Origin of the sequence: Isoptericola haloaureus (genome assembly GCF_036689775.1) — a bacterium.
GTDB lineage: Bacteria > Actinomycetota > Actinomycetes > Actinomycetales > Cellulomonadaceae > Isoptericola > Isoptericola haloaureus.
The window spans coordinates 112,243-227,585 of record NZ_JBAGLP010000120.1 but is presented as its reverse complement, the minus strand read 5'-3'; the positions used below and the strand labels follow the sequence as shown (position 1 = coordinate 227,585).

99 protein-coding genes, 1 tRNA gene and 3 pseudogenes (1 of these 103 running past the window's edge) are annotated in these 115,343 nt (G+C 74.2%); 65 read left to right on the top strand and 38 right to left on the bottom strand.

Translation table 11 applies throughout. The features are described 5' to 3' along the window. Positions 1 to 478 carry the 5' portion of a protein-L-isoaspartate O-methyltransferase family protein gene (locus tag V5O49_RS16400; RefSeq protein WP_278234878.1) on the bottom strand. The gene continues 98 nt to the left of window position 1, outside the view, so 478 of the gene's 576 nt are visible here — the first part of the coding sequence; it begins with the start codon at positions 476 to 478; its stop codon lies off the left edge, out of view. A 245-nt stretch (positions 479 to 723) separates the two neighbouring features. Here V5O49_RS16400 and rplU point away from each other — a divergent pair, with 245 nt between their 5' ends. From rplU to pntB, 17 genes are all read left to right on the top strand, one after another. Continuing rightward, on the top strand, positions 724 to 1,032 hold the full coding sequence (gene rplU, locus V5O49_RS16395; protein WP_278237507.1) for a 50S ribosomal protein L21: 309 nt from the start codon (positions 724 to 726) through the stop codon (positions 1,030 to 1,032). Between the two features lie 66 nt (positions 1,033 to 1,098). Then, a complete protein-coding gene (rpmA, locus tag V5O49_RS16390) occupies positions 1,099 to 1,356 on the top strand; it encodes a 50S ribosomal protein L27 (RefSeq protein WP_278234877.1) in 258 nt (85 codons plus the stop codon). A gap of 130 nt (positions 1,357 to 1,486) precedes the next feature. After that, complete coding sequence (gene obgE / locus V5O49_RS16385) at positions 1,487 to 3,010, top strand: GTPase ObgE (RefSeq protein ID WP_278234876.1); 1,524 nt, start codon at positions 1,487 to 1,489, stop codon at positions 3,008 to 3,010. Positions 3,011 to 3,035: 25 nt separating this feature from the next. Next, the gene (gene proB / locus V5O49_RS16380; RefSeq protein WP_332903156.1) at positions 3,036 to 4,190 is read left to right on the top strand and encodes a glutamate 5-kinase; all 1,155 of its coding nucleotides are present in this window, start codon (positions 3,036 to 3,038) and stop codon (positions 4,188 to 4,190) included. Between the two features lie 10 nt (positions 4,191 to 4,200). Further along, entirely contained in the window at positions 4,201 to 5,532 is a 1,332-nt protein-coding gene (locus V5O49_RS16375; protein ID WP_332903155.1) for a glutamate-5-semialdehyde dehydrogenase, read from the top strand. 57 nt (positions 5,533 to 5,589) lie between these two features. Further along, positions 5,590 to 5,742 (top strand): hypothetical protein, encoded by a 153-nt coding sequence (locus tag V5O49_RS16370; protein WP_278234873.1) that lies wholly within the window; start codon positions 5,590 to 5,592, stop codon positions 5,740 to 5,742. A 14-nt stretch (positions 5,743 to 5,756) separates the two neighbouring features. Beyond that, the gene (nadD, locus tag V5O49_RS16365; RefSeq protein ID WP_332903154.1) at positions 5,757 to 6,362 is read left to right on the top strand and encodes a nicotinate-nucleotide adenylyltransferase; all 606 of its coding nucleotides are present in this window, start codon (positions 5,757 to 5,759) and stop codon (positions 6,360 to 6,362) included. After that, complete coding sequence (locus V5O49_RS16360; RefSeq protein ID WP_332903153.1) at positions 6,355 to 7,560, top strand: hypothetical protein; 1,206 nt, start codon at positions 6,355 to 6,357, stop codon at positions 7,558 to 7,560. Before nadD ends, V5O49_RS16360 begins: the two co-directional genes overlap by 8 nt. Continuing rightward, entirely contained in the window at positions 7,557 to 8,000 is a 444-nt protein-coding gene (rsfS, locus tag V5O49_RS16355; protein ID WP_278234870.1) for a ribosome silencing factor, read from the top strand. The genes V5O49_RS16360 and rsfS overlap by 4 nt, the downstream gene beginning before the upstream one ends. Before the next feature lie 4 nt (positions 8,001 to 8,004). Further along, on the top strand, positions 8,005 to 8,691 hold the full coding sequence (locus V5O49_RS16350; protein ID WP_278234869.1) for a histidine phosphatase family protein: 687 nt from the start codon (positions 8,005 to 8,007) through the stop codon (positions 8,689 to 8,691). Between the two features lie 69 nt (positions 8,692 to 8,760). Continuing rightward, positions 8,761 to 8,833: transfer RNA gene (locus tag V5O49_RS16345), tRNA-Ala, on the top strand. A gap of 354 nt (positions 8,834 to 9,187) precedes the next feature. After that, positions 9,188 to 10,432 (top strand): aspartate aminotransferase family protein, encoded by a 1,245-nt coding sequence (locus V5O49_RS16340; RefSeq protein ID WP_332903152.1) that lies wholly within the window; start codon positions 9,188 to 9,190, stop codon positions 10,430 to 10,432. Positions 10,433 to 10,463: 31 nt separating this feature from the next. Next, positions 10,464 to 11,723 (top strand): ectoine hydrolase, encoded by a 1,260-nt coding sequence (gene doeA, locus V5O49_RS16335; protein WP_278234867.1) that lies wholly within the window; start codon positions 10,464 to 10,466, stop codon positions 11,721 to 11,723. Between the two features lie 11 nt (positions 11,724 to 11,734). Next, on the top strand, positions 11,735 to 13,105 hold the full coding sequence (locus tag V5O49_RS16330) for an aldehyde dehydrogenase family protein (protein WP_332903151.1): 1,371 nt from the start codon (positions 11,735 to 11,737) through the stop codon (positions 13,103 to 13,105). 4 nt (positions 13,106 to 13,109) lie between these two features. Continuing rightward, positions 13,110 to 13,532 (top strand): hypothetical protein, encoded by a 423-nt coding sequence (locus V5O49_RS16325; protein ID WP_332903150.1) that lies wholly within the window; start codon positions 13,110 to 13,112, stop codon positions 13,530 to 13,532. A gap of 116 nt (positions 13,533 to 13,648) precedes the next feature. Next, the gene (locus V5O49_RS16320) at positions 13,649 to 15,250 is read left to right on the top strand and encodes a Re/Si-specific NAD(P)(+) transhydrogenase subunit alpha (protein ID WP_332903149.1); all 1,602 of its coding nucleotides are present in this window, start codon (positions 13,649 to 13,651) and stop codon (positions 15,248 to 15,250) included. Beyond that, positions 15,247 to 16,653 carry a Re/Si-specific NAD(P)(+) transhydrogenase subunit beta gene (gene pntB / locus V5O49_RS16315; protein WP_332903148.1) on the top strand — a complete coding sequence of 469 codons (1,407 nt, stop codon included), beginning with the start codon at positions 15,247 to 15,249 and terminating at the stop codon, positions 16,651 to 16,653. Before V5O49_RS16320 ends, pntB begins: the two co-directional genes overlap by 4 nt. 85 nt (positions 16,654 to 16,738) lie before the next feature. Here pntB and mqo read toward each other — a convergent pair whose 3' ends face one another. Both mqo and V5O49_RS16305 read right to left on the bottom strand, forming a co-directional pair. Beyond that, on the bottom strand, positions 16,739 to 18,307 hold the full coding sequence (gene mqo / locus V5O49_RS16310) for a malate dehydrogenase (quinone) (protein WP_332903147.1): 1,569 nt from the start codon (positions 18,305 to 18,307) through the stop codon (positions 16,739 to 16,741). 142 nt (positions 18,308 to 18,449) lie between these two features. Further along, on the bottom strand, positions 18,450 to 19,115 hold the full coding sequence (locus V5O49_RS16305) for a pyridoxine/pyridoxamine 5'-phosphate oxidase (RefSeq protein ID WP_332903146.1): 666 nt from the start codon (positions 19,113 to 19,115) through the stop codon (positions 18,450 to 18,452). Positions 19,116 to 19,308: 193 nt separating this feature from the next. Between V5O49_RS16305 and V5O49_RS16300 the strand changes: the two genes are divergently transcribed. Beyond that, positions 19,309 to 20,028, top strand: coding sequence for a hypothetical protein (locus tag V5O49_RS16300; RefSeq protein ID WP_332903145.1), 720 nt, complete (start codon positions 19,309 to 19,311; stop codon positions 20,026 to 20,028). Between the two features lie 21 nt (positions 20,029 to 20,049). Here the strand turns inward: V5O49_RS16300 and V5O49_RS16295 are convergent, their stop codons facing one another. Further along, positions 20,050 to 21,267: a GNAT family N-acetyltransferase gene (locus V5O49_RS16295; protein ID WP_332903144.1), complete on the bottom strand. Its 1,218-nt coding sequence runs from the start codon at positions 21,265 to 21,267 to the stop codon at positions 20,050 to 20,052. Between the two features lie 36 nt (positions 21,268 to 21,303). Here V5O49_RS16295 and V5O49_RS16290 point away from each other — a divergent pair, with 36 nt between their 5' ends. Genes V5O49_RS16290 through V5O49_RS16280 form a run of 3 tightly spaced genes read left to right on the top strand, consistent with a single transcriptional unit; the run spans position 21,304 to position 24,698 of the window. Then, positions 21,304 to 22,653, top strand: coding sequence for an MFS transporter (locus V5O49_RS16290; protein ID WP_332903143.1), 1,350 nt, complete (start codon positions 21,304 to 21,306; stop codon positions 22,651 to 22,653). Beyond that, positions 22,650 to 23,681 carry an NAD-dependent epimerase/dehydratase family protein gene (locus tag V5O49_RS16285; RefSeq protein WP_332903142.1) on the top strand — a complete coding sequence of 344 codons (1,032 nt, stop codon included), beginning with the start codon at positions 22,650 to 22,652 and terminating at the stop codon, positions 23,679 to 23,681. Before V5O49_RS16290 ends, V5O49_RS16285 begins: the two co-directional genes overlap by 4 nt. A gap of 9 nt (positions 23,682 to 23,690) precedes the next feature. Next, positions 23,691 to 24,698 carry a DUF2804 domain-containing protein gene (locus V5O49_RS16280; protein WP_332903141.1) on the top strand — a complete coding sequence of 336 codons (1,008 nt, stop codon included), beginning with the start codon at positions 23,691 to 23,693 and terminating at the stop codon, positions 24,696 to 24,698. Positions 24,699 to 24,720: 22 nt separating this feature from the next. On the opposite strand, the gene V5O49_RS16275 is transcribed toward V5O49_RS16280, so the two are convergent. Both V5O49_RS16275 and V5O49_RS16270 read right to left on the bottom strand, forming a co-directional pair. Then, a complete protein-coding gene (locus V5O49_RS16275; protein WP_332903140.1) occupies positions 24,721 to 26,307 on the bottom strand; it encodes an HNH endonuclease signature motif containing protein in 1,587 nt (528 codons plus the stop codon). 121 nt (positions 26,308 to 26,428) lie between these two features. Next, positions 26,429 to 27,337: a DUF2599 domain-containing protein gene (locus V5O49_RS16270; protein ID WP_332903139.1), complete on the bottom strand. Its 909-nt coding sequence runs from the start codon at positions 27,335 to 27,337 to the stop codon at positions 26,429 to 26,431. Between the two features lie 74 nt (positions 27,338 to 27,411). Here V5O49_RS16270 and V5O49_RS16265 point away from each other — a divergent pair, with 74 nt between their 5' ends. Further along, positions 27,412 to 28,251: a siderophore-interacting protein gene (locus V5O49_RS16265; RefSeq protein ID WP_332903138.1), complete on the top strand. Its 840-nt coding sequence runs from the start codon at positions 27,412 to 27,414 to the stop codon at positions 28,249 to 28,251. A gap of 67 nt (positions 28,252 to 28,318) precedes the next feature. Here V5O49_RS16265 and V5O49_RS16260 read toward each other — a convergent pair whose 3' ends face one another. Next, complete coding sequence (locus V5O49_RS16260) at positions 28,319 to 29,242, bottom strand: NADP-dependent oxidoreductase (protein ID WP_332903137.1); 924 nt, start codon at positions 29,240 to 29,242, stop codon at positions 28,319 to 28,321. Between the two features lie 141 nt (positions 29,243 to 29,383). Between V5O49_RS16260 and V5O49_RS16255 the strand changes: the two genes are divergently transcribed. Both V5O49_RS16255 and V5O49_RS16250 read left to right on the top strand, forming a co-directional pair. Next, positions 29,384 to 30,169: a hypothetical protein gene (locus V5O49_RS16255; RefSeq protein ID WP_332903136.1), complete on the top strand. Its 786-nt coding sequence runs from the start codon at positions 29,384 to 29,386 to the stop codon at positions 30,167 to 30,169. Further along, positions 30,169 to 30,870, top strand: a complete 702-nt coding sequence (locus V5O49_RS16250) for a class F sortase (RefSeq protein WP_332903135.1) — start codon at positions 30,169 to 30,171, stop codon at positions 30,868 to 30,870. Before V5O49_RS16255 ends, V5O49_RS16250 begins: the two co-directional genes overlap by 1 nt. Before the next feature lie 3 nt (positions 30,871 to 30,873). Here the strand turns inward: V5O49_RS16250 and V5O49_RS16245 are convergent, their stop codons facing one another. Then, positions 30,874 to 33,336, bottom strand: coding sequence for an ATP-dependent DNA ligase (locus V5O49_RS16245; RefSeq protein ID WP_332903134.1), 2,463 nt, complete (start codon positions 33,334 to 33,336; stop codon positions 30,874 to 30,876). Between the two features lie 129 nt (positions 33,337 to 33,465). On the opposite strand from V5O49_RS16245, the gene V5O49_RS16240 reads away from it, so the two are divergent. From V5O49_RS16240 to ku, 3 genes are all read left to right on the top strand, one after another. Further along, positions 33,466 to 34,341: an SGNH/GDSL hydrolase family protein gene (locus V5O49_RS16240; RefSeq protein ID WP_332903133.1), complete on the top strand. Its 876-nt coding sequence runs from the start codon at positions 33,466 to 33,468 to the stop codon at positions 34,339 to 34,341. A gap of 71 nt (positions 34,342 to 34,412) precedes the next feature. Beyond that, complete coding sequence (locus V5O49_RS16235; RefSeq protein ID WP_332903132.1) at positions 34,413 to 34,634, top strand: SCO4848 family membrane protein; 222 nt, start codon at positions 34,413 to 34,415, stop codon at positions 34,632 to 34,634. A 39-nt stretch (positions 34,635 to 34,673) separates the two neighbouring features. Next, the gene (ku, locus tag V5O49_RS16230) at positions 34,674 to 35,465 is read left to right on the top strand and encodes a non-homologous end joining protein Ku (RefSeq protein WP_332903131.1); all 792 of its coding nucleotides are present in this window, start codon (positions 34,674 to 34,676) and stop codon (positions 35,463 to 35,465) included. Positions 35,466 to 35,511: 46 nt separating this feature from the next. Here ku and V5O49_RS16225 read toward each other — a convergent pair whose 3' ends face one another. Continuing rightward, positions 35,512 to 36,042: a TetR/AcrR family transcriptional regulator gene (locus V5O49_RS16225; protein ID WP_332903130.1), complete on the bottom strand. Its 531-nt coding sequence runs from the start codon at positions 36,040 to 36,042 to the stop codon at positions 35,512 to 35,514. A gap of 102 nt (positions 36,043 to 36,144) precedes the next feature. Here V5O49_RS16225 and V5O49_RS16220 point away from each other — a divergent pair, with 102 nt between their 5' ends. The 9 genes from V5O49_RS16220 (at position 36,145) to V5O49_RS16180 (ending at position 50,904) form a co-directional block, all read left to right on the top strand. Next, positions 36,145 to 37,701 (top strand): MFS transporter, encoded by a 1,557-nt coding sequence (locus V5O49_RS16220; RefSeq protein WP_278234843.1) that lies wholly within the window; start codon positions 36,145 to 36,147, stop codon positions 37,699 to 37,701. A 57-nt stretch (positions 37,702 to 37,758) separates the two neighbouring features. After that, the gene (locus V5O49_RS16215; RefSeq protein WP_332903129.1) at positions 37,759 to 39,468 is read left to right on the top strand and encodes a metallophosphoesterase family protein; all 1,710 of its coding nucleotides are present in this window, start codon (positions 37,759 to 37,761) and stop codon (positions 39,466 to 39,468) included. Positions 39,469 to 39,489: 21 nt separating this feature from the next. Then, positions 39,490 to 40,188, top strand: coding sequence for a metal-dependent transcriptional regulator (locus tag V5O49_RS16210; RefSeq protein WP_278234841.1), 699 nt, complete (start codon positions 39,490 to 39,492; stop codon positions 40,186 to 40,188). A gap of 74 nt (positions 40,189 to 40,262) precedes the next feature. After that, entirely contained in the window at positions 40,263 to 41,486 is a 1,224-nt protein-coding gene (locus V5O49_RS16205; protein ID WP_332903128.1) for an MFS transporter, read from the top strand. Then, positions 41,483 to 42,109 (top strand): vitamin K epoxide reductase family protein, encoded by a 627-nt coding sequence (locus V5O49_RS16200; RefSeq protein ID WP_332903127.1) that lies wholly within the window; start codon positions 41,483 to 41,485, stop codon positions 42,107 to 42,109. The genes V5O49_RS16205 and V5O49_RS16200 overlap by 4 nt, the downstream gene beginning before the upstream one ends. A gap of 94 nt (positions 42,110 to 42,203) precedes the next feature. Continuing rightward, complete coding sequence (gene leuS / locus V5O49_RS16195; RefSeq protein WP_332903126.1) at positions 42,204 to 45,197, top strand: leucine--tRNA ligase; 2,994 nt, start codon at positions 42,204 to 42,206, stop codon at positions 45,195 to 45,197. 82 nt (positions 45,198 to 45,279) lie between these two features. Next, entirely contained in the window at positions 45,280 to 46,857 is a 1,578-nt protein-coding gene (locus tag V5O49_RS16190; RefSeq protein WP_332903125.1) for a DUF3375 domain-containing protein, read from the top strand. Beyond that, the gene (locus V5O49_RS16185; RefSeq protein WP_332903124.1) at positions 46,850 to 47,539 is read left to right on the top strand and encodes a DUF4194 domain-containing protein; all 690 of its coding nucleotides are present in this window, start codon (positions 46,850 to 46,852) and stop codon (positions 47,537 to 47,539) included. The genes V5O49_RS16190 and V5O49_RS16185 overlap by 8 nt, the downstream gene beginning before the upstream one ends. After that, positions 47,536 to 50,904: an ATP-binding protein gene (locus tag V5O49_RS16180; protein WP_332903123.1), complete on the top strand. Its 3,369-nt coding sequence runs from the start codon at positions 47,536 to 47,538 to the stop codon at positions 50,902 to 50,904. Before V5O49_RS16185 ends, V5O49_RS16180 begins: the two co-directional genes overlap by 4 nt. A gap of 12 nt (positions 50,905 to 50,916) precedes the next feature. Here the strand turns inward: V5O49_RS16180 and V5O49_RS16175 are convergent, their stop codons facing one another. Beyond that, positions 50,917 to 51,699 (bottom strand): fibronectin type III domain-containing protein, encoded by a 783-nt coding sequence (locus V5O49_RS16175; RefSeq protein WP_332903122.1) that lies wholly within the window; start codon positions 51,697 to 51,699, stop codon positions 50,917 to 50,919. Positions 51,700 to 51,863: 164 nt separating this feature from the next. On the opposite strand from V5O49_RS16175, the gene V5O49_RS16170 reads away from it, so the two are divergent. Then, complete coding sequence (locus V5O49_RS16170; protein ID WP_332903121.1) at positions 51,864 to 54,359, top strand: glycogen/starch/alpha-glucan phosphorylase; 2,496 nt, start codon at positions 51,864 to 51,866, stop codon at positions 54,357 to 54,359. Positions 54,360 to 54,410: 51 nt separating this feature from the next. Here V5O49_RS16170 and V5O49_RS16165 read toward each other — a convergent pair whose 3' ends face one another. Next, a complete protein-coding gene (locus V5O49_RS16165; RefSeq protein ID WP_332903120.1) occupies positions 54,411 to 54,566 on the bottom strand; it encodes a hypothetical protein in 156 nt (51 codons plus the stop codon). A gap of 86 nt (positions 54,567 to 54,652) precedes the next feature. On the opposite strand from V5O49_RS16165, the gene V5O49_RS16160 reads away from it, so the two are divergent. From V5O49_RS16160 to V5O49_RS16150, 3 genes are all read left to right on the top strand, one after another. After that, a complete protein-coding gene (locus V5O49_RS16160; RefSeq protein ID WP_332903119.1) occupies positions 54,653 to 55,564 on the top strand; it encodes a DegV family protein in 912 nt (303 codons plus the stop codon). Positions 55,565 to 55,655: 91 nt separating this feature from the next. Continuing rightward, positions 55,656 to 56,582: a helix-hairpin-helix domain-containing protein gene (locus V5O49_RS16155; protein WP_332903118.1), complete on the top strand. Its 927-nt coding sequence runs from the start codon at positions 55,656 to 55,658 to the stop codon at positions 56,580 to 56,582. Beyond that, entirely contained in the window at positions 56,579 to 59,023 is a 2,445-nt protein-coding gene (locus V5O49_RS16150; RefSeq protein WP_332903117.1) for a ComEC/Rec2 family competence protein, read from the top strand. The genes V5O49_RS16155 and V5O49_RS16150 overlap by 4 nt, the downstream gene beginning before the upstream one ends. 137 nt (positions 59,024 to 59,160) lie before the next feature. Here V5O49_RS16150 and V5O49_RS16145 read toward each other — a convergent pair whose 3' ends face one another. Both V5O49_RS16145 and V5O49_RS16140 read right to left on the bottom strand, forming a co-directional pair. Continuing rightward, positions 59,161 to 61,371: an ATP-binding protein gene (locus V5O49_RS16145; RefSeq protein WP_332903116.1), complete on the bottom strand. Its 2,211-nt coding sequence runs from the start codon at positions 61,369 to 61,371 to the stop codon at positions 59,161 to 59,163. Positions 61,372 to 61,444: 73 nt separating this feature from the next. Beyond that, positions 61,445 to 62,584, bottom strand: coding sequence for a glycosyltransferase family 4 protein (locus V5O49_RS16140; RefSeq protein WP_332903115.1), 1,140 nt, complete (start codon positions 62,582 to 62,584; stop codon positions 61,445 to 61,447). A gap of 78 nt (positions 62,585 to 62,662) precedes the next feature. Between V5O49_RS16140 and holA the strand changes: the two genes are divergently transcribed. Continuing rightward, on the top strand, positions 62,663 to 63,676 hold the full coding sequence (gene holA, locus V5O49_RS16135; RefSeq protein WP_278234828.1) for a DNA polymerase III subunit delta: 1,014 nt from the start codon (positions 62,663 to 62,665) through the stop codon (positions 63,674 to 63,676). Positions 63,677 to 63,760: 84 nt separating this feature from the next. Here the strand turns inward: holA and rpsT are convergent, their stop codons facing one another. Further along, entirely contained in the window at positions 63,761 to 64,021 is a 261-nt protein-coding gene (rpsT, locus tag V5O49_RS16130) for a 30S ribosomal protein S20 (RefSeq protein WP_332903114.1), read from the bottom strand. Between the two features lie 191 nt (positions 64,022 to 64,212). Further along, a complete protein-coding gene (locus V5O49_RS16125) occupies positions 64,213 to 64,740 on the bottom strand; it encodes a type II toxin-antitoxin system PemK/MazF family toxin (RefSeq protein WP_278234826.1) in 528 nt (175 codons plus the stop codon). 79 nt (positions 64,741 to 64,819) lie between these two features. Here V5O49_RS16125 and V5O49_RS16120 point away from each other — a divergent pair, with 79 nt between their 5' ends. From V5O49_RS16120 to V5O49_RS16105, 4 genes are read left to right on the top strand one after another with little or no spacing between them, the layout of a single operon-like run. Beyond that, a complete protein-coding gene (locus V5O49_RS16120) occupies positions 64,820 to 66,400 on the top strand; it encodes a circularly permuted type 2 ATP-grasp protein (protein WP_332903113.1) in 1,581 nt (526 codons plus the stop codon). After that, the gene (locus V5O49_RS16115) at positions 66,394 to 67,326 is read left to right on the top strand and encodes an alpha-E domain-containing protein (protein WP_278234824.1); all 933 of its coding nucleotides are present in this window, start codon (positions 66,394 to 66,396) and stop codon (positions 67,324 to 67,326) included. Before V5O49_RS16120 ends, V5O49_RS16115 begins: the two co-directional genes overlap by 7 nt. Next, positions 67,323 to 68,162, top strand: coding sequence for a transglutaminase family protein (locus tag V5O49_RS16110; RefSeq protein ID WP_278234823.1), 840 nt, complete (start codon positions 67,323 to 67,325; stop codon positions 68,160 to 68,162). Before V5O49_RS16115 ends, V5O49_RS16110 begins: the two co-directional genes overlap by 4 nt. 25 nt (positions 68,163 to 68,187) lie before the next feature. Continuing rightward, entirely contained in the window at positions 68,188 to 69,567 is a 1,380-nt protein-coding gene (locus V5O49_RS16105) for an alpha-amylase family glycosyl hydrolase (RefSeq protein ID WP_332903112.1), read from the top strand. A 2-nt stretch (positions 69,568 to 69,569) separates the two neighbouring features. Here the strand turns inward: V5O49_RS16105 and V5O49_RS16100 are convergent, their stop codons facing one another. Further along, on the bottom strand, positions 69,570 to 70,355 hold the full coding sequence (locus V5O49_RS16100) for a maleylpyruvate isomerase N-terminal domain-containing protein (protein WP_332903111.1): 786 nt from the start codon (positions 70,353 to 70,355) through the stop codon (positions 69,570 to 69,572). A gap of 137 nt (positions 70,356 to 70,492) precedes the next feature. Here V5O49_RS16100 and lepA point away from each other — a divergent pair, with 137 nt between their 5' ends. Both lepA and hemW read left to right on the top strand, forming a co-directional pair. Next, a complete protein-coding gene (gene lepA, locus V5O49_RS16095) occupies positions 70,493 to 72,370 on the top strand; it encodes a translation elongation factor 4 (RefSeq protein WP_405001199.1) in 1,878 nt (625 codons plus the stop codon). After that, positions 72,370 to 73,665: a radical SAM family heme chaperone HemW gene (hemW, locus tag V5O49_RS16090; RefSeq protein ID WP_332903109.1), complete on the top strand. Its 1,296-nt coding sequence runs from the start codon at positions 72,370 to 72,372 to the stop codon at positions 73,663 to 73,665. The genes lepA and hemW overlap by 1 nt, the downstream gene beginning before the upstream one ends. Here the strand turns inward: hemW and V5O49_RS16085 are convergent, their stop codons facing one another. Beyond that, positions 73,666 to 74,145, bottom strand: coding sequence for a DUF4870 domain-containing protein (locus tag V5O49_RS16085; protein WP_278234819.1), 480 nt, complete (start codon positions 74,143 to 74,145; stop codon positions 73,666 to 73,668). 117 nt (positions 74,146 to 74,262) lie between these two features. Further along, a complete protein-coding gene (locus tag V5O49_RS16080) occupies positions 74,263 to 74,658 on the bottom strand; it encodes a DUF4870 domain-containing protein (protein WP_278234818.1) in 396 nt (131 codons plus the stop codon). A gap of 129 nt (positions 74,659 to 74,787) precedes the next feature. Between V5O49_RS16080 and V5O49_RS16075 the strand changes: the two genes are divergently transcribed. Next, a complete protein-coding gene (locus tag V5O49_RS16075) occupies positions 74,788 to 75,318 on the top strand; it encodes a DUF4282 domain-containing protein (RefSeq protein ID WP_278234817.1) in 531 nt (176 codons plus the stop codon). A gap of 11 nt (positions 75,319 to 75,329) precedes the next feature. Here V5O49_RS16075 and V5O49_RS16070 read toward each other — a convergent pair whose 3' ends face one another. The 4 genes from V5O49_RS16070 to V5O49_RS16055 form a co-directional block, all read right to left on the bottom strand. Continuing rightward, positions 75,330 to 76,199 carry a DUF3097 domain-containing protein gene (locus V5O49_RS16070; protein ID WP_278234816.1) on the bottom strand — a complete coding sequence of 290 codons (870 nt, stop codon included), beginning with the start codon at positions 76,197 to 76,199 and terminating at the stop codon, positions 75,330 to 75,332. Between the two features lie 9 nt (positions 76,200 to 76,208). Next, a complete protein-coding gene (locus tag V5O49_RS16065) occupies positions 76,209 to 79,070 on the bottom strand; it encodes an ATP-binding protein (protein WP_332903108.1) in 2,862 nt (953 codons plus the stop codon). A 34-nt stretch (positions 79,071 to 79,104) separates the two neighbouring features. Further along, positions 79,105 to 79,311: a hypothetical protein gene (locus V5O49_RS16060; RefSeq protein WP_332903107.1), complete on the bottom strand. Its 207-nt coding sequence runs from the start codon at positions 79,309 to 79,311 to the stop codon at positions 79,105 to 79,107. A gap of 172 nt (positions 79,312 to 79,483) precedes the next feature. Beyond that, positions 79,484 to 82,327 (bottom strand): ATP-binding protein, encoded by a 2,844-nt coding sequence (locus V5O49_RS16055; protein ID WP_332903106.1) that lies wholly within the window; start codon positions 82,325 to 82,327, stop codon positions 79,484 to 79,486. A gap of 181 nt (positions 82,328 to 82,508) precedes the next feature. On the opposite strand from V5O49_RS16055, the gene hrcA reads away from it, so the two are divergent. From hrcA to V5O49_RS15980, 15 genes and pseudogenes are all read left to right on the top strand, one after another. Next, positions 82,509 to 83,549 (top strand): heat-inducible transcriptional repressor HrcA, encoded by a 1,041-nt coding sequence (gene hrcA / locus V5O49_RS16050; RefSeq protein ID WP_278234813.1) that lies wholly within the window; start codon positions 82,509 to 82,511, stop codon positions 83,547 to 83,549. A gap of 49 nt (positions 83,550 to 83,598) precedes the next feature. Then, positions 83,599 to 84,720 carry a molecular chaperone DnaJ gene (gene dnaJ, locus V5O49_RS16045; protein ID WP_332903105.1) on the top strand — a complete coding sequence of 374 codons (1,122 nt, stop codon included), beginning with the start codon at positions 83,599 to 83,601 and terminating at the stop codon, positions 84,718 to 84,720. A gap of 95 nt (positions 84,721 to 84,815) precedes the next feature. After that, positions 84,816 to 85,592: a 16S rRNA (uracil(1498)-N(3))-methyltransferase gene (locus V5O49_RS16040; protein WP_332903104.1), complete on the top strand. Its 777-nt coding sequence runs from the start codon at positions 84,816 to 84,818 to the stop codon at positions 85,590 to 85,592. A 9-nt stretch (positions 85,593 to 85,601) separates the two neighbouring features. Then, positions 85,602 to 85,955 carry a histidine triad nucleotide-binding protein gene (locus V5O49_RS16035; protein ID WP_278234810.1) on the top strand — a complete coding sequence of 118 codons (354 nt, stop codon included), beginning with the start codon at positions 85,602 to 85,604 and terminating at the stop codon, positions 85,953 to 85,955. Between the two features lie 2 nt (positions 85,956 to 85,957). Next, positions 85,958 to 86,674: pseudogene (locus tag V5O49_RS16030) on the top strand (PhoH family protein); the annotation flags it as partial. Next, positions 86,663 to 87,481: pseudogene (locus tag V5O49_RS16025) on the top strand (LAGLIDADG family homing endonuclease); the annotation flags it as partial. The pseudogenes V5O49_RS16030 and V5O49_RS16025, both read left to right, overlap by 12 nt. A 264-nt stretch (positions 87,482 to 87,745) precedes the next feature. Continuing rightward, a pseudogene (locus tag V5O49_RS16020) lies at positions 87,746 to 88,084 on the top strand (PhoH family protein); the annotation flags it as partial. Then, complete coding sequence (gene ybeY / locus V5O49_RS16015) at positions 88,081 to 88,533, top strand: rRNA maturation RNase YbeY (protein WP_278234809.1); 453 nt, start codon at positions 88,081 to 88,083, stop codon at positions 88,531 to 88,533. The pseudogene V5O49_RS16020 and the gene ybeY, both read left to right, overlap by 4 nt. Positions 88,534 to 88,541: 8 nt before the next feature. Next, positions 88,542 to 89,861, top strand: coding sequence for a hemolysin family protein (locus V5O49_RS16010; protein ID WP_278234808.1), 1,320 nt, complete (start codon positions 88,542 to 88,544; stop codon positions 89,859 to 89,861). Further along, positions 89,858 to 90,808 carry a GTPase Era gene (gene era, locus V5O49_RS16005; RefSeq protein WP_278234807.1) on the top strand — a complete coding sequence of 317 codons (951 nt, stop codon included), beginning with the start codon at positions 89,858 to 89,860 and terminating at the stop codon, positions 90,806 to 90,808. The genes V5O49_RS16010 and era overlap by 4 nt, the downstream gene beginning before the upstream one ends. Before the next feature lie 66 nt (positions 90,809 to 90,874). Then, positions 90,875 to 92,464: an alpha/beta hydrolase family protein gene (locus tag V5O49_RS16000; protein WP_332903103.1), complete on the top strand. Its 1,590-nt coding sequence runs from the start codon at positions 90,875 to 90,877 to the stop codon at positions 92,462 to 92,464. A gap of 97 nt (positions 92,465 to 92,561) precedes the next feature. Then, positions 92,562 to 94,340: a DUF7937 domain-containing protein gene (locus V5O49_RS15995; RefSeq protein WP_332903102.1), complete on the top strand. Its 1,779-nt coding sequence runs from the start codon at positions 92,562 to 92,564 to the stop codon at positions 94,338 to 94,340. A gap of 238 nt (positions 94,341 to 94,578) precedes the next feature. Then, entirely contained in the window at positions 94,579 to 96,369 is a 1,791-nt protein-coding gene (leuA, locus tag V5O49_RS15990; RefSeq protein ID WP_278234804.1) for a 2-isopropylmalate synthase, read from the top strand. Between the two features lie 37 nt (positions 96,370 to 96,406). Beyond that, on the top strand, positions 96,407 to 97,141 hold the full coding sequence (recO, locus tag V5O49_RS15985; protein ID WP_278234803.1) for a DNA repair protein RecO: 735 nt from the start codon (positions 96,407 to 96,409) through the stop codon (positions 97,139 to 97,141). Then, positions 97,141 to 97,938: an isoprenyl transferase gene (locus tag V5O49_RS15980; protein WP_332903101.1), complete on the top strand. Its 798-nt coding sequence runs from the start codon at positions 97,141 to 97,143 to the stop codon at positions 97,936 to 97,938. The genes recO and V5O49_RS15980 overlap by 1 nt, the downstream gene beginning before the upstream one ends. A 114-nt stretch (positions 97,939 to 98,052) precedes the next feature. Here the strand turns inward: V5O49_RS15980 and V5O49_RS15975 are convergent, their stop codons facing one another. The 9 genes from V5O49_RS15975 to V5O49_RS15935 all read right to left on the bottom strand — a co-directional run bounded on the left by V5O49_RS15975 (position 98,053) and on the right by V5O49_RS15935 (position 105,960). Beyond that, positions 98,053 to 99,129, bottom strand: coding sequence for an iron-siderophore ABC transporter substrate-binding protein (locus tag V5O49_RS15975; RefSeq protein ID WP_332903100.1), 1,077 nt, complete (start codon positions 99,127 to 99,129; stop codon positions 98,053 to 98,055). Between the two features lie 151 nt (positions 99,130 to 99,280). After that, positions 99,281 to 100,162, bottom strand: coding sequence for an ABC transporter ATP-binding protein (locus V5O49_RS15970; RefSeq protein WP_332903099.1), 882 nt, complete (start codon positions 100,160 to 100,162; stop codon positions 99,281 to 99,283). Beyond that, positions 100,159 to 101,208, bottom strand: a complete 1,050-nt coding sequence (locus V5O49_RS15965; RefSeq protein WP_332903098.1) for a FecCD family ABC transporter permease — start codon at positions 101,206 to 101,208, stop codon at positions 100,159 to 100,161. Before V5O49_RS15965 ends, V5O49_RS15970 begins: the two co-directional genes overlap by 4 nt. Before the next feature lies 1 nt (position 101,209). Further along, positions 101,210 to 102,247 carry a FecCD family ABC transporter permease gene (locus V5O49_RS15960; RefSeq protein WP_332903097.1) on the bottom strand — a complete coding sequence of 346 codons (1,038 nt, stop codon included), beginning with the start codon at positions 102,245 to 102,247 and terminating at the stop codon, positions 101,210 to 101,212. Beyond that, positions 102,247 to 102,792 (bottom strand): DedA family protein, encoded by a 546-nt coding sequence (locus V5O49_RS15955; protein WP_332903096.1) that lies wholly within the window; start codon positions 102,790 to 102,792, stop codon positions 102,247 to 102,249. Before V5O49_RS15955 ends, V5O49_RS15960 begins: the two co-directional genes overlap by 1 nt. A gap of 33 nt (positions 102,793 to 102,825) precedes the next feature. Then, the gene (locus tag V5O49_RS15950) at positions 102,826 to 103,236 is read right to left on the bottom strand and encodes a Fur family transcriptional regulator (RefSeq protein ID WP_332903095.1); all 411 of its coding nucleotides are present in this window, start codon (positions 103,234 to 103,236) and stop codon (positions 102,826 to 102,828) included. Next, positions 103,233 to 104,162 carry a metal ABC transporter permease gene (locus V5O49_RS15945; RefSeq protein ID WP_278234795.1) on the bottom strand — a complete coding sequence of 310 codons (930 nt, stop codon included), beginning with the start codon at positions 104,160 to 104,162 and terminating at the stop codon, positions 103,233 to 103,235. Before V5O49_RS15945 ends, V5O49_RS15950 begins: the two co-directional genes overlap by 4 nt. Continuing rightward, complete coding sequence (locus V5O49_RS15940; protein ID WP_332903094.1) at positions 104,159 to 104,965, bottom strand: metal ABC transporter ATP-binding protein; 807 nt, start codon at positions 104,963 to 104,965, stop codon at positions 104,159 to 104,161. Before V5O49_RS15940 ends, V5O49_RS15945 begins: the two co-directional genes overlap by 4 nt. Beyond that, a complete protein-coding gene (locus tag V5O49_RS15935) occupies positions 104,962 to 105,960 on the bottom strand; it encodes a metal ABC transporter substrate-binding protein (protein WP_332903093.1) in 999 nt (332 codons plus the stop codon). The genes V5O49_RS15940 and V5O49_RS15935 overlap by 4 nt, the downstream gene beginning before the upstream one ends. Before the next feature lie 236 nt (positions 105,961 to 106,196). Here V5O49_RS15935 and V5O49_RS15930 point away from each other — a divergent pair, with 236 nt between their 5' ends. After that, entirely contained in the window at positions 106,197 to 107,591 is a 1,395-nt protein-coding gene (locus tag V5O49_RS15930; RefSeq protein ID WP_332903092.1) for a glycine--tRNA ligase, read from the top strand. A gap of 109 nt (positions 107,592 to 107,700) precedes the next feature. On the opposite strand, the gene V5O49_RS15925 is transcribed toward V5O49_RS15930, so the two are convergent. Next, positions 107,701 to 107,844, bottom strand: coding sequence for a hypothetical protein (locus tag V5O49_RS15925; RefSeq protein ID WP_278234791.1), 144 nt, complete (start codon positions 107,842 to 107,844; stop codon positions 107,701 to 107,703). A gap of 116 nt (positions 107,845 to 107,960) precedes the next feature. After that, a complete protein-coding gene (locus V5O49_RS15920; RefSeq protein ID WP_278234790.1) occupies positions 107,961 to 108,116 on the bottom strand; it encodes a hypothetical protein in 156 nt (51 codons plus the stop codon). 130 nt (positions 108,117 to 108,246) lie between these two features. On the opposite strand from V5O49_RS15920, the gene dusB reads away from it, so the two are divergent. Next, positions 108,247 to 109,497 (top strand): tRNA dihydrouridine synthase DusB, encoded by a 1,251-nt coding sequence (gene dusB / locus V5O49_RS15915; protein WP_332903091.1) that lies wholly within the window; start codon positions 108,247 to 108,249, stop codon positions 109,495 to 109,497. An 81-nt stretch (positions 109,498 to 109,578) separates the two neighbouring features. On the opposite strand, the gene V5O49_RS15910 is transcribed toward dusB, so the two are convergent. From V5O49_RS15910 to V5O49_RS15890, 5 genes are all read right to left on the bottom strand, one after another. Next, a complete protein-coding gene (locus V5O49_RS15910) occupies positions 109,579 to 110,811 on the bottom strand; it encodes a Dyp-type peroxidase (protein ID WP_332903090.1) in 1,233 nt (410 codons plus the stop codon). Continuing rightward, positions 110,811 to 111,347: a copper chaperone PCu(A)C gene (locus tag V5O49_RS15905; RefSeq protein ID WP_332903089.1), complete on the bottom strand. Its 537-nt coding sequence runs from the start codon at positions 111,345 to 111,347 to the stop codon at positions 110,811 to 110,813. Before V5O49_RS15905 ends, V5O49_RS15910 begins: the two co-directional genes overlap by 1 nt. A 107-nt stretch (positions 111,348 to 111,454) precedes the next feature. Next, positions 111,455 to 112,078, bottom strand: a complete 624-nt coding sequence (locus tag V5O49_RS15900) for a hypothetical protein (protein ID WP_332903088.1) — start codon at positions 112,076 to 112,078, stop codon at positions 111,455 to 111,457. 127 nt (positions 112,079 to 112,205) lie between these two features. Then, entirely contained in the window at positions 112,206 to 113,984 is a 1,779-nt protein-coding gene (locus V5O49_RS15895; RefSeq protein WP_332903087.1) for a glycoside hydrolase family 13 protein, read from the bottom strand. Between the two features lie 160 nt (positions 113,985 to 114,144). After that, positions 114,145 to 115,167 carry a LacI family DNA-binding transcriptional regulator gene (locus tag V5O49_RS15890; protein WP_278234784.1) on the bottom strand — a complete coding sequence of 341 codons (1,023 nt, stop codon included), beginning with the start codon at positions 115,165 to 115,167 and terminating at the stop codon, positions 114,145 to 114,147. Positions 115,168 to 115,343 lie beyond the last annotated feature (176 nt).

Sequence of the window (115,343 nt, the reverse complement as noted above, 5' to 3'; positions counted from 1 at the left end):
CCGGCACCACCATCCGGCCTCCCGGCGCGACCTGGTCCACGAGCTCCTCGGGCAGCCGGTCCGCGGCCGCCGAGACGAGGACGCGGGACCAGCCGCCGGGTCGCGGGGCGCCCAGGACGCCCGGGCGGGCGGGAACCAGCCGGGCCCACGGCATGCCGGCCCGCGCGAGGTTCGCGGCGCCCCACTCGGCGATCTCGGGGATCCGTTCCACGCCCAGCACCTCGCCCTGCGGGCCGACGAGATGGGCGAGCAGCGCCGTCGTCCACCCGGACCCGGCGCCGACGTCGAGCACGTCACCGCCGCGCGGGACCCGGAGCATCCGCAGCATCGCGGCCACCGTGGAGGGCTGGGAGCAGGTCTGGTCGTGGCCGATCGGCAGCGGCTGGTCGAACGCGGCGGAGGCCCGCTGCGCCCGCGGCAGGAACCCGCGCCGGTCGACGGCGCGCATCGCGTCCGCCACGACGTCCGGCGTGCTCATGGGACCATCGTCCGTCGACCGCGCACCGCCCGCAGTTCCGTGGTCCACCTCACGCGGCCGGAGCGACGCCGGACTTGTCCGCCGACCGGGGGTCGCGTAAGGTAATGCGTCGGCGCGCTGTCAGCGCGTCTGTCCCGTGTGCCCTCGGCGCACCGCACTCCACCGCCGCGGCGGTGCGAGTTCCAGACCAAGCCGGTGACCGACGTCGGGTGAGCGCACCAAGACCAGGAGAGATGAGCATCAACATGGTGTACGCGATCGTCAAGGCCGGTGGCCGGCAGGAGAAGGTGTCCGTCGGGGACATCGTCGTCACGGACCGACTCGAGGGCTCGGCCGGTGACACCGTCGAGCTGCCCGCGATCCTGCTCGTGGACGGCGACACCGTGACCACCGACGCCAAGAAGCTGGCGAAGGTCAAGGTCACCGCGGAGGTCGTCAAGGACGCCAAGGGTCCGAAGATCACGATCCACAAGTACAAGAACAAGACCGGCTACCGGAAGCGGCAGGGTCACCGTCAGCAGCTGACCCGCCTGAAGGTCACCGGTATCAAGTGACGTCCGGCGGGCCGGCGCCCGCACGGTTCCCCACACTCTTCGTACTGAGCAGAAAGCAGGACTGAGATGGCACACAAGAAGGGCGCGAGCTCCTCGCGCAACGGTCGTGACTCCAACGCCAAGTCCCTCGGCGTGAAGCGCTTCGCGGGCCAGGCGGTCAACGCCGGCGAGATCATCGTCCGCCAGCGTGGCACCCACTTCCACCCCGGCGAGAACGTCGGCCGCGGCGGCGACGACACGCTGTTCGCGCTGTCGGCCGGCGAGGTCGCCTTCGCGACGCGTCGCGGCCGCAAGGTCGTCGACATCGTCGCCGCCCAGGTCTGAGCCGGAGCACCTCCGCAGCAGACCGGCACTTCCCGTCACGAGGGGCGCACCACCGAGTGGGGTGCGCCCCTCGTGCGTGTCCGTCCGCGCCACGGCGCGCCCGGGCACGACCTCCTGAGAGGATCTACCCATGGCCAGCTTCGTCGATCGAGTCGTGCTCCACGCGGCCGGGGGATCCGGCGGGCACGGCGTCGCGTCCGTGCACCGCGAGAAGTTCAAGCCCCTCGGCGGGCCCGACGGCGGCAACGGCGGTGACGGGGGCAGCGTGCGGCTCGTCGTGGACGGGCAGACGACGACGCTGCTCGACTACCACCACTCGCCCCACCGCAAGGCACCCAACGGTGGCCAGGGCATGGGCGGGGACCGGCACGGCGCCCAGGGCGAGGACCTCGTCCTCAGCGTGCCGGACGGCACCGTCGTCAAGGACCGCGACGGCACCGTGCTGGCCGACCTCGTCGGCGTCGGTGCCGAGCTCGTCGTCGCCGCCGGCGGCCGCGGGGGTCTGGGCAACCGCGCGCTGGCCTCCCCGAAGCGCAAGGCCCCCGGGTTCGCCCTCCTCGGCGAGCCCGGCGAGGAGCGCGACGTCACGCTCGAGGTCAAGACCATCGCCGACGTCGCCCTGGTCGGCTTCCCCAGCGCCGGCAAGTCCTCCCTGATCGCCGCCATCTCGGCCGCCCGGCCCAAGATCGCCGACTACCCCTTCACGACGCTCGTGCCGAACCTCGGCGTCGTCCAGGCCGGCGCGACGCGCTACACCGTCGCCGACGTGCCCGGGCTGATCCCCGGCGCGAGCGAGGGCAAGGGGCTGGGGCTGGAGTTCCTGCGGCACATCGAGCGGACCGCGGTCATCGTGCACGTGCTGGACTGCGCCACCCTCGAGCCCGGACGCGACCCGCTGACCGACCTGGAGGTCCTCGAGGCCGAGCTCGCCGCCTACGCGGGCGACCTGGACATCGCCGGCGGACGGGTCCCGCTCACGGAGCGTCCGCAGCTGGTCGTGCTCAACAAGATCGACGTGCCCGAGGCCCGCGAGCTGGCGGAGTTCGTCCGGCCCGACCTGGAGGCACGCGGGCTGCGGGTCTTCGAGATCTCCACCGCCTCGCACGAGGGGCTGCGCGAGCTCTCCTTCGCGCTGGGCGACCTCGTGGACCGGGCCCGCGCCGCCGCGCCGCCGCCCGAGCCGGCCCGCATCGTGCTGCGCCCGCAGGCCGTCGACGACTCCGGGTTCACGGTCACGCGTCGCACCGACGGCTCCACGGGCCACGTGTACTTCCTCGTCCAGGGGCGCAAGCCCCAGCGCTGGGTGCGGCAGACCGACTTCAACAACGACGAGGCCGTGGGCTTCCTCGCCGACCGGCTCGCCAAGCTCGGGGTGGAGGACAAGCTCCTCGAGGCCGGGGCGGTCGCCGGCGACGAGGTCCGCATCGGCACCGAGCAGGACGCGGTCGTCTTCGACTGGGAGCCGACCCTGTCCACCGGGGCCGAGCTGCTCGGGTCGCGCGGCACCGACCGCCGCCTGGAGGACACCCACCGCCCCACGCGGTCCGAGAAGCGACGCGACTTCGTCGAGCGCATGGACGCCAAGTCCGCCGCCCGCGAGGAGCTGTGGACCGAACGCGAGGCCGGTCACTGGGCGGACCCCTCCGACGACTGAGCGCGAGGTCGGGGATGATGGGGGCGTGATCGCCCAGTCCCGCTCCGCCCTGCCGGCCGCCCGTCGGCTCGTCGTCAAGATCGGTTCGTCGTCCCTGACCCGGGCCGACGGCCACCTGGACCTCGGCGCGCTGCGGGCGCTGGTCGACGTGCTCGCCGCGTGCCACCGCCGCGGCCAGGAGATCGTGCTCGTCACCTCCGGGGCCATCGCCGCAGGGATCGGGCCGGCCGGCCTGACCTCCCGCCCCCGGGACCTGGCCACCATGCAGGCCTGCGCGATGCTGGGCCAGGGCCAGCTCGTGGCCCGGTACAGCGAGGCGTTCGCCGCCCACGACATCCGGGTCGGCCAGGCGCTGCTCACGGCCGAGGACACCGTGCGCCGGGCCCGGTACCGCAACGCGCAGCGGTCGCTGGAGAAGCTGCTCGCGCTCGGCGTCGTGCCCGTGGTGAACGAGAACGACGCGGTGACGGTCGACGAGCTGCGCTTCGGCGACAACGACCGGCTCGCCGCCCTCGTCTCCCACCTGGTGCGCGCCGACGCGATGGTGCTGCTCACCGACGTGGACGGCCTGCACGACGCCCCGCCCAGCCGGCTCGGTGCACGCCGGATCTCGCACGTCGCCGACCTGTCCCAGGTCGCCGGCGTCGAGGTCACCGCCCGGGGGAGCACCGTGGGCACCGGCGGCATGGTGACCAAGCTCGAGTCGGTGCGCATCGCCACCCAGGACGGCGTGCCCGTCGTCCTGACCTGCGCCGACAACGTCGCCGCGGCGCTCGCCGGGGACGACGTCGGCACGTTCTTCGCCGCCGGCGGCAAGCGGACGACGGCGCGACGGCTGTGGATCGCGCACGCGGCCCGCACCGAGGGGCGTCTGCACCTGGACGCCGGTGCCACGCGCGCGGTGCTCGGCGGCCGGGCCTCGCTGCTGCCCGCCGGGATCACCCGGGTGGAGGGACACTTCGAGACCGGCGACCCCGTCGAGCTGGTGGCGCCGGACGGCGCCGTCGTCGCCCGCGGGCTCGTCGCCTACGACGCGGCCGACCTGCCCGCGCTGCTCGGCCGGTCCACCTACGCGCTGCGCGACGAGCTGGGCGAGGGGTACGACCGTGAGGTCGTCCACCGCGACGACCTGGTGCTCGAAGGGCGGAACGGCCTGTCCTCACGGCCCGCGTCGTCGTAGTCTCGAACGCATGACCACGACGTTCGACCCCTCCGCCACCACGACGCCCGGCCCCGCGCAGCGACCGCAGCCGGACGCCGACGTGCTGGCCGCGGTGCAGGACGTCGCGCGCCGCTCCCAGCGGGCCTCCCGGACCTTCGCGACCGCGACCCGAGCCACCAAGGACGCGGCGCTGCACGCCCTGGCCGACGCGCTGGTGGCGGCGTCCGGCGAGATCGTCGCCGCCAACGCCGAGGACCTGAGCCGCGGTCGCGAGCACGGCATGAGCGAGGGGCTCCTGGACCGCCTGGCGCTGACCGACGAGCGGGTCGCGGCGATCGCCGCGTCCCTGCGCGAGGTGGCCGGCCTGCCCGACCCGGTCGGGGAGGTCGTGCGCGGCCAGACGCTGCCCAACGGGCTGCGCCTGCGGCAGCTGCGGGTGCCGATGGGCGTGGTCGGCATGATCTACGAGGCGCGGCCGAACGTCACGGTCGACGCCGCCGGGCTCGCCCTGAAGTCGGGCAACGCCGTGATCCTCCGCGGCGGGAGCGCCGCCGCCTCGTCGAACACCGTCATCGTCGACGTGATGCGACGCGGCCTGGAGTCCCAGGACCTGCCCGCCGACCTCGTGCAGTCCATCGACGGCTACGGCCGCCCCGGCGGCGTCGCGCTGATGCAGGCCCGCGGTCTGGTCGACCTGCTGGTGCCGCGCGGCGGTGCCGACCTCATCCGCACCGTGGTCGAGCAGTCCACGGTCCCCGTGATCGAGACCGGCACCGGCAACGTGCACGTCTACGTGGACGCGGCCGCGGACGTGCCCACGGCCGTCGACATCGTCATGAACGCCAAGACCCAGCGCGTCGGGGTGTGCAACGCGGCCGAGACGCTGCTGGTCCACGCCGACGTCGCCGACCGGTTCCTGCCCGCCGCGCTCGCGGCGCTGGGCGGTGCCGGGGTGGTGCTGCACGTCGACGACCGGGCCGCCGGGCAGGCGCCCGAGAGCGTCGAGGTGCTGTCGGCCACCGAGGCGGACTGGGCCACCGAGTACCTCGCGGCCGAGCTGGCCGTGCGGGTCGTCGACTCCCTCGACGAGGCGATCGACCACATCCGCACCTGGAGCTCGGGGCACTCCGAGGCCATCGTCACCAACGACCTCGCGGCGTCGGAGCGGTTCGTCGCGGAGGTCGACGCCGCGGCCGTGCTGGTCAACGCCTCGACGCGCTTCACCGACGGCGGTCAGTTCGGGATGGGCGCCGAGCTCGGGATCTCCACCCAGAAGCTGCACGCGCGCGGACCGATGGGGCTGGCCGAGCTGTGCACCACCAAGTGGGTCGTGCACGGCGACGGGCACGTACGGCCCTGACACCGCGCCGTGAGAGACTGTGCTGCGACACGTCCGGACCACCACTGAGGAGCACCCGTGCTGCACACCGCCGTCCTTGCCGCCGAAGAGGCCGTCGAGCACTCCGGTTTCGTCATCTCGCCGGTGCTGCTCGGAGTGCTCGCCTTCGGTGGATTCGTCGTCGCGCTGCTGGCGACGTACGCCTTCCGCAACGCGAACAACAAGCACTGAAGCCGCCCCAGCACGTGAGCGAGCAGGCGCGACCCCGGATCGGGGTGATGGGTGGGACGTTCGACCCCATCCACCACGGTCACCTCGTCGCGGCGAGCGAGGCGGCCGCGCTGCTCGACCTCGACGAGGTCGTGTTCGTCCCGACCGGCAAGCCGAGCTTCAAGCAGGACGCCCAGGTCTCGCCGGCCGAGGACCGGTACCTGATGACGGTGATCGCCACGGCGTCGAACCCCCGCTTCACGGTGAGCCGCGCCGACATCGACCGGCCCGGTCTGACCTACACGGTCGACACGCTGCGCGACCTGCAGCACGCGCGCCCCGACGCCGACCTGTACTTCATCACCGGGGCGGACGCCATCGAGCAGATCCTCACGTGGAAGGACGCGGGGGACCTGTGGACGATGGCCCACTTCGTGGCGGTGACCCGACCGGGCCACCCGCTCACCGTCGACGGACTGCCCTCCCACGGCGTGACCACCCTCGAGGTGCCCGCGCTCGCCATCTCCTCGACCGACTGCCGCCGCCGTGCCGCGGCCGGGCAGCCGGTCTGGTATCTGGTCCCGGACGGCGTCGTCCAGTACATCGCCAAGTACGGTCTGTATCGAGGTCTCGATGAGTGACAACAGGTCCCGACCGCTGACACGTCGGGAGATCCGCGAGCGTGAGCGCGCGGCGGCCGCCGCGCAGGAGAGCGCGCCGTCGGCGGGGTCCGCCCCGGTCCCCGGCGCCGGTCCCGCAGCGTTCGGCAGCGGTGCGCCGACCCCGGCGCCCGCTCCCGCCCCGGCGCCGGCCCCGGCGCCGGCCCCCGCGCCGGCCCCGGCCCCCACGGCGGGGGAGCCCGCTCGGCCCGCTCCGACCCCGCCGTCCCGCCGCGCGCTGCGCGAGCGGTCCACCGCCTCCCCGGCCCCCGGGCCGGCGCCGACGGTCCGTCCGCCGAGCACGTCCGGCGGGGTGCGCGGGCTGGACGAGACGGGTCGCCTGACACCGGTCCAGCGGACCCAGGGCGGCACCCCGGGCGAGGAGCCGACGCCGGCCGCCCCGACCGGCTTCCCGAGCTCGGGGGCCGAGAGCCCCCCGTCGGCTCCGCGGCGCACCTCCGCCCGCACGTTCGGCCAGCCCGCGGACGCTCCGCCCGCGACGCCCCCGGCCACCTCTCCGCCGGCCCCCTCCGCCCCGTCGTCGGCGACGCACGGCGCCCCGCCCTCGACACCGCCGCGGTCACCGTTCGCCCCGTTGTCCGGAGGCGCGTCCGGCGGCCCGGCCACGTCGGCGCCCTCGGGGTCCTCCCCGGCACCACCGCCGTCCGACGGATCCGCTCCCGGTCGCCGGTCGGCCTTCGGGTCCGGCTCACCGTTCGCCGGATCGACCGCTCGCAGCGAGGCTTCGGCCGGCTCGACCCCTCCGCCGGCCTGGCCCAGCGCCTCGGCGGGCGCGGGTTCACCGACCCGACAGGCCCCCGGCACCGGCGGGTCCGACGCTCCGGCCCTGCCGTGGGGGACGCCGACCTCGACGGGTGCCGCACCCGCCTCGGTGCCACCGTCGTCCGGATCGCCGTTCGGCGGACTCGCCGGGCAGACGCTGGCCGCCGCCTCCGCCCCGCTGGTGGAGGACGACGAGGACGACTGGGACGACGAGCACGAGCCGTCGTACACCTGGCTGCACTACATCATCCTCGTCGTGGTCGCCTTCGTCCTGGGCCTGCTGATCTGGAACCTGGTGCTCAGCCCTCCGGACGAGTTCGCCCCCGAGGAGGCGTCCGCTTCCGTGCAGACGACCGAGGCGGCCGGCCCACCGAACGTGACGGGAGGATCCCGATGACCGCGACGGACCGCGCCGTCGAGCTGGCGGTGGTCGCGGCGCGCGCCGCGTCCGAGCGCAAGGCGCAGGAGATCATCGCCCTCGACGTCAGCGACCAGCTGGTGCTCACCGACGTGTTCCTCATCGCCTCCGGGACGAACGAGCGTCAGGTGGTCGCCGTCGTCGACGCCGTCGAGGAGGCCATGCACCGCGCGGGAGCCAAGATGCTCCGCCGCGAGGGCAAGGCCGAGGCCCGGTGGGTGCTGCTGGACTTCGGCGACGTGGTCGTCCACGTCCAGCACGCCGAGGACCGTGTCTACTACGCCCTCGAGCGGCTCTGGAAGGACTGCCCCGCCCTCGACCTGCCCGCGGACGCCCGCGGGGGCGACGGCGCGGCGGCCCGTGCCGAGTTCGGCGACGACGGCTCGGACGGCGCGATCCACCTGCGCGGCGGGATGTGACGCGGTGACCGCGCGCACCGTCGTCCTGCTGCGGCACGGACGGACCTCCTACAACGCCTCGATGCGGCTGCAGGGCCAGGTCGACATCCCTCTCGACGAGGTGGGCCGGTGGCAGGCCGCCCAGGGCGCGGCCGCGCTGGTGACCTCCCACCGCGCCACCCGGATCGTCTCCTCCGACCTCGGGCGTGCGGCGGACACCGCCGCGGCCTACGCCGAGCTGGTCGGCGTGCCGGTGGAGACCGACCCTCGCCTGCGCGAGCGGTCGTTCGGCCGCTGGGAGGGGCTGACCGCGGACGAGATCGCCGAGCGCTGGCCGGACGAGCACGCCGAGTGGCGCCGTGGCGGCGAGCCCCGGGGCGTCGGCGCCGAGACGAAGGTCGAGGTCGCCGAGCGGACGGCCGGGGCGGTCCGCGAGCACGCCGAGGGCCTCGAGGGTGACGAGTGTCTCGTCGTCGTCTCCCACGGCGCGGCGATCTCGTTGGCCATCACCGGGCTGCTCGAGCTGGACGCCACGGCGTGGCGCGGGATCTCCGGCATGCACAACGTGCACTGGTCCCACCTGCACCGATCCGCTCCCGGAGCGGTCCCGGGGTGGCGGCTCGTGGCCCACAACGTGGGTGCCGGCTACCCGCTGGACCGCTGGCAGGCGGGCCCGCACGCGGATTTGGAACCTGAGCCGAAGTCTGCCTAAGATAACGACGTTCTCGAGGGGGCAAGCCCCCTCAGAACTCCACGAATCAGACCTTCGGGTCGGGTTCACGGGGCTGTGGCGCAGCTGGTAGCGCATCTGCATGGCATGCAGAGGGTCAGGGGTTCGAGTCCCCTCAGCTCCACTTCCAGACGAAGGCCGGTCCACCGCACGGTGGGCCGGCCTTCGTCGTGCTGCCGGCGCGACGGTGCGACGCCGCGGTGGCGCGGTGGCGCGGTGGCGCAGCGACCGGGTTCCGGTACCGCGTCCGGCGCACCTCGCGGGGACCCCCTGAAGGGTCCCTGCGGGGTCCCCGCCGGGCCCCCGCCCGGCCCCCGCCGGGCCCCCGCACGGGCCCCTCGCGCCGCCCCTCCCACCCCCCGGCGCGGGCCCGGCGTCCGGGGGCCGCCGACCCCCCGAATCTGGCGGAAACAGAGCCGTTACGTGGCCGTCTCCGTTCCGCTTGACACCCCCTGAGGGGGGCGCGTACATATGGTCCATGGAGGCGTTCGAGAAGTGGGAATCTGAGATCCGGGGTTACAGCCGGGCATACCCGACCGTTTTTGCTTCGGCATCCAATGCCCGTCAGGTGGACGAATCGGGACGGAGTTATCTCGATTTCTTCGCGGGCGCCGGCGTGCTCAACTTCGGGCACAACAACCCGCGCATGAAGCGCGCGATGATCGAATTCCTCGAGGCCGACGGCGTCGCGCACAGCCTGGACACGGCGACGACGACGAAGCGGGACTTCATCGAGAAGTTCGCCGCCACGGTGCTCGAACCGCGCGACATGACCATGAAGATGCAGTTCATGGGACCGACGGGCACCAACGCCGTCGAGGCCGCGCTCAAGCTCGCCCGGCGCGTGACCGGACGCCGCGACGTCGTGGCGTTCAGCAACGGGTTCCACGGGATGACGCTCGGGTCGCTGGCCCTGACCGCGAACGACTACTTCCGCGCCGCCGCGGGCGTCCCGCTGGAGAACGTCGTGCGGCTGCCGTTCGAGACGGCTCCGGGCGGCGGCGTCCAGCAGCTGGCGGACTACCGGGCGCTGCTGGAGGACTCCTCCAGCGGTCTGCTCCCGCCGGCGGCCTTCGTCGTCGAGACGATCCAGGCCGAGGGCGGCGTGCACGTGGCGAGCGCGGAGTGGTTGCGCGAGGTGCAGCGCCTCGCCCACGACGTGGGCGCCCTGTTCATCGTGGACGACATCCAGACCGGCTGCGGACGGACCGGCAACTACTTCAGCTTCGACGGCATGGGGCTCGACCCGGACATCATCACGCTGGCGAAGGGCCTCGGCGGCTACGGGACGCCGATCGCCATGAACCTCAACAAGCCCGAGCTGGACGCCCACTGGTCGCCCGGTGAGCACACCGGGACCTTCCGCGGGCAGGGGCTGTCCTTCGTGGCGGGCAGGGTCGCGCTGGAGTACTTCGACGACGACGAGCTGATGAACCAGGTCGCGGCCAAGCGCGAGACCATGACGGCGGTCCTGGACGACCTCGCCGCGGGCTCGGACGGACGCTTCGAGGTCCGCGGCCGCGGCATGATGCAGGGCCTCGACCTCGGCGACGGAGCCCTGGCCAAGGCCATCGCGAAGAAGTGCTTCGACGACGGTCTGCTCATCGGTCCGTGCGGGACCGGGGGCCGGGTCCTCAAGCTCATCCCGCCGTTGACGATCCCGGACGAGGACCTGGGCGAGGGTCTCGACATCCTCGCCTCGGCCGTCCGCAGCACCACCTGACGTAACGACGTCCGACCATCTGGAGGCCGGTGTGAAGCAGCGCGACGACATGACGTTCCCGTTCGAGGAGTACGAGCGCCGGCTCGACGATCTCCGTCGACGGATGGCCGATCGGCTCCTCGACGCCGTGGTGATCACCGATCCCGAGAATCTGATGTATCTGACCGATTATCAGACGACCGGGTATTCGTTCTTCCAGGCGCTCGTGGTTCCGTTGACCGAGGAACCCTTCATGATCACCCGCAGCATGGAGGAGTCGAACGTCTATGCGCGCACCTGGGTCGAGCTCACCCGGCCCTATCCGGACACCGGGGACGCCATTCAGAGTCTCGTGCAGTCGCTGCGCGAATTCGGGCTCCACACCAAGGACATCGGTTACGAGCGCAACAGCTACTATTTCCCGGCTTATCACCAGGACTACATCCACACCTCGCTGACCGAGGGGCGCCTCCTGGACTGCTTCGGGATCGTCGAGGAGGGCCGGGTCACCAAGTCGCCGGCCGAGATCGAGATCATGCGCCGGGCCGCCCGCGCGACCGAGGTCGGCATGCAGGCCGGGCTGGAGGCGTGCGCGCCGGGCGTGACCGAGAACGACATCGCGGCCGAGATCAGCGCCGCGATGTTCCGCGCCGGGGGCGAGTTCCCGGCCGTGATGCCGTACGTCACCTCCGGGCCGCGCTCGATGATCGGCCACGCCACCTGGGAGGGCCGGGTCGTCCAGCCGGGCGAGCACGTCTTCCTCGAGGTGGGCGGCTGCTTCCGGCGCTACCACACGGCCATGATGCGCACCGCCGTGCTGGACGACCTGTCGCCGTCGATGGCGGCGGCCCAGCACCGGATGAAGACGGCGCTCGCCGAGGTCAAGAAGGCCATCCGGCCGGGGATCACGGTCTCCGACGCGGACAACATCGTGCGCAGCATCATCACGGACAACCACGTCGGTGCGCGGCTGATCACGCGGTCGGGGTACTCCATCGGCATCGCGTTCCCACCGAGCTGGGACGAGGGCTACATCGCCAGCCTCAACCAGGGCAACCCCACCATCCTGCGCGAGGGCATGACGTTCCACATCATCCCGTGGATGTGGGGTGTCGACGGGGACAAGACCGTCGGCATCTCGGACACGGTCCACGTCACCGCGCGGGGCTGCGAGTCGTTCTTCACCCTGGACGAGGACTTCACGGTCAAGCCCGAGGCCGGCGCCCGTGCCGGGGTCCGCGACGCCGAGTCCGGCGAGGAACCGTCCGAGGGCCACGGCCAGGCCACCCCGATCCGTCCCGAAGTCGCCTGAGAGGAGTGTCGATGCTCACTGCGACCGACCCGAGCACGGGCAAGGTCATCCGCGAGGTCGAGCCGGCCGGACCCGAGCGCGTGGAGGAGATCCTCGCGGCCGCGGCCGCTGCCGCGCCGGGCTGGGGGGACCGGTCCTTCGCCGAGCGTGCCGAGGTGCTGCACGCCGTCGCCGCCCACCTGCGCGAGCACGTCGACGAGCTCGCCCCCCTGATGACCGAGGAGATGGGCAAGCCGATCGGGGAGGCGCGCGGGGAGGTCGCCAAGGCCGCCCTGTGCTTCGACCACTACGCCGACCACGGTGCCGACTACCTGGCCGACGAGGTGCTCGCCTCGGACGCCGCCACGAGCTATGTGCAGCACCTCCCGCTCGGCACGGTGCTGGGCGTGCTGCCCTGGAACGCACCGTTCTGGCTGTGGTCCCGGTTCGCCGCGCCGGCGCTGATGGCCGGCAACACGTGCCTGATGAAGCACGACCCGCACGTGCCGGGCTGCGCGGCGGCCATCGCGGACGTGTTCACCCGGGTCGGGGCGCCGGAGGGCGTCTTCCAGCACCTGCCGCTCGAGACGCCGCAGGTCGAGGCCGTCATCCGCGACCCGCGGGTGCACGCCGTCTCCTTCACCGGGTCGGCCCGCGGCGGGTCGGCGGTGGCGAGCGCCGCGGCGTCCGAGATCAAGCCCACCGTGCTCGAGCTCGGCGGGTCGGACCCCTGCCTGGTCCTGGCCGACGCCGACCTCGACACCGCCGCGGACACGGTCGCGCTGTCCCGGATCATCAACGCCGGGCAGTCCTGCATCGCGGCCAAGCGCATCATCGTCGAGAGCGCGGTCTACCCCCAGATGGTCGAGAAGCTGCGCGAGCGCCTCGCGCGGCTGACCGTCGGGGACCCCGCCGAGGAGACCACCGACGTCGGACCGATCGCGCGCGAGGACCTGCGCACGGAGCTCCACCGCCAGGTCAGCGAGACGGTGGACGCCGGGGCGCGGCTGGTGCTCGGCGGCGAGCTGCCCGCGGGGGACGGCTGGTTCTACCCCGTCACGATGCTGGCGGACGTCGTCGAGGGCATGACCGCGTGCCGCGAGGAGACGTTCGGCCCGGTGATGGTCGTCATGGAGGCGGCCGACGCCGAGGAGGCCCTCGCGATCGCGAACCGCACCGAGTACGGCCTCGCGGCGAGCGTGTGGTCGACGGCGGAGCGCGGCGTGGCGATGGCCCGCCGGATCGAGGCCGGCCAGGTCGCCGTCAACGGCATCGTCAAGACGGACCCGCGGCTGCCCAGCGGCGGCGTCAAGCGGTCCGGCTACGGCCGCGAGCTCGGCCCGCACGGCATCCGCGAGTTCGTCAACGCCCAGCAGGTGTGGGTCGGCCCCAAGCAGGACTGAGCGCGTGGAGCGGACCACGCAGGACGTGGACGCCTACCTCGCGGGCGACGGCGTCGACCCGGACGTGGTCCGGACCGACGCCGTCGTGCGCGAGGTGCTGCCCCGCATCTCCCGGGCGCTGTGGCGCGGGGTCTTCTGGGGCGGCACCGAGCAGACGATCATCGGCTACGGGGACGTCGTGCAGCCGCGCCCGCGCGGTCCGGGCGTCGAGTGGTTCCTGATCGGCCTCGCCCGGCAGAAGCGGCACCTGAGCCTGTACGTGAACGCGGTCGACGACGGCGACTACCTGACGCGGGCGTACGCGGACCGGCTGGGTCGGGCGACGACCGGAGCGGCGAGCATCGCGTTCGCCCGGCTGGACGACCTGGACCCCGTGGTGCTGCGCGAGCTGCTGGCGCACGCCGGGCGCACGCTGGACGCCGACTGACACGTGCCGACCGCGTCCGGCACGTGACCTCCGTCTCGCTGCGTGACCGGTGCTAGTGGTCAGGCCTCAGACCCGGTAGGTTGCAGGTGTCCTCGACCAAGGGAGGTTCGAGCCTCGTGCAGATCGGTGTCCCCCGGGAGTCGCGCGACGGTGAACGGCTCGTCGCCGCCACCCCCGCGACCGTCCAGCGCCTGACCGCGCTCGGCTACGACGTGCTCGTCGAGCACGGTGCCGGCGACCAGGCGGCCATGCCCACGCGGGCCTACGTCGAGTCCGGGGCGCGGGTCGCCGGCCGGGAGGAGGTCTGGGCGTCCGACGTCGTCACGTGTGTCAACGCGCCGTCCCCGCCCGAGCTGGACCTGCTGCGTCCCGGTGCCGTGCTCGTCTCCCAGCTCGCCCCGGCGATGCACCCCGAGCTCGTCGAGGCGCTCGCCGCGCGGCACGTGACCGCGCTCGCGCTCGACGCCGTCCCGCGCATCTCGCGGGCCCAGGCGCTCGACGTGCTCTCAGCGCAGTCGAACGTGGCGGGCTACCGGTCCGTCATCGAGGCGGCCGAGGAGTTCGGCGGCATGTTCACCGGCCAGGTGACCGCGGCCGGCACGACGCCGCCCGCGACCGTGTTCGTCATCGGCGCCGGCGTCGCCGGCCTGGCCGCGATCGGCACGGCCTCCTCCCTGGGGGCCAAGGTGCGGGCGTTCGACGTCCGCCCCGAGGTGGGCGAGCAGATCGAGTCCCTCGGGGCGACGTTCGTCCAGGCCGAGGGCAGCGCGCAGGAGGTCAGCAGCGACGGGTACGCCCGCGAGCTGACGGCCGACCAGGAGGCGGCGACCCGGGCGATGTACGCGGCCGAGTCCGCGGGCGCCGACGTCGTCGTCACGACGGCGCTGGTGCGGGGCACGGCCCCGACCACCATCACCGCGGAGATGGTCGCCGCCATGAAGCCCGGGTCGGTGATCGTCGACCTGGCCGCCCCGGGCGGCGGCAACTGCGAGCTCACGGTGCCGGGGGAGCGCGTCGTCAGCGACAACGGCGTGATCGTCCTGGGCTACACCGACCTGCCCGGACGGATGCCGCAGCACACCTCGCAGCTGCTCGGTACCAACGTCGTCAACCTGCTGACCCTGATGACGCCCGGCAAGGACGGGCAGCTCGTGGTCGACCTCGACGACGTCGTCGTGCGCGGCATGACCGTCTGCCGCGAGGGCGAGGTGCTCTGGCCGCCGCCACCGGTCCAGGTCTCGGCCGCGCCGTCGGCGCCGCCGGCCGCCGCGGAGCCGGAGACGGCCGCCGGGCCGAGCCCGGAGGAGCTCGCCGAGCAGCGCCGTCTCCGGTCGCGTCGCCGGACCGTCCTGGCCGGGCTGGGCGCCGCGGTCGGGGGTCTGGCGATCGCCGCCTCGCCGCCGGACGCCGTCGGTCACTTCACCGTGTTCGCCCTCGCGGTCGTCGTCGGTTTCTACGTCATCTCGGCGGTGACGCACGCCCTGCACACGCCGCTGATGGCCCAGACCAACGCCATCAGCGGCATCATCCTCGTCGGTGCGCTGCTCCAGATCGGCGTCGACGACTGGCTCGTGACGGGGCTGGCCGTCGTGGCGGCCGCCGTGGCGAGCATCAACGTGTTCGGCGGCTTCCTGGTCGCGAACCGCATGATCCGCATGTTCCGCAAGGGAGCGCCCACGCCGCACGTGACCGCGCCGACCGGGGAGGTGGCCCGATGACCGTGCTCTCGGCCGTCCAGGCCACCTACGTCGTCGCCGGCGTGCTGTTCATCCTCTCGCTCGCGGGACTGTCCAAGCAGGAGTCGGCGCGCCGCGGCAACGTCCTCGGCATGGTCGGCATGGCCCTCGCCCTGGTCGCCACGGTCGCCCTCGCCCTGGAGAGCTCCGAGCGCCCCTGGCAGGTCACGGCCGGCCTGATCCTGCTGGTCTTCGTCGTCGGCGCTGCCGTCGGCACCTGGCGGGTCCGTCGGGTCGAGATGACCCAGATGCCCGAGCTCATCGCGCTGCTGCACTCGTTCGTCGGGCTCGCGGCGGTGCTCGTGGGCTACGGCTCCTACCTGACCGAGCCGCAGTCGGACACGGTCCACCTGGTCGAGGTGTTCCTCGGCGTGCTCATCGGTGCGGTGACCTTCACGGGGTCGATCGTCGCCAACCTCAAGCTCTCCGCGCGGATCAAGTCGGCTCCCTTGATGCTGCCGGGGCGGCACTGGCTGAACCTCGCCATGGTGGTGTCCGCGGCCGGGCTGCTGGCCTGGTTCATCGCGGCGGCCGGCGCCGGTGCCGACGGCGCCGCGCTGACCGCGCTCGTGCTCATGACCGTCGTCGCGCTGGCGCTCGGCTGGCACCTCGTGGCGTCCATCGGCGGCGGCGACATGCCCGTCGTGGTCTCGATGCTCAACTCGTACTCGGGGTGGGCAGCGGCCGCGGCCGGCTTCATGCTGGGCAACGACCTGCTCATCATCACCGGTGCCCTGGTCGGCTCCTCCGGCGCGATCCTGTCGTACATCATGTGCCAGGCGATGAACCGCTCCTTCGTCTCGGTCATCCTCGGCGGCTTCGGCGCCGAGCCGGGCACCCCGGCGTCGGCCGGGGTCGACGGCGAGCACCGGGAGACCTACGCGGCCGACGTCGCCGAGCAGCTCGCCCGCTCCCGCTCGGTGATCATCGTGCCCGGGTACGGCATGGCGGTGGCCAAGGCCCAGTACCCGGTGGCCGACCTGACCGAGAAGCTGCGGGACCGTGGGGTGGACGTCCGGTTCGGCGTGCACCCGGTGGCGGGCCGGCTGCCGGGCCACATGAACGTGCTGCTGGCCGAGGCGAAGGTCCCCTACGACGTCGTGCTCGGCATGGAGGAGATCAACGGGGACTTCACCGAGACGGACGTGGTGCTCGTCATCGGCGCCAACGACACCGTCAACCCGGCCGCCCAGGAGGACCCGGGCTCGCCGATCGCCGGCATGCCCGTGCTCGAGGTGTGGCAGGCGCGCGACGTCGTCGTCTTCAAGCGGTCGATGGCCACCGGCTACGCCGGCGTGCAGAACCCGCTGTTCTTCCGCGAGAACACCGCGATGATCTTCGGGGACGCCAAGGACCAGATCGAGAGGATCATCCAGTCGCTGTGACCGGCGGCCGGACGCCGACGGCCCGGTGCTCCCCGCGGGGGGAGCACCGGGCCGTCGGTCGTCGTGGCCTCTCCGGCGGGCCGGGTCAGGACCGCGAGTCGGCCTGCGACTCGTAGACGCTGGCCGGCAGCACGCCGTCGACCGGCTCCGGCAGGGTGGCCGCGGGCTCGTCGGCCGCGCTGGCCGTCGTGTCGATCTCGCGGGCGTCGGCCGGCACGCCGTCCAGGCTGGGCATCATCGCGGCGAGCTGCTCGCGCCAGGCCGGGAACTCCTGCGGGAAGCAGCGCCCGAGCACGTCGACCATCGCGGAGACCGCGGTGGACGCGCCGGGGGAGGCGCCGAGCAGTCCGGCGATGGAACCGTCCCCGGCCGTGACGACCTCGGTGCCGAACTGGAGCACGCCCTTGCCGTCGGCGTCGCGCTTGATGACCTGCACGCGCTGGCCCGCGGTGATCTTCTCCCAGTCCTTGGGGTGGGCCCGGGGCATGAACTGCTGCAGCGTGTGGAACTTCGACTCCGGCGCCGCCGCGAGCTGGCCGAGCAGGTACTGGGTCAGGTCCATGTTCTTCAGCCCGGCGCCCAGCATCGAGGTGATGTTGTCGGCGCGCAGCGAGGTGATCAGACCCAGGTACTTGCCCTTCTTGAGGTACTTGGGGCTGAACCCGGCGTAGGGGCCGAACATCAGGTAGCTCTTGCCGTCGACGACGCGGGTGTCGAGGTGCGGCACCGACATCGGCGGGGCGCCGACGTCGGCCTTGCCGTAGACCTTGGCCTGGTGCTGCGCGACGACCTCGGGGTTGTCGGTGCGCAGGAACTCCCCGGAGATGGGGAAGCCGCCGAAGCCCTTGATCTCGGGGATGCCCGACGCCTGGAGCAGCGGGAGCGCCCCGCCGCCGGCGCCGACGAAGACGAAGCGCGCGGTGACCGTGGAGGTGCGGCGCGGGGCGTTCCAGGAACGGTCCTTGACCTTGAGCCGCCAGCGGCGGTCCTTGGTCCGCTTCAGGGAGGTGACCTCGTGCTGCAGCTGCAGCTCGGCGCCGTGGCGCACGAGGTTGTCGACGAGCTGGCGGGTCAGGTTGCCGAAGTCCACGTCGGTGCCGGCGACCGAGCGGGTCGCGGCGATCGGCTCGTCGGCGTCCCGGCCGGCCGTGAGCAGCGGGGTCCAGCGCGAGATCTCGGCGCGGTCGGTGGAGAACTCCATGTCCCGGAACAGCGGGTGCGCCGTCATGGTCTCGTACCGGCGGCGCAGGAACTCCACGTTCTCGGCGCCCCGCACGAAGGTCATGTGCGGCGTGCGGTGGACGAACGACTCGTCGGCGAGCTGACCGGTGGCGAGCAGGTGCTGCCACAGCTCGCGCGAGGTCTCGAACTGCTCGTTGATCGCCACCGCCTTGGTGATGTCGACCGAGCCGTCGGCCCTCTCCGGCGTGTAGTTGAGCTCGCACAGCGCGGCGTGCCCGGTCCCCGCGTTGTTCCACGGGTTGGACGACTCCAGCGCCACGTCGTCGAGTCGTTCGATGATCCGGATCGACCACGTCGGCTCGAGCTGCTGGATCAGCGTGCCGAGGGTGGCGCTCATGACGCCGCCGCCGACGAGGACGACGTCGACGGCGTCCGCGGGCTGCTGGCGGGGGGAGGTTTCGCGCGAAGTCACCGGGCCATGCTAAGACGTTGGTGAAAACTGTCACAAAGAATGAGAGCAACGTCACAGGCGCTCTGACCTGGAGTGACGCAGGTCACATCGCCCGCCGAGCGCCCACGCAGGTCACGCCGTCGGCCCGTCGTGAGGGCACGACTCAGGGCCAGAGCAGCTCCGTGGTCCATGCCGTCGGCCCGGTGCCCCGGCGGTAGCGCAGGCGCGTCTGACCGGTCCCGGCACCGGTCTGCCAGAACTCGACCGAGAACGGGGACAGCCGCCAGGCCGTCCACGTGGACGGGACGCGCCGCGGGTCCGCCCGCACCTCCTGCAGCGCCTCGGCCCACGCCTCCCGGTGCTCGGCCAGGTCGTCGAGCACCTCGCTCTGGTGGTCGACCAGCCCCGTCGCCCGCGACACGTCGGAGCGGCGCCGGAAGTCCTCGACGCCGACGTCCGGGTGCGAGGACACGGTGCCCGTCACGCGGACCTGCCGTCCGATCTCGCGCCACAGGAAGGTCAGCGCGGCGTGCGGGTTCTCCGCGAGGTGGCGGCCCTTCGGGCTGGTGGCGTGACCGGCGAACCACCAGCCTCCGGCGTCGAGGTCCGTCAGCAGCACGGTGCGCGCGTCCACGACGGCGCCGCCGCCGGCCGTGGACAGCGTCATGGCGTGCGGGGCGTAGGCCCCCGCCGCCACGGCGTCGTCGAACCACGCGGTGAACAGGTCGTGCGGGGTGGGCGGCACCGCGTCCGGGTCGGAGATCTGCCCGTCGGGCAGGCCGTCGGGGAACATCGGCAGGTCGCGGAGTCTCTCGCGAAAGCCCGGCACGTGCTCTCCTCCCGGTCGGCGGCGTCCCTCCCGCCACCGTACCGACCCCGGACCGTGACCGTACCGACCCCGGGCGCGCGCCGGGCGGGTGATCCTGCACCGTTCTCGCCTGCGGTTTCGCCCGGTCTCTTGTGCGGGCGGGGGTGACCGGCGACGATGAGGTCAGGACCGTGCTGTCGGGCGAAGGAGAGCGATGACGTACCCGCCGGGAGCTTCGCCCCGCCCCGACGGCGGCCGGCGGATCGCGCGCCGCCGCGTCGAGCCGAGCAGCGGTGCCATGACCTCCGTCGCGACGCTCCTGCCCGCAGAGCCCGCACCGCAGCCTGCACCGCGGCCCGCCCGGCCCGGCCCGACGACGCCCGTCTGGACGGCGACGCGGGTCCAGACGGCGCTGATCGCCGCGGCGCTCGTGCTGGCCCTGGTGGCCACCCTGGGGGTGGCGATGCTCTGGTCGGCGAACCGCAAGCTCGCCGGCGAGGTCGAGGCCGCGGTGCAGCGCACCGAGATCGCCGAGGCCGAGGCCGCCCGGCTGCGCGTCGCCGTCGACGAGGCGCCCGACACGGCCACCGTCGACGCGCTGTCGGGGCGGGTCGACGGCGTGGAGGCGTGGACCGGGATGCCGCAGGAGGGCATCGACGGCATGGACGACCTGCAGACGCGCCTGCTGGAGGTCTCCAACGGCATCGACAGCCTCGAGACGAACCTGCAGGACAGCCTCGGCACCGTGCGCAACGACCTGGCCACGGTGCGCAACGACCTGTCCGCCGGCCCCGAGCCGCCGTCGGTCGCGGACGTCGACGCGCTGCGTCGCGAGCTCAGCGGGTTGCGCAGCTCGATCGACGGGATCCGGCAGGACGTCGGCGTGCTCTGCTGGGCCCTGGGCTACCGCAAGGACGTCTCCGCCTCCTGCTGAGCGAGGGTCTGCTCGCGCAGGTCAGAAGTAGTCGCGCACGTGCACCGGTCTGCCGGTCCACAGCGCGTCCCAGACGGCGTCGTGCTCCGTCGGCCCGTCCAGGTGCCCGGCCAGCCGCAGGTTCGCGCACGACTGGGACCCCGCGTACGACTGGGCCAGACCGCCGGCGGTGAACGTCGGGCGGTCCGACGCGGACCCGGCGGGCCCGGCGTCCGCGACGACCTCCGCGGCGCCGTCGTGCACCCGCAGCAGCCACGACCCCTCCAGGTCCGGGGTGCGTGGGTCGCGGACCGCGAAGGGCACCTGCACCGTCCACGGGGCGAGCCGGGCCGACCCCAGCGCCCCGGGGACGTCCAGCAGCCGCAGCATGTACGGCCGGGACGTCGTCGTGGCGGCGTGGTCCGGCAGCACGAGCCGGCCGACGTCCGCCCCGGACCAGGCGCCCGACGTCGAGACGCGGGCCGCCCCCACGACGGTGGCGAAGGACCCGAGCACGAACCACAGCGCCCGGGCGGCGTCCGGGGTGAGCGCCACGAGGTCGTCGACCTCGAGGTCGGTCGTGCGGTCGTGGCCGGTCGCGCGCGTCCAGCTCACGAACCCCAGGACGGTGCCGTCGGACGCGTCGACGGCGAGGCTGACTCCCGTGTAGTCGGCGTCCGGCCCGACCATCTCGTCGGCCTCCATGGCGAACGGTGCCTCGGACCGGGTCAACGGACCGTTCTGGGCGGCCGCCCATCGTTCGTACACCGCGCGGACCGCCGGGACGTCCGCCGCTCGCGCGCGGCGCGTGAGGACACCCGCCGGCCGGCGCAGCCCCGCGAGGACCGACAACGGGACCACGACCTCGTCGTAGGAGCCCACGATCTCGTAGCCCAGGCCGCGGTAGATCCCCGCCGCGGACGGGTACAGGGTCGACACCGTCGCCCCGCGGTCGCGGGCGTCGGCCAGCGTGGCGTCCATCAGCGGACGCAGCAGCCCGGCACCGCGGTGCTCGGCCGCCACCGTGACGCCTCCCAGCCCCGCCGTCGGCACCCGGGCGCCGTGGAACCACGAGGTGAACGAGCGCACCGTCGCCCGGGCCGCGAGCTCGCCGTCGAGCCAGGCGCCCCACGGCCGGGAGCCGGCCGGGGGCCACGCGTCGGCCGTCGGCGCGGACGCGGCGCCGCCGAACGCCTCGTGCTGGAGCCGCTGGGACGCGGCCGCGTCGTCGAACGGGATGCGGCGGATGTCGAGGTCCACGCCACGACGATATCCGCGCGGGCGTAGCGTGACGCTGTGGACACCGCGGTTCAGCGGCGCGTGCTGATCGTCGCCATCCTCGCCTCGTTCGTCTCGTTCCTCGACGGGACGGTCGTCAACGTCGCCCTGCCCGCGATCGCCGACGAGCTCGGCGGCCCGGGCGAGGCCGGCCTGACGCTGCAGCAGTGGGTGGTCGACGGCTACCTGGTGACCCTCGGGTCCTTCATCCTGCTGGCCGGGTCGCTGTCCGACGTGCACGGCCGCCGCCGGGTGCTGCTGTGGGGGCTGGTCGGGTTCGCCGTCGCCTCCGTGCTGTGCGCGCTGGCGCCCACCGGACCGGTGCTGGTCGTCGCCCGGCTGCTGCAGGGGGTCGCGGGCGCCCTGCTGGTCCCGAGCTCGCTGGCGCTGATCATCTCGACGTTCGACGGGCCGGAGCAAGGCCGCGCGATCGGCCGCTGGACGGCCTGGACCGGCACGGCGATGATCGTCGGACCGTTCGTCGGCGGGGGGCTGGTCGACCTCATCTCCTGGCGCTGGGTGTTCTGGATCAACGTGCCCGTCGTGGTGATCACGCTGCTGCTGCTGCGCCGCGTGCCCGAGGCCGAGGTCACGATCCGACGCCGCATCGACGTCCCCGGGGCGCTCCTCGCCGCGCTGGGGCTGGCCGCCGCCGTGCTGGGCCTCATCGAGGAGTGGTGGCCGGTCGTCGTCGGCGGCGCCGTGCTGCTGGCCGCGTTCGTCGTCGTCGAGCGGCGGGCACCCGACCCGATGCTCCCGCTGCGCCTCTTCCGGGCGCGGACCTTCGCGTGGGGGAACGTGGCGACCTTCGCCGTGTACGGGGCGCTGGCGTTCGGCGGGTTCGTCCTGACGATCTTCCTCCAGCAGGTCGCCGGGTACTCGGCCACCGCCGCCGGGGTCGCCCAGCTGCCGACGACGTTCGCGATGCTGGCGCTGTCGACCCGGTTCGGCACGCTGGCCGGACGGTACGGCGCCCGCTGGTTCATGACCGTCGGCCCCGTCGTGGCCGGGTGCGGTTTCCTGCTGATGCTGACGATGGACGAGCAGGCGACGTACCTCACGCAGGTGCTGCCCGGCATCCTCGTGTTCGGCCTCGGGCTGTCGATCACGGTGGCCCCCCTGACCGCCGCGATCCTCGGTGCGGTGCCGGCGACGGACGCCGGGATCGCCTCGGCGGTCAACAACGCCGTCTCCCGGGTCGCCGGGCTCGTCGTGATCGCGTTCGCGGGCGTCATCCTCGGCGGCGTGCTGGACGTCGAGTCGTTCCACCGGGCGCTCCTGGTGACCGCGGCGCTGCTCGTCGCGGGGGGTCTGGTCAGCATGGTCGGCATCGGGGACACCCGGACGGCGCCGGAGCAGGTCTCGTGAGGCTGCTCGTCCTCGGCGGCACGGTGTTCCTCTCGCGCGCCGTCGCCGCCCTCGGCGTCGCCCGGGGCCACGAGGTTGTCGCCGTGCACCGCGGACGGTCCGGCACCGTGCCCGGCGGCGTGCGGCAGGTCGTCCACGACCGCGCCGAGCCGCTGCCCGCCGGCCTCGCCGCCGAGCGGTTCGACGCCGTCGTCGACGTCGCACGGACCCCGTCGCACGTGCGGCGGGCTGTCGAGGCCTGGCCCGACGCGCACCGGGTGCTGGTCTCGACGATCAGCGTCTACGCCGATCCTGCCGATCCCGGCGGCCCCGGTGTCGGGCGGCTGGTCGACCCCGAGCCGGACGACGTCGACCTCGCGGCCCACGCCGACGCGTACGGCGCGATGAAGGTGGCCTGCGAGCGCCTGGTGCTGGACGGCTGCGCGAGCGCCGCCGTCGTGCGGCCCGGGCTCGTCGTCGGACCCGGCGACCCGTCCGGGCGGTTCAGCTACTGGCCCGCGCGGATGCAGCGGGTGCTGGACGCCGGTCCGGACGAGGCCGCCGCCGCGGACGTCCTGGCGCCGGGCGACCCGTCGGCCATCGTCCAGGTGGTCGACGTGCGCGACCTCGCCGCCTGGGTCCTCGACCTCGCCGAGCGGCGGACCGCGGGTGTGTACGACGCCGTCGGTCACACCGTCCCGATCGCGGACCTGCTGGCCGCCGTCGCCCGCGGGTGCGGGGCCGTCCCGCGGTGGCGGTGGGTCGACGACGAACGGTTGTCCGCGCTCGACGTGCGGCCCTGGGCCGGGCCGAGGTCGCTGCCGCTGTGGCTGCCGCGCCCGGCCTACGACGGGATGCTCGCGCACGATCCGGGCCCGGCGCTCGCGGCGGGGCTGTCGGTGCGCCCGGTGGAGGAGACCGCCGCCGACGTGCTCGACCGCTGGCGTGCGGACCCGGACGCCCCGGTGACGGGGCTGACCGCGGCGGAGGAGGCCGAGGTGCTGGCGCGGGTGCCGGGTCTCGGGGACACGGGTGGGCGGTCCGGCTAGGCTCGCGCCGTGACCGAGGACGAGATCACGCGCACCGTCGCGCTGTGCCGCCCGGACGGGTCGTTGAACCCGGGGGCCGTCGGCTGGACGCGCACGCCGCTGCACGACACCTCCGGGATCGGCCGGGGGCTGCGGGGGCGCGGCCGGGACAAGCGGTGGGAGTACTGGGCGCTCGTGACGCCGACGCACGTCGTCGGCGTGACCACCTCGGCCCTCGACTACGCCGCGCTGCACGAGGTGTACGTGCTGGACCGGGCCACCGGGGGAGAGCTGGACGAGGTCGTGATCGCACCGCTGAACCGGTCCGCGTCCCTGCCCGCGTCCCTCGGGACGGGGCCTGTGCGCTCGCGGACGCGGCGGGTCGCGGTCGCCGTGGACGAGTCCCGGGACGGGACGGCGACCCGGCTGCGCGCCCGGACGCCGCGCGTCGGCCTCGACGTCCTCGTGGACCGCCCGGCCGGGCACGAGGTCCTGGGGGTCGTGGTGCCGTGGTCGGAGCGGCGGTTCCAGTACACCGTCAAGGACGTCGGTCGGCCGGTGCGCGGGATGCTGCGAGTGGACGGGGTCGAGCACCCGGTCGGCGGCGGGGCCGGCGCCGGGGCGTGGGCGGTGCTCGACCACGGCCGGGGCCGCTGGCCGTACGCGGTGCGCTGGCAGTGGGGCGTCGGCTTCCGGGACGGCGTGGGCCTGCAGCTCGGCGGCACGTGGACGCTGCAGGGACCCACGACCGAGAACGGCGTGTTCGTGGACGGCCGGCTGCACAAGCTCCACGGCGAGCTCGACTGGACCTTCGACGAGACCGACCACATGGCGCCGTGGCAGGTGATCGGGGACCGGGTCGACCTGACGTTCACCCCGTGGCACGACCGGGTCGCGCGGACGAACCTCGGCGTCCTCGCCTCGGCGACCGACCAGTGCTTCGGCCGCTGGTCGGGGTCCGTGGTCACCGACGGCGGCGGACGCCTCCTCGTCGACGGTCTCGAGGGGTGGGTCGAGGACGTCCGTCAGCGCTGGTGAGGTGTGGCCGCCCGTCGGCCCGTCAGAACGGAGGCGGGCCCAGGTCGGCGGTCTCGTGCGCTTCCGATGGCACCACCAGTGCTCGGGACGTCCCCCGTGGCAGGGGCGTCGGCGGTGCGACCGGTGGAGTCGGCGGTGCGCGGTGCCGCGTGGTCTCCGGCGGGGGCGGATCGGTGTCGTAGACGCGACCGGTCGGTGAGGTCCATCGCAGCCGTCCCGCGCCGAGCTGGCGGACCCGCCACCGTGTCTGGTGCTTGAGCACGTGGTGGTGACGGCACAGGTGGGCGAGGTTGTCGGCATCGGTCGTTCCACCGTCGGCCCAGGCCACGGTGTGGTCGAGATCGGTGCCCGACACCGGACGGACGCAGCCGGGGAACCGGCAGGTGGCGTCCCGCTCGGCGAGCATCGCCTTGAGGTCGGCGGGCGCCTGGTATGTGGAGCGGCCGACGGACAGCACCGCGCCGGTCTCGGGGTCGGTGAGGATGCGCCGGAACGACGGGGCGTGCGCACACAGCGCACGGGCGGTCTCGGCGTCGACGGGAGTGCGGCCGTCGAGGCTGGCCGGGGCGTCGCCGACGCCCAGCAACGACAGGACCGGGACGGTGAGGTGGACCCGCGGCCGGATCGCGCGGGCGATCGGGGCGAGTGCGCCGACGGGGCGCACCGGGGGACCCAGGGGGCCGGACGGCGAGGACGGCGCCGCGGGGAGCGGCGCCCCGACGGACCGGGCCAGGTCGTCGGCACCGTGCGCGCTGCTGTCGAGCGCGCCGCGATCGAGCGTGCCGTCGTCGAGCAGCAGGTCGGCCAGGACGTCGGCGCGCAGCTGTCCCGTGCTGCGGTCGTCGCCTTCCGCGCGGAGGCGAGTCGCGGTGCTGGTCAGCCGGTCGTGGACGGCGTGGGCGAACGGCGCCGGCAGGTGCGCGGTGAGCCAGGCCATGCCGTCGCGCCCGGGGTCGAGCCAGACCTCGCGACGTGAGGTGGCGTCGGCGTGGCGCACGTCGGCGGGGACCGGGTGGGCCTCCTCCCGGGCGCGGCGAGCCCGTGACCGGAGCTGAGCCGGCGTCGACGTGGCGGCGACCGGGAGCACGCGGGCCTCGACGTGCTCCGCCTCGGCGGGGTCGAGGTCGTCGATCTCGCGCGCGAGGATCTCGGCCTTCGGCCAGGAGACCGTGCCGTCCACGACGGCGCGCACCGTGCGTGGTGCGACCGTGGTCAGCGTCGTGGAGTGGTCCAGGAGCCGCCGTGCGGCGCCGTCGCCGACGTGCAGGGACGTGGCGAGGTCGGCCGTGACGGCGCGCAGTGCGAGCTCCCGCTGCCGTCCGGCGTCGGCCCTCCGGGCGATCGCGTCCTCGGTGTCGACGAGCGAGCCGGGGGAGTAGTCCGCCTGACGTCGGAGCCGGTCGGCCAGCACCGCCCGCAGCCCCTCGAGCGTGTTGACGGCGGCCTGCACCGCCTCGACCGCGTCGAGCGTCGCGTCCAGATCTGCCGGGTGCTCGTCCGCAGAGCCGACGGCATCGAGGCTCGCCACGGCCCTCTGCGTCGCGCGTCGGAGCGCGGCGAGCATCTGGTCGGGTGATGCTCCCCACGACTGGTCCGACATCTGCGTCATGCCAGGTAGACTACCAGAAATAGAACAGATGTTCGATAGTGGATGTGTCGACGCGCTGCTCGTTCCCCGGTCAGGAGGGGTGGCGCAGGGCCGCTGCTGTCCGCTCGTGCCGGCCGCCGGCTCAGCCCTCGTCGGTGGGGTTGCAGCGCGCCGCGAGCACCGCGACCAGACCGACGTCGGGGCGCCACGGCTCGAGGTTCCACGTCGCCTTGTCGGGGGCGCCCAGGGCGTGGCAGACGAGCTGGTCGCGCATCGTCGGCGTGTCGACCTCCGGGTGGGCGGCCGCCAGCTCCGCCCACACGAGCTCGACGCCCGCGGTCCCGGCCGAGCGGGCCCAGTCCGTCGCGTCGACGGCCAGCGACCGGCCGCCCTCCCGTTCGCCCCAGGAAGCGGCGGCGACGCCCGCGGTGCCGAGGGTCGTGACCACTTCCTCGCGTGCACCGTCGCCGGGGGTCGCGCGGCCGTCCCCGGACGTCCCGTCGTCGGCGCTCGCAGCGCCTGCAGCGCCCGTGGTGCTCACGAGCTCCAGGTGCTGCGGGTCGACGTCCCGGAACGTGGCGGGGCCGTCCGGCCGTGTCAGCCCTCCGACCGGGGTCCCGCCGTCGGCGTCGAGCACGCTGACGCTCCCGTCCGCGTGCCGGACGAACCCGCCGTCGTCGAGGGAGAACGTCAGCGGGAGCGTGCCGGTCCCGGTCGACACGGTCCGGGACGTCTCCGTGCCCGCGACTCGTGGGGCGGAGCCCTCGGGCCAGTCGCCGGCGAGGTCCACGACGACGTCGCCCGCCGCGACGCGGAGATGCTGCCCGGCAGCGGACGGTGCCGGCGGCGTCGAGGTGCCGGGCATCGCAGTCGTCGGGTCCGTGGTGGGGGACGCGGTCGCCGGTGGCGCGGGCTCGCCCGTGGCGCCTGCTGCGGCGCCCTCGGGATCGGCGTCCGGGCCGCAGGCGCCCAGCGCCACGACGAGGCACACGGTCACCGCGACGCCGCGGGCCGGGGCGAAGAAGCCGCGAGGAGCGGGGGAGCGCTGCACCCGTCCAGTGTGGGGGTTCCGGCGGGCGGACGGGGCTGGCCACGGCGAGTGAGGTTCGCCTAACCTAGGTCGCGATGAGCAGCAACCCCGGGCGCCGGCCCGTCGAACCGCACGTGCTCGTGGCCGAGGTCGTGGCCACCCAGCAGATCTCGCCGCACCTCGTCCGGGTGACCCTCGGCGGGGAGCAGATGAGCCGTCTCACCTGCCTGGGCGCCGACCAGTGGTTCCGGATGTTCCTGCCGCGTCCCGGCCAGGACGCGATGAAGCTGCCCACCCGCACCTCGAGCCTCGGCTGGTACGCGCAGTACCTCGCCACGCCGCGCTCGCGCCGGCCGTGGGTGCGCAGCTACACGATCCGGGCCGCACGGCCCGAGCTGTCGGAGATCGACGTCGACTTCGTGCTGCACGGTCTGTCCGACGACGGCACCCCGGACGAGCACAGCGGTCCGGCGACGACCTTCGCCGCCACGGCGCGTCCCGGCGACACCGTCGGGATGCTCGACCAGGGCTGCGGGTACGACCCGCCCGAGGACGCGGACTGGACGCTGCTCGTCGCCGACGAGACCGGGCTGCCCGCCGTCGCCGGTATCGGCGAGACGCTGCCCGCGGACGCGCGGGGTCTGGCGATCGTCGAGGTCCCGACGGCCGACGACCGGCAGGACGTGCGGGTGCCCGACGGCGTGGACCTGCTGTGGGTGGAGCGGGACCGGGCCGACCCTGCGGCGGTGCCCGGGCAGGCGGCGCTCGAGGTCGTGCGCGGGGCCCGGTTCCCGGCCGGCTCGGTGTACGCCTTCGTCGTCGGGGAGTCCGGCCTGGCGACCGGGACCCGACGTCACCTGGTCAACGACCGGGGCGTGCCCAAGTCGCACGTGCACTTCGCCGGCTACTGGCGGCACGGGCGCGCCGCGACCTGAGTCGCGGCGCGGCCCGCATCGTGCTGTCCCCGGGGGACGGGGCCGACGGTGTGCGCCGGAGCGGGCGTCAGACCCGCACGACGATCTTGCCGCGCACGTGGCCGGTCTCGCTGGCCCGGTGCGCCGCGGCGGCGTCCGCCAGGTCGTAGACCTCGGCGACCTCGACGCCGACGGTGCCCTCGTCGATCAGGGCGCCGAGCTCGGCCAGGTCCTCCGTCGAGGGGCGCACCCACACGTACTGACCGCCGTGCTCGTCGCGTGCCGCCGGGTCCGCGATCGAGGCGATCGTGCCGCCGGGGGCGAGCACGTCCGCGCTGACCGCCACGGCGTCGCCGCCGACGTAGTCCAGGGCCACGTCGACGCCCTCGGGCGCCAGGGCCCGGACGCGGTCGGCCAGGCCGTCGCCGTACGTCACGGGCTCGGCACCGAGCGACCGCAGGAAGTCGTGGTTGCCCTCGCTCGCGGTGCCGATCACCCGCGCACCGCGGGCCTTCGCGATCTGGACGGCGAACGACCCGACGCCGCCGGCCGCGGCGTGCACCAGCACGGTCTGTCCCGCGCGGACATCGGCGCGGCGGATCGACTGCAGGGCCGTCAGGCCGGTCAGGGGCACCGCGGCCGCCTCCTCGAAGGACAGCGTCGACGGCTTGGGGGCCAGCGTCCGCACCGGAGCGGAGACCAGCTCGGCGAACGTGCCGCCGTGGACCCAGTCCTTGCGGACGTAGCCGTAGACCTCGTCGCCCACCGCGTACTCGGGGGTGTCCAGGCCGACCTGCTCGACGACGCCGGCGACGTCCCATCCCGGCACCACCGGGAACTGGGCGTCGAGCAGCCCGTCGAGGTAGCCCTCGCGCACCTTCCAGTCCACGGGGTTGACCGAGGCCGCCTTCACGCGGACGACGACGGCGTCCGCGCCGGGGTGGGGGTCGGGCTGCTCGGTGAGCTCCAGGACGTCGGCGCTTCCGTACTTCGCGTAGGTGATTGCTCGCATTCCCCGGGCAACCGAGACCCTCGTGGTCGCATTCCGGCACGCGCTGCGAGACGGATCACGATCCCGACCCATCCGCTCCCGCCGGTGCTCCGAACCCTCGATGAGCCGCGAACGTCGCGGCTTGGGACGAAGGGAACGATCATGAAGGCACGTACCCGCGCAGCGCTCACCGCGCCCGCTCTCTCGCTCGCCGGCCTGCTGGCCGTCACCGGTCCGGCCGCCGCGGCCGACGGCACCGCGTCCGGCGACCTGACGCCGGTGCCGCTCAACGGGGTGGACGGCAGCGGCGACGCGATGGTCTGGGTCGAGGGCACGACCCTCACGGTCGAGTTCGCGGCCTCGGGACTGCTCGCCGGCAGCCCCCACGCCGCCCACCTGCACTTCGGCCCGGACGCGGCCAACCAGTGCCCGACCGAGGCCGACGACGCCGACGGTTCCGGCACGATCACCACCTCCGAGGGTGTGCCGTCCTACGGGTCGGTCCAGCTCTCGCTGACCACGTCCGGCGACACGTCCGGCGACTCGGCGCTCGCCGTGGACCGCTTCGACACGGCCGAGGGCGGCAGCATCGACTACCAGCGCGGCGAGATCGAGGTCTCCGAGGACCTCACCGACAACATCCTCGCCGGTGACGTCGCCCTGGTCGTCCACGGCGTCGACTACGACGGCAGCGGTGCCTACGACGGCGACACCGAGTCGGACCTCGACCCGTCGCTGCCCGCCGAGGCCACGGACCCGGCCCTGTGCGGCATCCTCGACGCCGCGCAGATGGACGAGATGCCCGCCGGTGGCGTGCAGACCGGTACCGGTAGCACCGCGGGCGCCGAGCCGGGCGCCCTGATCACGGCCGGTGGCGTCGCGCTGCTCGCCGGTGCGGGCGTCGGCGCCGGGCTGCTCGCCCGCCGTCGCGGCACGCAGGAGTCCTGATGCGGCGCCGACGCGTGGCCGTCGTCCTCGCCGCCGGGCTGGTGCTCGGCGGCGGGACGGCGGTCGCCGTCGGGCTCGGCGACCAGGACACCGGGCCGGGCGAGGTCCCGGCCGCGGCGCCGAGCCCGAGCGGCCCGGCCGGCGGGGCCCTCCCCGCCCCCTCGGCGGCCCCGGCCCCGACGCCCTCCGGCGCGCCGACGTCCGAGGCGCCGACGGCCTCGGCGGCGCCGGAGCAGGCGCCGGAGCACCAGGACGTCGCCCTGCCCGCGACGGTCCGGATCCCGGCCATCGACGTCGACTCCGACCTGCTGCACCTGGGGCTGAACGACGACGGCACCATCGAGGTGCCCGCCGGGGACGACATCGACCGTGCGGCCTGGTTCGACGGGTCGCCGCGGCCCGGCGAGGACGGCCCGGCCGTCATCGAGGGGCACGTCGACAGCCCGAACGGGGCGTCGGTGTTCTACCGCCTCTCGGAGATGCAGCCGGGCCAGGAGATCCACGTCGACCGGCGCGACGGGTCGACCGCGACCTTCGTCGTCGACCGCGTCGAGCAGTACCCGAAGCGCGAGTTCCCCACCCGCGCGGTCTACGCCAACACCGACGGCCCGGAGCTGCGGGTCATCACCTGCGGCGGCGCCTGGGACGCGGACTGGGGCCACTATGTGGACAACACCGTGGTGTACGCCCACGAGGTGTGAGGTTCACTCCACGCGCACCCGGTCGGGCGCCGAGTCCGGCCGGAAGCCGCGCCACACGGCGTGCCGCAGGCTGCCCTCGCCGGGGACGTCGCCGGTCCAGCCGGCGTGCTGGACCTCGACGACCTCGGCGGGGGCCACCCACCGGGCGCCGGCGGCGTCGGCCGCGGGGACGTCGTCGGCCGCCGACGTGGGCTGCTCGTGCGGGGCGAGCCGCGTGACGACCTCGCGCCGCACCCGGTCGGAGAACCCGCTACCGACCCGCCCCACGTACCTCCAGCCGTCGCCCGACGGCAGCGCGAGCAGCAGCCCTCCCGCCGAGCGAGGGTCCTCGGTCGGCGTCCCGGTCCGCAGCGGACGCCAGCCGATCACCACCGCCTCCTGGGTGGGGGCGTGCTTGATCTTGAGCCAGTCGCGCGAGCGGCGGCCCGCCGCGTACCCGGCCCGACGGCGCTTGGCGACCACGCCCTCGAGCCCGAGCCGGCGGGACTCGGCCATCGCCTCCTCGGCCGTGCCCTCCAGCCCCGCCGGCACGTGCACCGGGGGCCGTGGCGACACCAGCCGCTCCAGCGTGGCACGCCGCTCCGTGTAGGGGTGGTCGGTCAGGTCGACGCCGGCGGTGCGCAGCACGTCGAAGAGGACGAGGTCGACGCCGACCCGTCGGCGGGCACGCTCCACGTCGCGGGGTCCGGCGAGGTTGGCCCGCTGCTGCAACCGGCGGAAGCTCGGCCGCGCGTCCCCGTCCAGGGCGACGATCTCCCCGTCGAGCACGAGGGGCAGCTCCTCGGCCGGCACCATCTCGCCCAGCGCCTGCAGCTCGGGGAACGTCGGCGTGAGGTCGCGACCCGAGCGGGACGTGAGCCGGACCCCGGCTCTGCCGGCAGCATCGTCGGGCGGCAGGACCTCCGCGATCGCGCGGAACCCGTCCCACTTGACCTCGAACGCCCAGTCGGCCGGGTCGAGCCGGGCCAGCTCGGCCGGGGGAGCGCTGGTGGCGAGCATGGGGCGGGGCGCCCGGGCGGGATCTGTCGGAGCCGACGTGGGTCCCGCGACGGCAGCCTCGCCGGGCTGGGCCTTGGTGCGGTGGATCAGCCACGACCGCTGGTCGTCTCCGCCGCGCCCGCCGGTCCGGATCAGGGCGAGCCGCCGCGACCCGCGGCGCTCGCTGTGCAGCGTGACGATGACCTCCGCACCCTCGCGCCACTTCTCGAGGTCGTAGGTGCCGGCGTCCCAGATCGTCACCTCGCCGCCGCCGTACTCCCCGGCCGGGATCGTGCCCTCGAAGTCGCCGTAGGCCAGCGGGTGGTCCTCGGTCTGCACGGCGAGGTGGTTCCGGTCGGGATCGGCGGGCTCGCCCTTGGGCAGCGCCCAGCTGACCAGGACGCCCTCGTGCTCCAGCCGGAAGTCCCAGTGCAGCCGGCGGGCGTGGTGCTCCTGGATCACGAACCGCGGCGCCGCGTCGGCGGGGCGGGAGGCGCCCGAGGAGAACGGCTCGGGGGTGCGTCCCGGGTCGCGCTTGGCGCGGTACGTCTCCAGCCGGTCGAAGGTCGCCAGGTGTTCCGGCGTGGGCTCCAGGCGGTCCAGGTGGCCGGCCAGCAGCGGGGCGAGCAGGTCGCCGTCGCGGTCGATCCGCTCGAGGACCTCGGCGTGGTCGAGCTGGCGGAGGTCGGGGTCGTCGAGCTCGTCCCACGTCCGCGGGGCGGCGACCGTCGGCTGCGCGCGTCCCCGCAGGGAGTAGGGGGTGATCGTGGTCTTGGAGCCGTTGTTCTGCGACCAGTCGACGAACACCTTGCCGGTCCGCAGCGACCGCTTCATCTCGGCCACGACGTGGTCGGGGTGCTCGGTGGCGAGGTGCTGGGCGAGCTCCTTGGCGACGGCGGAGACGTCGTCGCTGGTGAGCGTCCCGTGCGGGCCCGTCAGCGGCGCGTACAGGTGCAGTCCCTTGGACCCGCTGGTCACCGGCAGCAGGTCGAGACCCATCCCGGCGACGATCTCTCGGGCCCAGCGGGCGACCTGCGCGCACTCGGGCAGCCCGACCCCGGGGCCCGGGTCGAGGTCGAGCACCATCCGGTCCGGCGGCAGCGGGTCGCCGGTGCGCCCGAACCGCCACTGCGGCACGTGGATCTCCAGCGTCGCCGTCTGACCGAGCCAGGTGAGCGTGGCCAGGTCGTCGACGAGCACGTAGTCGTTGACGGAGTGCCGGTGGCGGATGGTGTGCCGCGGCACCCAGTCGGGGGTGGAGGCGTCGAGGTTCTTCTGGAAGAACGACTGCCCCTCGACCCCGTCGGGCCAGCGCTTGCGGGTGGCGGGTCGGTGCGCGGCGTGCGGGATCAGGACGTCGGCGACCGTGGCGAGGTACTGCAGCACCTCGCCCTTCGTGGTGCCGGTGGCGGGGTAGAGCACCTTGTCGAGGTTGGTCAGCGACAGGGTGCGGCCCGCCACCGTGACGCGCTGGGCCTGCGGGCTCACGAGCCCATCCTGGCGGTGCCCGGGGCGACGCGCAGCGCGCAGGGCGTGCGAGTGCGGTCCGTCGGTCCGAGACTCTCCACGGTGCTCGGTGTCGAGCATCTGCGGCACGAACGGCGAAGGAGCTGTCCCATGAACGCATCGCGTCGGGCACGTCGTGGTCCCACGGCCTGGGTCGCGGCACTGGCCGTCGGCCTCGCCACCCTGGTCTCCGCCCCCGCGGCGACGGCGGCTCCGCCCCCCGACGAGTACGTCGCCCTGGGGGACTCGTACGCCGCCGGCTCCGGCATCCTGCCCCTCGACCCGTCGGCGCCGCCCCGGTGCCTCCGGGCCACGCGCAACTACCCGAAGCTCGTCGCCGGCGCGCTCGGTGCCGACCTGACCGACGTCACCTGCGGCGGGGCCGAGACGGCCGACCTGTACGACCGCCAGTACCGGCGGGTGCCGGCCCAGCTCGACGCGGTCACGAGGAAGACGGACCTGGTGACCGTCACCATCGGCGGGAACGACAACGACGTCTTCAGCGGGGCGATCCTGGCGTGCGGGTCGCTGGGCGGCCTGACCCGCGGGTACGGCAGCCCGTGCGAGCACGTCTACGGCGACTACTTCGTCGACCGGGTCGAGCAGCGGACCTATCCTGCCGTGCGGCAGGCGCTCGTCGACGTCCAGCGCCGGGCGCCGCGGGCCGACGTCGTGGTCGTCGGGTACCCGTGGCTGCTGCCGCCGCAGGACGGGTGCTACCCCGAGCTGCCCTTCGCGCAGGGGGACGTGCCCTACCTGCGCGACCTGCAGGCCACGCTCAACGGCGTGATCGAGCGCGCCGCGCGGGAGACCGGGGCGGTCTTCGTCGACCTCTCCGTCGTCAGCGAGGGGCGCGACGCGTGCTCCGGGGCCGGGACGCGGTGGGTCGAGCCCCTGCTCGACGGGTCCGGGGTGGTGCCGCTCCACCCGAACGCCCGCGGCGAGGCCGGCATGGCCGACGCCGTCCTGGCGACGCTCGGGAGCTGAGCCGCGAGGGGCCGCGGGCGGCGTGCCGACGGGCGCGCCGCCCGCGCGCCGGGAGTGCGATACTCGGCGCCGTGGAGATCCCCGTCGCCTGGTCCGTCGTCCTGCTCGTCGCCGCCGTGTGGAACCTCGTGGTGTGGCCGCAGTTCTGGCGGCGCGTGACCAAGGACCCGCGGTCCCGCGACGACGCCGGCCGCGCGACCCGCTTCTACACGGTGCACGCCGTGCTCGTGGGGGTGTCCCTGCTCCTGGGCGTGCTGGTGGGCGTGGTCGGTGTGCTGGGGCTGCTCGGCTGACCGGTCGCGTCCCGTGACCGCCCGCGTGACCATGGGGTGATGAGGGCGATCTGGAAGGGCGCCGTGACGTTCGGTCTGGTGAACGTCCCGGTGAAGATCTACAGCGCCACCGAGGACCACGACGTGTCGCTGCACCAGGTGCACGACGCCGACGGCGGACGGATCCGCTACCGGCGCGTGTGCGAGGTGTGCGGCGAGACGGTCCCGTACGAGCACATCGACAAGGCCTACGACGACGGCGAGCACGTGGTGGTGCTGACGCGGGAGGACTTCGCGGCCCTGCCGGCGGAGTCGAACCGGGAGATCGAGGTCGTCGAGTTCGTGCCGAGCGACCAGGTCGACCCGATCCTCCTCGACCGGACGTACTACCTGGAGCCGGACTCGAAGAGCCCCAAGGCGTACGTGCTGCTGCGGCGCACCCTGGAGGAGACCGACCGCACCGCCATCGTGAAGTTCGCGCTGCGCCAGCGCACCCGGCTGGCGGCGCTGCGGGTGCGGGACGAGGTCCTGACGCTGCAGACGCTGCTGTGGGCCGACGAGATCCGCGCCGCGGAGTTCCCGGCGCTGGACGGGTCGACCTCGGTGAGCGACTCCGAGCTGGCGATGTCCGCCCAGCTGGTGTCCGCCTACGAGGCGGACTTCGCGCCCGAGGAGTACATCGACGAGTACCAGGCCCAGCTGCGGCAGCTCATCGACGCGAAGATCGAGAAGGGCGACACGATGGACGCGGCCGAGACGTTCGGCGAGCAGCCGGAGGGCGAGGGTGCCGAGGTCGTCGACCTCATGGAGGCCTTGCGGCGGTCGGTGGCCGCCCAGCGCAGGACCGGCTGAGGGCGCAGGACCGGCCGACGGCGCACGCCCGGGCCGGCGGTCCCGCTCAGGACGCGGCAGGTCGCCGCAGACGCTCCACCAGGGCGAGCAGCTCCTCCAGGGGCGGGGGAGCCGCGCCCAGCGAGGCGCGGTGGTAGATGCCGTCCGACAGCAGCACGACGGTCCGCGCGAGGGCGGCGTCGCCCACCTGCTCGGCCACGGTGTCCGTCCACGCCTGCTCGGCGGCGTCGAGCGCGCTGCGGGCGCGGGGGTAGGCGCCGCGGGCGAGCTCGGCCACCGCGAGATAGGTGCGGTCGAACTCGTTGCCGACGTCCGACGACGTACGGAGCAGGTAGTACACCGGGCCCTCGGGGGCGGCCCGCATCGCGGCGACGTCGGCGGCGATGAGCGCGGTCAGGTGTTCCACGAGCCCGTCGACGAGGGCGTCCTTGGAGCCGAAGTGGTACAGCAGCCCGCCCTTGGAGACGCCGGCGTGGTCGGCGACCGCGTCGAGGGTGGCCGACCGTTCGCCGGAGGTGACGAGCAGGTCGGTGAACGCCTGGAGCACCTTGGCGCGTGCTGCGGGTGGGGGAGGCATGGTTGCACCCTACCGGCGGAGAGGTTACTGTACCGACTAGACGGTGCAGAAGTCCGACGCGACGCGTCGCCCTGGCCGTCGTGTGCTGTGAAAGGCCTCCCCATGGCTCAGATCCTCACGGCACCGGCTTCCTCGACGACGAACCCCACCCCGGCGCCGGCTCCCGGCGCGACCGTGACGTCCCCGGTCCGGCGGTGGATCGCCCTCGCCGTGCTCATGCTGCCGGTGCTCCTGGTGTCCATCGACAACACGGTGCTCAGCTTCGCGCTGCCGCAGATCTCCGCGGCGCTGGAACCCGGCGGCACCCAGCTCCTCTGGATCGTCGACGCCTACTCGCTGGTGCTCGCCGGGCTCCTGGTCCCGATGGGGTCGGTCGCCGACCGCGTCGGACGGCGTCGCCTGCTGCTGACCGGCGCCGTCGGCTTCGCGGCCGTGTCCGCCCTCGCGGCCTTCGCGCCCAGCGCCGGTGCGCTCGTGGTCGCCCGCGCCGCCCTCGGCTTCTTCGGGGCCATGCTCATGCCGTCGGCCCTGTCGCTGCTGCGCAACGTCTTCACCGACCGCGCCGAGCGACGCCTCGCCATCGCCGTCTTCGCCTCCGCCTTCGCGGCCGGCTCCGCCGTCGGGCCGATCGTCGGCGGCGTGCTGCTGGAGCACTTCTGGTGGGGGTCGGTGTTCCTTCTGGCCGTCCCCGTGCTCGTGCTGCTCGGAATCCTCGCCCCGATCTTCGTCCCGGAGTCCCGCGACCCCGCGCCGGGACGGGTCGATCCGCTCTCCGTCGTCCTCGTCATGGCGGCCATGCTGGCCGTGGTCCTCGGCATCAAGACGCTCGCCAAGGGTGACCTGCTCGGGCTCGCCGAGCTCACCGTCGGCCTCGGGATCGGGGCGGTGTTCGTCCGTCGTCAGCTGGGCCGGCCCGACCCGATGCTCGACGTCCGGCTGTTCACGCACGCCGCCTTCACCGGCAGCGTGCTGGTCAACCTGCTGTCGGTGTTCGCGCTCGTCGGCTTCCTGTTCTTCGTCTCCCAGGACCTGCAGCTCGTCATCGGGCTCTCCCCGGTGCAGGCCGGTCTCGTCCTGGTGCCGGGCACGATCACCACGGTCGTCGCGGGGCTGTCGGTCGTGCGGATCGTCCGTCGTGTCCGGCCCGCGGTCATCGTGGCCGCCGGGCTCTGCGTGTCGGCCACCGGCTACCTCGTCACCGCCCTCGTGGCCGGGCGGGGCGAGGCCGGGTGGATCGCCGTCGCCTTCGTCGTGCTCGCGCTCGGGGTCGGGATGGCCGAGACCATCTCCAACGACCTCATCGTCTCCACCGTGCCGGCGGCGAAGGCGGGTGCGGCCTCGGCCATCTCCGAGACCGCGTACGAGGTCGGGGCGGTCCTGGGCACCGCGGTGCTCGGCGGCATCCTCACGGCGTCGTACCACGCGGCCGTCCGGGTGCCCGACGGCGTCACGCCGGCCGAGGCGGCCCGCGCGGCCGAGACCCTCGGCGGGGCGACCAACGTCGCCGCCGACCTGCCCGCCGACCAGGCGAGCGCGCTGCTCGGCTCTGCGCACGCGGCGTTCGGCAGCGGTGTGGTGACGACCTCCGTCATCGGGTTCGTCGCGGTGCTCGGCGCCGCCGCGATCGCGCTGACCACGCTGCGCCGCGCGACCTCCTGACGTCCCCGGACGGCGGTGTGCGGGACAGTCGCCGCAGGGTGTCAGGATGGGGACACGATGACCGAACGCCGTACCCCGCCCCGCTGGCTGCGCTGGACCCTCGTGGTCACCGCGGCCGTGGTCGCCTGCGTCGTGTACGGCGTGACGACCGCGTCCGCCGAGCTCAACCTCGGCCCGCACGAGGCCGTCTACGAGGTCGACACCGACGGCCTCGTGGTCACCGACCTCGGTCCGCTGGGCACCCTCGAGATCGACTCGCCGCTCCCGCTCGGCCTCGGCGTGGACGTCACCGTCCAGGAGATCCCCGCCGACCTGACCGCGGTCGACGACGCCTCGACGCTGGACAAGCTGGTCGGCGACCTCGACCGCTACCTCCAGTTCTACGACAGCCCCCAGATCACCTTCGACGCCGTCACCTGGGCCCTGGTCGCCTCGGCGGCGCGCCGGACCGTGGGGGCCCTCGTCGTGGTGGCGCTCGCGGCCTGGGGCGTGCGGCTGCTGCTCGGGCCCCGGCGTCGCGACGAGCTCTCCGCGACGCTGGCCCCGCGCACCTGGCAGCTCACCGCCGGGGCCGTCGTGGTCGGGGTCGTCGGGTCGACCCTGGTCGCCGGCGACGTGACGCCGCCGCGGGCCGGGCGCCCGGCGTCCGAGGTGTTCGCGGGGACCGCGCTGGAAGGTGCGCGCATCACCGGGCGCCTGGCGTCCGTGGTCGACACCTACGGGGGCCAGCTCCTGGAGCTGTACGAGGAGAACGAGGCGTTCTACGCCGCGGCGGACGACGACCTGCACGACGCGTGGCGCGCCTGGGAGATCCGTGACGCCGTGCGGACCAACCTCGGGGCGGCCTCTCCGGTGCCCGAGGACGCGGTGACGATGCTCGTGGTCTCCGACCTGCACTGCAACACCGGCATGTCGCCGCTGATCCGGTCGACCGCGGAGCTGTCCGGCACGGACGTGATGCTCAACGCCGGGGACACGACGATGAACGGCACGGCCGTCGAGAAGGCGTGCGTGGACTCCTTCGCGGCCGCCGTGCCCGACGACGTGCCCATGATCGTCGCCGACGGCAACCACGACTCGGTGCTGACCTCCGCCCAGGAGGCCGCGCACGGTCAGGTGGTGCTCGACGGGTCCGTCGTCGAGGCGTCCGGGGTGCGCATCCTCGGCGACCGGGACGTCCTGGAGACCCGGATCGGCGAGGGCACGACCGTCGCGCGCGAGCGCACCCCGGCCGAGCAGGCCGCCGAGCTGGCCGCCACGGCCTGCGCGGAGGGCGACGTCGACCTGCTGCTGGTGCACACCCCCGTGGTCGGGGACCCCGCGCTGGAGTCCGGCTGCGTGCCTTTCCAGGTCTCGGGGCACACGCATCGGCGGGCCGGGCCCGTGCAGGTCGGCCAGGGGATCCGCTACGTGTCGGCCAGCACGGCCGGGGCGGCCTCCGGGCAGGCGACCGTCGGCCCGTTGCGCGGGACCGCCGAGATGACGCTGCTGCGGTTCGACCCCGAGGACGGCCGGGTGCTGGACGTCCAGGTCGTCTCCGTGAACCCGGCCGGTCAGGCCACGGTGCACGACCGCGAGCCGGTGCCCGAGGTCGTGCCGGCGGTCGGGCAGCTCGAGCCGACGGCGGCGCCGGAGGCCGCCCCGGTCACCCCGAGCCCGGAGGCGTCGCCCGTCGCGACCCCGCTGGAGCTCGAGGACCCGCCGGACGGCGGGAGCACCCAGGAACCGTCCCCCTCGCCGAGCCCCGAGGGGCCGCTCGCGCCCTGACCCACCACGTAGGCTTCGGGTGTGAACGACACCGACACCACCCGGCCGGCCGATCTGACCCCGGTGGCGCAGGACTACCTCAAGGCGATCTGGTCGGCGCAGGAGTGGAGCGACGAACGGGTCACCACCGGCCTGCTCGCCGACCGCCTGGGCGTCGGGCCGTCCACGGTGTCGGAGACGGTGCGCCGGCTGACGGCGCAGGGCCTGCTCGGGCACGAGCCGTACAGCGGGGTCTGGCTCACCGACGAGGGCCGTCGGCACGCCCTGACCATGGTGCGTCGACACCGGCTGCTCGAGACCTGGCTGGTGCGTGAGCTCGGCTACGGCTGGGACGAGGTGCACGACGAGGCCGAGGTGCTCGAGCACGCGGTCTCGGACCTGCTCGTCGAGCGCATCGACGCCCGGCTGGGGCACCCCGTCCGCGACCCGCACGGCGACCCCATCCCCACGGCGGACGGCCGGGTGGTCCGCCCCGACGCGGTCCCGCTCGAGGACCTGGCCGAGGGGGAGCGGGGCGTCGTGGCGCGGATCTCCGACGCCGACCCCGACGCGCTGCGCTACCTCGCGGACCTGGGTCTCGAGCTCGACGTGGAGGTGACCGTCGTGGAGCGTCGCGACTACGCCGGCACGCTCTCCCTGACCTGGACCGGGCCCGCCGGTGCGGTGGCCGTCGACCTGGGCCACCTCGCGGCCTCGCGCGTGCGGGTGGTCCGCGCGTAGGGTGGGGCGCATCCCCGACGACGTGCCCACGTGAGCTGCGTGGTGCCGTCGAATCGTTTCGAGAGGACGTGAACGTGACCGTCGCGCCACCCCGACCCACCACGGGACGCCCGGCCCTCGGTGCCGGACAAGCCCTCTTCGCCCTGGCCCTCGGCGGCTTCACCATCGGCACCACCGAGTTCGCCACGATGGGGCTGCTGCCCCAGATCGGTGCGGACCTGCAGGCGAGCGACCCCGTCGTCGGCCACGCGATCACCGCCTACGCCGTCGGCGTCGTCGTCGGCGCGCCGCTGCTGACCGTGGCCGCCGCCCGGATGTCCCGGCGTCGGCTCCTGCTGGTGCTCATGGGCGCCTACACGGTGGCGAACGTCCTCTCCGCCGCCGCGCCGAGCATCGAGTGGCTGGTCGCCGGCCGGTTCCTCGCCGGGCTGCCGCACGGCGCCTTCTTCGGCGTCGGGGCCGCCGTCGGGGCCGCGGTCGCCGGACCCGGGAGGCGCGGTCACGCCGTGGCGATGATGATGACGGGACTGACCGTGGCCAACGTGGTCGGCGTCCCGCTCTCGACCGCCGTCGGGCAGGCCTTCGGCTGGCGCGTCGCGTTCGTGCTGATCGGCGTGCTGGGCGGCATCACGCTGCTCGGGCTGTGGCGCTTCGTGCCCGAGCAGGGGCCGGTGCCGACCAGCGTCCGCCAGGAGCTGGGGACGCTCGCCAACGGTCCGCTGTGGGTCGCGTTCGTCGGCGGTGCGATCGGGTTCGGCGGGCTGTTCGCCGTCTACACCTACGTCGCGCCCACGGTCACGCGGGTGTCCGGCATGAGCGAGAGCGCCGTGCCGTGGGTGCTCGCCGTCATGGGCGTGGGGATGACCGTCGGCACGCTGCTCGGCGGCCGGCTCGCCGACCGGTCCGTGCTGGGCACCCTGCTCGGCGGCTACGTCGCCACCGGCCTGTCCCTCGTGCTGTTCGCCCTGACCGCGACCAGCGCGGTGGGGGCCGTGCTGGGCCTGTTCCTCCTCGGGGTCACCTCGCAGGTGCTCGGGATCGCGATGCAGACGCGTCTGATGGACCTCTCCCCGCGGGCCCAGTCCCTCGGCGCGGCGCTGTGCCACTCGGCGCTGAACGTGGGCAACGCCGGCGGCGCCTTCGTCGGCGGGCTCGTCATCGCCGGTGGCTGGGGGTACGTCGCCCCGGCCTGGGCCGGGCTGGGCCTGACGGTGGTGGGTCTGCTGATCGTGCTCGTGTCCCTGCGCACGACCCGGCCGGCGCCGGCGGCCGAGGGGTGCGATACCGTCACCCCGTGACCGAGACACCCGCCGACGGCGCACCGGCCGTCGCACAGCCCCGCCCGCTGGCGGCCCGCACCTACGGCACACTGCTCGTCGTGCTCGGCGCCGTCGGCTTCGGCGGCGCGATGTGGCTGGCCGTCGAGAGGATCCTCAAGCTCCAGGACCCCGACCGGGTCACGTCCTGCTCGATCAACCTGTTCCTCGACTGCGGCATCGCCATGGAGTCCTGGCAGGGGGCGCTGCTCGGCTTCCCCAACCCGTTCATCGGTGTGGCCGCCTTCCCCGTGGTGATCACCAGCGGGGTCGTGCTGCTCGCCGGGGCGCGGCTGCCGCGGTGGTACCACCTGTGGCTGCTCGGCGGGACGGTGCTCGGTCAGCTCCTGGTCTTCTTCCTGATGTGGACGAGCTTCTACGTGCTCGTCGCCCTCTGCCCGGCCTGCATGGTCGTGTGGACGATCATGTGGCCGCTGCTGTGGTACCAGGTCGTGCACGACGTGCAGGAGGGTCACCTGCGCGTCGGGGACGGGCTGCGACGCCTCGTCCTGGGCTACCGCGGCGTGATCCTCGTCATCGGCTACGTCGTGGCGATCGCCTGGCTGCTCCTCGCCGTCGGGTCGCCGCTCGTCGCCTCCTTCTGAGGGGCTTCGTCGGCCCGCGGGCAGCCCGGCGCCGTCGCCCGGACCGTGAGAAACCGGACGGGGCCCGAGCGTTCCGGCCGGTAGACTCGCCCGGGTGAGCACGCCCAACGCCGACACCACTGACCTGTCCGCCGCCCCGCAGCGCCCCGACGAGCCCGAGCACCGGTACACCCCGGCCCTCGCGCAGGAGATCGAGCTGCGCTGGCAGGACCGGTGGGAGGAGCGCGGCACGTTCCACGCCGCGAACCCCACCGGCGAGCTCACCGGTCCCGACGGGGCCGAGCCGGCCGGACGGCCCTTCTTCATCATGGACATGTTCCCGTACCCCTCGGGGGCGGGGCTGCACGTGGGGCACCCGCTCGGGTTCATCGCCACCGACGTCGTCGGCCGCTTCCGCATGATGTGCGGCGACAACGTGCTGCACGCCATGGGCTTCGACGCCTTCGGCCTGCCCGCCGAGCAGTACGCCGTGCAGACCGGCGAGCACCCCCGCCTGGTGACCGAGCGCAACATGGTCACCTACCGCCGCCAGCTGCGCCGGATGGGGCTGGGGCACGACCCGCGCCGCAGCTTCGCCACCATCGACGACGACTACGTGCGCTGGACGCAGTGGATCTTCCTGGAGATCTTCGACTCCTGGTACGACGCCGACGCCGAGCCGGTCGACGGCGGCACGCAGCGCGGCCGGGCCCGCCGGATCTCCGAGCTGCGCGCGGAGCTGGCCGCCGGCACCCGGGCCGTGCCGGGCCACGAGGGCGACAACACCGGCGGCGCCGTGTGGTCCACGCTGAGCGAGCCCGAGCAGCGCGACGTCCTGGACGCCCAGCGCCTGGCCTACGTCGACTCCTCCCCGGTGAACTGGTGCCCCGGCCTGGGCACCGTGCTGGCCAACGAGGAGGTCACCGCCGAGGGGCGCTCCGAGCGCGGCAACTTCCCGGTGTTCACCAAGAACCTGCGCCAGTGGAAGATGCGGATCACCGCCTACGCGGACCGCCTGGTCGACGACCTGGAGCTCATCGAGTGGCCCGACAAGGTCAAGGCGATGCAGCGCAACTGGATCGGCCGCTCGACGGGCGCCAACGTGACGTTCCACGTCGTCGGCGCGGGTGACGCGGACGCCGACGCCGCCGGCGCGGGCGCCGCCATCGAGGTCTTCACCACCCGGCCCGACACCCTGTTCGGCGCGACCTTCATGGTGGTCTCCCCGGAGCACCCGCTGCTGGACGAGGTCCCGGCGACCTGGCCCGACGGCACCCGCGCGGCCTGGACCGGCGGGCACGCCTCCCCGGTGGAGGCCGTGGCCGCCTACCGCCGCGAGGCGGCCGCCAAGACCGCCGTCGAGCGGCAGGCCGACGCCGGCAAGAAGACCGGCGTGTTCACCGGTCATCTGGCGGTCAACCCGGTCAACGGCGAGACCGTCCCCGTCTTCACGGCGGACTACGTGCTGATGGGCTACGGCACCGGCGCGATCATGGCCGTGCCCGGCGGGGACGATCGGGACCACGCCTTCGCCGAGGCCTTCGAGCTGCCGATCGTGCACACCGTCGAGCCGGCCGGCGGGCTGCCCGAGGGGCACGAGGGCGCGTGGACCGGTGACGGCGTCACCGTGCGCTCGTCGAACGACGAGATCTCCCTGGACGGGCTCGGCGTGGCCGAGGCCAAGGCGCGGATCATCGCCTGGCTCGAGGAGAAGGGCGCCGGCCGGGGCACGACCACCTACCGGCTCAACGACTGGCTGTTCAGCCGCCAGCGGTACTGGGGCGAGCCGTTCCCGATCCTCTGGGACGCCGAGGACCGCCCCGTCGCCATCCCCGGTGACCGCCTGCCCGTGGACCTGCCCGAGGTGCCGGACTACGCGCCGCGCACCTTCGACCCGGACGACCGCGACTCCGAGCCGGAGGCGCCGCTGGGCCGCAACGACGACTGGGTGCACGTCACCCTGGACCTGGGCGACGGCCCGCAGCAGTACCGCCGCGACACCAACACCATGCCCAACTGGGCCGGGTCGTGCTGGTACTACCTGCGGTACCTGGACCCCACCTGGGGCACCGACGACCAGGGTGACGGCGAGCGCCCCGTGGTCGACCCGGACCTGGAGCGGTACTGGATGGGTCCGCGGCACAACGACACCTCCGGCCCGGCCGGCGGCGTCGACCTGTACGTCGGTGGCGTCGAGCACGCCGTGCTGCACCTGCTGTACGCGCGGTTCTGGCACAAGGTCCTGCACGACCTGGGGCACGTCAGCTCGCGCGAGCCGTTCGGCAAGCTGTTCAACCAGGGCTACATCCAGGCCTACGCCTTCACCGACGACCGCGGCGCCTACGTGCCCGCGGCCGAGGTCGAGGGCGACGAGCAGGAGGGCTGGACCTACCAGGGCCAGGCCGTCGAGCGCGAGTACGGCAAGATGGGCAAGTCGCTGAAGAACGTCGTCACCCCCGACGACATGTACGCCGAGTACGGCGCCGACACCTTCCGCGTCTACGAGATGGCGATGGGCCCGCTGGACCTGTCGCGCCCGTGGAACACGCGGGACGTCGTCGGCTCCCAGCGGTTCCTGCAGCGGCTGTGGCGCAACGTCGTCGACGAGACCGACGGGTCGCTGGTCGTCACCGACGACGAGCCCGCGCCGGACACCCTCAAGGCGCTGCACCGCACCATCGCGGACGTACGCGTCGAGATGGAGGGCATGCGGCCCAACACGGCCATCGCCAAGCTCATCACCTACAACAACCACCTGACGGCCCTGGACCGCGTGCCGCGTGCCGCCGTCGAGCCGCTGGTGCTCATGGTCGCGCCCATCGCGCCGCACATCGCCGAAGAGCTGTGGGAGCGTCTCGGGCACACCGCCTCGCTGGCGCGCGAGCCCTTCCCCGAGGCCCGCGACGAGTACCTGGTCGCCGAGACGGTCACCTGCGTCGTGCAGGTCAAGGGCAAGGTGCGCGGGCGCGTCGAGGTGTCGCCGGACATCTCCGACGACGACCTGACGGCGGCGGCCCTGGCCGAGCCGAACGTGATGCGGGCGATCGACGGCGCCGAGATCCGCAAGGTGATCGTCCGCGCGCCGAAGCTGGTGAATGTCGTCGTCTGAGCCGGAGGTGCAGCAGAGGCAGGGGGCCGAGCGGAGCGAGGTACGCGGCCGGCGCGGAACCGCAGGCTCGGACGAGGTAGGCGTGGCTGAGCCGGAGGTGGCGCCGCCACCGGGATCGCGTCTGGCCGGGGCGCTCGCGGGGGTCGAGCGCGCCTTCGCGGCCCCGACGCTCGGGCTGCTGCACAAGGCCGAGGCGCCCCTGGTGGTCGCCGTGCTGCGCTGCGTGTTCACCCCGGACCGCCCGACGGTCGCCACCGAGCAGCTGCACGTCGAGGTGGACGACCTGCTGGACGGCTTCCGTGCCGCCCGGGACGACGGCGGTGCGCCGGCGGCGTCCGGCGCACCCCGGGTGCCGGACGAGCCCGCGCGCGTGCTGTGCACCCGGTGGGTGCGCGAGCGCTGGCTCGTGCGGTCCCTGGACGACGGCGGCGCCGAGCGGTACCAGCTCTCCAGCTACGCCACCGAGGCCCTCGACGTCGTCGCGCGCACCCAGGGCGGCCGGGGCCTGGTCAGCGAGTCCCGGATCCGGACGCTGCTCGTCGCGCTCGACGACCTCGCCCGGGACGCCTACCCGGACCGCGAGGCCCGCATGCGGCGGCTGCGCGCGCGGATCGACGAGGCGCAGAGCGAGCTCGCGCGCCTCGAGGCCGGGGGAGAGGTGGAGCCCGTCGCCGAGGAGCGCCTGGGCGAGCAGTACGACCACCTGCTGTTCCTCGTGCGCGAGCTGCCCGCCGACTTCGCCCGCGTGGCGGAGTCGCTGACCGTCCTGCAGCGCGACCTGGTGACCCGCCTGCGTCAGGACGACCGGTCCACCGGCGTGGTGGTCGCGGAGTACCTCGACGCCTCGGAGAACCTGCTCGACAGCACCACCGAGGGCCGGGCGTTCGCCGGGGCGATGGAGCTCCTCGGCGATCCCGAGCTCCTGGACTCCCTGGAGCAGCGCGTGCGCGAGATCCTCGAGCACCCGTTCGCCGTGGACCTGCCGGTGGCGCAGCGGAACGCGCTGCAGGGGCTGCGGTCGCAGCTGGTCACGGCCATCGAGGTCGTGCTCGCCGCGCAGGCCCGCGTCTCGCGGACCGTGACCGCGCAGATCCGCCACCACAACCCGCTGCGCGACCGCGAGGTCGACAGCGCCCTGCGCGAGGCGACCGCGGCGATGGCGGACTGGTTCCCGGCCAGCGGCCGGGCGGCCCGGGTCGAGCCGCTGCGCTGGTTCGAGCGTGCCGTGCCGGGCCGGCTGCGCACCACCCTGCACGACCTGCGTCCCGAGACACCGCCCGAGCAGCTCGACCCGTGGGCGCCCGAGGACACCGACGACCCGGACGGGGCGATCGACGAGCTGCGGGCGATGGGCGGCCCCAGCCACCAGGACCTCGCGGCGCGGCTGGCCGGGCTGACGGCGCCGAGTACCGTCGGGGCGGTCTTCTCCGACGGCCCGGCGGCGCTGCGCCGGCCGGTGGAGCTGCTCGGCTACCTGGACCTGGCCGTCGACGGCGGCCGCCCCGGTGCCGACGACGCCGCGGCCGCGCCGCCACCGGAGGCCCCCCGCACCGGGGACGTGCCCGCCGACGGGCTGGAGCGGGTCACCGCCACCCGCGCCGACGGCACCACCCGCGACTTCGTGCTGCCCCGCACCCCGATCAGGAGGACCGATGACTGACGCCGGCGAGGGCACCTTCGTCGAGACCGCCGCGATCGAGGACGACGACGCCGCGCTGTTCGCCGGCGACACCGGCGTGCTGCCGTTCGAGGCCCGTCGCGTGCTGGCGCTCGTGATGCAGCGTCGCTACCTGTCCGCCGCGGAGCACCCGGCCGAGTGGACGGCGCTCCTGGCCCACCAGCAGGTGCTGTCCTCGCGGCTGCACGACCTGTTCGTCGAGCTCGTGGTGGACCGCGACTACGAGATCGCCTACAAGCGCCAGGTCCGGTCCGACGGGCTCGCGATCCCGGTGCTGCTGCGCGACGAGCCGTTCAAGCGGGTCGAGACGCTGCTCATGCTCTACGTGCGCAACCGGTACCACCAGGAGCAGGGCGCCGGGCACCCCGCCGCCTACGTGGACGCCGAGGAGATGACCGACTACGCCCTCGGGTTCCTCGCCCACGACGAGACGAACCTGGCCGCCCGGCACCGCGAGATCGAGAACGCCGTCGCCGCGCTGGTGCGCGAGCGGGTGCTCGAGGAGGTCGCCACGGGGCGGTACCGCGTGGGCGCGGTGGTGGAGATCCTGCTGCCCGTGGACCGGCTGCGCGAGCTCACCGCGTGGTTGCGCGGCACCGGCACCGGCCGCGGCACCGGCGACGCCACCGACCACCGTCCCGACGAGACGCAGGAGATCGCGTGACCACGACGTCGACGGCCCGTATGAGCGACTCGCTGTTCGGGCTCATCCCTGCCGCCTCGGACGGCCGCCAGTGGACGGCCACCTCGATGCAGCTCGTCAACTGGGGCGGCTACCACGGGCACCACGAGGTGCGGTTCTCCGCGCGCGCGACGCTGCTGTCCGGCGCCTCCGGCTCGGGCAAGTCCACGCTGCTGGACGCCTACATCGCGCTCATGATGAGCCACACCACGCCGTTCAACGGTGCCTCCAACGGCGCCGCGGCCGGTCGGGCGCGGGGGCGCGAGCAGCGCAACGTGCTGTCCTACGCGCGCGGCAAGCTCGACGACTCGCGGGCCGACGGCGCCACCAGCCGCGAGCAGGTGCTGCGCGGCGACGGCGTGGACACCTGGACGGCGATCGCGATGTCCTGGACGGACCAGTCCGGCGAGGTCTTCACGGCCCTGCGGGCCTGGTACGTGCCGCGTGGCGCGACCCGCAACGAGGAGTGCGTCGTCGTGCGGGCCACCGCCGACGGCGCGTTCGACCTGCGCGCGCTGGAACCCCTGGCCGCGGGCCGGTTCGCCCGGGGCGGGCTCACCGAGGCCGGGCTCACCCCGTTCGACACCGACATCGCCTTCGCCACCCGGCTGCACGCCGCGCTCGGCATCGGCGCGGCCGGGGACGGCCACAAGGCGATGCAGCTGCTGGGCCGCATCCAGGCCGGTCAGGCGATCACCACCGTCGACGCGCTGTACAAGGCGATGGTGCTCACCGAGCCGGAGACGCTCGAGGTCGCCGACCGTGCCGTCGAGCACTTCGACGAGCTGAGCGCCGTCCGCAGCGAGATGCTCACCGCGACCCGCCAGGTCGAGGTGCTGCGGCCCATGGTCGAGCTGCGCGAGCGGATCGACGACGCCGAGGACTCGGTCGCCCTGCTGGACACGCTGGGCGTGGCCGGGAGCGGACCCGCCGCGGGGACGACGCCGTTCGCGGTGTGGCGCGACCGGCGCCGGCTCGCGCTCGTCCGCGCCGAGGAGGAGGTCAACCGGACGGCTCACCGGGCGGCCGAGGAGCGGCGCACGGCCGCCGCGGCGCGGATCGCCACCGCCGAGTCCGACCTCGAGGAGACCCGTGCCGCCCTGCGGCGTTCGGGCGGCGACGCGATCGAGGCCGCCGAGCGCGAGGTCCGGCGGCGCACCGAGGAGCTGGCGCAGGTGCGCACCGCCCGCGCCGGGCTCGACACCCCGCTCGCCGTGCTCGAGGAGTCGGTGTCCTCGCGGCGGGACCTGGACCGCGTGCACCGCGCCGCGCGCGAGCTCGTGGAGCACCGGACCGAGCGGGCGGCCGAGCTCGAGGACGCGGTGTACGGCGCGCGCCAGGCCGTCACCGACGCCGAGCAGCGGCTGGCCCGCCTGGAGCAGGAGGCCGCCTCGCTGTCCCGCCGCCGGGGCAACGTCCCGGCGGAGGACCACGCCGCCCGGGTCGCGCTGGCCGAGGCCGCCGGGCTCGGGACGGACGACCTGCCGTTTGTCGGCGAGCTGCTCGAGGTGCGCGGCGAGTACGAACCGTGGCGCGACGCCATCGGCCTGGCCCTCGGCGGGTTCGCCACGACGCTGCTCGTCGACGCCGACCGGCTGGCCGACTTCCGGGCCGCCATCGACACCGTGCCGCTGCGCCGCCGGCTGCGCTTCGAGGGTGTGCCCACGCATCGGCCCATGGGCGACGACGCCGACCCGCGCACGCTGCCGGGTCGCCTGGAGATCAAGGCCGGGCCGTTCGGCGGCTGGCTCGCCGACCGGCTCGCGCAGCGCTACGACCACGTCTGCGTCGACGACCCCGCCGAGCTGCACCACCACCGCCGTGCCCTGACCCGCACCGGGCAGATCGCCGACGGCGCCCGCGGCGCGCACGGCGGCAGCCCGCGAGGCTCCGTGCTGGGCTTCTCCAACGCCCGGCGTCGGGACCGTCTGGCCACCGACATCGAGGCCGCGCGCACGGCGCTGCAGGAGGCCGGGGCGTCCCTGGAGGGTGCACGGCTGCGGCAGGCGGCGCACACCGACCAGTTCGTGGCCGCCGGGCAGGTCGTGCGGACGACCTGGGAGGAGGTCGACGTCGCCGGTGCCGAGGAGGCGCTCGCCGCGCGGCAGGAGCGCCTCGCCGCGCTGCGCGACGGCTCCGACGTCGTGCGCGCGCTCGGCGAGGACGAGCAGGAGCTGCGCACCCGGCTGACCGAGCTGTACCGCGAGCGCGCCGACGCCGAGAACCGCGTGCGCGAGCTCGGCGAGCAGTGGGCGTCCATCACCGACCTCGTCGACCAGGTGACCGACGCCGTCGAGGAGGCCGAGCGCACCGGCGCCGCGTGCACCGAGGCGCAGGCGCGTCGGCTGGAGTCGGCGCTGGCCGCGGTGGCCCCGGGCGACCCCGACCGGTTGCCCCTGGCCGCGCTGGACCAGGCGACCACCGCCGTCGCCCGCGAGCTCGTGCGTGACCGGGAGGCCGCCGTGGCCGCGGCCGAGGCGGCCCGGACCGCGTTGCGCGGTGTCTTCGAGCGGTTCTGCGACGCGTGGCCGAACCCCAACCTCGGCACGGACCCGGACGACTCCTACGACGACTTCGCCCGCATCCTGGCCGAGATCGAGGACCAGCGCCTGTACGAGCTGACCGAACGCTGGTCGCGGACCCTCGGGCGCCTGTCCGGGCACGACCTGACCCTGCTGGGCAACGTGATGAGCCGGTCGGTCGCCGAGATCCGCGAACGCATGGAGCCGGTCAACCAGATCCTGGCGACCCTGCCCTTCCGTGACGAGAACCACCGGTTGCGCATCACCGCCCAGGTGACCGAGGCGCGCGACGTCGTCTCGTTCCGTCGCCGGCTGCGCGAGCTCGCCGCGGACCCGGGGGAGCAGACCCCGGCCGAGCGGCAGCGGCGCTACGAGCGCATGGCCCGGCTCGTCGACCGCATCCGGCCCGACTCGCCGGAGCGTCGCCGGCTCGTGGACGTGCGCGAGCACGTGCGGATCAGCGCCGAGTGCGTCGACCTCGACGGCAACCACGTCTCGGTCTACGACCACATCGCCGGCAAGTCCGGCGGTGAGTCGCAGGAGCTGGTGGCGTTCATCGTGGGCGCGGCGCTGCGCTACCAGCTCGGCGACGCAGGGGCGGACCGTCCGCGGTACGCGCCGGTGTTCCTCGACGAGGCGTTCATCAAGGCCGACGCACGGTTCGCGGGGCGCGCGGTGGGTGCGTGGCAGGGTCTGGGTTTCCAGCTCGTCATCGGTGCGCCGCTCGACAAGGTCAGCGCGCTGGAGCCGCACGTCGACGTCGTGCTGCAGGCCGTCAAGGACCCGGCCGGGCGCTCGCGGCTCGTGACCCTGGTGGGTGCTTGAGCCGCGGGCCCCTCAGCTGATCGGCCAGACGAACCGGACCTTGACGGGGGCCTTCGTGCGTGGCACGAAGCGGATGCGGCCGCTGTGGGCGTCCTCACGGGGGATGCGGATCTTGATCGTGCGCCACTTGCCGGTCGAGGCGCGGGCGTCGATCGTGCCGAGGCGCTGGCGTCCGACGTACACCGTGGCGCGCCCGGCCTTCGGGCCGGTGCGCACCCGGAGGCGGACACCGCGGACGTCCGTGAACTTCGCCTCGGTCCTGGTCGGCCCCACCTCGGTGCTGAGGTAGGCGTACTCATGGGTCGACGCACCGTTGTCCTGCACCAGCGCGGTGCTCTGGAAGTCCATCAGCGGCGTCAGCGGCGCGGTGGTGCACCGCCGCTTCGACCACCGGCTCACGTTCCCGGCGGCGTCGCGGGCCCGGACGCGGAAGCAGGCCTGGTGGCCGGGCTCGAGCTGGACGCGGTAGTGGCGCTTGTCGGGAGAACGCCACTTGCCCCGCGCCGGTGTGTGCCAGCGACCGCCCGGGAACCGCAGCTGGACGTGGTACCCGGTGACCCCGTGGCTGTCCTGGGCGGCGGACCAGGTCGCGCGCGGCTTCCACAGCCAGTAGCCCGAGAAGTCCGGCTCCTTCGGGCGCTGCCAGCGCTCGAGCGTGATCTCGGGCTTCGTGGGCGGGGTCGTGTCGGCCGCCGTCGCGGCGGGAGCGGCGACGACCGTCGCTGCCAGCGCGACGACGAGGCTCAGCAGGAGGCCCAGGACACGTCGCGAGACGGCAGGGAGGAAGGGGCTCATCGGTGGGTGCTCCAAGGTCACGGCGGCGGGATGACCAGGACTCTAGCGGCATCCCGGGTCCGACCGGGACGGGCGGCGCGCCCCGCGCAGCATGTGACGTCCGTGGTTCGTGCAGGTGACGTTCCGGGGTCGGTCGCGGCTCTGCGAGGACACCGGCCGACGGCATGGGTAGTGTCGCTCGTGTGACCGAATCGACGCCCCTGATCACCAGCCCGGAGCCCTCGGTCGAGGGGTTCGTGCGCGAGTACCTGCGCGAGCTCAACTTCACCCAGGGCACCGTCCTCGAACGCGCCAGCACCAACGACAAGTACCTGGCCCTGGCCCGCACCGTGCGCCACTACCTGATGTCGCGCTGGATGCGGACCACGAACGAGCACCTGCGCACGCAGCCCAAGGCCGTGGCGTACCTGTCCGCGGAGTACCTGCTGGGCCGCCAGCTCGACAACGCGCTCATCGCGGCCGACCTCACCGAGGTCGCCTCGGAGGCCCTGGCGTCGCTGGGCATCGACCTGGCCGACCTGCGCGAGGCCGAGGTCGAGCCGGGGCTCGGCAACGGCGGGCTGGGCCGCCTCGCCGCGTGCTTCGTCGATTCCCTGGCCACCATGTCGATCCCCGCCATCGGGTACGGCATCCGCTACGAGTACGGCATCTTCCGCCAGAACTTCGTGGACGGGTGGCAGGTCGAGGAGCCCGACCACTGGCTCGACAACGGCTCGCCGTGGGAGTTCGCCCACCCCGAGCACGAGGTCACCGTGAGCTTCGGCGGTCGCACCGAGACCGTCACCGAGCAGGTGGGCGACGACACCGTCGAGCGCACCCGCTGGGTGCCCGGCTGGAAGGTGCTCGGCGTCCCCTACAACTACATGGTCCCCGGCTACCGCAACGGGTGCGTGAACACGCTGCGGCTGTGGAGCGCGCGGGCCACGCACGCCTTCGACCTGGAGATCTTCAACTACGGCGACTACGCCGAGGCGGTGCGCGCCCAGACGTTCGCCGAGAACATCTCCAAGGTGCTCTACCCGGAGGACTCCACGCCGCAGGGCAAGGAGCTGCGCCTGCAGCAGCAGTACTTCTTCGTGGCGTGCTCGCTGCGCGACTTCATCGACCAGCTCCTGCCGGAGGGCTTCGACCTGCACCGGCTCCCCGAGCGCGTCTGCTTCCAGCTCAACGACACCCACCCCGTCATCGCGGTGCCCGAGCTCATGCGGATCCTCGTCGACGAGCAGGGTTTCGCGTGGGACGAAGCCTGGGAGGTCACCCAGGGCTGCTTCGCCTACACCTGCCACACGCTGCTGCCCGAGGCGCTCGAGGTCTGGCCCGTGGAGCTGCTGGGCCGCCTGCTGCCGCGGCACCTGGAGATCATCTACCGCATCAACGACGAGTTCCTCGACGAGGTGCGCGAGTCCTCGGGCGACGACGAGCTGCTCGTGCGGCGCATGTCGATCATCGCCGAGCACCCGCAGCGGGCGGTGCGCATGGCGCACCTGGCCACCGTGGCCGCGACCAAGGTCAACGGGGTCGCCGAGCTGCACTCGCAGCTCCTGCGCGACAAGGTGCTCGCCGACTTCGCCCGCCTGTGGCCGGAGAAGTTCACCAACGTCACCAACGGGGTGACCCCGCGCCGGTTCGTCCGCCTGGCGAACCCGGGCCTGTCCGGGCTGATCACCGAGGCGATCGGCGACGGCTGGGTCACCGACCTCGACCGGCTGCGCGACCTGGAGCCGATGGCCGACGACCCCGAGTTCCGGCGTCGGTTCCGCGAGGTCAAGGCCGCCAACAAGGAACGGCTGGCCGGGTTCCTCGAGCGGCGCGACGGGATCGAGATCCCGGCGGACACGATGCTGGACGTCATGGTCAAGCGCCTGCACGAGTACAAGCGGCAGACGCTGAAGATCCTGCACGTCGTCACGCTGTACGACCGGATCGTCTCGGGACGCCTCGACCCGGAGGACGTGGTGCCCCGCACCGTCGTCTTCGGCGCGAAGGCCGCCCCCGGCTACGCGATGGCCAAGCAGATCATCGGCCTGATCAACCACGTCGGCTCCGTGGTCAACGCCCACCCCGAGGTCTCGCGGGTGCTCCGCGTCGCCTTCCCGGCGAACTACGACGTGACGGTGGCCGAGACGCTCATCCCGGCGGCGGACCTGTCCGAGCAGATCTCGCTGGCCGGCAAGGAGGCCTCCGGGACGGGCAACATGAAGTTCGCGCTCAACGGCGCGCTGACGGTGGGCACCGACGACGGCGCGAACGTCGAGATCCGTCAGCTCGTCGGCGACGACAACTTCTTCCTGTTCGGCCTGACCGAGCCGGAGGCCGCCGCCGTCGCCGAGGCCGGGTACCGGCCCTCGGCGTACTACGAGGAGAACCCGGTCCTGCGCCGGGCGCTCGACCTCGTGGCGCGCGGAGAGTTCTCCGGCGGGGACCGACGCGTCTTCGAGCCGATCGTGTCCAACCTGCTGGGCGAGGACCGCTTCATGGTGCTGGCCGACTTCCAGTCCTACCTGGACGCCCAGGAGCGGGTCGAGACCGCCTACCGCGACCCGGACGCCTGGAGCCGGGCGGCCGTGCTCAACGTGGCGCGCTCCGGCTTCTTCTCCTCGGACCGGTCGATGCGCGACTACCTCGACCGCATCTGGCACGCGGAGCCGATGGAGGCGTGAGCGTCGTGCCGCCGTCGGGCACCGGAACCCCTCCGGTGCCCGACGGCGGACTCATCCCGCGCGGGGATCGTGCCGGTGGCCGGTGCGGTGGTGTCGGGCACGTCGCGCCACGTACCTTCCTTCCGCACCCGTGGTGGCCTCGCCGACCGTGACGAGCGCCCCTGCCCGGGCCGCCTCGGGAGCGGCGGACGGGACGTCGTCGGGCATGGGCGGCACGCTATCGCGTCGCGCCGTCGGATGCGATCCGGGTCCGGCGCGACCGGGCGGTGCCGGGTGGCTACACTCGTGGCGACATGCGTGACCTACCGGCCGTCCGCGTCGTGACCGACTCGACCGCCTGCCTGCCCGGCCCAGGAGACCTGCCCGCCGACGTCCTGCTGCCCCGGGAGCTGGCGCCCGTCGTCGTCCCCCTGCACGTGGTGACGGACGACACGGACCTGCGCGAGGGCGTGGACGTCCGGCCGGCGGACGTGGCCGAGCGGATCGCCGCCGGAGAGCGGCTGACCACGTCGCAGCCGACGACGGCCGAGCTCACCGCCGCCTACGGCGACCTGGCTGCCCAGGGGGCCCGTGCCGTGGTCTCGGTGCACCTGTCCGGGAAGCTGTCGGGCACGGTGGAGACCGCCGAGCGGGCCGGGCAGCGCGCCATGCTGCCGGTGCGCGTCGTGGACTCCCGCACCGCGGCGATGGGTCTCGGCTTCGCGGCCGACGAGGCCGCCCGCTGCGCCGCCGCCGGGTGCGACGCGGCCCACGTGGCGCGCCGCGCGGCCGAGGTCGCCGCCTCGGCGCGCACGACCTTCCTCGTGGACTCCCTGGACCACCTGCGTCGCGGCGGGCGGCTCTCCGCCCCGGCCGCCGCGCTGGGCACGGCGCTGGGCGTGCGGCCGATCCTCGCCCTGGACGACGGCGGGATCGACCTCGTCCAGCGGGTGCGCACCCGGCGGGCCTCCGTGGCCCGGCTCGTGGCGATCGCGCTGGAGCAGGTCCGCACGGCGACCCGCCCCGCGGTGGCGGTGCACCATCTCGGCGCGCCCGACCAGGCGGCCGAGGTCGCCGACGCCCTGGCGGGGCGCCTGGGGTTCACCCCGGTGGTGACTCCCGTCAGCGCCGTCCTCGGCGCGCACGTCGGACCCGGGGCGCTGGCCGTCGTGGTCGTGGACCGGGGCGGGCACGTGCACGACCTGGAGCCCGGCGGCCCCTGGTAGCGGGCGGCGCGCGTCACCCCCAGGGGCGCTCGTCCACCACCGCACGGGTCGGGCCCGGCGGCCGACGGCGGGAGCGCCCTAGCGTCGCCGCGTGACCACGGCACACCACCACCCGCCCGAGCCCCCGGACGCCACGGACGACCCCGCCGGGGGACGTCTGGAGGCTCTGCGCGCCGCGCTCGCCACCCCCGCGGACGACGGCGGGCCCGACGAGCTCGTCGAACGGCTGCGCGCTCGGCGTTCCGGCGGCCACGTCGCCGCGGCCTACAGCGCCGCGCACGGCCACCCGGTGGACGACGCGCCGGACGGGGGACGTCGCCGGTGGGCGCTGGCCGGACCGGTCGCCACCGCGGCCGCCGTCGTCCTGCTGGCCCTCGGGCTCGTCGTGGGAGGGGTCGCGCTCTGGCCCCGCCAGGACGTGGCGCCGCTGGGCGTGCCCGTCGGCGGCGCACCGGCGGACCCCGCTCCGGGCGACCCGCCACGGGCCGGACCCGCCTCGGTCGATCCCGCACCGGCCGGGACCCCGCCCGGGCCGACGAGCCTCGGAGCCGGTGCGGGCGGCGCGGGCGGCTCGGCGACGGGCACGGGTGTGGTGGTGCACGTCATCGGCCAGGTCGCCGACCCCGGCCTGGTCACCGTGCCGACCGGGGCTCGGGTGGCCGACGCGGTCGAGGCCGCCGGCGGTGCCACGGGCACGGCGGACCTGACCGCCCTGAACCTGGCCCGTTCCGTCGTGGACGGCGAGCAGGTGCACGTGCCGGCGCCCGGGGAGGAGCCGCGCGTGGCGGCACCGCTCGCAGGGACGGCGGCGGGGGCCGACGCCGCCGCCCCCGTGCCGCTCAACGCCGCGGACGCCACGGCGCTGACGGCGCTGCCCGGCGTCGGCCCGGTCCTCGCCGACCGGATCGTCGCCTGGCGTGACGAGCACGGGCCCTTCACCCGGTTCGACGAGCTCGCCGAGGTGTCCGGCATCGGCCCGGTGCTCCTGGAGGAGCTGCGCGACCTCGTGGTGCTGTGAGCACGGACCTGCGTCTCGTACCGGTCGTGGCCACGGCGTGGGTCGTCGCGTGGACCCTGACGGGTCCGTGGACTTCGGTGGCCCGTCCGCTGACGGTCGTCGGGGCCCTCGTGGCGCTGGGGTGCGCGGCAGCGGTGGCTGCCGGCGTCCGACGGCGCGGCGGCCCGGTCGGTCCGGTGGTCGCGCACGGGGCGCTGGTGGCGGCGTGCCTCGTCGCCGTCGCGGCCTCGGTGGCCGTGCAGACCGCGGCGCGGGGTCCGCTGGCCGGGCTCGCCGACGACGGCGCCACGGCGACCGTCGACGGGCGCGTGGTCTCCTCGGCCCGTGCGGCGGTGCACGGGGACGGGTCCCGGTGGGTGCTCGCCGTCGACTCGGTCGTCGCGCGGGGCGTGCGTTCCGCCGCCGTCGGGCACGTCCTGGTCACGGCCCCGGGGGAACCGCCCCGCTTCGGGGCCGCGGTGCGCGCGCGGGTCAGGCTGGCCCCGCCGTCCTTCGGCGCGGGGGTCGTGGCCGCCGGGCGGGCGACGACCCCCGTCGCCGAGAGCGCGCCGCCGGGTCCGTCCGGCCGGGCGACCCACACCCTGCGGACCGCCCTCCTCGACGTCACCGACGGGTTGTCCGACCAGGCGCGCGGCCTGGTGCCCGGAGCCGCCGTCGGGGACACCTCCCGCGTGCCGGCCGAGCTCGAGGACGCGTTGCGCGTCACCGGCCTGACCCACGTCACGGCCGTCTCGGGCAGCCACTTCGCCATCGTGCTCACGGCCGCCGGCGCCGCGTGCGTGGCGCTGCGGGCCCCGCCCGCTGTCCGCGTCGGGCTGCTGGCCGCGGTCGGCGTCGGGTTCGTGCTCCTGGTGCGTCCCGAGCCGAGCGTGCTCCGGGCCGCCTGGACCTGCGCCGTGACGCTGGTCGCCCTGGTCCTGGGCCGCCCCGCGGCCGGGTTCCCGGCGCTGGCGACCGCCGCCACGGTGCTGCTCGTCGTCGACCCGTGGCAGGCCCGCTCGTTCGGGTTCGCGCTGTCCTGCGCTGCCACGGCCGGCATCGTGCTCCTGACCGGGCCGCTGTCGCGGCGTCTGGCCCCGTGGTGCGGACGGGGTCCCGCGTTCGCACTGGCGGTCCCCCTGGCCGCCCAGGCGGCGTGCGGCCCGGTGCTGATCCTGCTGGACCCGGCGCTGCCGTCCACCGCCGTGCTCGCGAACCTCCTCGCCGCCCCGGCCCTCGTCCCGGCGACCGTCCTGGCGCTGGTGGCCACGCTCGCGGCGCCGTGGGCCCCCGGTGCCGCCGGTGCCGTGGCGTGGCTGGCCGGGATCCCCACCGGCTGGATCGCGACCGTCGCCACGACCGCCGCGGCGCTGCCCGGGGCACGCCTGCCCTGGCTCGCCGGACCGGGCGGCGCGGCGCTGCTCGCCGTCGTGACCGCCGTCGTGCTCGCGCTCGTGCTGCGGCGGCCCCCGGGGCAGGGCTGGCCGGTGGGCCGGGCACCGGCGGACCGGCTGTCGGCCCTGCGGCGCCGGGTGCGTCTCGCGCACCGGCCGCGCCGGTCTCCGGGCGTCCGCGGCGGGCGGGTCCGGGGGTCCGGGGGCGCGGCGACGGCGGGTGCCGTCGTCCTGGTCACGGTCCTCGGGGTGGCGCTCGGGACGGTGCTCGTCGCGCCGCGCACCGTACCGGCGGCCGGCGTCCCGCCCGACTGGCAGGTGGTGGCGTGCGACGTCGGTCAGGGCGACGCGCTGGTCGTGCGCAGCGGGCCGCGCGCGGCCGTCGTGGTCGACGTCGGACCGCCCGGGGACGGTGCCGCACGGTGCCTGCGGCGGCTCGGCGTGGATCGCGTCGACCTGCTGGTCCTGAGCCACTTCCACGCCGACCACGTCGGCGGTCTGGAGGGCGTGCTGGCGGGTCGGACCGTCGTGGCGGCCCTCGTCTCGCCCCTCGACGACCCGGCGGACGCCGCCCGCCGGACCCGCGCCGCGCTGGCCCGGCACGAGGTGCCCGTCGAGGTGGCCGTGTCCGCCCGCCAGGGCACGGCGGGCGACGTGGCCTGGACGGTGCTCGGCGCCGACGCCGGGGCCGGCGGGGCCAACGAGGCCAGCGTCGCGATCGCCCTGCGCACGGCCGCCGGGGTCGACGTCGTGGCGCTGGGTGACCTGGAGGAGCCGGGGCAGGAGCGCCTCGCCGCGGACCTGGCCGCCGGCGGGTATCCCGACGGTGCCGTCGAGGTCGTCAAGATGGCCCACCACGGGTCGGCCGCGCAGTCGGCCGACCTGGCGCGGCGGCTGGCCCCCGGGGTCGTCCTGGTCTCGGTGGGGCAGAACGACTACGGCCATCCCACCCGGACCGCGCTGGACCTCTACCGCGCGGTCGGGTCCGAGGTGGTGCGCACCGACCGGTGCGGCACGGCCTCGCTGTCCGTGCGGGCGGGAGGCCTGGTGCTGGCGTGCGCCGGCTGAGCAGGGAGACACCGGTGGCACCGGCCGGAGCCGGCGCCACCGGCGCACCAGAGGTCGTGGGGGAGACGACCCTGTCCCCGCGGCGCCGTCTCGAGGAAGCCGGGGGACCTGCGCCCATCCTGGTGGGCGGCGGCCGCTCAGCGCGTCCGTCGATCGACGTATCTCTCGAGCACCCAGCGTGCGACGTGCACCCGGGAGGACACCCCGAGCTTGGTGCGGATGCGTTCGACGTGGGTGCGTGCCGTGCCCGGAGAGATGACCAGCCGTCGGGCGATCTGCGGGTTCGTCAGGCCCTCGGCGACCAGGTCGGCCACCTCGCGCTCGCGCGCCGTGAGCGCGTCGGCCGACGCCGGGGCGGTGCGGACGTCCCGCACCAGCGCGGTCACGTCGGCGATGTCCGGTCCGTGCTCGCCCGGGCCGTCGTGCCGGGAGCTCGTCGACCCGACGCGGCGGCGCATCGACGCCGCCGCGCGGGCGCACTCCTCGGCGTCCCGGGGGCGCCCGTCCGCCCGCAGGACGGCGGCGAGCTCGTCGACCAGCGGGGCCGCCTCGACCAGCGCGCCGAACGGTGCCAGCTCGTCCAGCCCGGCCAGCACCAGCTCGCGGGCGGCGTCGAGGTCCCCGGCCCGGCGGGCCAGCGTGCCCAGGTGGCCGTGCACGCGTCCGGCGAGCCAGACCGGGGGCTGACCGCCCAGGACGCGGCGCGCCTCGAGCAGCCGGGGCTCGGCCTCCGCGTCGCGGCCCGCGGCGAGAAGGATCCCGCCGACGTTCGCGCACCAGACGCCGTGCAGCTGCGGACGGTCCACGGGGTCGTACAGCGGACGGATCTCGTCGTACAGCGCGAGGGCCTCGTCGTGCCGGCCCCGCGCGGACAGGAGGTCGCCGCGGATCCCCAGCGCGGTGGGCAGGGCGTGCGCCGCGGCCGGACCCCCGGCCCGGACGATCGCCAGCCCGGCCCGCACGTGCTCGTCGGCGTCGTCGAGGAGCCCGAGCAGCCGCTCCAGGTCGGCGCGGACGAGGTGCACGACCGCCAGGCCGAACCCGTCCAGCCCCACCGAGGCCCGGGCGGTGTGGTCCAGCCCGAACCGGATCCGGCCCGTCACGCGCCAGAACCGCATCAGCGCCATGAGCAGGCCGACGACGGCCGCGGCGTCCTCGTCCCGGACGGCGCGGTCCAGCGCGGCCACCGCGTCGTCGTGGACGACCTCGAGCCGGGCCACGTCGGCCGGCGTGTAGAACGGCGAGCTCGACGGCGTGACGCCGACCGTCGTCGTCAGGTGGACGCGGTGGGCGACGGCCAGCCGGTCGGCCGGACCGGCGCCGAGGCGGCGTCGGGCGTGCTCGCGCACGACGGCGAGCATCCGGTAGCGCGTCGGCGCCGCCGAGGTGTCGGCCGTCAGCAGCGAGTGCTCCACCAGCTCGCGCAGCCCGTCGTCGACCTCGTCCGGTGTGTCGTCCGGGCGGCACACGGCACGGCAGTCCCCGGCGTCGAAGGTTCCGACGAACACCCCGGCGCGCAGCAGGAGGTCCCGGGTCGAGGGCGCCAGCAGGTCGAGGCTCCAGTCGATCGACGCCGCCATGGTGCGCTGGTGGTCCGCCCCGCCCCGCATCGCCGGCAGGGACAGGTCGCGCTCCACCCGCTCGGCCAGCTCGGCGGGATGCATCGTGCGCAGGTGCGTCGCCGCCAGCACGATCGGCAGCGGGAGGCCGTCCAGCCGGCGGCAGACCGCGGCCAGGTGCGCCGCCGCCGGGCCGTCCGGCGCGACGTCGTCGGCGGACAGGTCCGCACCCGCCGCCCGGGCGCGCTCGACGAGCAGCTCGACCGCGGCACCCGGGCCCCCGTCGGGCCCGGTGACGGGCAGCGGCCCGAGCACGACGGTGCGCTCGGCCGGGACGTCGAGAGGACGACGACTGGTGGCCAGCACGGTCAGCTCCGGGCACGCGGCGGTCAGGGAGCCCACCAGCTCGGCCACGGCGTCGAGCAGGTGCTCGCAGTTGTCGAGCACGAGCAGGGCGGGCGCCCGACCGAGCTCCTCCTCCAGGACCGCGAGCGGCCCCGTCGTCCCGCGGCGCACGCCGAGCCGGTGGCACACGTGCCCCGCCAGGTCCTCGGCACGGTCGAGACGGGTCAGGTCGACGAACCAGCGGCGGGCGAACTGGACCGTGAGGCGCCGGACGATCTCGGTGGCGAGCGTCGTCTTGCCGCTGCCGCCGATCCCGGTGATCGTCACGACCGCCTGGGTCGAGGCGTCCACCGCGTCGAGGACGGTGCGGACCTCCTGCTCACGGCCCACGAGCCGGGTGCGGGGCGTCGGCAGCGGCGGGACGTCGGTGGTGGAGGGGGTCACCGGGCCATGCAAGCACGCAGGGCCGAGAGGCGACGGAACGGCACGCGGCGCCTCGGTGGCCCCGGCGCGCGCTTCACCCGGTGAGCAGTCCGTGCAGGATCTCGAACCGTTCGTCCCAGGTCCAGGCGTCCGCGACCCAGCCCGGCCCGGCGGCACCCATCCGCCGGCTCCGCACCGGGTCCGCGAGGAGCTCGACCAGACGGGCCGCGACGTCGTCCGGGTCGGTGCCGTCGACGACGAACCCGGTGACGCCGTCGCGCACCGCGTCGGGTGCCCCGCCGGAGTCACCCACGACGACGGGCAGACCGGCGGCCTGGGCCTCGAGGTAGACGATGCCGAGCCCCTCGACCTCGAGCCCGCCCCGTCGGGTGCGCGACGGTCCGGCGAACACGTCCGCAGCGCTGTAGAAGGCCGGCATCGCCGCGTGCGGGTGCCCCCCGGCGAGGACGACGTGGTCGGACACGCCGTGCTCGTCCACGAGACGGCGCAGCCGGTCGGCGGCGGGACCGTCGCCGACCAGGAGCAGCCGGGCGTCGGGGATCTCGCGCAGCACGGCGGGCAGGGCGCGCACCAGGGTGTCCTGGCCCTTGCGCTCGACCAGCCGGGCGGCGCACAGCACCACGGGAGCGTCGGCCGGGATGCCGTGGCGCTCGCGGACCGCGCGGCCGCCGGCGGGGTCGGTGCCGGCGAAGGTCGAGGGGTCGACGCCGGGGGAGAGGCGCACGGCACGGGCGGCGGCCTCGGCGCCGACGGCGTCGGCCAGCACCCCGACGGTGCGGTCCGAGAGGTAGGTGAGGTGGTCGACGGACCGGCCGATGCGGCGCAGGGCCGCCCGGGTGCCGGGGACGCGGGCCCACCACAGCTCGTGGCCGTGGGTGGTGGCCACCATCCGGCGCACGCCCGTGCGCCGCCGCAGCGCCGGTGCCATGAGTCCCAGGGGTGCGGCGGCGCCGAACCAGACCGTGTCGCACCCGTGCGCGTCCACGAGCCGGGCGACCTCACGGGTCCGCGCCGGGGTGGGCAGCAGCATGCGGGTCCGTGCCCGGACGACGGGGTGGGGCAGGGTGCGGTCGTACTCCGCCTGCCCGGGGGTCGAGGAGGTGTACACGACCACGTCGTCGGGGTCGAAGCGCGAGGTCATCGCGTGGACGAACGTCTCGATGCCGCCCTGGCGCGGCGGGAAGTCGTTGGTGACGACGAGGGTCCGAGGCACCGGGACAGGCTACCGGGCGCGCTCCGGGCGTACTCCGGGCTGCGCCGTCGTGTCGGTCGGGTCTGGCAGGCTGGTCCCGTGCCGCCCGCCTCCCGCTCCCGCCCCGCGAAGACCTCCGCGAACCAGCGCCCCTGGAACGACCCGACCCTCGCTCCGGTGGTCCTGGTCCGCGGCCCCGAGGGCCTGCTGGCCGAGCGCGCGGTGGACGGCGTGGTGGCACTCGCCCGCGAGCGCGACCCGGAGGTCGAGCGTGCCGAGCTGGACGCGCCGACCTACGCGGCCGGCCAGCTCACGGTGGCGGCCAGCCCGTCGCTGTTCGGCGAGGCGAAGGTCGTGGTCGTGCGGGGAGCAGAGGCGTGCACCGACGACCTGGTGGCCGACGTCGTCGACTACGTGGCCGCACCCGACCCGGAGACGGTCGTGGTGGTGGTGCACGGCGGCGGGAACCGCGGCAAGAAGATGCTCGACGCGATCACCGGGTCCGGTGCGCCGGTGCTGCAGTGCGACGCCGTGAGCAAGGACGCGGACAAGGTGGCGTTCGTCGGCGGCGAGTTCCGGGCCGCGCGGCGCCGTGCCGAGCAGGCCGCGGTGCGGGCGCTGGTCGACGCGCTGGGCAACGACCTGCGCGAGCTCGCGGCGGCCTGCTCCCAGCTCGTCGCGGACACCACGGGCACGATCTCCGCCGAGACGGTGGACCGGTACTACGGCGGCCGCGTGGAGGCGACCGGTTTCAAGGTGGCCGACGCCGCGGTGGCCGGCGACGCCGGGGCCGCGGTGGCGCTGCTGCGGCACGCCCTGGCCACCGGGGCCGACCCCGTGCCCGTCGTGGCGGCGCTGGCGCTGCGGCTGCGGACGCTGGCCCGGGTGGCGGCGATCCGCGGGGGGACGACGACGGCGCGCGAGCTCGGCCTGCAGGACTGGCAGGTGCGCAACGCCCAGCGGGACCTGTCCCGGTGGACGCCGGAGGGGCTGGCCACCGCCATCACCGCGGTGGCCAAGGCCGACGCCGACGTCAAGGGCGGCGGGCGCGACCCCGTCTACGCCGTGGAGACCGCGGTGCTGACGATCGCGCGCTCCGGCGGACGGTCCTGACGGTCCCGGACGCACGAACGCCCCTGCACCCGGACGGGGGCAGGGGCGTTCGACGTCACGGCCGCGCGGGGCGGCCGGTGAGCGTCAGAGCGCGTCGACGGCCTTCGAGATGGCCGACTTGCGGTTCGCGGCCTGGTTGGGGTGGATGACACCCTTCGAGACAGCCTTGTCGAGCTTGCGCGACGCGACGCGGAGCGCCTCGTTGGCGGCCTCCTTGTCGCCGGCGGCGACGGCCTTGCGGACCTTGCGGACGTGAGTCTTGAGCTCCGACTTCACGGAGCGGTTCCGCAGGCGCGCCTTCTCGTTCTGCAGGTTGCGCTTGATCTGGGACTTGATGTTTGCCACGAGAGAACTTCCTGGTGTGTTCGCCTGTCGGCGAGCGGATAGGTCGTAGAGGGCGGCCGCACATCCGGGACTGGGGGTGGGGAACCCCGTGGAGAGGACCTGCGGCGGTGCCCGCCGACCTGGGCGGACACGCAGAGATCTACGGTACCAGCCGCGACCCTCCCGGGAGAAACGGTGTGACCGACGTCGCGTCAGCGACGGGCGCGGCTCATCGTGTCGACGACCTGGCGGAAGGTCGCGGCGTCCAGCACCGCACCCTCGCGGCGCACGGCGTCGGGCGCCACCCGCACGACGCGGTTCACCCGCACCTCGCTGGGCCGGCCCCGGGCGTCCCACGGCCCGGACCCGATGTCCATCCACAGCCGGCCGTACCGGGCCTCCGTGGCCGCGTCGCGGTCGTGGTCCTTGCTGGTCAGCTGCAGGGCGAGCAGCCACGGGCCGTCGTGGCCGATCAGCAGCACCGGCCGGTCCTTGCCGCGGCTGTGGTCCTCCTCGAACGGCACCCAGGTCCACACGATCTCGCCGGGGTCCGGCGCACCGTCCAGGTGCGGGGAGTACACGGGCCGCACGACGCCGGTGAAGTCCCCCGGGTAGCGCACGGCACCGGCGGGCGCCTGCCGGCCCGGGGGCGCCGTCGGGCGTCGTCGCGACCGCGCGACCGCCGACCCGACGGCGCGCGCCGCCTCACGCAGGAGTCTCGTCCACCGGTGGCTCGCCATGCCGGACAGCCTACGGCGCGACACGCGGCCGAAACGTCGCGGGAACACGCCGGTCGGACGGGACCACTAGCGTGACTGCATGGCGGACCTGTTCGACGACTACCCCCTGGGCCCGGCGTTCGACGAGCTCATCGACCGTGAGCGCGCGGTGCGGCCCCGCTACGAGCAGGTGCACGCCACCTTCGCCTCGTTGTCGCCCGAGGAGGTCGCCGCCCGCTCGGACACGCTGGCGCGCTCCTTCCTGGCCCAGGGCATCACCTTCGACGTCGCGGGCGAGGAGCGGCCCTTCCCGCTGGACGTGGTGCCCCGTGTCGTCGAGCCGGACGAGTGGGACCGGATCAGCCGGGGCGTGCAGCAGCGGGTGCGGGCCCTGGAGGCGTTCCTCGCCGACGTCTACGGCCCGCAGCACGCGGTGCGCGACGGCGTGGTCCCGCGTCGGCTCATCGAGTCCAGCGGCGAGTTCCAGCGGGCGGCGCACGGCATCGTCCCGGCCAACGGCGTGCGGTGCCACGTCGCCGGGGTCGACCTGATCCGCGACGAGGCCGGGGAGTTCCGGGTGCTGGAGGACAACGTGCGGGTGCCCTCCGGCGTCAGCTACGTGCTGGCGAACCGGCAGGCGATGGTCCGCACGGTCCCCGAGCTGTTCTCCGAGCTGCGGGTGCGCAGCGTCGTGGAGTACCCGCGCCGGCTGCGGTCCGCGCTGGTGGCCGCGGCCCCCGACGGCACGCCGGACCCGACGGTCGTGGTCCTCACGCCCGGGGTGTTCAACTCCGCCTACTACGAGCACGCGCTGCTGGCGCGGCTCATGGGGGTCGAGCTCGTCGAGGGGCGGGACCTGTACTGCGCCGCCGGGCGCGTCTACATGCGCACCACGAGCGGCCCCCAGCGCGTCGACGTGATCTACCGCCGCGTCGACGACGCGTTCCTCGACCCCGTGCAGTTCCGGGCCGACTCCGTCCTCGGGGTGCCGGGCCTGGTCGACTGCGCCCGCCGCGGCACGGTGGCGCTGGCCAACGGGCTCGGCAACGGCGTCGCCGACGACAAGCTGGTCTACACCTACCTGCCGGACCTGGTGCGCTACTACCTGTCCGAGGAGCCGGTGCTGCAGAACGTCGACACCTGGCGCCTCGAGGAGCCGGGCGCGCTGACCGAGGTGCTCGAACGGCTCGACGAGATGGTCGTCAAACCCGTCGACGGCGCCGGGGGCAAGGGGATCGTCGTCGGCCCGGACGCCTCGGCCGACGAGCTGGCCGCCCTGCGCGCTCGGCTGGTCGCCGACCCGCGCGGCTGGATCGCCCAGCCGGTGGTGCAGCTGTCCACCACCCCGACCTACGTCGACGGCGCCTTCCGGCCCCGGCACGTGGACCTGCGCCCGTTCGCGGTCAACGACGGCGACGACGTCTGGGTGCTGCCCGGCGGGCTGACCCGGGTGGCGCTCGGGGAGGGCCAGCTCGTGGTCAACAGCTCCCAGGGCGGCGGGTCGAAGGACACCTGGGTGCTCGAGCACCCTCGCGACCACGGCGCCGCCCCGACGACCGACGACGCCGCCTCCCCGCGTCCGGCCGAGGCCGGGGTGCCGATCGCGACCAACCCGGCCGACGTCGTCGACCTGCACCACCAGCAGCAACAGCAGCAGCAACAGGAGGTGCCCCCGTGCTGAGCCGGATCGCCGAGTCCCTGTTCTGGATCGGCCGGTACGTCGAGCGGGCGGACGACACCGCCCGGATCCTCGACGTGCACGTGCAGATGCTCTCCGAGGAGCCGTGGGCGGAGGAGTCCCTGGCGTGCCGGTCGCTGCTGGCGATCATGGACCACCCCGCCCCGTCGGACGACGCCGTCGTCGGGCGCGACGCCGTCGTGCGGCTGCTGGCCCACGACCGGTCCAACCCGTCGGCCATCGCCGGTGCGCTGGTCGCGGCACGGGAGAACGCCCGTCGGGCCCGCGAGATCGTCTCCACCGAGCTGTGGGAGACGCTCAACACCACGCGCAACGAGGTCTCGGTCGTCGGCCGTCGCGTCGGGGCGCACGAGTTCTTCGGCTGGGTGCGTCAGCGGGCGGCGGTGGTGGCGGGACTGATGGACTCCGCGACCCCGCACGACGCCACCTGGCACTTCATGGTGCTGGGCCAGTCGCTCGAGCGGGCCGACATGACGGCCCGCCTGCTGACCACCCAGGCGCGGCTCGGGGCCGCGGGGCCGGGATGGACGACGGTGCTGCGCTCCTGCGGCGCCCACGAGGCCTACCTGCGGGCCCACCGCGGCCGCACCTCCGACGTCGACGCCGCCGGGTTCCTCGTGCGCGACCGGCTGTTCCCGCGCTCGATCGTCTACGCGCTGGGGGCCGCCGACCGGGCGCTGCGTGCGCTCGAACCGGTCGAGAGCCGCCGCGAGATCAGCGACGAGGCGGTCCGCCAGCTGGGCATCGTGCGGGCGCGGCTGGAGTTCGCCCGCCGCACCGACACCCTCGAGGACCTGCCCGCCACGCTGGAGCAGGTCCAGCAGGCGTGCTCGCGGGCGTCGGACGCGATCCGTGACCGGTACTTCCCGTCGTCGGCGACGACGGCCTGGGTGGGGGAGGCGCTGTGAGCCTGCTGCGCGTGGTGCACACGACGAGCTTCGACTACGCCGGGGACGTGACGGCCTCGTACAACGAGGCGCGGATGCGACCGGCCGACGACGACCACCAGGTCGTGCGGTCGGCCCGCGTCGACGTCGAGCCGTCCACCTGGACCGACTCCTACCGCGACTACTGGGGCACCCACGTCACCCTGTTCGAGGTGCTGCGCCCGCACGGGAGCCTGCGGATCGTCGCCGACGCGACCGTCGAGGTGACGGCACCGGGACCCGCGCGGTCCGCGGTCGGCTGGGAGGACCTCGGCGGTCCCGCCGTCCTGGACGAGCACGCCGGCTACCTCGGTCACACCCCGACCACGGCGGTGCCCGACGACGTGGCGGCGCTCGCGCTGGAGGCGGCCGGGGGACTGGACCCCGGCCCCGCGGCCGAGGCGGTCTGCCTGGCGGTGCGCGACCGTCTGGAGTACGTGCCGGGGGTGACCACCGTGCACACGCCCGCGGCGGACGCGTGGGCCTCGCGCGAGGGGGTCTGCCAGGACATGGCGCACCTGGGCATCGGTGCGCTGCGGTCGCTCGGCATCCCGGCGCGCTACGTCTCCGGGTACCTGCACCCGCAGGCCGACGCCGAGATCGGGGTGCCCGAGACCGGCGAGTCGCACGCCTGGCTGGAGTGGTGGGTCGGGCAGTGGGTGGCCTACGACCCCACGAACCGGCGGTACGCCGGGGAGGACCACGTCGTCGTCGGCCGCGGGCGCCAGTACGGCGACGTCCCCCCGCTCAAGGGCGTCTACGCCGGTCCGGGCGCGAGCGAGCTGGACGTGACCGTGGAGATCACCCGCCTGGCGTGAGACGGGCACCGGATAGGTTGGCGGCATGACCGACGACGACGGAGCGCGTCCGGCCGAACCCGGCTGGGTCGCGCACGCGATGTGGTGGCACGTCTATCCCCTGGGCTTCGTGGGCGCGCCGGTCCGTCCGGCCGAGGGCGCCGAGGGTGCCGGCGGCACGGCCGTCGTGCACCGGCTGGGGCGGATCGAGGCGTGGCTCGACCACGTCGTCGCGCTCGGGCTGAACGGCCTGCTGCTCGGGCCCGTGTTCGCCTCGTCGACGCACGGGTACGACACGGTCGACCACCTGCGCGTCGACCCGCGGCTCGGCGACGAGGCCGACCTGCAGCGCCTCGTCGACGCCGCCCACGCCCGGGGCGTGCGGGTGCTGCTCGACGGCGTCTTCCACCACGTCGGGCGCGAGCACCCGGCGGTGCGGGCGCTGGAGGCCGAGGGGCCGGGGTCCCCGGCGGCGGCGCTGTTCCGCGTCGACCGCGACGCCGTCGACCCCGCGACGTGGCGGCCGGGGGACCCGGTGCCGGTCGCCGTGTTCGAGGGCCACGACCAGCTCGTCGCGCTGGACCACGGCTCGCCGGCGGTCGAGGACCTCGTCGTCGAGGCCATGACCCACTGGCTCGACCGCGGTGTCGACGGCTGGCGGCTGGACGCCGCCTACGCCGTGCCGCCGGCCTTCTGGGCGCGGGTGCTGCCACGGGTCCGCGAGCGCCACCCCGAGGCGTGGTTCACCGGCGAGGTGATCCACGGCGACCTGCCCGGGATCGTGGCGGCGTCGACCGTGGACTCGGTGACCCAGTACGAGCTGTGGCAGGGGATCTGGCACGCGATCGCCGACGAGAACCTGTTCGAGCTCGCCCACGCGCTCGGGCGGCACGCGCAGTTCCTGCGCTCGTTCGTCCCGAGCACGTTCGTCGGCAACCACGACGTGACCCGGATCGCCGACGCCGTCGGGGACCGGCACGTGCCGCACGCGCTCGCGGTCCTGTGCACCGTCGCGGGGACGCCGTCGTTCTACGCCGGGGACGAGCTGGGGCTGCACGGCGTCAAGGAGGAACGGCTCGGCGGCGACGACGCCGTGCGGCCCGAGCTCGCCGAGCGGCCCCCGGGTCCGCAGGACCTGTCGGCCGAGGCGGCCGCGGTCCTGGCGGTCACCCGCGAGCTGGTCGCGCTGCGCCGGCGGCGGCCCTGGCTGCGCACCGCGGTCACCGACGTCGTGCAGGTGGCCAACCCGACGATCGTGCTGCGCACGGCGCGCGACGCCGACGCCGTGGTCACGGTCCTGCACCTCGGCGACGGCGAGGTCACGGTCCCGGCCGCGGGGTCGCGGCAGGTGCTGGCGGGCACGGGCGTGCTCGCCGGCGACGTGGTGCGGGTGCCCGCGCACGGCTGGGCGGTGCTGGGTTCCTGAGCTCAGGGCACCAGCCGGTCGTCCAGCAGGGAGGTCACCGCGCCGGCGTCGCCCGTGATCCGGGCGTCGGCCTCGCCCGGGGTGAGCCGGCGCCAGAGCACGAGGGCCAGCTCGCGGGCCGGGGCCCGCAGCTCGGCGGCGGCATCGCGGTCCGGGTCGGTGTCGGCCGGCCCCAGCCGCCAGGACCATCCCAGGTCGGTGGCCGTCAGCCGCACCGAGGAGGCCAGCGGCGCCGCGCGCCCCAGGGCGACCTGCCGGGGCAGGAACATGCCCACCACCTCGTCGACGGCGTCGCCCCAGGCCGCGGCGGGGACGTCGACCGAGCGCTCGCGGGCGGCGCGCGGCCCGGACCCGAGGGCGGCGGCGCGCAGGTCGTGCAGGTGGATCAGCGTCTCGTGCGCCTGCCGGCGGTGCCAGAACGACACCGGCCCGGTGCCGAGCAGCGTCCACGCCGGGTCGTCCGCGGGCAGCGCCGCCAGCGTGTCCCGCAGCTCGGCGGCCTGCGCCGCGTAGAACGGAGCGAGGTCGAACGGGCCGCGCCCGAGCGGCGTCTCCTGCCGGCGACGTACCTGGCCCGCGGCCCAGTGGTGGATCCGGGCGAGGTGCACCACCAGCCGGGTGACCGTCCAGCGTCCGCAGGCGGGGACCGGGGCGCGCGGGTCGGCGTCGGGCACCTCCGCCAGGACGGCCGCCTGCAGCGCGGCGAGGCGGCTCAGGTGGTCGAGGTCCGGCCCGCCGTCGGACCGCAGCCCGCTGGAGGGGTCCACGGCGGGTGTCACGGTGGTCATGGACGCCAACCTAGAGCGGTGGCACGGGCACCGACAGGGGCGCGACGGACCCTGTCCGTCCAGATCCCGCCAGGGGGCTCGCCGGGACCGTGGGACAATGACCGGGCCCAGCAGTCCAGCATCGACCCGACGGAGACGTGTTGCCCATCCCGTCCGCCTCCCTGAGCGAACGCATCCAGCCGAACGCGACCCCGCCCGAGCTGATCCGCAACTTCTGCATCATCGCGCACATCGACCACGGCAAGTCGACGCTGGCGGACCGCATGCTGCAGCTCACCGGCGTCGTGCAGCCGCGCGACGCCCGGGCGCAGTACCTCGACCGCATGGACATCGAGCGCGAGCGCGGCATCACGATCAAGTCGCAGGCCGTGCGGATGCCCTGGCAGCGGGGCGAGGAGCCGTACGCGCTCAACATGATCGACACCCCCGGCCACGTGGACTTCACCTACGAGGTGTCCCGCTCGCTGGCCGCCTGCGAGGGCGCGGTCCTGCTGGTCGACGCCGCCCAGGGCATCGAGGCCCAGACGCTGGCCAACCTGTACCTGGCGATGGAGCACGACCTGGAGATCATCCCGGTCCTGAACAAGATCGACCTGCCCGCCGCGCAGCCCGAGAAGTACGCGGCCGAGCTCGCCGGTCTGGTCGGCGGGGAGCCGGAGGACGTGCTGCGGGTCTCGGGCAAGACCGGTGACGGCGTCACCGAGCTGCTCGACGTCATCGTGGACCGCATCCCGTCGCCGGTCGGCGACCCGGACGCCCCCGCGCGCGCCATGATCTTCGACTCGGTGTACGACACCTACCGCGGCGTGGTCACGTACGTGCGCGCGGTCGACGGCAACCTCAACCCGCGCGAGCGCATCGAGATGATGTCGACCAAGGCCACCCACGAGCTCCTCGAGATCGGCGTCATCTCGCCCGAGGCGATCAAGACGAACGGTCTGGGCGTCGGCGAGGTCGGCTACCTCATCACCGGCGTGAAGGACGTGCGCCAGTCCAAGGTGGGTGACACCGTCACCAGCGCCCGGCAGCCGGCGTCCGAGCCGCTGGGCGGTTACGAGGAGCCCAAGCCGATGGTGTTCTCGGGCCTGTACCCGATCGACGGGTCGGACTACCCGACGCTGCGCGACGCGCTGGACAAGCTCAAGCTCAACGACGCCGCCCTCAACTACGAGCCGGAGACCTCCGTGGCCCTCGGCTTCGGCTTCCGCGTCGGCTTCCTGGGGCTGCTCCACCTGGAGATCGTGCGCGAGCGCCTGGAGCGCGAGTTCGACCTCGACCTCATCTCGACCGCCCCGAACGTCGTCTACGACGTGACGCTGGAGGACGGCACCGAGGTCAAGGTCACCAACCCCTCGGAGTTCCCGGCCGGGAAGATCAAGGACGTCCGTGAGCCGATCGTCAGGGCCACGGTGCTCGCGCCGAGCGAGTTCGTCGGCGCGGTCATGGGCCTGTGCACCGACCGCCGCGGCCAGATGGAGGGCATGGACTACCTGTCCGAGGACCGGGTCGAGCTGCGCTGGACGCTGCCGCTGGCCGAGATCGTCTTCGACTTCTTCGACGCGCTGAAGTCGCGCACCCGCGGCTACGCCTCGCTGGACTACGAGCCCTCCGGCGACCAGGTGGCCGACCTGGTCAAGGTCGACATCCTGCTGCAGGGCGACCAGGTCGACGCCTTCAGCGCCATCGTGCACAAGGACGCGGCCTACGAGTACGGCGTCAAGATGACGGCCAAGCTCAAGGAGATCATCCCGCGCCAGCAGTTCGAGGTGCCGATCCAGGCGGCCGTCGGCGCACGCATCATCGCCCGCGAGACGGTGCGCGCCATCCGCAAGGACGTGCTCGCCAAGTGCTACGGCGGCGACATCTCCCGGAAGCGCAAGCTGCTGGAGAAGCAGAAGGAGGGCAAGAAGCGGATGAAGAACATCGGGTCCGTCGAGGTCCCGAAGGAAGCCTTCATCTCCGCGCTGTCCTCCGACGGCTCCGGCGGCAAGGAGACCAAGGACAAGAAGAAGTAGTGCCCGCGCTGCCCGACGGCGAACCCGTCCCGGCGGACGGCGCCCTGCCCGAGCTCGTGGCCCGGACGGCGGGCGCCGAGACCGACGACGCCTCGTCGCGCTCCCGGTTCGGCGTGTACGTGCACGTGCCGTTCTGCTCGGTGCGATGCGGCTACTGCGACTTCAACACCTACACCGCGTCCGAGCTCGGCGGCGGCGCCTCGCAGCACGAGTACGCCACGACGGCGCTCGGCGAGGTCGACCTGGCCGCGCGCGTGCTCGACGCCGCCGGTCTGGGCGACCGGCCCGTGTCGACGGTGTTCTTCGGCGGCGGGACGCCGACGATGCTGCCGGCCGGCGACCTGGTGCGGATCCTGGACGGCGTGCGGTCGGCCTGGGGCCTGGCCCCCGACGCCGAGGTGACGACCGAGGCGAACCCCGACTCGGTGACGCCCGGCTCGCTGGCGACCCTGGCCGAGGCCGGTTTCACGCGGGTCTCGTTCGGCATGCAGTCCGCGGTGCCGCGCGTCCTGGCGACGCTCGAGCGCACCCACGACCCCGCGCGGCTGCCCGACGTCGTGCGCTGGGCCCGCGAGGCCGGGCTCGCGGTCTCGGTCGACCTCATCTACGGCACCCCGGGGGAGTCGCTGGACGACTGGAGGACGTCGGTCGAGGCCGCCCTGGCCACCGGCGTCGACCACGTGTCCGCGTACGCGCTGGTCGTCGAGCCCGGGACGAAGATGGCCGCCCAGGTGCGGCGCGGCCAGCTGACCCTCCCGGACGAGGACGACCAGGCCGCCAAGTACGAGCTCGCCGACGACCTGCTCACGGCGGCCGGCCTGGGCTGGTACGAGGTCAGCAACTGGTCGCGCGGCCTGGAGCAGGCGTGCCGGCACAACCTGGCCTACTGGCGCGGGGACGACTGGTGGGGCATCGGCCCCGGGGCGCACTCCTACGTCGGGGCGTCCGACGGCGGTGCGGGAGGCAGCGGTGCCGCCGACGGCGCGGCGGGGGTGCGCTGGTGGAACGTCAAGCACCCGCTGCGCTACGCGACGCTGCTCGGCCGGGGGCGCTCGCCGGGGGCGGGGCGCGAGGTGCTGACCCGCGACGAGGCGCACCTGGAGCGGGTGATGCTCGGGGTCCGGCTCGCCGAGGGGCTCGACCTGGACGTGCTGGACGCCGACGGCCGCCGCGCCGTCGCCGGACTGGTCGCGTCCGGGCTGCTCGACGGGGCGGCGGCCGTGCGGGGCCGGGCGGTGCTCACGCGGCGCGGACGGCTCCTGGCCGACGCGGTCGTGCGCGAGCTGACCGCCTGATCACTTGATGAACGTGATCTTGAACGGGTAGCGGTACCACTCGTCGCGCGAGGCGGCCATCGCCCCCAGGATGCCGAAGACGATCGTGCACACCCAGGCGGCGAAGACGATCAACCCACCGACGATGATGATCGTGAGGATCCACCCCACGACGTAGCCGATGAGCATCGTGAGCTGGAAGTTCAGCGCCTCCTTGCCCTGGTCGTCCAGGCGCGCGCTGCGGTCCTTGTACACGAGCCAGACGATCAGCGGGGCGAGGAAGCCCACGAGGATGCCGCCGGCGTGCGCGATGATCGACCAGGTCCGCTCCTCCGACGGGGCGACCGGCTGGGGTGCGGCGGCGCCCTGCGGGTAGCCCGGCTGGCCCTGCGGGGGCTGCTGGTAGCCCTGCTGGTAGCCCTGCGGGGGCTGCTGCGGCTGCTGTCCCTCGGGCTGCTGCGGGCGCTGGTCGGCGTGCGGGTCTGGAGTCGACTCGGTCATCTGCTTCCTCTCCTTCGACGGGCGGCGCGCTTGCCGCACCGGACACATCGGGCGAACCTACCGGGCAGGAGGGCACCGGTGGGGTGTCCCTGACCGGCGGCCGGGGATTTCACCCGGTCACTTCACCAGCCGCAGGGTCAGGGGGTAGCGGTAGGCCTCGTACCGGTTGACGGTGATCGCCGCGATGATGGCGAACACGATGCCCAGGACCCACACCACGGCGAGGACCAGCCACCCGACCAGCAGCCAGACGGTCAGCCAGCCGACGACCTGCCCGATGAGCAGCGTGATCTGGAAGTTCAGCGCCTCCTTGGCCTGGTCGGCGACGAACGCGCTGCGGTCGCGCAGGGCGAGCCAGATCACGAGCGGGGCCACGAAGCCCAGCGATCCCGCCGTGATGATCCCGACGAGCAGCGGGCCGATGTGGGCCATGATCGCCCAGGTGCGCTCGTCGGGCGGGGACAGCGGTCGCGGGCCCGCGGGCGGGCCGGTGGGCGGCGGGTTCTGCGTCATACGTCCATCCTGGCAGCACGGGGGACGAAATCCCATCGTCGTGGCTCCGTGGGCAGCGGCTCCGGTGGCGAGGCCGTGCCCGCGGCACGACAGTGGTGCTCGGCAACCGCATCCCGAGCAGGAGGAACGATGTCCGAGAACCCCCCGCAGCAGCCCGGACGACCCGAGGACCCCTACGGCGGGCAGCCGTCGCAGCCGGACCCCGCGCAGCAGCCGTACCAGCAGCCGTACACCGGACAGCAGCACTCCGGGCAGCCGGCGGCGTCCTACCCGCCGCCGTCGGGCCACCAGGGCGGCCAGCAGCCGTTCTACGCGAGCGCGGCGTCGTCGGCCGCCGGCGTGGCGCGCGACGACACCAAGGGGCTGATCGGCTCCCTGTTCGACTTCTCGTTCAGCAACTACGTCACGCCGAAGATCGTCAAGATCGTCTACGTCATCCTGACGATCCTGGTCGCCATCGGCTGGCTGTTCTCCTTCATCGCCGGCATCGCCACGCTGTTCTCCGACCAGTGGTACGTCGGGCTCTTCACCATCCTGTTCGGCTGGATCGGCGCGCTGGTCTACCTGGCGGTCTGGCGGATCGGTCTGGAGGTCTTCCAGGCGGTGGTGAACATCTCCGAGAAGGTCAACCACTACGCCCAGCGCGACGGCATGGTCTGATCAGCGTCTGATCACGCCGTCACGAAGTCGATGAGCTCCTCGACCCGGCCCAGGAGGGCCGGGTCGAGGTCGCGGAAGTCGCGCACCGAGCCCAGGATCCGCTGCCAGGCCCGCCCGACGTCCGCGGTCGAGCTTCCGGGCCAGCCCAGCTCGCGCAGGATGCCGCGCTTCCACTCGGTGCCGCGCTCGATGGTCGGCCACGACTCCAGGCCGACCCGGGCAGGCTTCACGGCCTGCCAGACGTCCACGTAGGGGTGCCCGAGCACCAGGACGGTGCCGTCCGGGACCGTGCGCAGCGCCTCCGCCGCGATCCGCTGCTCCTTGGCTCCCGGCACGAGGTGGTCCACCAGCACCCCGACCCGGCGCTCGGGCGTCGGGGAGAACTCGGCGAGGGCCTCGGCCAGGTGGTCCACGCCGTCGAGCATCTCGACCACGACGCCCTCGATGCGCAGGTCGTCGCCCCACACCTTCTCCACGAGCTCGGCGTCGTGCTTGCCCTCCACCCAGATGCGCGACCCGCGCGCGACGCGGGCGCGAGCCCCGTGCACCGCGACGGAGCCGGAGGCCGTCCGCGTCGGTGCGGCCGGTGCCCGGGAGGTGACCGGCGCGGTGAGCTCGACCGGCTGCCCGTCGACCCAGAACCCCTTGCCCAGCGGGAAGGACCGGGTCCGGCCGCGGCGGTCCTCCAGCACCACGAGGTGCACGCCGCCGGACTTCTCCACGCGGGTCACGGCGCCGACCCAGCCGCTGGTCACCTCCTCGACCACGAGGCCGTGCTCGGCCGGCTGCGGCCGCGTGGTCGGCCGCGCGCGGTGGTGGGCCGAGCCGCCGGGCGCGCCGGGGGAGGAGGACAGGACGTCGGAGCCGTAGCGATCGTGCACGCCGTGAGCCTAGGCAGACGGCGCCCGGCCCGTGGGGTCGACACGCTCGGCACCGGCCGTCCCGGACCGGGCCACGACGGCGGCCTCGGTGCGGCTGGACACCCCGAGCTTGCGCAGGATGGCCGAGACGTGCACCGAGGCGGTCTTGCGGGAGATGTACAGCCGCTCGGCGATCTGGCCGTTCGTCAGCCCCTCGGCGACCAGCTCCAGCACCTGGCGCTCGCGGTCGGTGAGCCGGTCGGCCGCCTCGTCCGGCCGACGCCGCGACGGCGAGGCCGCACCGGCCCCGGCCAGGAGCCCGGCCGCGTGCCGGGCCACCAGCCCGCACCCGATCGTCTCGGCCTCCCGGACCGCCGACTCCAGCGCGACACGGCCGCCGGGCCGGTCCCCTGCGGCCAGGAGACCGGCGCCCTCGCGGTAGCGGGCGTAGGGGCGCAGGTACGCCGGGGCGCCGTCGTCGGGCCCGAGGGAGGCCACCGCGGACCACGGGCCCTCGCCGAGCTCGGCCGCGAACACCGCCGACCACACGCCGTGGGTCGGCCACCCGGAGCAGTCGGCGAGCGCCGCGCGGTACGGGGCCCGGTCCACGTCGCGTCCGGCGGCCCCCGCCGCGGCCAGCGCCCGGGCCGCGATCCCGAGGATCGGCAGCAGCGACGACGCCGACCGACGCTGCAGGGGGTCGGCCACGGCGTCGGCCACGACACGGAGGGCCTCGTCCACGTCCCCGCGCTCGAGGGCCAGGTCCGCCAGCGTGGTGGTGAGCAGCGAGCGCACCTGCAGCTCGATCCGGCCGTGCCGTTCCCAGGACGCCCGGTACGTCCGGACCACGGACTCCGCCTGCTCGACCTCCCCGCGCCACAGCAGGAGCCAGGCCCAGAGCTCGGTGAGGGTGACGGTGAAGACGCTGCGTCCCAGCAGGGGGACGGTGCGCTCGAACCAGGCCGCCGCCTCGTCCCAGCGGCCGAGGTCGACCAGCGCCTCGATGCCGTTGCCCTCGATCCGCGACCGCATCCCGATCCCGGTGCCCCGCTCCCGCGCCCGGGCGGCCCCCTCCTCGGCGATCTCCAGCGCCCGGTGCGCCCTGCCGACGCGCAGCGTGGCCTCGGAGGCGTTGACGAAGTGCTTCATCAGCGCGTCCCAGTCGTCGCCGGCGAGCGCGCGGTCGAGGGCGAAGTCCTCGAGCCCGTCCATGTCACCGGTGATCACGCGGCTGACCGCGCGGATGTTGACGCACCGTGCCTGCAGGCGGCGATCCCCGGCCTCCTCGGCGGCCGCCAGCCCCCGGTTCGCGAGCTCGATGGCCCGGTCCTCGAGCCCTTCCATCATCGCGCCCCGGGCGGACTCCGTGAGCAGGGCGGCGCGCCCGGCGACGTCGTCGTCCGGGATCTCCTCCAGGGCGTGGTCGAGCAGGCGCCGCCCCTCGTCGGACCCGGTGACCTCGGCAGCCGTGGACAGCGTCACGTAGGCGGAGACACGCCCGGCCGGGTCCTCCGGCGGCCACTCGTCGAGGGCCTGGCGCGCGAGCGCGAGCGCGCGCTCGGCCTGGGACCCGACGTGCAGCGCCCAGGCCACCCGCCGCATGAGCTCGGCGTGGGTGGTGCCCGCGACCTCCTCGGGGTCCGCGACCAGGTCCCACAGCTCGAGCGCCCGTTCGCCCAGGGCGACGGCCGTGGACGTCGCCGCGTACTCGCCGGCCGCGGCCTGGCCCGCCACGCACGCGGCGAGCGCCCGGTCCGGCACGCGGGCACGCCACCAGTGGTCCGCGATCTCCGCGAGGCGGGCGATGGTGGCCGGCCGGGTCTCCAGGGCGCGGGCGTAGGCGGTGTGCAGGCGCCGGCTCTCGCTGGGCAGCAGCTCGGTGGCCACGGCCTCCTGCATCAGGGCGTGCCGGAACCGGTAGCCGTCGGCGTCGACGACGAGGACCCCGGCCTCGACGGACTCGCGGGCGGCGGGCTCCGCGTCCCGGACGGCCTCGTCGCCGAGCGCCGCGGCGAGCAGCTCGTGCCCGACGCTCTGCCCGGCGGCGGCCACGGTGCGGCAGAACTCCTGCGCGTCGCGGCCGAGGCGCGAGTACCGCAGGAGCATCAGGTCGCGCACCGACTCGGGCAGGGTGACGCCGACCCCGGTGGCGAGCTCCTCGACGTAGAACGGCACGCCCTGGCTGCGGTCGACGACCTCCTCGAGGTCGACGGCTCCGGCGTCGAGGTGCGCCCGGAACAGGGTGACGACGTCGTGGGCGGCGAGTCGCGGGACCTCGACCCGGGTGGCGAGCCGGGCCCGCTCGATCTCCGCGAGCGCGGCCCGCAGGGGGTGGGTCCGTCCGACGTCGTCGCTGCGGTAGGTGACCACCAGCAGCAGCCGGCGGCCGGGGGCGGTGCGGGCGAGGCGGGCCACGCAGCCGCGGGTGGCGTCGTCGGACCAGTGCAGGTCCTCGATCACGACCACGACGGGCCGCCTCCCGGCGAGCGTGGTGAGCAGTGCGGCGAGGGCCTCCGGGAGGCGCCCGGCCTCCCCGTCCGCCCGCACCTCGACCAGCTCGGGGAGCACGACGCCGAGGGCGTCCGCCGCCGGTCCGGCGGCCTCAAGCGTGGCCTCGGGTCCCAGCGCGGTGACGGCGTCCCGCAGCAGACCCTCGAGCCCGGCGTACGGCACGGGGCCGGCGCCGGAGTCGGCGCACTGGCCCCGCAGGACGAAGGCCGGGCCGGCACCGGACCCGTCGAGGAGCTCCTCGACGAGGCGCGTCTTGCCGATCCCGGCCTCCCCGCCCACGACCACGCACTGCCCGTCGCCGTGCGTGGCCTCCTCGAGGAGGCCACGCAACGTCGCGAGCTCGGTCTCGCGGCCGATCAGCGGGACCCGGCTGACCCTCATGGAGTCATGCTGCCAGCCCCCGGGGCGGTACGCCTCAGGCTGCGCGGACCGCACGGGCCCGGGCCATGCGCAGGCGGTCGAGGAGCACCAGGACGCGGGGGCGCGGGGCCGGCTCGGGGTGGCGGCGGTGCCGCGGCACGTCCTGCGCGGCGCGCTCGGCCGCCCGACGGCGGTGCTCCGCCTCGCGGACGACCTCGGCCTCCTGCAGGCGGTACATCTGGTGGAGCTGTTCAGGGGACATGGTGACCCTCCCTGGTCGGCGGGCCGGGGTGGCTCCGCGATGACTCCAGGTTCGGTCCCTGAGGTAGGGGCGTGGATCGGTCGTCCGACCGGTCTTCGCCGGCGGATCGGTGGGGGAGCCTGAGGTACCACCCCGGTCCGGGACGGCGTACGTCTGAGGTACCCCGGAGGGCTCAGCCGTGGTGCGCCGCGGACCGGGCCACGACGGCGGCCTCGGTGCGGCTGGACACCCCGAGCTTGCGCAGGATCGCCGAGACGTGCACCGAGGCGGTCTTGCGGGAGATGAACAGCCGCTCGGCGATCTGGCCGTTCGTCAGCCCCTCGGCGACCAGCTCCAGCACCTGGCGCTCCCGGTCGGTCAGCGGGTCGACGCCCGCGCCGGCCGGCCGGCGCCGGGTCGGTGCCCCGAGCCCCGCGTCGTGCAGCAGCGAGGTCGCGCGGGCGAGCACGGAGCCTGCCCCGATGCCGCGCGCGGCCTCCGCGGCGTCACCGAGGAGGTCGCGTGCGCGAGCCTTGTCACCCGTCGCGAGCCGGTGCTCGCCCTCGCGCACCAGGGCATAGGGACGCAGGTGCGCCGGGGCGCCGTCGTCGGGACCGAACGCGGCGACCTCGGACCACGGGGTCCGGCCCAGCTCGGCGTCGAACACGGTCGCCCACAGCCGGTGGGTCGGCCAGAAGGAGGCGGCGGCCAGGGTCTCCTCGTAGGGTCCGACGTCGACCGTCCGGCCGGAGGCTCGGGCCCGCGCGAGCACGCGGGCGGCGACCGCCAGCATCGTCAGGGCGTACGCCCCGGACAGCCGGCCGGGGTCGGTGGCGGGGCGGACCAGGTCGAGCGCGTCGTCGACGTCGTCGCGTGCGAGGGCCAGCTCGGCCAGCGTGGCCGGGGCCCGAGCCCGGACCTGCAGCTCCACCTCGGCGAACCGCAGCCACACGGCCCGGTGGCGCCGTCCCATCGCCTGGGCGGTCTCGACGTCCCCGCGCCACAGCGTGAGCCACGTCCATCGTTCGGCCAGGTAGACGGCCCAGGCGCTCGGCGAGACGGACGTCGTCGCGCTCCGGTACCAGGCGTCGGCCTCCTCCCAGCGGCCGAGCCCGATGAGGGCCTCGGCGACGTTGCCCTCCAGCATCGCGCGGCTGCTCCAGCCGGATCCCCCGGCGCGGCCGACCTCGGCACCGGCCGAGGCGGTCCGCAGCGCCTCGGCGAACCGGCCGAGCCGGAGCTGGTGGTCGGAGAGGTTGGTGAAGTAGTGGGCCCGCCCGGCCCAGTCGTCCCCGGAGAGGCGGCGGGACTCCTCGAGCTCGTCGAGGCCGCCCGGGTCGCCCGCGCTCAGCCGCGCGAGACCGCTGTTGTTGAGCAGCAGCGCGGCGGTGGACCGGTCGCCCACAGCCGTCGCGGCCTCGTAGCCGCGACCGGCGGCCGCCACCGCCTCCCGGAACCGGCCGGCGAGCATCTTGGCACGGGCGTCCAGGCGCAGGAGCTCGGCGAGCGTCCCGAGGTCGTCCTGCGGTGCCGCCGCGAGCGCCTCCTGGGTCAGGTCCAGCCCCGTCACGTCGCCGGCACGCAGCTGCTGCACCGCGACGAGCCCGAGGGTGCGGGCCCGGCCCGCGGGGTCGTCGGCGGGCCACTCGTCCAACGCCTGACGCGCCAGCGCCAGGGCCCGGTCGACGTGGGTCGCGACGGTCTCGGCCTCGGCGACCCGGACCAGCAGCTCGTGGTGCGTGGTCCCGGTGACGTCCGCCGCGTCGGGCACGGTGTCCCAGAGCTCGAGAGCCCGTTCGCCGAGCCGGACGGCGGCCGCCGGGGCGACGTCGTTCGCGGCGGCGTCCAGGCCGGTCACCGCGGCGGCCAGGGCGCGGTCCGGCACGCGGGCGTGCCACCAGTGGTCGGCCTGCTCGACCAGCCGCGGCACGGTGGCCGGACCGCTGGCCAGCGCCTCGGCGTAGGCCGCGTGCAGCCGCCGCCGCTCGGTGGGCAGCAGCTCCGCCTCGACGGCCTCCTGCATCAGGGCGTGGCGGAACCCGTAGCCGTCGAGACCGGCCTGCAGGACCAGGGCGTCCACGGCCTCGCGTGCCGCGGGTTCGGCCCGCTCGAGCGCCTCGTCGCCCAGGACGGCGGCCAGCACGTCACGGTCGGCGCGGACCCCGCCGGCAGCGACGACCCGGCAGAACGCCTGCGCCGCCTCCGACAGGCCCGCGTAGCGCAGCAGCAGGACGTCGCGCAGGGAGACGGGGATGTCACCGTCGTAGCAGCAGGCGAGCTCCTCGACGTAGAAGGGCACGCCCTCGGCGCGGTCGACGAGCTCGTCCAGACGGCCGGCGTCGATGCCCGACCCGTCCTCCGGTGTGCCGGTCAGGACGGCGCGGGCGAGCTCGACGACCTCCGGGCCGGCGAGACGCGGCACCGCGACGCGGTCGGCGAGGCGGGCCCGGTCGAGCTCGGCGAGGGTGGTGCGCAGCGGGTGACGTCGTCCGACGTCGTCGCTGCGGTAGGTGACCACCACGAGCAGGCGGGTCGACCGCGCGGCGCGTGCGAGCCGGGTCACCGCGGTCCGGGTCACGTCGTCGGACCAGTGCAGGTCCTCGACGACGACGACCACCGGCCGGGTGGCGCCGACGGTGGTGAGCAGGTCGGCAAGGACCTCGGGCGCGCGCCCGCCGTCGACACCGGGCCGGACGGCGACGAGCCGCGGCAGGATCACGCCCAGGGCGTCGGCCGCGGGGCCGGCGGCGGCCAGCACCTCGTCGTCGCCCAGCGCGGCGACCAGGTCGCGCAGGACGCCGTCGAGCCCGGCGTACGGCACCGGTCCGGACCCGGACGCCGCGCACTGCCCGCGGGCCACGAGGACGTCGTCGCCGGCATGGTCGACCAGCTCGGTCACCAGGCGCGTCTTGCCGATGCCGGCTTCGCCGGCGAGCACGACGGTGCCGCCGGAGCCCTCGCGGGCGTCGGACAGCGCTGCCCGCAACGCGGCGAGCTCCGTGGTGCGACCGACCAGAGGGGTGCGACCCGGCGACATACCGTCATCGTGCCAGGCGACGATGCGGTCGGCGAGGACCGGGCCGTCGTGGGGTCGTCGCCGGCATGAGGTACCTCACCGACGGGGGGTGAGCGGCCGGACCGTCGGGGGAGACGCGTAAGATGGCACTCAGCCCTGGAGAGTGCTAACCCCCCGGGGCGCCGAGCGAGGGGAGGTCGAGATGAGCGAGGAACGTCGGCTCGCAGTACTGCGCGCCATCGTCGAGGACTACGTCACCACGCGTGAGCCCGTCGGGTCGCGCATGCTCACCGAACGCCACGGCCTCGGCGTGTCCCCGGCCACCATCCGCAACGACATGGCCGCGCTCGAGGACGCCGGGTACATCGCCCAGCCGCACACGTCCGCCGGGCGCGTGCCCACGGACGCCGGCTACCGGGTGTTCGTCGACCGGCTCGCCGAGGTACGACCCCTCAACGTGCCCCAGAAGCGGGCCATCGAGACCTTCCTGTCCGAGGCCGTGGACCTCGACGACGTCCTGACCCGGGCCGGGCGGCTCATCGCCCAGCTCACCGGCCAGGTCGCCGTCGTGCAGTACCCGTCGCTGCGGCGGTCCGGGCTGCGTCACCTCGAGCTCGTGCCCGTGGCGGAGTCCCGGATCCTGGTCGTGGTCATCACCGACACCGGCCGGGTCGAGCAGCGCTACTGCGAGCTGCCCGTGCGTCCCGACGGCTCCGACGCGGGCGACGACCTCGACGAGGCGACCCTCGGCGAGCTGCGGGCCCGGTTCAACGCGGCCGCCGCGGGCAAGCGGCTGGCCGACCTCCCCGCGGCCTTCGCGGGCCTGGTCGAGTCCGTGGGCCCCCACCTGAGCGGGGTGACCCAGGCCGTCGCGGACCTCGTCGTGGAGACCCTCGGCGAGGAGAACGAGGAGCGGATCGTGCTGGCGGGCACCGCCAACCTCGTCCGCTCCGAGGCCACGTTCGAGCAGGGGCTCAGCCCCGTGCTCGAGGCGCTCGAGGAGCAGGTGGTGCTGCTGGGGCTGCTGACCGAGATGGCCGGCGACGGCGTCGGGGTCCGCATCGGGCGGGAGAACCGCCTCGACGGTCTCACCGAGACCTCCGTCGTCGCCTCCGGATACGGTAGCGACGGCGACACCGTCGCCTCCCTCGGCTCCATCGGCCCGACCCGCATGGACTACCCGGGCACCATCGCCTCGGTCCGCGCCGTGGCACGCTACCTGTCGCGCGTCCTGCCGAACTGACCACCGGTATCCCTGACCAGACCTTCTCCACGTCATCGAAGAGAGACCTGTGACCGACTACTACGAGATCCTCGGCGTCGAGCGTGACGCCACCCCCGAGCAGATCAAGAAGGCGTACCGTCGCCTGGCCCGCGAGCTCCACCCCGACGTCGCGGGTGCCGAGGGCGAGGAGAAGTTCAAGGACGTCGCCCGTGCCTACGAGGTGCTGTCGAACCGCGACAAGCGCGAGCAGTACGACATGGGCGTCGACCCGAGCGCGCCCGGCGGCGGCGCCGGTGCCGGCTTCGGCCAGGGCTTCGGGTTCCAGGACATCTTCGAGACGTTCTTCGGCGGCGGCCAGGCGTCCGGCCCCGTGCCGCGCGCACGGCGCGGCCAGGACGCCCTGGTGCGCATGGACATCGACCTCACCGAGGCGACGTTCGGCGGCAAGCGCGAGCTGCAGGTCGACACGGCCGTGGTGTGCGGCACGTGCGGCGGCAACGGCTGCCGGCCCGGCACCGACGTGCGCACCTGCGAGGTCTGCCACGGCCAGGGCAACGTCCAGCGCGTGGCCCGGTCCTTCCTGGGCCAGGTCATGACCACCGCGCCCTGCGCGGCCTGCCAGGGCTTCGGCACCGTCATCCCCGAGCCGTGCGCCGAGTGCTCCGGCGAGGGCCGGGTGCGCTCGCGCCGGTCGCTGACGGTGAACGTGCCCGCCGGCGTCGACACCGGCACGCGCATCAAGCTGTCCTCCCAGGGCGAGGTCGGCCCGGGCGGCGGCCCGGCCGGCGACCTGTACGTCGAGATCCGCGAGAAGGCGCACGACACCTTCGTGCGTCGCGGCGACGACCTGCACTGCACCCTGCCGGTGCCGGTGACCGCGGCCGCCCTGGGCACCGTGCTGGAGCTGTCCACCCTCGACGGTCAGCAGGAGATCGACCTGCGCCCGGGCACGCAGCCGGGCGAGGTCGTCACGCTCAAGGGTCTCGGCGTCGGGCACCTGCACGCGAACGGCCGCGGCGACCTGAACGTCCACATCGACGTCCAGGTCCCGACCTCCCTCGACGAGGAGCAGACCGAGCTGCTGCGCAAGCTCGCCGAGCTGCGCGACGAGGAGCGTCCCGACCCGCGGCTCGCGGCCGCGCACCCCGGCGTCTTCTCGCGCCTGCGGGACAAGTTCGCCGGGCGCTGAGGAACCGTGAGCGCGAGGAGCTCCCGAAGAGGTACGCCGAGGCACGAGGTGTGCCGGAGCGAGGCACCGCAGGGCTCGCGCGAGGGGCGTGCGTCGTGAGCGCGCCCGTCTTCGTCGGCGCCGGCGTGGCGTCCGCGCCGGCGCCGGGGGCGACCTACGTCCTCGGCGGGGCGGAGGGCCGGCACGCCGGCGTCGTCCAGCGGCGCCGCCCGGGGGAGCGGCTCGACGTGGTCGACGGCGCGGGCACCCGTGTGCTCGGTGTGGTCGAGGCCGTCGACGGCGGCGAGGTCACCCTGCGCGTCGAGGACGTGCGGCACGAGCCCGCCCCTGCCGTGCGGCTCGCGCTGGTCCAGGCGCTGGCCAAGGGCGACCGCGACCACCAGGCCGTCGAGGCGGCCGTGGAGGTCGGGGTCGACGCCGTCGTGCCGTGGCAGGCCGACCGGTCCGTGGTCGTCTGGCGCGGCCCGCGGGCCGAGAAGGCGCGCGCCAAGTGGGCTGCGACCGTGCTCGCGGCGGTCAAGCAGTCCCGTCGGGCCTGGCTGCCCCCCGTGCACGAGCACGTGACCACCCGCGGGCTCGCCGACCGGGTGCGCGAGGTCGTCGCCGCGGGCGGTGCCGTCGTCGTGCTGCACGAGGAGGCGGTGACGCCGCTCGCGGACGTCCCGCTGCCCACGGCGGCGGACGGCACGGCCGAGGCGCCCGAGGTCGACCTCGTCGTGGGTCCCGAGGGCGGCATCTCCGCCGAGGAGGTCACCGCCCTCACCGACGCCGGTGCCGTGACGGCCCGGTTGGGTCCGCACGTGCTGCGCACGTCGACCGCCGGACCCGTCGCCGTCGCGATTCTCAGCGACCGCACGGGCCGCTGGCGGTAGCGTGGACGCATGACGACGGAGACCGAGGCGGACTGCCTCTTCTGCAAGATCGTCGCCGGCGACCTGCCCGCCGACGTCGTGGCCGACACCGACCGGGTCGTGGCCTTCCGGGACATCGACCCGCAGGCTCCCGTCCACGTGCTCGTGGTGCCCAAGGAGCACCACGGGGACGTGTCCGTCCTGGCCGCGGCCGACCCGGACCTGCTCGCCGAGGTCGTCGGTGTCGCCGACAACGTGGCGCACGAGCTGGCCGACGGCCAGTACCGGTTCATCTTCAACTCCGGCCCGCGCGCGGGCCAGAGCGTCTTCCACGTGCACGGCCACGTCCTGGCCGGCACCCAGCTGGGATGGAGTCCCGCCTGAGCATGACGTCCGCCGCCTCCGACAGCCCCCTGACCGACCACCCGCGGCACGCCACCGAGCACCGCGTCGTCGTCCCCCCGCACGTGCCGATGGTGGCGCTGCTGGGCAGCGGCGACACGGTGCTCCGCGCGATCGAGGACGGGTTCGGTGGCGTGGACGTGCACGCCCGCGGCAACGAGATCTCCGTCCACGGTCCCGCCGGCGACGTCGCCCTGGTGGCCCGCCTGCTGGACGAGCTGGTCGAGGTCGTCGAGGCCGGGACCGCGCTGACCCCCGAGGTGGTCTCCCGCTCGGTCTCGATGCTCACGTCCGCCGCCGCGCAGCGGCCCGCCGAGGTGCTCACCCACGACATCCTCTCCGGGCGCGGCCGCACGATCCGCCCGAAGACCGTCGGTCAGAAGCGTTACGTGGAGGCCATCGCGGCCAACACGATCACCTTCGGCATCGGCCCCGCCGGGACCGGCAAGACCTACCTGGCGATGGCGAAGGCCGTGCAGGCGCTGCAGGCCAAGCAGATCAACCGGATCGTGCTCACCCGGCCCGCGGTCGAGGCGGGGGAGAAGCTCGGCTACCTGCCCGGATCGTTGAGCGACAAGATCGACCCGTACCTGCGGCCGCTGTACGACGCGCTGCACGACATGCTCGACCCCGACGCGATCCCACGGCTGGTCGAGTCCGGCACCATCGAGGTCGCGCCGCTGGCGTACATGCGCGGCCGTGCCCAGCCCTACGACGCCGAGGTCCTGACCCCTGACGGCTTCCGACCGTTCGGGTCGCTGCAGGTGGGTGACCTGGTGGTGGGGTCCGACGGGCGTCCGACACCCGTCGTCGGCATCTACCCGCAGGGGCCGAAGCAGACCTATCGGGTGACGGCGTCGGACGGGTCGTCGACCGTCTGCTGCGGCGAGCACCTGTGGACCGTCCGGACCCAGTCGGACAAGCGTCGGGGGCGGAGCCGGACACTGGAGACGCAGGAGATGATCGGGCGTGAGTGGTACGGACACACACGCCGATTCGAACTACCCGTCGTCGACCCGGTCGAGATGCCGGAGCGCGACGTGCCGATGGACCCGTACGCGCTGGGCCTGATGCTCGGTGACGGATCGTTCTCCTCGCGTGCGACGCCGTCGTACACGACGGCGGACCCCGAGCTCGCCGACGCCCTGGAGTCCGCACTGCCCGACATCGAGCTGGTTCCGCACGGGGAGTACGGCTACGTGCTGCGACACGTCCACGGGCACCGCGGTGGCGTCATCGTGGCGAACCCGGTGAAGACGATCCTGCGCGAGCTGGGTCTCGACGGTCGGAAGTCGGCCACGACGTTCGTGCCCGAGGCGTACAAGATCAACGCCGTCGAGGTGCGCCTGGCGGTCCTGCAGGGACTCCTGGACACCGACGGCGGACCGGTGACGCAGGCAGGGCGGACCTGCCGGGTGCAGTACACGACCACGTCGCGCCGACTCCGGGACGACGTCGTCCATCTCGTCCGGTCGCTCGGTGGTGTCGCCACGACCCGCGTGCGGGAGGCCGAGGGGCGGAAGCCCGGACGGGCCAAGGAGCGACCGGTCCCGTATCGCTGCGACGCCTACGTCGTCGAGATCCGCCTGCCCGACGGCGTCCCTCCGTTCCGCCTCACCCGCAAGGCGCGGACGTACGCCGCGCTCGGAGGGGGACGTCCGATGCGCGCCGTCGACTCGATCCTGCCTGCGGGTGTCCAGGACACGATGTGCATCCAGGTCGCCGCCGAGGACTCTCTCTACGTCACCGACGACTTCCTCGTCACGCACAACACCATCAACGACGCCTTCATCATCCTGGACGAGGCGCAGAACACCTCCGCCGAGCAGATGAAGATGTTCCTCACCCGGCTCGGGTTCGGCTCGACGATGGTCATCACCGGCGACGCCACCCAGGTCGACCTGCCGGGCGGCACCACGTCGGGCCTGCGCGTGGTCGAGGACATCCTCACCGGCGTCGACGACGTCGAGTTCTGCCGGCTCACCAGCACCGACGTGGTCCGACACCGCCTGGTCAGCGACATCGTCGACGCCTACGCCCGCTGGGACAGCACCCGCCCGGCCGACGACCGCCGTCGGCCCGGCCGCCACGACCGAGGAGGACGCCGGTGAGCATCGAGGTCAACAACGAGTCCGGCGTCGAGGTCGACGAGGCCGAGTTCGCCGCGCTGGCCCGGTTCGCCCTCGACGAGCTGCACGTCCACCCCGCCGCCGAGCTGTCCATCGTGCTCGTCGACACGGCTGCGATGACCGACCTGCACGTGCAGTGGATGGACGAGCCCGGCCCCACCGACGTGCTCTCCTTCCCCATGGACGAGCTGCGGCCCGGCCGCGAGGGCGAGGAGACCCCGCCCGGCACCCTCGGCGACATCGTGCTGTGCCCCGAGGTGGCGGCCGCCCAGGCCCGTGCCGCCGGGCACTCCACGGTCGAGGAGCTCCTGCTGCTGACCACGCACGGGATCCTGCACCTGCTCGGTTACGACCACGCCGAACCCGACGAGGAGCGCGAGATGTTCGCGCTGCAGCGGCGGCTCCTGCTCACCTTCCTGGCCGGGCGGTGAGCGGCGCGGTGGACGTCCCCGACCTGCTGCTGTGGGCCGTGCTCGTCGTGGCGCTCGGCCTGTCCGCCCTGCTCAGTGCGGGCGAGGCCGCCGTCGAACGGGTCACCAAGGTCTCCTTGGCCCTCGCCCTCGAGGAGCCCGGACCCCACGGCGGCTCGCCCGGGCCGCGTCGACGGCGCAACGTGCGGCGGGCCCAGCTGCTCGCGGCCGACCCCCGGGCCGCGGGCTCGTTCGCGCTGGTGCGCGTGCTGGCCGAGACCCTGTCGGTCGCCTCGGCCACGCTGCTGCTCGCGCACTGGTTCGACCGGTGGTGGGAGGTGCTGGTCGGGGCCGCCGTGGTCGGTGTGCTCGCGGGGATCCTCGTGGTGCGGCTCAGCCCGCGCACGTGGGCCCACCACCGTCCGACGACCGCGCTGGTGATGCTCGCCGGGCCGCTGTCCGTGGTGCACCGGGCCGTGTCCTGGGTGCCGCGGCGCGACCGCGCCGCCGACGTGGCGATCCCGGAGACCGACGAGCTGCAGGACATGGCCGACCGCGTCCGGGAGAACGAGGCGATCGAGGAACCGGAGCGCGAGCTCCTGCGCTCGGCCCTGCAGCTCGGCGACACCCTCGCCCGCGAGGTGATGGTGCCGCGCACCGACATGGTGACCACCGGCACCGACACGTCGCTGGCGAAGGCGATGCGGCTGTTCCTGCGCTCCGGCTTCTCCCGCGTGCCCGTCGTGGGCCGGACGGTCGACGACCTCGTCGGCGTCGTCTACCTCAAGGACGTCGCACGGCGGATCGAGAACGACCCCGGGGCGGCGGACTGGCCCGTGCGGGACGTGGCGCGCGAGGCCGTGTTCGTCCCCGAGTCCAAGCCGGCCGACGACCTGCTGCGCGAGATGCAGGCGCGCCGCTCGCACATCGCCATCGTCGTCGACGAGTACGGCGGCGTCGCCGGGCTGGTCACGGTCGAGGACATCGTCGAGGAGCTGGTCGGCGAGCTGACCGACGAGCACGACACCGTCGCCGAGCCCGAGCCGGAGGACCTCGGCGACGGCCTGTGGCGCATCCCCGCCCGCCTGCCGGTGGACGAGCTCGGCGAGCTGTTCGACCTGCGTCTCGACGACGACGACGTCGACACCGCCGGCGGCCTGCTCGCCAAGGCCCTCGGCAAGGTCCCGCTGGCCGGGTCCTCGGCCGACGTCGGCGCCCTGCGGCTCGAGGCCGAGCGCGTCGAGGGACGCCGCAAGCAGCTCGCCAGCCTGCTGGTGCGCCGGATCGCCCTACCAGCAGCGGACGAGGACGACGACCTCGTGCCGCACGACCAGAAGGACGCCGTATGACCCACGAGAACCCGCACCGCTCCGGCTTCGCCTGCCTGGTCGGCCGCCCGAACGTCGGCAAGTCGACCCTGACCAACGCGCTGGTGGGGCAGAAGGTCGCGATCATGTCGGCGCGTCCCCAGACGACCCGGCACACGATCCGCGGGATCGTCCAGCGCGACGACGCCCAGATGGTGCTCGTGGACACCCCGGGGCTGCACCGGCCCCGCACCCTGCTGGGGGAGCGGCTGAACACGCTCGTCGTCGACACCCTCAGCGAGGTGGACGTCGTCGGCTTCTGCCTGCCCGCGGACCAGAAGATCGGCCCCGGGGACCGGTACATCGCGAACCAGCTCGCCCCGCTCATGGAGGGGCGCACCGCCGTCCCCGTCGTGGCGATCGTGACCAAGGCCGACCTGGTCGGTCGCGCGGCGCTGGCCGAGCAGCTCATGGCCGTGGACCAGCTCGCCCGGTCGATGGACCGGGACTGGTCGGCCATCGTGCCGGTCTCGGCACAGGACGGCTTCCAGGTCGCCGAGCTCACCGAGGTCCTGGTCGCCCACCTGCCCGAGGGGCCCGACCTCTACCCGGGCGGCGAGCTGACCGACGAGCCCGAGGAGACGATGATCGCCGAGCTCGTGCGCGAGGCGGCCCTGGAGGGCATCCGCGACGAGCTGCCGCACTCGCTGGCGGTCGTGGTCGAGGAGATCGTGCCGCGCGAGGGTTCCGGCGACGACTCCTCGGGCAAGCCGCCGCTGCTGGACGTGCGCGTGAACCTGTTCGTCGAGCGCGAGAGCCAGAAGGGCATCATCATCGGCCGCGGCGGCTCGCGGCTGCGCGAGGTCGGGTCCCAGGCACGGGAGGGCATCGAGAAGCTCCTCGGCGCGCGGATCTACCTCGACCTGCACGTGAAGGTCGCCAAGGACTGGCAGCGCGACCCGAAGCAGCTCCAGCGCCTCGGCTTCTGACGACCTTCCGTGTACTCCGGGGCGTCACGGCGGTCCGGCCGGGGCCTCCCGAGTAGCATCCGGTAGGTGGTGTTCCGGACGTTCGCGGCCAGCCTGGCCCTGTTGGTCGGGCTCGCCGTGGTGGGCTCCCTGGCCGGTCCGCAGTGGCACCCCGTCCCCGTGCGCGACCACATCGTGCCGACGCGGTCCGCCACCACCATCGAGTCCACCGAGCCCGCGGCGACCGGCGACGTCGGTGAGGTCGGCGACCACGCCGTGCGCACCACCCCGGTGACGGTCGACCTCGGGGACACCACCGTCGACGGGCTGCTGCGCCGGCCGCTGGACGCGGACGGCGCGGTGCTGCCGGACCGTCCCGGCGTGGTGTTCGTGCACGGCGCCGGGACCGGCGCCGCCGAGGAGGCGTTCGTCGACACCGCCGAGCTGCTGGCCAGCGCCGGCGTGGCCACGCTCGTGCCCGACAAGCGGCTGGACACCTACTCCACCCGCGAGCGCGACTACGAGGCGATGGCCGAGGACTACCTGCGCTCGGTCGAGCTGCTGCGCACCGTCGACGGCGTCGACCCCGAGCGGGTCGGCGCCTACGGAGAGTCCGAGGGCACCTGGATCGTCCCGGTGATGCAGGTCGAGGACCCCGACGTCGCCTTCACGGTGCTGGTCTCCGCACCCGTCGTGCCGCCCCGCGAGCAGGCCGCCTTCGCCGTCGACAACTACCTGCGCAACACCGGGGTGCCCGGCCAGGTGTTCCGCGCCATCCCGCGTGCGGTCGGGATGCAGCTCCCCGGCGGCGGCTTCGACTACGCCGACTTCGACGTGCGCCCGTGGCTGGAGGACCAGACCGCGCCGCTGCTGGTCGTCTACGGCACGGCCGACCCGTCGATGCCCATCGAGCAGGGCGTACGGCTGATCCTCGCCGACACGGCCGTCGGGTCGGGGGCGCCGGTGACGGTGCGGTACTACGCCGGCGCCGACCACGGCATCCGGCTGCGGGACGAGCTCCCCGCCGACGCCCCGAAGGACGCCGAGGCGCCGCTGCACCCGCACTTCCCCCGCGACCTGGCCGCATGGGTCCAAGGGCTGCCGGGCACCGCCGACGCCGCACCGCGCATCGCCGGGGATGCTCCCCAGCAGCTCTACCTGGCCGCCCCCGTGCCGCAGCCGCGCTGGTGGGGCAACGGCGACGTCGTGGTCGCCGTCGTCGTCGGGGGGACCGGCCTCGTCGTGCTCGCGCTCGTGGCCTGGGGCGTGGTGTCGCTGGCCCGGCGGGTGCTGCACCGCTCCGCGCCGCCGAACGGGCGCTTCGCGCCGGGAGTGGGACCGCCGCTGGTCGCCCTCGGTGTGGTGTCGGTGGCCACGGTGTGCGGCCTGGCCGTCTACCTCGTCGCGGTGGCGCGGCTCGCCATCGACTACGAGCGCGACGCCCTCGTCGTCCAGGGCGGCTGGATCGCCGTGCGGCTGCTCGGCGCCGTGGCCGCGGTGGCCGCTGCCGTCCTGCTGCAGCGTGTCGCCGACGTCCGGGCGCGGCACCGCGCCGAGCGCGACGTCGTCGTCGCCCGTGGCGCCGTGGCGCACCTCACGCTGTGGGCCGTGCTCGTCGGGTCGGCGTTGTTGCTGGTCACGGCCGCGTACTGGGGGGTGTACCAGCTCGGGATCTGACCGTGCCGCGTCCGGGGGAGACGTGGCACGGTCCGGTCGGGTAGAAACGTCCAGGACCGGTTCCGGTCCGGGTAGGTCAACGCAAGGAGTCACCGACATGTCCGACGTCGTCGTCGTCGAGCAGCGCCGTTCGCCGTTCGCCGGGGTGCCGACCCGGGAGATCGTGCGCGACGTCGTCGCCGTGGTCGCGCTGCTGGTGGCCCTGCCGCTGCCCTGGGCGATCGTCACCCTGCGCGGTGTCGACGGCGCCGTGGCGGCGCGTGGCAGCGACCTGCTCTGGGTCGTGCTGGCCACGGTCGTCGCCCTCGTCGTGATCGTCGCCACCTACGCCGACCGCGCCGGGGTGCTGACCGGGGGCTGGAAGCGTCTCGCCGCACCGACCGCGCGGTGGTGGGGCCTGGCGCCCTACGGGCTGGTCACGCTGCTGTACCTGGTGCTCGACCTCGTCCGGGCGTCCGCCGACACCGGTGCGGTCGGCGGCGGGCTCGCCGTCGGGCTGGCGGGGGCCGTGCTCGCCGCCGCGGTACCCGACGTGCGGCTGATGACCGGGGCGGCCGTGGTGGTCGCCGTGGGTGCCGTCGCGACCCCCGTGCTGAGCCTGGTCGACGGCGTCGCCTGGCCCGACGTGGTCGGGTCCGCGCTCGGCGCGCTCCTGGTCCTCGGTCTGCTCTGGGCGACCGCGCGGCGGTTCCTGCGCGGCGACGACGCGGCCGGCGTCGTGCTCCTCGTCCTCGGGGCCGCCGTGGCGGTCGAGGTGACGATGCTCGGCGGCGGTGCGGTCGGGGTCTGGCTCGAGTCGGTCCACGGGCTCCGCTTCGGCCTGCTCCTCCTGCCCGCCGTGGCCGCGGCCGCTGTCGTGCCGGTGCTGGCCCGGTGGGACGCTGTCGTCGGGGAACCGGTCGTGGCCACCGCGTCGCGCTGGATCCGCGTCGCGGTCCAGGCGTTCGAGCTGATGCTGCTGGTCGCGGCCTTCGTCGTGGTCGTCGCCGTGGTCCAGCTCGTGGCCGGGCGGATCGAGGTCGAGCCGGTGCTGCGGCTGATCGTCGGCGTGCTCGTCGTCGTGGTGGCGGTCCTGGCGCGGCGCGCCCTGCTGCGCGACCCGCGCGGCGGTCACGCGACGGCGGTCGGGGCCGCCTGCGTCGTCGTCGTGCTCGGCGTCGTCATCCTCGTGGCACGTGCCGGGATCGGGACGGCCTCGCGGGTGGAGGAGCTGCTGCTGGCGCTCGCGCTGCCCGCCCTGGTGCTCGCCGCGCTCATCGTGCCGCCGTCGGTCACGACGTTCCTCGCGGCCGACCCGCAGGGTTCCGCGCAGCCGGTGCCCGGCCGGCCGCAGCAGCCGTTCGGTGCGCAGCCGGGCTACGCGCAGCCGGGCTACGCCGAGCCCGCGCAGCCGGCACAGCCGGCGCACCCCGGCTACGCGGAGGCCGCACAGCCCGAGCCTGCACAGCCCGAGCCCGCGCAGGCAGCCGAGACCGAGCCGGGCTCGCGCTGGCGGGGAACCTGGGCGGCGGGCACGGACGCGACGCAGCAGATGTCGCCGGTGCGCTCGGCCGCGACGGGTGAGCAGCCGTCCGCTCACGGGGCCCCGTCGGCGGCCGACGAGACCGCCGTGCAGCAGCCGGTCCAGCAGGGTGCGGCGCCGGCCGAGTCCACGCAGATGCTGCCGCCGGTCACCCACGTGCCCGGCAGCCCCTGGACCCCCGAGCAGGCGCTCGACCCGCACACGCCGCTGGAGCAGCTCGCGCAGATCGTCCAGGAGGCACCCCACCTGCGGCCGCACGTCGCGGCGAACCCCTCGACCTACCCGGCCCTGCTCGACTGGCTCGGCGCGCTGGGCGACCCGTCGGTCGACGCCGCGCTGCGCACCCGCCGCTGAAACGCCCCGCGAGGTAGGCAACTTCCCCGCGAGGTAGGCAACGTTCCCGCGACGTCGCACCGTCGTGGACGGCCGGGGTGACCCGGCACACAGACGGTGTACGGTGTGAGGGTGCAGCACGTGGTGAGCCTCCTCCTTCGGTGCCGTGGCGAGGCCTAGCAGAGGCCGGTACCTCGCCGCGGGGGACGTTGGTGCGCCGGCCGTCACCGAGCCACACCACCCGAAGGACACCCTCCTGATGAAGACCGAGCACACCCACGCCACCAACGGCATCGCCGCGCAGAATCCGCAGCGCAGCTCGCAGATGCCGTACCACCGGTACCTGCCGTTCCACGAGCAGATCGACGTCCATCTGCCGGACCGCACCTGGCCCGACCGCCGCATCGAGAAGGCCCCGCGCTGGTGCGCGGTGGACCTGCGGGACGGCAACCAGGCCCTCATCGAGCCGATGAACGCCGAGCGCAAGCTGCGGATGTTCGAGCTGCTGGTCCAGATGGGCTACAAGGAGATCGAGGTCGGGTTCCCCTCGGCCTCGCAGACCGACTTCGACTTCGTGCGCACGCTCATCGAGTCCGGCCGCATCCCCGACGACGTCGTCATCCAGGTGCTGACCCAGTGCCGCGACCACCTCATCGAGCGCACCTTCGACGCGATCCGCGGCTCCAAGCAGGCGATCGTGCACATCTACAACTCCACCTCGATCCTGCAGCGCGAGGTCGTCTTCCGCACCGACCAGGACGGGATCATCGACATCGCCCTGCAGGGCGCGCGGCTGTGCCGCAAGCTCGAGGAGACCGTCCCCGAGACCACCGTCTACTACGAGTACTCCCCGGAGTCGTACACGGGCACCGAGCTGGAGTACGCCGCCCGCATCTGCAACGAGGTGCTCGAGGTCCTGGAGCCGACGGCGGAGCGCCCCGTGATCGTCAACCTGCCGGCGACGGTCGAGATGGCGACGCCCAACGTCTACGCCGACTCCATCGAGTGGATGAGCCGGAACCTCAACCACCGCGAGCACGTCGTGCTGTCCCTGCACCCGCACAACGACCGCGGCACCGCCGTCGCGGCGGCCGAGCTGGGCTACCAGGCCGGGGCCGACCGCATCGAGGGCTGCCTGTTCGGCAACGGCGAGCGCACCGGCAACGTCGACCTGGTCACCCTGGGCATGAACCTGTTCGGCCAGGGCATCGACCCGCAGATCGACTTCACCGTCGGCGGCGGCATCGACGCCATCCGGCGCACGGTCGAGTACTGCAACCAGCTCCCCGTGGCCGAGCGGCACCCCTACGTGGGCGACCTGGTCTTCACGGCGTTCTCCGGCTCGCACCAGGACGCCATCAAGAAGGGCCTGGAGCACATGGCGGCCCGGGCCGAGTCCGAGGGCAAGGCCGTCGACGAGATCACCTGGGGCGTGCCGTACCTGCCGATCGACCCGAAGGACCTGGGCCGGTCGTACGAAGCGGTCATCCGCGTGAACTCCCAGTCCGGCAAGGGCGGCGTCGCCTACCTGCTGCGCACCGAGCACCACCTGGAGCTGCCGCGCCGGCTGCAGATCGAGTTCTCCGGCGTCGTGCAGAAGTTCTCGGACACCGCGGGCAGCGAGGTCACCGGCGCCGACATCTGGCGCATGTTCACCGACGAGTACCTGCCCGTCGAGGAGAACGGCCACGCCGACCTGCAGCCGTGGGGCCGCCTGAAGCTGCGCGAGATCCGGACCCGTGCGGTGCAGGACGGGACCACGACGCTCGAGGCCGACGTCGTCGACCAGGGCACCGAGCAGACGCTGGTCGGCACCGGCAACGGGCCGCTGGACGCGTTCGTCACCGCGATCGCCGGAGTCGGGGTCGACGTCACGGTGCTGGACTACAGCGAGCACGCGATGAGCGCGGGCGGCGACGCGACGGCGGCGGCCTACGTCGAGTGCGCCGTCGGCGACGACGTGCTGTGGGGCGTCGGGATCGACCCGTCGATCACGACCGCCTCGCTCAAGGCGATCGTCTCCGCGGTGAACCGCGCCGAGCACGGCTGAGTCCCGCGCTGACAGGGGCACCTGGGACAATGTCCAGGTGCCCCTGTACCGAGACGACGCGATCGTGCTGCGCACCCAGAAGCTGGGTGAGGCCGACCGCATCATCACGTTCCTGACCCGCGAGCACGGCAAGGTCCGCGCCGTCGGGCGGGGGGTGCGGCGCACGTCGTCGAAGTTCGGTGCCCGGCTCGAACCCTTCATGGCCGTCGACGTCCAGCTGCACACCGGACGCAGCCTGGACTCGGTGACCCAGGTCGAGACGATCGGGCCCTTCGCCCGGCAGATCAGCGCCGACTACGTGCTGTACACCGCGGGCGCCGCCATGCTGGAGACGGCCGACCGGCTCGTCTCGCAGGAGCACGAACCCGCCGTCCAGCAGTACTGGCTGCTCGTCGGCGCCCTGCGGGCCCTGTCCGCGCGGGCGCACGCCCCGGGGCTCGTGCTCAACTCCTACCTGCTGCGCGCGCTGGCCGTGGCCGGGTGGGCGCCGTCGTTCACCGAGTGCGCCCGCTGCGGCGAGCCGGGACCGCACCACGCCTTCGCCGTCGCCCAGGGCGGTGCCGTGTGCACCCGCTGCCGTCCGCCGGGCTCGCCGTCGCCCGCACCGGAGACCTTCGTGCTGCTGGCCGCGCTGCTCGCCGGCGACTGGGACGTCGCCGACGCCGCGGACTCCCGGCACCGCAGCGAGGCGGACGGCCTCGTCGCCGCCTACTCGCAGTTCTACCTGGAGCGCACCCTGCGCTCCTTGCGCCTGATCGAGAGAGAGGCCTGATGCCCCGCGCCGCCCGCTCCTACGACGAGCCGTACCCGCACCCGTCCGGTGCCACCCCGCCGGAGATCCCCGCCCAGTTCGTGCCGAACCACGTCGCGATCGTCATGGACGGCAACGGCCGGTGGGCCAACGCGCGGGGGCTGTCCCGGATCGAGGGGCACAAGGAGGGCGAGAAGTCCCTGCTCGACGTCGTGGCGGGCGCCGTGCAGATCGGCGTCAAGCACGTCTCGGCCTACGCGTTCAGCACCGAGAACTGGAAGCGGTCGCCCGAGGAGGTGAAGTTCCTGCTCGGCTTCAACCGCGACGTCATCCGCCGACGCCGGGACGAGATGGCCTCGTGGGGAGTCCGGATCCGCTGGGCCGGCCGCCGGCCGAAGCTGTGGGGCTCTGTGATCGACGAGCTGCAGCGTGCCGAGGAGATGACCAAGGACAACGACCGCTGCACGCTGACGATGTGCGTCAACTACGGTGGGCGGGCCGAGATCGCCGACGCCGCGGCCGCCATCGCCCGGGACGCCGCCGAGGGGAGGATCAACCCGGCCCGCGTCACCGAGAAGACGGTCCAGCAGTACCTCGACGAGCCGGACCTGCCCGACGTCGACCTGTTCCTGCGGTCCTCCGGCGAGCAGCGCACCAGCAACTTCATGATCTGGCAGGCGGCCTACGCGGAGATGGTGTTCCTGCCCGAGCCGTGGCCGGAGGTGGACCGGCGGCACCTGTGGCGGGCGGTCGAGGAGTTCGCGCGGCGGGACCGGCGCTACGGGGGAGCGGTGGACACGCCGGGCGCCTCGGCCTGACGCCGCACAGGTGATGCCCGTCCGCGGTCGCGTTCACGGGCCCCAGGGGGCCCTCCACTTCGGGATCGACGACCTCGGACGGGCATCACCTGTGCGGCGACGTGCCGTGCCGGCTCAGCTCTCGGGGTAGAGCTCCGCGAGCTGGTCGACGATGGCGGGCACGCCGTCGGGCCAGTCGTAGGACAGGGCCGTGGGCGGCGAGACGGACGAGACGGCGACGTTGCCGACGACCTTGACGACGTTGCCGTCGGCGATCGCGGGGATCGCCTGGAGCTCGTCGGACTCGCCGAAGGTCTCGGCCTCCTCCTCGGTGTACGTGTAGGCGATGAGGAAGTCCGACTCGAGCCTGTCGAGCTCCTCGTAGGACAGCGTGTAGAAGAACCCGCCGTCGGAGGAGTCGAGCTCGGTGACCGACGGGGCCGAGACGACGCCGAGGCCCTCGAGGATGCTCACGCGGGGGTCGGCCGGGGTGTAGACGTACACCAGGCCCTCGGAGGGGGAGTCGACGATCGCGGCGAAGGTCTTGCCCTCGAACGCGGGGTGCTCGGCGGCGAGGTCGGCGAAGTAGGTGTCGATGTCCGTCAGGACCTGCTCACCGGCCTCGGAGCGGCCCAGGGCGTCGGCGGTGATGGTGATGATCTCGTCCCACGGCGTGGTCCAGGGGCCCTCCGGGTAGGCCACGACTGGCGCGATGTCGGAGAGCACCTCGTACTGCTCCTCGGTCACGCCGGAGTAGGGCGCCAGGATGAGGTCGGGGTCGGCCTCGACGAACTCCTCGTAGGGCACGGACGCGCCCGCCTCGGGGTCGGTGAAGATGACCGGCTCCTCGGCGCCGAGCGCCTCGTACTCCTCGGCGACCCACGGCACGAGCGCCTGCTCGCCGACGGTGAAGACCTGCTCGGCGACGCCGACGGGTGCGACGCCGACGGCCAGCGCCGCCTCGGTGGAGCCCCAGCCCCAGGTGGCCACGCGCTGCGGCTCGGACTCGATCGTCGTCTCGCCCAGGGCGTGGGAGATCGTGACCGGGAACTCGTCCGTGGCGCCGCCGGCGTCCTCGGTCGACTCCTCGGCCGCGGCGGTCTCCTCGGCGGAGTCCGTCTCCGGGTCGCTCCCGCCGGAGCAGGCGGTCAGCGTCAGTGCGCCGACGGCGGCGAGGCCGACGGCGGTGGTCAGGGAGCGGCGACGAAGCACGGGTTCTCCTCGGTGTGGTCGCGGCGCGCCGCGACGGATGTTCAGATGAGGGAAGGCTAACCTCATCTCGACGCTCCTCGGAACCCCGTGGCCACCTCGTGGACGAATCGTGATGTGAGGTGTCTCACCGGGCCGCGCCCAGCGGCACTCCTCAGCGACCGTGCTCGGCCGACCCGTCCGGGGCGAGGGAGCCGTCGGCGCGGCGGTGCCGGCCCACGGGCACGATCATCGGCGTGCCCGCGACCGGGTCCGGGACGACCTTCGCGTCGAGGCCGAAGGCGTCGAGCACCGTGCGGGCGTCGAGGACCTCGGCCGGAGACCCCTCGGCCACCACCCGGCCGGCGCTCATCACCACGAGATGGTCGGCGTAGCGGGCGGCGAGGTTCAGCTCGTGCAGCACCATCACCACGGTCGTGCCGCGCTCGGCGTTGAGGTCGGTCAGCAGGTCGAGCAGCTCGACCTGGTGGGCGACGTCGAGGAACGTCGTCGGCTCGTCGAGCAGCACGACGTCGGTCTCCTGGGCGAGCACCATGGCGACCCAGACCCGCTGCCGCTGGCCGCCGGACAGCTCGGCGACGGGCCGGTCGGCGAGGTCGGCGACCCCGGTGGCCTCCAGCGACCGCAGCACCACGGCGTCGTCGTCGCTGGAGTGGCGCCCGAACCAGCCCTGGTGCGGGTAGCGGCCCCGCCCGACGAGCTCCGCGACCCGGACGCCGTCGGGCGCGACCGACGTCTGCGGCAGCACGCCGACGGACCGGGCCAGCTCCTTGCGGGGCATCGAGGTGACGTCCCGGTCGCCCAGCGTCACGCGCCCGGTCTCCAGGGGGTGCAGGCGGGCCAGCCCGCGCAGCAGCGTGGACTTGCCGCAGGCGTTCGGGCCGACGACGGCGGTCACCTTCCCGGCGGGCAGCGTCAGGTCGAGACCGTCGATGACCCGGTGGCCGTCGTAGCCGATCGAGACGCCGTGCGCGACCAGCGCCCCGGCGGCGGTCGGCGCCGGGCGGACGTCGGGGCGGTGCGGGATGTCGATCATGCGCGAGTTCTCTTCTCGTGGGTGGCCAGCAGCCACAGCAGGTACGGGGCGCCGACCAGCCCGGTGACGATGCCGGTCGGGGCGGCCACGCCGAGCAGGCCGTTCTCCGCGACGATGTCGGCGGCGAGCACCAGGGTGGCGCCCGTGGCGACGGACACGGACAGGGCGGGACCGCCGTCGTCGAGGAGGCGTCGGGCGATGGCGGGGGCGACGAGCGCGACGAACGCCAGGGGGCCGACGACGGAGGTCGCCAGCGCGACGAGCCCGACCGCGGCGAGCAGCGAGCCGATCCGGGCCGCGTCGGTCGGCACGCCGAGTCCGCGGGCGTGGTCGTCGCCGAGTGCCAGGGGCGCCTGCCACCGGGAGATCAGCGCGACGACCAGCGCCAGGGCGGCGAGGCCCAGGCCGAGCACGACGAGGGGGGTACCGCGCACGTCCGCCACGCTGCCCACGGTCCACACCAGGGCCGACGCGGCGTCGCGCTGGTCGGCGCTCGCGAGCATCCAGGCCAGGACCGACGAGGCGAGGTAGGCGAAGCCCACCCCGACGAGCACGAACCGGATGGAGTGCAGTCCCTGGCGCCAGGCGAAGAACCAGATGAGCAGCGCGATGACGGCCGCGCCGCCGAACGCGCCCGCCGACACGGCAAGCCCGGTCAGGCCCAGTCCGAGCATCGCGTACACCGCGCCGACGGACGCGCCGGTGGCGATGCCGAGGATGTCGGGGCTGGCCAGCGGGTTGCGCAGCGTCGACTGGAACAGCGCGCCGGCGAGGCCGAACGCCGCGCCGGCCAGCAGCGCGGCGGCGAGCCGGGGGAGCCGGAGCCGCTGCACGATGAACAGGTCGCCGTCGTCGCCGACGCCCACGGCGGCCAGCAGCGCCCGGCCCGGCGACAGCGAGGCGGCGCCGAGCGTCAGGGCGAGGGCCGCCAGCGCGACGATCACCACCGCGAGCACGCCGAGCACGAGCGTGCGCCGACGCCGGCGGCGGGCGCGGAGCCGGACGACCGGGGAGACGGCGGGGGCGGGAGGGAGCGTCGTCGTCATCTCACACCCCCGCGACCTTCTTGCCGCGGGCGACCGCGACGAGGACGGGGGCGCCGAGCGCCGCGGCGACGACGCCGGCCTCCAGCTCGCTGTGCGGCAGGACCAGCCGGCCGATGACGTCGGCGCCGAGCAGCATCACCGGTCCGAGCAGCGCCGACAGCGTGATCACCCAGCGGTAGTCGGTGCCGACCAGGCGACGGGCGGCGTGCGGGACGGCGAGGCCGACCAGGGCGATGGGTCCGGCCAGGGAGGTGGCGGCCCCGGCGAGCAGCACGATCGTCAGGCCGGCCACGGTCCGGGTGACGCCGACGCGCTGGCCGAGCCCGCGGGCGATGTCGTCGCCGAGGGCGAGCATGTTGAGCCGGTGCGCGAGGCCGGCGGCCAGGACGACGCCGACGGCGAGGAACGGCAGCACCACCAGGAGCGTCTCGGTGCCGCGTCCCGTGAGGGACCCGACGGCCCAGAACCGGTAGAGGTTGAAAGCCTGCTGGTCGCGCAGCAGCACCAGCGTGATGAGCGGGGTGATGAGCGCGGTGACGGTCGCCCCGACGAGGGCGAGCTTGACCGGCTGCCCGGCACCGATGGAGAAGACCAGCGCGGCCGCCCCCGCGGCGCCCAGGAAGGCGAACCAGACGAACTGCGACGGTGCGGTGAGGCCGAGCAGCCAGACGGCGCAGACGACGGCGAAGGAGGCCCCGGAGTTCAGGCCGAGCAGTCCCGGGTCGGCGATGGGGTTGCGGGTGACGCCCTGGATGACGGCGCCGGCGACACCGAGGGCGAGCCCGGCGGCGATGCCGACCAGGGCGCGGGGCACCCGCTGGCCGGCGATCACCTGGTGGTCGACGTTCCCCGCCACGGGGTCGGTGAGCGCCTGCCACACGACGGGCAGGGACACGTCCCGCACGCCGAGCACCAGGCTCAGGAGCACCACGAGCGCCAGCGCCACGAGGGCGAGCACGCACGCCAGGACCCGGCGTCGGGCGCGTCGGGCGACCTGCTCGGCCCCGGAGACCGGGACCGCGGCGGGGGCGGAGAGCATCAGACCTCCTCCGGCTGCGGCTGGGGGTCCTCGTCGCGGGCGCGACGGCGGGACAGCAGCCGCGCGGTCGTGGCGAGGCCGAGCACGACCAGGGCCGCCAGCACGGCGGGCTGGTGCAGGAACAGCAGGATGGCGCCCCAGACGACCGCGGTGCCGACGGTCGTCCAGATCGCCGCCCAGATCAGGCACCCGAAGGTCAGGGCGACCAGGTAGCGGGCGAACGGCATGCGGAGGTAGCCCGCGGCGAGGTTGACGACGGTCTGCACCCCGACGGTCAGGAAGGAGAAGGTCACCGCCGGCGGGCCCCACCGGTGGATCTGCTCGATGACGCGGGCGGCGCGTGGCCCGGTCAGCAGCCGGGCGACCCGTGTGCCGCCCACGCCCCGGGCGACGCCGCGGCCCAGCCAGTACGTCGCCTGGGCGCGGGCCATGACGATGCCGAAGGCCGCGACGTAGACGATCCAGTACGGGAAGCCCTCGAGGGTGAACACGCCGTGCCGCTCGGCGTCCGAGGACGCGGCGGCGAGCAGCGAGGCGGTGAGCATGGCCCCATTCTGCCCGAGGAAGGTATGCCTGACCTAACTCGACTTCGTCACGTTCGCGCGGCACTGGGCGCAGGTGCCCCAGAGCTCGATCGTGTGCTCGATGTCGGAGAAGCCGTGGGACGCCCCGACCTCGGCTGCCCAGGCCTCGACCGTGGGGCCGTCGATCTCCACCGCGCGCCCGCAGGAGCGGCACACCAGGTGGTGGTGGTGCTCGGCGCGTGCGCAGCGCCGGTAGAGCGCCTCGCCGTCGTCCGTGCGCAGCACGTCCACGTCCCCGCCGTCGGCCAGGGCCTGCAGGGTGCGGTACACGGTGGCGAGCCCGACGGTGTCGCCGCGGTCGCGCAGCAGCTCGTGGAGCTGCTGCGCGCTGCGGAACTCGTCGCTGGCGTCCAGGACCTCGGCGACGGCGGCCCGCTGCTTGGTCATGCGCAGCGGCTGGTTCATGGTGTGCAGTCTGCGTCCGCGGGTGCCCGGGGGGCAACCTGGACGTCGTCGGGGATGTCCGGGTGCGGGTCGCCGGCGGGGCGGCGGCGCGCGAGGAGCGGGTGCAGCCCCGCCACGACGGCGTAGACGCCGATGGCGAGCACCACGATGAGGGCGCCGGGGGAGAGCGGGTACCAGTAGCTGATGCTCAGGCCGGTCACGCACACCACGACCCCGACCACGGAGCCCACGCCCATGGTGCGGCGGAACGAGTGCGTCACGAGCTGGCCGATCGCGACCGGCACGATCATCAGGGCGGAGACGAGCAGCAGGCCGACCACCCGCATCGCGACCGTGACGGTCAGCGCCGCGAGAACCGCCACGGCCATGTTGAGCGCCCACACCGGCAGGCCGGACGAGACGGCGAACTCCTCGTCGTGGCTCACCGAGAACAGCGCCGGACGCAGCCCGACGCCGACGGCGAGGATCACCAGGCACAGCACCACGGTGAGGATCAGGTCGGTGGTGGTGACCGTCGAGATCGACCCGAACAGGTAGGCCATGAGGCTGCCCGACGAGCCGCCGGCGACGGTGATGATGAGGACGCCGCCGGCGATGCCCCCGTAGAACATGATGGCCAGGGCGAGGTCGCCCGAGGTGCGCCCGCGCCGCCGGACCACCTCGATGAGGACGGAGCCGACGACGGCGGCCACCACCGCGCCGGGGATGGCGAGCACGTCGTTGGGGACCAGGCCCATGGCCGAGCCGACGAGCCAGCCGAGGGCCACGCCGGTCAGCGCGACGTGGCCGATGCCGTCGCCGAGCAGGGCGAGACGACGCTGGACGAGGTAGGTGCCGACCACCGGGGCGGCAGCGCCGACGAGCAGGGCGGCCAGCAGCGCGCGCTGCATGAGGGGGTCGGTGAGCATGGACGCGATCTCGCTCATGGGCGGGCCTCCTGCTCGCCGGTCAGCAGCGGGCCGTCGGAGAGCCCGACGTCGTGGGCGCCGACGACCGGTACCTCGGAGGTGTGGGGGTGGACGTGCTCGTGCTCGCGCGACCCGTGCTCGGCGTGCGGGCGCGGAGGAGCGCCGTCGTGCACGACCTGTCCGTGCCGCAGGACGACGGCGCGGCTGATGAGGCCGGCGAGCTCGCCGAGCTCGTGCAGCACGACGAGGACCGTCAGGCCGTCGTCGACCAGGCGGGCCATGGTGGCGGCGAACGCCTCCTGGCTGGGCCGGTCCACGCCGGCGACCGGCTCGTCCAGGACCAGCAGCTCCGGCTTGCGGACCAGTGCGCGGGCGATGAGGACCCGTTGCTGCTGGCCGCCGGAGAGCTGGCCGGTGGCCTGGCCGGCGCGGTCGGCCAGGCCGACCTGCTCCAGCGCCTCGCGTGCCAGGCGGCGCCATCCGCGCGGCAGGGCGAGGCGGCGGCCGTGCAGGAGCCCGGAGGCGACGACCTCGGCCGCGGTCGACGGGACGCCGGCGGCCGCGCTCACGCGCTGCGGCACGTAGCCCACGCGCTGCCAGGGCACGTCGTCGCCGAGCCGGTGGCCCAGCAGGTCCACCTCGCCGCGGGTCGGCTCCAGCACGCCGACGACGGTCCGCACCAGGGTGGACTTGCCCGACCCGTTGGCGCCGAGCAGCGCGACGACCTCGCCGTGGTCCACGCGCAGGTCGACCCCGCGCAGCACGTGGCTGGCGCCCAGGTGGACGTGGAGGTCGCGGACGTCGATGGCCGGAGCCGTCATGCGCACCCCAGGCCGTCGGTGATCGTCACGAGGTTCTCGTCCATGACAGCAACGTAGTCCGCTCCGGCGTCGAGGTCCTCCGTGGACAGGCCCTCGAGCGGGTCGAGCACGGCGGTGGCGACGCCGAGGTCGTCGGCGAGGGTCTCGGCGACCTTCGGGCTGGTGAGGGTCTCGGTGAAGATCGTCTGCACGTCGTTCTCCTCGACGACCTCGCCGATCTCACGCAGACGGGCGGGGGAGGGCTCGGCCTCCGGGTCGATCGCCGCGATGCCGATCTGCGTCAGGCCGTAGCGCTCGGCCAGGTAGCCGAAGGCGGCGTGGCTGGTCACGAGCGTCTCGCCGGCGCAGGGCTCCAGCGCGGTGGCGAACTCGGCGTCGAGGTCGTCCAGGGTGGACTTCAGCGCCTCGGCGTTGGCCGCGTAGGTCTCGGCGTTGTCCGGGTCCGCCGCGGAGAGCTCGGTGGCGACGGCGTCGGCGACCGGCTCCAGCAGGGTGGGGTCGAGCCAGAAGTGCGGGTCGAGAGCGCCGTGGTCGTGGTCGTCCTCGCCCTCCTCGGCGTGCTCGGCGTGCTCCTCGGCCGTCTCGCCCTCGTGGCCCTCCTCGTCCATGTGCAGGACGGTCCCGGGGTTCTCCTCCAGCGTGACGACGTCCGCGGCGTCGACGACGTGCTCCGGCGAACGTGCCTCCACGCCCTCGTCCACGGCGGGCTGGAAACCCGACAGGTAGACGACGAGGGAGGCCTCGCCGAGCTCGCGCACCTGGGCGGGCGCCAGCTCGAGGTCGTGCGGGTCCGCCGCGGGGGGCGTGAGGTTGTCGACGCTGACGAGGTCGCCGCCGACCTGCTCGGCCACGTACTGCAGCGGGTAGAACGAGGCGAGGACCTGCACGCCGTCGGCGCCCGCGTCGTCGCTGCCGCCGCTGTCGGTGGCGCAGGCGGTCAGGACGAGGCTCAGGGGGAGCGCGGCGGCGAGGCCGAGCGTGGCACGACGGTTCATGAGAACGATTCTCGACCTTGTTGAGAATGAAAGTCAAAGCTGTCGGGTGCGACGTGAGTCACGCTACCGCCGGCGGGCTCCGCAGGCTGCGCGGCGCAACGCACCCGTGAGCGCCCCGGCGGGGGCGCGGCACCGACCGGTACGCTGGACCACCGGTGCCCGTCGTGGCGCCGAACCCCACCGTGAACGTACGCCCCGCCGGAGCCACCTGCGGGGTCGACACCCAGGAGTGATCCGTGGCAGCACCGTCCGCGACCGCCCAGCTCGACGCCGTCGTCTCCCTCGCCAAGCGCCGAGGATTCGTCTTCCAGTCCGGCGAGATCTACGGCGGGACCCGCTCCGCGTGGGACTACGGCCCCCTGGGCGTCGAGCTCAAGGAGAACATCAAGAAGCAGTGGTGGAAGGCCATGACGCGTCGTCCCGACGTCGTCGGGCTGGACTCGTCGGTCATCCTGCCGACGCCGGTCTGGCAGGCCTCCGGTCACCTCGGTGCCTTCACCGACCCGCTGACCGAGTGCCTGAGCTGCCACAAGCGGTTCCGCGAGGACCAGATGATCGAGGAGTTCGAGGAGCGCAAGGGCCGCGAGCCCGAGGGCGGCCTCGCCGAGATCGCCTGCCCGAACTGCGGCACCCGTGGTGAGTGGACCGAGCCGCGCGACTTCAACATGATGCTCAAGACCTACCTCGGCCCGGTCGAGGACGAGTCGGGCCGGCACTACCTGCGCCCGGAGACGGCCCAGGGGATCTTCGTGAACTTCGCCAACGTGGCTGCCGCGGCGCGGCAGAAGCCGCCGTTCGGCATCGCCCAGATCGGCAAGTCGTTCCGCAACGAGATCACGCCGGGCAACTTCATCTTCCGCACGCGCGAGTTCGAGCAGATGGAGATGGAGTTCTTCGTCGAGCCGGGCAGCGACGCCGAGTGGCACCAGTACTGGATCGACACCCGCATGGCCTGGTACACGGGCCTGGGCATCGACCCGGAGAACCTGCGCCTGTACGAGCACCCGCAGGAGAAGCTCTCGCACTACTCCACCCGCACGGTGGACATCGAGTACCGCTTCGGCTTCACCGGGTCCGAGTGGGGCGAGCTCGAGGGCATCGCCAACCGCACCGACTTCGACCTGTCGACGCACGCCGAGCACTCCGGCAAGGATCTGCAGTACCGCGACCCGGTGACCAACGAGAAGTACTTCCCGTACGTCATCGAGCCGGCCGCCGGCCTGACCCGGTCCCTCATGGCGTTCCTCGTTGAGGCCTACGCCGAGGACGAGGCGCCCAACACCAAGGGCGGTGTCGACAAGCGCACCGTGCTGCGTCTGGACAAGCGCCTGGCCCCGGTCAAGGCCGCCGTCCTGCCGCTGTCCAAGAGCTCCGAGCTGCTGCCCACGGCCGAGAAGCTCGCCGCGGACCTGCGGCAGTACTGGAACGTCGACCACGACGTCACCCAGGCCATCGGCAAGCGGTACCGCCGCCAGGACGAGATCGGCACGCCGTACTGCGTCACCGTCGACTTCGACACCCTGGACGACCAGGCGGTGACCATCCGCGACCGCGACACGATGAGCCAGGAGCGCGTCTCCCTGGACAAGGTCGCCGGCTACCTCGCGGAGAAGATGCCCGGGGTCTCCTGACCCGCATCGCTGCGCCGACGCACGAACGGGGGCCGTCCTTGTCAGGACGGCCCCCGTTCCTTATGTCCCGCGTCAGCGGGTCCGGCGACGTCGCCGGGTGCTCAGGACGTCATTTCGCTCGTCTCACCAGGGCCAGGACCAGGCTGACGACCAGCACGGCGACACCGACCCAGAGCAGGAACTCTGCGATGCCGGTGAGCCCGAGGACGAGCAGCACGACACCGATGATGATGAGAATGAGCCAGAGGGGCACGTTGACCTCCTTCGTTGAGGGCGGCAGGTCCTGCCGCGCATCAGGTGACCTTGTCACGAAGCGGGACGGACCGCATGTTCGGGGCGGAGGGGACGGGTGTCCGCGCCGCCCGGCCGTCATCCGACCTTGCGGTTCCCCTTGCCGACGACCACGAGCACGACGCCCACCACCATGGCGATGACGCCGGCCCAGACGAAGAACTGGCCGAGGCCGACCAGGCCGAGGACGAGCGAGACGAGCCCGGCGATGATGAGGATGAGCCAGAGTGCCATGCGTTTCCTTTCGTTCGGGAGGTCGCGCCACCATGTCAGCGGGGATCGGTCGGTGCGACCCGAGAGCGCCGGATGGTGACGGGCGCCACGTCGTCGGCGTCACAGCGCGCGGTGCGGTCCCGATGGGACAATGGCGGGCGTGACTTCCACGCTCGACCCCACCCGCACGACGCCGCAGCCCGCGCCCGCCCCGGACGCGCCGGCGTCGGACGCCCGTGTGCTCCCGCCGCTGCAGATCGGGCCGATCACCGTGGACACCCCGGTGGTCCTGGCCCCCATGGCGGGCGTGACCAACCGAGCCTTCCGCACGCTGTGCCGGCAGGCCGGTCAGTCGACCGGGTTCGACCCGGGCCTGTACGTCGCGGAGATGGTGACTTCGCGCGCCCTGGTGGAGCGCAACTCCGAGGCGCTGCGCATCGTCACCTTCGGCGAGGACGAGACGCCGCGCTCGGCGCAGGTCTACGGCGTCGACCCGGCGACCGTCGGCGAGGCCGTGCGGATCATCGCCGGCGAGGACCGCGCCGACCACATCGACCTGAACTTCGGCTGCCCGGTGCCCAAGGTGACGCGCAAGGGCGGCGGCGCGGCGGTGCCGTGGAAGCGTGAGCTGTTCACCGGCATCGTGCGCGCCGCCGTGGACGCCGCCGAGCCGTACGGCCTGCCGGTGACCGTCAAGATGCGCAAGGGCATCGACGACGACCACCTGACCTACCTCGAGGCCGGCCGGACGGCCGAGTCGCTCGGCGCCGCCGCCGTCGCGCTGCACGCGCGCACCGCCGCGCAGCACTACTCCGGCACCGCTGACTGGACCGCCGTCGCGCGGCTCAAGGAGGAGGTGCGCAGCATCCCCGTGCTCGGCAACGGCGACGTCTGGGCCGCCGAGGACGCCGTGCGCATGGTGCGCGAGACCGGCGCGGACGGCGTCGTCGTCGGCCGGGGCTGCCAGGGCCGCCCGTGGCTGTTCGCCGACCTCGCCGCCGCGTTCCACGGCTCCGACCTGCGGGTCCGGCCGGGTCTGCGGGAGGTCGCGGACACGATCTACCGCCACGGCGAGCTGATGATCGCCTACTACGACGGCGACGAGGACAAGGGCATGCGCGACCTGCGCAAGCACATGGCCTGGTACCTCAAGGGGTACCCCGTCGGGGGAGACGCCCGTCGCGGGCTGGCGATGATCTCCACCCTCGCCGAGCTGCGCGAGCGGCTGGACGGCCTCGACCTGTCGTTGCCCTACCCGGGCGAGGAGGCCGAGGGGCCGCGTGGCCGCGCCGGCAGCCCGAAGAAGCCGCACCTGCCCTACGGCTGGCTGGACTCGCGCGAGCTCGACGCGGAGTTCGAGGCGAAGCTGCGCGAGGCCGAGCTCAGCGTCTCCGGCGGTTGACCGACCGCCCCTCTTTCGTTGTGGGCATGAAATCTGCAGGTCTGGACCGGTCCAGACCTGCAGATTTCATGCCCACAACGGCTACGAGAGCAGGGTGTCGCCGACGAACCCGCCCGGCTCGCACCCCGGCGGGATCGCGAACACGGACGACCCGATCGGCGTCGTCCACCGGTTCAGCATGTCGAGCTCGGCGAGCCTGCGCTGCATGGGCGTGAACTGCTCGTCCACGTCGGCCTGGAAGCACGCGAAGATCAGCCCCGCGTCCGACACGTGGTCCCCGCTCGGGGCGTCGTCGTAGTTGTAGCCGCGCCGGAAGATCCGGTCGTGGCGACCCTCGTCGACTCCGCGGGCCCGCCGCAGGTGCGAGAACTCCGGGATCACGGAGAAGCCCGCGTCGGTCCGCGCGGCGAAGTCGGGCTCGTCGTGCTCCCGGGTCCCGGTCAGCGGGGCGCCGGTGGCCTGGGTGCGGCCCACCGACTGCTCCCGTCCGGCCCGACCGACCGTGTCCCACTCGTCGAGGTCCATGTGGATGCGGCGCACGACGGCGCTCGTGCCGCCGGCCATCCAGCCCTCGGTGACCCACACGACCTCGTCGAAGTCGGCCGTGCCCGGCACCGGGTTGGCGGTGCCGTCCACCTGGCCGAACAGGTTCCGCATCGTCGTGCCGGGGGCGACCGACCCGTGGGCGCGGCGGAACCCGCGCTGCGTCCAGCGCACGTCGGCGAACCCGCGGGCGTCCTTGAGCAGCATCCGCGTCGCGTGGGACACGGTGAGCTGGTCGTCCGCGGCCACCTGCAGCAGCAGGTCACCGTCGCTGAAGCCGGGTTCGAGCCGGTCGATCTCGAACGCGGGCAGGGGGTGGAGCCACGACGGCGCGGCACCCCGGGCCCGCTCGACGAACCGGGGGCCGAACCCGAAGGTGACCGTCAGTCGGGCGGGGGTGACGGCGAGCTCGGGCTCGGTGTCCGCCAGCGCCGCTTCGCCCTGGGTCAGCCGGGCGGCGTCGTCGGACAGGATCCGCATGAGGCGAGCCAGCGCCTCGCGGTCGACCTCTTCGTGCAGGTCCAGGGCGACGAACGTGGCGTACGCCTGAGCGTCGGTGGTGACGCCGGCCTGGTGGACGCCGTGGAACGGGACCGTCTCGGTGCCGTGCAGCGGCACGGGGGCATCCTGCGCCGCTGCTCCGGGCCGGTCCAGGACGTGCTCGGCGCCGAGCGCGGCGACCGCGCCGACACCGGCGGCAGCACCTCCGAGGAGGAACTGCCGCCGGGTCGACCCGGACCGGCCGCGGGCGCCCTCGTCGGACGCCGCCATCAGGAGTCCTCGTGCTCCGTGTCGGAGTCGCCGTAGCTCTCCTCGGCTCCGGTGAAGTCCTTGACCGTCGCGGTGAGCTCGGTCGTCGAGTCGTCGGCGAAGGTCAGGGTGAACGTGAGCTCGTCGCCGGCCTGGATCGGATCCGTCAGGTCCATGAGCATGAGGTGGTGCCCGCCGGGCTCCAGAATCAGCGTGTCCCCGGCGGGGACGACGAAGCCGCCCTCGACCTCGGTCATGGACATCTCGCCGGAGGAGTCGGCGGCGGTCTCGTGCAGCTCGGTCATCGCCGCGGCCTCGGTGGCGGCCGCCACGATGGTCAGCTCGTCCTCGCCGTCGTTGGTGATGGTGCCGAAGCCGGCAGTCATGCCCTCGTCGGCGGCCTTGACCCAGGCGTCCTGGATCGACACCGCGTCGGCGGCCGTCGTGTCGGGCGCGGCCGCCTCGGCCGAGGCCTCGTCGGTGGAACAGCCCGCCAGGCCGAGGGAGCCGGCGGCGAGCAGCAGGGCGAGCGTGGTGGTGGTGCGTCGGGTGGTCACAGGTGTGCCTCTCAGGTCTCTGGCGTCGGCGCGCCGCGCGGCACCGCACGTCGTGTGCGGGCGCGGCGCGTCCGGGGTCCGTCGCGGGGACGGACCCGGGGAAGGGTTCAGAGCGCGGAGAGGGCGGGGGGCCCGCGACGCTGCAGGGGACGCAGCTCGGGGCGGGGCAGGCTCGACGTGCGGCGCCGGGCCGGTACGAGGGTCCGGACGGCGGGGGCCTCGAACCCCACGGCCGCCACGTCGACCCAGCGGGGTGCGAGCCGTGCCGCGACCGTCGTGGCGGCCCGTCGCAGCCGGAGCAGGAACAGCTCGCCCCGGAAGAGCAGGGCGACCGTCGCGGCGGCGGCGGCGACGTGCCAGACCCACATCCGGGCGTCGGCCTGGATCAGGTCGACGGTGGTCGCCGACGGCGTGAAGGGAGCGAGCACGGCGTGCCCGGTGTGCGGTCCGGACGGGAAGGCCGCCTCGGTCGGGGTGCCGAGCACGAACAGCGTGTGGAAGAGCACCTGGCCGACGACGACGGAGGTGATCGTCCGCCAGCGCGCGACCCGGCGGCCCGCCAGCAGCGTGGACAGCCACAGGGAGAGTGCCCAGGGAGCCGCGACCCCGAGCCAGCCGGGCACGGAGCCGCCGCCGGCGACGTGCGACGCCAGCGCGACGCCGGTGGTCAGGGTCGCCACCAGGGTGCCGCGCAGCACGCGGACCTGGCGCGACGACCCGGTGGTACTCATCGCGGTCGAGCCTAGTCCAGTCGGGGAGGTCCACTGGTCGGCAGTTCGGGCTCGGGTCGGCACTTCGAAGTGCCGACCCGAGCCCGAACTGCCGACGTGACGACTCCTCGGGGCGTGACGACTCGACTCAGGCGCGCAGCCACACGGTGGTGTCGGCGGGCAGCTCGCCGTCCACCGGGCCCGAGGCCAGCAGCGCGGTCGCGCCGTCGGGCAGCGCCACCGGTGCGGTGCCGAGGTTGGCCAGCACGACGACGTCGCCGTTGCGGAACGCGACGACGTCGGTCGAGTCCTCGAACGCCGCCAGCCAGGTCAGGCTGCCGTGCCCGAGGCCCTCGGCGCGCCGGGTCGCCAGGGCGGACCGGTACAGCTCGAAGGTCGAGCCCTCGACGCCGTACTGGACGTCCGCCGCGTAGCGCGCGTAGGAGTCGGGCTGGGGCAGCCAGGGCTCGCCGGACGGGCCGAAACCGAAGCCCTCGGCGTCGGCCGCCCAGGGCAGGGGCACGCGGCAGCCGTCGCGGCCGGCCTCGGCGCCCTCGGTGCGGAAGTGTGCCGGGTCCTGGCGCACGTCGTTCGGCATCGTGGTGTGCTCGGGCAGGCCGAGCTCCTCGCCCTGGTAGAGGTACGCCGAGCCGGGCAGGCCGAGCATGAGCAGCGTGGCCGCGCGGCCGCGGCGCAGCCCCAGCTCCTCGTCGGGCTGCGGGTCGGTGGCGAAGACGCCGTTCGGCCGCACCCCGACGTCGGGCAGGCCGAGCCGCGTGACGTGGCGGACGACGTCGTGGTTGGACAGCACCCAGGTGGTGGGTGCGCCGACCTCGTCGTTGGCCTCGTACGACGCCGCGACGACGCGACGCAGCGCGGCGGCGTCCCAGCCGGTGGTGAGGAACGAGAAGTTGAACGCCTGGTGCATCTCGTCCGGGCGCACGTACCGTGCCAGGCGGGACAGCGGCTCCACCCAGGCCTCGGCGACCAGGCAGCGGTCGCCGTCGTACTCGGCGAGCACGTCGTGCCAGGTGCGGTAGATCTCGTGCACGCCGTCCTGGTCGAACATCGGGCCCTGGTTGCCGGCGCCGGTCGAGCCGTCCTCCGGGGCACCGGGGTCGGCCTCGTCGGAGGTGCCGCCGTCGACCATCGACACGTGCCCGTGCCAGTCGGGCAGCCCGTCGGCCTTGACCAGGCCGTGGGCGACGTCGACGCGGAAGCCGTCGACACCCTTGTCCAGCCAGAACCGCAGCACGTCGGTGAACTCCGTGCGCACCTCGGGGTGGTCCCAGTCGAGGTCGGGCTGGGTGGAGTCGAACAGGTGCAGGTACCACTGCGGGCTGGGCTCGTCGTAGGCATCACCGTCGGCCGTGCTCGAGGCCTCGAGCCGGGTCCAGGCGGGCCCGCCGAAGATGGACTGCCAGTTGTTCGGCGGCTCGTCACCGCCCGGGCCGCGGCCGTCGCGGAAGATGTACCGCGCGCGCTCGGGGGATCCCGGCGCGGCGGCGAGGGCCGCCTGGAACCAGGCGTGCTGGTCGGAGGTGTGGTTCGGCACGAGGTCGACGACGACGCGCATGCCGCGCGCGTGGGCGCCGGCGAGCATCGCGTCGAAGTCGGCGAGGGTGCCGAACAGCGGGTCGACGTCGCGGTAGTCGGCGACGTCGTACCCGGCGTCGTTCTGCGGCGAGCGGTAGAAGGGTGAGAGCCAGACGGCGTCGACGCCGAGGGTCTGCAGGTGGTCGAGGCGTGCCGTGATGCCGGGGATGTCGCCGATCCCGTCCCCGTTGCCGTCGGCGAACGAGCGCGGGTAGACCTGGTAGATGACGGCGTCCCGCCACCATTCGCGGGCGGTCTCGGACCCGACGTGGACCGTGGCGCCCGCGGCGAGGCGCTCCGGTGTCGGGGTGGTCGGCTCGGTGGTGGCCATGAGGGTCCTCAGCTGTGGTCGGTGGCGGGTACGGCGATCGAGTGTAAGCGTTGCTGCAAGTTTCTTGCTGCGCGGGCCGTCCTGGACGCGTCGGTGGCGCGTTCCAGCCTGCGTCGGGTCCGTCGCGGGGGCAACCCTCGCCGGGCGGTCTGACGGGCGGTCAGTCGCGGGGTGCGGGGCCGGTCGAGCCGCGCACGACCAGCTCGGGGGAGAACAGCAGCTCCGTGCGGGGGGCGCGGTCGCCGCCGATCTCGGTCAGCAGCGCACTGACGGCCGCGTTGGCCATGGCGTCCACCGGCTGGCGCACCGTGGTCAGCGGCGGTTCGGTGAAGGCGATGAGCGGGGCGTCGTCGTAGCCCACCACCGACACGTCCCCGGGTACGTCCAGGCCCTGGGCCCTCGCGGCGCGGACCGCGCCGAGCGCCATGATGTCCGAGCCGCAGACGACGGCGGTGTGGCCCGACGCGAACAGGTCGGCCGCGGCGGCCTGCCCGCCCTCGAGGGTGTACAGCGTGTTGATGGCGTGCGAGCGGGCGGCGGCCTCGTCGGACGCCAGACCGTGCCGGACCAGGGCCGCGGAGAACGCCGCGACCTTGCGCTGGGCGGGCACGTACCGCTCGGGTCCGATGGCGAGCCCGATGCGGCGGTGACCCAGCGTGACCAGGTGCTGGACCGCCACGTCGATGCTCTCGGCGTCGTCGGGGGAGATGAACGGGGCGTCGATGCCCGGCGCGTAGCCGTTGACGAGCACGATCGGCACGCCCTGGCCGCGCAGCAGCTCGTAGCGCGCGTGGCTGGCGCGGGTGTCCGCGTGCAGGCCGGAGATGAAGATGATGCCGTCGACCGAGTGGTCCACGAGGGTCGAGACGTACTCGTCCTCGGTGGTCCCTCCCGGGGCCTGGGTGCACAGCAGCGGCGTGTAGCCTCGCTGCGCCAGGATCGACTCCACCGCCTGGGCGAACGCCGGGAAGACGGGGTTGGTGAGCTCGGGCACCACGAGGCCGACGAGGCCGGCCGACCGGCCGGCCAGCGCCGACGGGCGCTCGTAGCCGAGCACGTCCAGGGCCGCCAGGACGGCCTGGCGGGTGGAGCTGGCGACACCGGGCTTGCCGTTGAGCACGCGCGACACCGTCGCGGTGGAGACCCCGGCCTGGTCGGCCAGGTCGCTCAGTCGGGTGCGCACGCCTGCGATCGTAAGGGACACGGGACCTCCTCGTCCTCGGGCGACCGCGGTTCGGACGCTTCCTGGATCGTCGTTTGCAGAAACGTTATTGCAAGATCTTGCAAATCGCGAACATCCTGCTCTAGATTCGTCCCCAGCAGGGCCCACCGGCGTGCATTGCCCACGGGCCACCACCC

What these genes read in the sequence shown, in the direction of transcription:
- rplU (WP_278237507.1), top strand. Translation starts at nt 724, where the DNA reads ATGGTGTACGCGATCGTCAAGGCCGGTGGCCGGCAGGAGAAGGTGTCC.
- rpmA (WP_278234877.1), top strand. Translation starts at nt 1,099, where the DNA reads ATGGCACACAAGAAGGGCGCGAGCTCCTCGCGCAACGGTCGTGACTCC.
- obgE (WP_278234876.1), top strand. Translation starts at nt 1,487, where the DNA reads ATGGCCAGCTTCGTCGATCGAGTCGTGCTCCACGCGGCCGGGGGATCC.
- V5O49_RS16375 (WP_332903155.1), top strand. Translation starts at nt 4,201, where the DNA reads ATGACCACGACGTTCGACCCCTCCGCCACCACGACGCCCGGCCCCGCG.
- V5O49_RS16360 (WP_332903153.1), top strand. Translation starts at nt 6,355, where the DNA reads ATGAGTGACAACAGGTCCCGACCGCTGACACGTCGGGAGATCCGCGAG.
- rsfS (WP_278234870.1), top strand. Translation starts at nt 7,557, where the DNA reads ATGACCGCGACGGACCGCGCCGTCGAGCTGGCGGTGGTCGCGGCGCGC.
- V5O49_RS16340 (WP_332903152.1), top strand. Translation starts at nt 9,188, where the DNA reads ATGGAGGCGTTCGAGAAGTGGGAATCTGAGATCCGGGGTTACAGCCGG.
- V5O49_RS16330 (WP_332903151.1), top strand. Translation starts at nt 11,735, where the DNA reads ATGCTCACTGCGACCGACCCGAGCACGGGCAAGGTCATCCGCGAGGTC.
- pntB (WP_332903148.1), top strand. Translation starts at nt 15,247, where the DNA reads ATGACCGTGCTCTCGGCCGTCCAGGCCACCTACGTCGTCGCCGGCGTG.
- V5O49_RS16300 (WP_332903145.1), top strand. Translation starts at nt 19,309, where the DNA reads ATGACGTACCCGCCGGGAGCTTCGCCCCGCCCCGACGGCGGCCGGCGG.
- V5O49_RS16275 (WP_332903140.1), bottom strand. Translation starts at nt 26,307, where the DNA reads ATGACGCAGATGTCGGACCAGTCGTGGGGAGCATCACCCGACCAGATG.
- V5O49_RS16265 (WP_332903138.1), top strand. Translation starts at nt 27,412, where the DNA reads ATGAGCAGCAACCCCGGGCGCCGGCCCGTCGAACCGCACGTGCTCGTG.
- V5O49_RS16260 (WP_332903137.1), bottom strand. Translation starts at nt 29,242, where the DNA reads ATGCGAGCAATCACCTACGCGAAGTACGGAAGCGCCGACGTCCTGGAG.
- V5O49_RS16255 (WP_332903136.1), top strand. Translation starts at nt 29,384, where the DNA reads ATGAAGGCACGTACCCGCGCAGCGCTCACCGCGCCCGCTCTCTCGCTC.
- V5O49_RS16250 (WP_332903135.1), top strand. Translation starts at nt 30,169, where the DNA reads ATGCGGCGCCGACGCGTGGCCGTCGTCCTCGCCGCCGGGCTGGTGCTC.
- V5O49_RS16240 (WP_332903133.1), top strand. Translation starts at nt 33,466, where the DNA reads ATGAACGCATCGCGTCGGGCACGTCGTGGTCCCACGGCCTGGGTCGCG.
- ku (WP_332903131.1), top strand. Translation starts at nt 34,674, where the DNA reads ATGAGGGCGATCTGGAAGGGCGCCGTGACGTTCGGTCTGGTGAACGTC.
- V5O49_RS16225 (WP_332903130.1), bottom strand. Translation starts at nt 36,042, where the DNA reads ATGCCTCCCCCACCCGCAGCACGCGCCAAGGTGCTCCAGGCGTTCACC.
- V5O49_RS16220 (WP_278234843.1), top strand. Translation starts at nt 36,145, where the DNA reads ATGGCTCAGATCCTCACGGCACCGGCTTCCTCGACGACGAACCCCACC.
- V5O49_RS16215 (WP_332903129.1), top strand. Translation starts at nt 37,759, where the DNA reads ATGACCGAACGCCGTACCCCGCCCCGCTGGCTGCGCTGGACCCTCGTG.
- V5O49_RS16185 (WP_332903124.1), top strand. Translation starts at nt 46,850, where the DNA reads ATGACTGACGCCGGCGAGGGCACCTTCGTCGAGACCGCCGCGATCGAG.
- V5O49_RS16175 (WP_332903122.1), bottom strand. Translation starts at nt 51,699, where the DNA reads ATGAGCCCCTTCCTCCCTGCCGTCTCGCGACGTGTCCTGGGCCTCCTG.
- V5O49_RS16170 (WP_332903121.1), top strand. Translation starts at nt 51,864, where the DNA reads ATGGGTAGTGTCGCTCGTGTGACCGAATCGACGCCCCTGATCACCAGC.
- V5O49_RS16165 (WP_332903120.1), bottom strand. Translation starts at nt 54,566, where the DNA reads ATGCCCGACGACGTCCCGTCCGCCGCTCCCGAGGCGGCCCGGGCAGGG.
- V5O49_RS16160 (WP_332903119.1), top strand. Translation starts at nt 54,653, where the DNA reads ATGCGTGACCTACCGGCCGTCCGCGTCGTGACCGACTCGACCGCCTGC.
- V5O49_RS16125 (WP_278234826.1), bottom strand. Translation starts at nt 64,740, where the DNA reads ATGGCGAGCCACCGGTGGACGAGACTCCTGCGTGAGGCGGCGCGCGCC.
- V5O49_RS16120 (WP_332903113.1), top strand. Translation starts at nt 64,820, where the DNA reads ATGGCGGACCTGTTCGACGACTACCCCCTGGGCCCGGCGTTCGACGAG.
- V5O49_RS16105 (WP_332903112.1), top strand. Translation starts at nt 68,188, where the DNA reads ATGACCGACGACGACGGAGCGCGTCCGGCCGAACCCGGCTGGGTCGCG.
- V5O49_RS16100 (WP_332903111.1), bottom strand. Translation starts at nt 70,355, where the DNA reads ATGACCACCGTGACACCCGCCGTGGACCCCTCCAGCGGGCTGCGGTCC.
- V5O49_RS16085 (WP_278234819.1), bottom strand. Translation starts at nt 74,145, where the DNA reads ATGACCGAGTCGACTCCAGACCCGCACGCCGACCAGCGCCCGCAGCAG.
- V5O49_RS16080 (WP_278234818.1), bottom strand. Translation starts at nt 74,658, where the DNA reads ATGACGCAGAACCCGCCGCCCACCGGCCCGCCCGCGGGCCCGCGACCG.
- V5O49_RS16075 (WP_278234817.1), top strand. Translation starts at nt 74,788, where the DNA reads ATGTCCGAGAACCCCCCGCAGCAGCCCGGACGACCCGAGGACCCCTAC.
- V5O49_RS16065 (WP_332903108.1), bottom strand. Translation starts at nt 79,070, where the DNA reads ATGAGGGTCAGCCGGGTCCCGCTGATCGGCCGCGAGACCGAGCTCGCG.
- V5O49_RS16060 (WP_332903107.1), bottom strand. Translation starts at nt 79,311, where the DNA reads ATGTCCCCTGAACAGCTCCACCAGATGTACCGCCTGCAGGAGGCCGAG.
- V5O49_RS16055 (WP_332903106.1), bottom strand. Translation starts at nt 82,327, where the DNA reads ATGTCGCCGGGTCGCACCCCTCTGGTCGGTCGCACCACGGAGCTCGCC.
- hrcA (WP_278234813.1), top strand. Translation starts at nt 82,509, where the DNA reads ATGAGCGAGGAACGTCGGCTCGCAGTACTGCGCGCCATCGTCGAGGAC.
- V5O49_RS16035 (WP_278234810.1), top strand. Translation starts at nt 85,602, where the DNA reads ATGACGACGGAGACCGAGGCGGACTGCCTCTTCTGCAAGATCGTCGCC.
- era (WP_278234807.1), top strand. Translation starts at nt 89,858, where the DNA reads ATGACCCACGAGAACCCGCACCGCTCCGGCTTCGCCTGCCTGGTCGGC.
- V5O49_RS15995 (WP_332903102.1), top strand. Translation starts at nt 92,562, where the DNA reads ATGTCCGACGTCGTCGTCGTCGAGCAGCGCCGTTCGCCGTTCGCCGGG.
- leuA (WP_278234804.1), top strand. Translation starts at nt 94,579, where the DNA reads ATGAAGACCGAGCACACCCACGCCACCAACGGCATCGCCGCGCAGAAT.
- V5O49_RS15980 (WP_332903101.1), top strand. Translation starts at nt 97,141, where the DNA reads ATGCCCCGCGCCGCCCGCTCCTACGACGAGCCGTACCCGCACCCGTCC.
- V5O49_RS15970 (WP_332903099.1), bottom strand. Translation starts at nt 100,162, where the DNA reads ATGATCGACATCCCGCACCGCCCCGACGTCCGCCCGGCGCCGACCGCC.
- V5O49_RS15965 (WP_332903098.1), bottom strand. Translation starts at nt 101,208, where the DNA reads ATGACGACGACGCTCCCTCCCGCCCCCGCCGTCTCCCCGGTCGTCCGG.
- V5O49_RS15960 (WP_332903097.1), bottom strand. Translation starts at nt 102,247, where the DNA reads ATGCTCTCCGCCCCCGCCGCGGTCCCGGTCTCCGGGGCCGAGCAGGTC.
- V5O49_RS15955 (WP_332903096.1), bottom strand. Translation starts at nt 102,792, where the DNA reads ATGCTCACCGCCTCGCTGCTCGCCGCCGCGTCCTCGGACGCCGAGCGG.
- V5O49_RS15950 (WP_332903095.1), bottom strand. Translation starts at nt 103,236, where the DNA reads ATGAACCAGCCGCTGCGCATGACCAAGCAGCGGGCCGCCGTCGCCGAG.
- V5O49_RS15945 (WP_278234795.1), bottom strand. Translation starts at nt 104,162, where the DNA reads ATGAGCGAGATCGCGTCCATGCTCACCGACCCCCTCATGCAGCGCGCG.
- V5O49_RS15940 (WP_332903094.1), bottom strand. Translation starts at nt 104,965, where the DNA reads ATGACGGCTCCGGCCATCGACGTCCGCGACCTCCACGTCCACCTGGGC.
- V5O49_RS15935 (WP_332903093.1), bottom strand. Translation starts at nt 105,960, where the DNA reads ATGAACCGTCGTGCCACGCTCGGCCTCGCCGCCGCGCTCCCCCTGAGC.
- V5O49_RS15920 (WP_278234790.1), bottom strand. Translation starts at nt 108,116, where the DNA reads ATGGCACTCTGGCTCATCCTCATCATCGCCGGGCTCGTCTCGCTCGTC.
- dusB (WP_332903091.1), top strand. Translation starts at nt 108,247, where the DNA reads ATGGCGGGCGTGACTTCCACGCTCGACCCCACCCGCACGACGCCGCAG.
- V5O49_RS15910 (WP_332903090.1), bottom strand. Translation starts at nt 110,811, where the DNA reads ATGGCGGCGTCCGACGAGGGCGCCCGCGGCCGGTCCGGGTCGACCCGG.
- V5O49_RS15900 (WP_332903088.1), bottom strand. Translation starts at nt 112,078, where the DNA reads ATGAGTACCACCGGGTCGTCGCGCCAGGTCCGCGTGCTGCGCGGCACC.
- V5O49_RS15895 (WP_332903087.1), bottom strand. Translation starts at nt 113,984, where the DNA reads ATGGCCACCACCGAGCCGACCACCCCGACACCGGAGCGCCTCGCCGCG.